Origin of the sequence: Pseudomonas sp. Hp2 (assembly GCF_006386585.1) — a bacterium.
Classification (GTDB): Bacteria; Pseudomonadota; Gammaproteobacteria; order Xanthomonadales; family Xanthomonadaceae; genus Pseudomonas_S; species Pseudomonas_S boreopolis.
Map to the genome: position 1 here is coordinate 56,834 of NZ_VAHJ01000007.1, position 112,248 is coordinate 169,081.

Consider the following 112,248-nt stretch of genomic DNA (forward strand, 5'->3'; position numbering starts at 1 on the left):
GAAGCGCTTCTTTGGGTTACCTTTCTTTACGCGGCACATCCTTGTGCCGCGCCCTTCGGGCCGGCTTCGCCGTGCGGCGCCGCTCCTGCGGCGTGCGTGCACAAGCAAAGAAAGATAACTCGCCGCAAGGCGAAAGCTTTTGCCTTTATTGCTATTGCCAAAGCCCCCAAAAGCCAAAGCAAAGTCCCTGGATGATCAGCCGTTCGGCTGCTGGAAAGCGCCTCCCGCCTTCGCGGGAATGACGGTAGAGGGATAACGGGGGACCGGATAGATAGCGAGAAAGACGCTTGATGACCAGCCATTTTGCTGCTGAAAAGCGCCTCCCGCCTTCGCGGGACGACGATAGGGGAATGGCTGAGCGCGCTAGAGGTTGAGCAGATAGCATGAAACGCCGGGAGTCACACCAAACAAACCCTCACCAATCCCCCCGCCCCTCCAACTGCCCCGCAAGAAAATCCAGGAACACCCGCACCGCACGCGGCTGCTGCCGGCGCGAACCGTACACCGCGAACACGCCCATCTCCTCCAAGGCATACCCTTCAAGCACCTGCCGCAGCGCGCCACTGGCCAGCGCAGGCGCTACCAGGTAACGCGGCAGCATCGCGATGCCGGTGCCGGCCAGCGCCGCGACCATCAGCGCGCCGGCCTCGTTGGTACGGAAACTGCCCGACACCGGCACGCTGATCTCGCGGCCGCCTTCGCGGAACTCCCAGCCGTGGCGTCCCACGTACAGATGGGTGATGCAGTTGTGGTCCGCCAGCGCCTGCGGCGTCTCCGGCACGCCGTGGCGTTCCAGGTATCCCGGCGAAGCGCAGATCACCGAGCGGCACGTCGCCAGGCGGCGGGCGATCAGGCCTTCGCCCAGGCGGCGCGTGATCCGCACCGCGACATCGACGCGCTCGTCCACCAGGTCCACCGTCCGCTCGGCCAACAGCAGCTCGACCTGCACCTGCCGATGGCCGCGCATGAAGTCGGCGACCGCCGCGCACAGGTAGGCGTGACCGAACGACGTGCTGGCGGCCACGCGGATGCGCCCGCGCGGCTCGGGCACGTCGTCCGACAACTCCTCGCGCAACGCCTCGCCCAGGGCCAGCATCGTGCGGAACCGCTCCAGCGCGGTCTCGCCGGCACCGGTCAGGCCGATGCGACGCGTGGTCCGGTGCAGCAGCCGCGCGCCGGCCCAGCGCTCCAGATCGGCCAGATAGCGGGTGACCATCGCCCGCGACATGTCCAGCGCATCGGCCGCCGCGGTCAGGCTGCCGCGTTCGGCCACGGCCACGAAGACGGAAATGGCGGTGAGACGGTCCATTTGGTCGATCCATGCAACAACCAATCGACTTATACGGCATTTTTCGGACGATTCCAGGCCACTACTCTGCCGCCGTACCCAACCCAAGGAATCCGACCATGAAAATCGCCCTCATCGGTGCCAGCGGCAACATCGGCCGCGAGATCGCCCGCCAGGCCGTGCAGCGCGGCCACCAGGTCACCGCCGTGGTGCGCCCTGGCGGCACGTTGCCCGGAGACCTCGCCGGCCTGCCGACCGCCATCGCGGCGGTGGACGATGCGGCCGCCCTGGCCCAGGCCATCGCCGGCCACGACGTGCTCGCCAGCGCCTATGGCCCGCGTCCCGGTGCGGCCGTCGAAAGCATCGGCGCAGTCGCCGGCGCATTGGCGGAAGCGGCCCGCAAGGCCGACGTCCGCCGCCTGGTGGTGGTCGGCGGCGCCGGCAGCCTGGAGGTGGCGCCGGGCCTGCAACTCGTCGACACCGCGGATTTCCCGGCTCCTTACAAGCCCTACGCGCTGGCCCATCGCGAAGCTCTGGGCGTGCTGCGGCGGCAGGGCGACCTGGACTGGACCTTCCTGTCGCCGGCCGCCGAGATCGGCCCCGGGCCGCAGAAGGGCCATTACCGCACCCAGGCCAAGTCGCTGCTGGTCGACGCCGCGGGCCACAGCACGATCAGCTACGCCGACTACGCGAGCGCCTTCCTGGACGAGATCGAGAAGCCGCAGTACGTCCGCCAGATCGCCACCGCGGCCTACTGAGGATCCGGACGTGCGCCTGCTTGCCCGCACCCTGCTGTCCATCCTGCTCGTCGCCTCCGGTAGCGCGTCCGCGCAATCGGCCCCATCGCCGGAGACCGAGACGACCGGGGAGCGATTCCCGGCCGCCGGACACGTCTACCGGGTCGATTTCGGCGGAGGCAACGCCTTCGACATCGCGTTCGATGCCTCAAGGCCCGAAATGACCTTCACTCGCTTGCGGGCGCCCGATGCCGGTGCACGCGAGACGATTCGCTTTACCCACCGCAAACTCCGCGACGGCCTGTACCTGGTCTATTGGCAAGAGGCGGACCGGACCACGGTGGTGCACGTCGAGGATTTCGCGAACGGCCTGATCTATACCAACATCACCCGCCCCGATGGCACTTTCTTCAACGGCCGGTCCCATCTGACTCTGGTCAAATAAGGAGCCTTACATGTCCCGCATGTCCCTGCTTTGCATCTCCTGCATGACCGTGCTCGGCCTGGCCGCTTGCACCGGGCCCGAAGCACAACCCAGCGCGTCGTCGTCGCCCGCGCCGGCATCGGCGCCAGCCACCGGCTCCCCGGCAGAACCGGCCAGCGCGCCGCTGTCGGTACAGGTCTACAACCCGGGCAAGGAAGGCATCTTCCAGGTGTCCTCGTCGCTGGTCGCGGGCAAGCAGGACGCGATCCTGGTCGACGCGCAGTTCTCCACCCATGACGCCGCCAGGCTGGTCGAGCTGGTGAAAGCGTCCGGCAAACGCCTGACCACGATCTACATCAGCGCCGGCGACCCGGACTACTACTTCGGCCTGGAGCCGCTGGCGCAGGCGTTCCCGGACGCGAGGATCGTCGCGCCGGCCGCGATCGTCGAGCATATCCGGCAGACCAAGGACGCCAAGCTGGCGTTCTGGGGCCCGAAGCTCGGCGACGGCGCGCCCAAGCGGGCGATCGTTCCCGATGTCCTGCAAGGCGACCACCTGACGCTGGAAGGGCAGGCGCTGCAGATCGTCGGCCTCGACGGCCCCACGCCGGATCGCAGCTTCGTCTGGATCCCGTCGATCCGTACCGTGCTCGGCGGCATCCCGGTGATGGCCGGCGAACACGTGTGGATGGCCGACACCCAAACGCCGGAGTCGCACGCACACTGGCTGCAAACGCTGCAGGAGATCGAAGCGCTGCAGCCGCAGCGGGTGATCCCGGGCCATTTCGCGCCGGGCGCTGCGCAGGACCTGGACGCCGTGCGCTTCACCGCCGGCTACATCCGCGCCTTCGACGAGGAGACCGCGAAGGCGAAGAACGCCGACGCGCTGGTGGCGGCGATGAAGCGGCGCTATCCCTCGCTGCTCGGCGAGGACTCGCTGGTCCTCAGCGCCAAGGTCGCCAAGGGCGAGATGAAGTGGCCGTGATCCCCACGGGAGCCGCATGACGATGAACGCCACCCTGCATTACTACTTCGACCCGCTGTGCGGCTGGTGCCACGCCGCCGCACCGTTGATCGACGCCGCGGCGGCCCTGCCCGGCCTGGCACTGGCGATGCACGGCGGCGGCCTGATGAGCGGCGCCAGCGCGCGCCGCATCGACGCCGGCTGGCGCGAGTACGTGATGCCGCACGACGCGCGCATCGCGCAGATGACCGGCCAGCCGTTCGGCGAGGCGTACTACGACGGCCTGCTGCGCGACATCGGCGCCCCGCTGGATTCCACCCCGCCGATCGCGGCGATCCTGGCCGCGCAGGCGCTGGGAGCGGATGGGTTGGACGTGCTGCTGCGCCTGCAACGCGCACACTTCGTCGAAGGCCGGCGGATCGCCGAAGTGCCGGTGCTGGTCGAACTGGCCGCGGACCTCGGCCTGCCGGAGGACGCCTTCGCCGAGGCGCTGCAGAAGGAGATGGCCGGTCCCGTGCAGACGCATATCGCCCAGAGCCGCCAGGCCATGGCCATCGACCGCGTGCAGGGTTTCCCGAGCCTGGTGCTGGCCCACGCCGACGGCCACCGCCAGCGCCTGGAACCGGGGGCCTTCCTCGGACGGCCGGAAGCCTTCGCCGCGCATCTGCGGGATGCGTTGGCGTAGGCGGGTACCCATATCGCGGCAAAGCCCAAGCCGCTGCGTCTGCATCGCCCGGCCCTCGCGCATAGCACGCCAGCGTTCAGCCGGGTGCGAGTCCATGGTTCGCACGCAACCCATCCCCACATCCGCCTTCGCGGGGTGACGTTAGGAAGACTGGGAGGTGGCTGTAGTGATTGCGGCTACTACTGCGACTGCGGTTACGGCTGTTGCTGTTGCTGTTGCTGTTGCTGTTGCTGTTGCTCGTGATGTTGCACGAGATGGATAACATCTCCTCGCGCGGCGGCGCGCCAACCTCCATGGCCTACGAATATCACTGCGGCGCGGCCCCTCCGAAGCGGCGGAGACGGCGGGTAAAACCCCGCAGGGGCGACGTGCATGGGCTCGCCGGAAAAAGGCGAAGCACTGCTTCGCCTCGGCGGGCGGGCATTCGCCGCGCGGCGAATGCCCCGGGCTCGACTGCGTAGCGGGCGAGTCGCGTCAAAAAATCCCGCCGGCTCCGCGAACCCGCAGCAAAGCTGCGGACGCGAAGGCGGGGTGTGCTTGATCAGCCGTTCGGCTGCTGTGAAGCGCTTCTTTTGGTTACTTTTCTTTACGCGGCACATCCTTGTGCCGCGCCCTTCGGGCCGGCTTCGCCGTGCGGCGCCGCTCCTGCGGCGCGCGTGTACAAGCAAAGAAAAGTGACTCGCCAAAGGCGAAAGCTTTGGTTTTTATTGCCAAAGGCCCCAAAAGCAAAAGCAAAGTCCCTGGATCCCCGCTTTCGCGGGGATGACGGTAGAAAAGCCCCTGGATTCCCGCCTTCGCAGTAATGACGATAGAGGGATGGTGTTAAGTAGTGAGATCGCGTGATCCAGACAGACAGAACGTCAACGACTGGGTCACTGCCTTCGCGGGGACGACGGTAGAAATATCAACTCAAGCGGCGAAACAGCGGCAATCGAACCCGTCAAACAAACGGCCCTCCGTCCTCCAGCCATACCTCCTAGTCAAACAACCGCTCCTGCACCACCTCCCCGCCCCCATCCCCGAAGAACCCACCCAACCCGACCCCCACCAACCGATACCGCGTCTGCTCCGGCAAATCCACCCGCCCGAGCAGCGCCTGCGCGATCCGCACGAATTCCTCCATCGACTGCGGCGGCCGCTCCGGCGTATGGCTCCGCGTGAGGATGCGGAACGCCGACGTCTTCAACTTCAGCACCACCGTCCGTCCCGGCCTGCCGGCACGGCGCGCCGCGTTCCAGGTCCGCTCGCCGAGCCGCGCGACATGCGGCGCCAGCGCGTCCAGCGGCAAGTCTTCCGCGAAGGTGTCCTCGGACGAGACCTGCTGCACCTCCTGGTGCGGCTGCACCGGCCGCTCGTCGATGCCCCGCGCGCGGTTGTACAGCCCCTGCCCGAAGCTGCCGAAATGCGCCTGCAACTCCTCCAGCGGCCGTTCGCGCAGCTCGCCGACCGTGGTGATCCCCAGCTTGGCCAGCTTGCCTTCCATGACCTTGCCGACGCCGTGGATGCGGCCGACCGGCAACGGCGTCAGGAACGATTCCACCCGCGAAGGCGGGATCACGAACTGTCCGTTGGGCTTGCGCCAGTCGGAGGCGATCTTGGCCAGGAACTTGTTGGGCGCGATCCCCGCCGAGGCGGTCAGCGAGGTCTCCTCGAAGATCTGGGCCCGGATTACCCGTGCGATCTCGGTCGCCACCGCCATGCCGCTCTTGGCCTCGGTCACGTCGAGGTAGGCCTCGTCCAGCGACAACGGTTCGACCAGGTCGGTATGCCGGTGGAAGATCTCGCGCACCTGCCGCGACACCGCCTTGTAGCGGGGAAAATCCGGCGGCACGAAGATCGCGTCCGGGCACAGCCGCTCGGCGCGCACCGCCGGCATCGCCGAGCGCACGCCGTACTTGCGCGCCTCGTAGGAGGCCGCGCACACCACCGAGCGCGCGCCGCGCCAGGCCACCACCACCGGCTTGCCGCGCAGCGACGGATCGTCACGCTGTTCCACGGACGCGTAGAACGCGTCCATGTCGACGTGGATGATCTTGCGCATCGGGAAACGAACCTGCGGCGGCGTATGTCCGCCGCGCATCTTACGCCAGCGCGCTGGCGGGACATGAAACCGCCTGCCGCCCCGCGGCAAACGGCCGCCGCACGCCCGCGTACGCTACGCCGCGGTACGGATAAAACGTTTGATTGAACGATGGCGCCTCATGCACGCTGCGCGACTTCGACTCCCGTCATCCGCAGGATTGATCATGAATCGCCCCCATGCGTACTCGCGCGAAGCGCTGCTGGCCAGCGCGCGCGGCGAGCTGTTCGGCCCGGGGTTCGGCCGCCTGCCGAACGATCCGATGCTGATGTTCGACCGCATCACCGACATCCGCAAGGACGGCGGCACTCGCGGCAAGGGCCACGTGCACGCGGAACTGGATATCCGACCGGACCTTTGGTTCTTCGGCTGCCACTTCATCGGCGACCCGGTGATGCCCGGCTGCCTGGGTCTGGATGCGATGTGGCAGCTCACCGGCTTCTTCCTGACCTGGCTCGGCGTGCCCGGCAAGGGCCGCGCGCTCGGCTGCGGCGAGGTCAAGTTCACCGGGCAGGTGCTGCCTGACGCGAAACTGGTGCGCTACGAGGTGGACATCGCCCGGGTGATCAACCGCAAGCTGGCGATGGCGCAGGCCGATGCGCGCATGCTCGTCGACGGCCGCGAGATCTACGTCGCCAAGGACCTGCGCGTGGGCATGTTCGGCTCGACGGAGGCGTTCTGATGCGCCGTGTCGTCGTCACCGGGATGGGCATCGCCAGCTGCCTGGGCCACGATCCGGACAGCGTGTCGCAGGCGCTGCGCGAGGGCCGTTCCGGCATCCGGTTCCTGCCCGACCACGCCGAGATGGGCCTGCGCAGCCAGGTCGGCGGCCGCGTCGAACTCGACCTGGACGCGTTGATCGACCGCAAGCTCAAGCGCTTCATGGGCGACGCCGCGGCCTACGCCTACCTGGCGCTGCGCGACGCGATCGCCGATGCAGGGCTGGCGGAGGCGACGATCGGCGATCCGCGCACCGGCCTGATCGCCGGCTCCTGCGGCGGCTCCGGCCAATGGCAGGTGGAAGCGGCCGACCTGCTGCGCGCACGCGGCGTGCGCAAGGTCGGCCCCTACATGGTGCCGCGCACGATGTGCTCGACGGTGTCGGCGGCGTTGTCCACGGCGTTCGGCATCCATGGCGTGAGCTATTCGATCGCGGCGGCCTGCGCGACCTCCGCGCATTGCATCGGCGCGGCGGCCGACCTGATCCGCCACGGCGCGCAGGACGTGATGTTCGCCGGCGGCGGCGAGGAACTGCACTGGACCACCACGGCGATGTTCGATGCCATGGGTGCGGTGAGCACAGGCTCCAACGATCGCCCTGGCGCGGCCTCGCGCCCCTACGACACCGAGCGCGACGGCTTCGTGATCGGTTCGGGCGGCGGCATGCTGGTACTGGAGGAATACGAACACGCCAGGGCACGCGGCGCACGCATCCATGCCGAGCTGGTCGGCTACGGCGTGACCTCCGACGGCGCCGACATGGTCGCGCCTTCGGGCGAAGGCGCGGTGCGCTGCATGCGCCAGGCGATGCGGGGCGTGCAGCGCCCGATCGACTACCTCAACACCCACGGCACCTCCACGCCGCTGGGCGACATCACCGAGCTGCAGGCGGTGCGCGAAGCGTTCGGCGACTCGGTGCCGCCGCTGTCCTCGACCAAGGCCCTGTCCGGCCACTCGCTGGGCGTGGCGAGCGTGCACGAGGCGATCTTCTGCCTGCTGATGCTGCGCGACGGCTTCATCGCCGGCTCGGCCAACATCGACCGGCTCGACCCGCGTGCGGAAGGCTTCCCGATCGTGCGCGAAAGCCGCGAGGCGAAGCTGGACACGGTGATGTCCAACAGCTTCGGCTTCGGCGGCACCAACGCGACCCTGGTCTTCGGGCGGGTGTGAGGCCGGGCGATCGCGGGGCAGGCCCGCGGCCGCCCTATGCCATGCCGTTGTGCCGCAGCAGCGCGTCGATCTTCGGCGCGCGGCCGCGGAAGGCTTGGAAGTTCTCGGCGGCGCTGCGGCTGCCGCCGCGCGCCAGCACCTCGTGGCGGAAGCGCGCGCCGGTTTCGGCGAGCTTGCCCGGCGCCTCCTCGAAGGCGGCATAGGCGTCGGCGCTGAGCACCTCGGCCCATTTGTAGCTGTAATAACCGGCCGCATAACCGCCGGCGAAGATGTGGCTGAACTGGTGCGGGAAGCGCGCCCAGGCCGGCGGCAGGTTCACTGCCACTTCGGCGCGCACGCGCTCGAGCAACCGCATCACGTCGTCCTGCGCCGGATCGAAACCGTGGTGCAGCTGCATGTCGAACAGCCCGAACTCGAGCTGGCGCACGGTGAACATGCCGCTCTGGAAGTTGCGCGCGGCCAGCATGCGCCCGAACAGGTTGCGCGGCAGCGGCGCGCCGGTCTCGACGTGCGCGGTCATCGCCTGCACGCGCTCCCACTCCCAGCAGAAGTTCTCCATGAACTGGCTGGGCAGCTCCACCGCGTCCCACTCCACGCCGTTGATGCCGGCCACGCCCAGTTCGCCGACGCGGGTCAGCAACTGGTGCAGGCCGTGGCCCATCTCGTGGAACAGGGTGATCACTTCCTGGTGGCGGAAGGTGGCCGGCCGGCCGTCGCTGCCGCGACCGAAGTTGCACACCAGGTAGACCAGCGGCGTCTGCACGCCACCGGCCTTGTCGCGGCGGTTGCGGCAATCGTCCATCCAGGCACCGCCGCGCTTGCCTTCGCGCGCGTACAGGTCGAGGTAGAACTGCCCGACCAGCCGGCCGTCGCCATCCACCAGCCGGTAGAAGCGCACGTCCGGGTGCCAGACCGGCGCCTGGTCCTGCTCCGCGCGCAGGCCGTACAGCGCGTGGATCACGTCGAACAGGCCGGCCAGCACCTTCGGCTCGGTGAAGTACTGCTTCACCTCCTGCTCGGAGAAGCTGTAGCGCGCCTGCTTGAGCTTCTCGCTGGCATAGGCGATGTCCCAGGCCTCCAGCGTGTCCAGGCCGAGTTCGTCGCGCGCGAACGCCTCCAGCTCGGCGCGATCGCGCTGCGCGTACGGCTTGGCGCGGGCGGCCAGGTCGCGCAGGAAGCCGAGCACCTGCGCCGGGCTTTCCGCCATCTTGGTCGCGACCGAATACTCGGCGTAGCTCGCGAAGCCCAGCAGCGCGGCCAGTTCGGCGCGCAGCGCGAGGATGCGGGCGATGTTGCCGCTGTTGTCGAGCGCGGGGTCGTCGCCCTGGTCCGAGGCGCGCACCGCACTCGCGCGATAGACGCGTTCGCGCAAGGCGCGGTCGTCGGCATAGCTGAGCACCGGCAGGTAGCTCGGCGCCTGCAGGGTGAACTTCCAGCCCGGCATGCCGTCCTTCTCGGCGGCGGCGCGCGCCGCGGCGACCACCTCGGCCGGCAGCCCCGCCAGCTCCGCCTCGCCATCGGCGCCCGCGGCATCCGCGTGCGGGGGCGTGCGCCGCTCTTGCGAGGGACTCACCACATACGACCAGGCGTCGGTGGCGTCGAGCACGTTCTGCGAGAACTTCGCCGACAGCGCCGACAGTTCCTCCTGGATCCGCGCGAAGCGCGCCTTGTCGGCCTCGCCCAGTTCGGCGCCGCCGAGGCGGAAATCGCGCAGCGCGTTCTCCACCACCTTGCGGCGCGCATCGTCGTAGCGTTCCCATTCGGGCGACTCGCCCAGCCGCTTGTATTGCGCGTACAGCGCCAGGTTCTGGCCCAGCGCGCTGCCGAAGCGGCTGATCTTGGGCAGGTTGGCGTTGTAGGCCTCGCGCAGCTCGGGCGTGTTCGCCACCGCCTGCAGGTGCGCGACCTGGCCCCAGGCGCGGTACAGCCGCTCGGTGGCGTCGTCCAGCGGCACCACGAAGCCGTCCCAGGTCACCGGCGCGACGGTCTCGGCGCGCTCGACCGCCGCCTCGGCCTCGGCCAGCAGGTGATCGATCGCCGGGCCGATGTGTTCGGGGCGGATCTCGTCGAAGCGCGGCAGGCCGGAGAAATCGAGCAGGGGGTTGGTCATGGCGGTCTCGGGGGAATCGGTCGATACGGAGTTATGAAATCGTCATTCCCGCAAAAGCGGGAATCCAAGGACGTTAGCTTTTATGCGGTGAGAGAAAAATCCTTGGATTCCCGCTTTCGCGGGAATGACGAAAAAACGCAAAACGTGTAGGAGCTGCCTGGAAATCGTGACCACCTTATTCCAGCGCGGCACAAGCCAGCGCCGGCAGTTCGCCGCCGGCCACCGCGGCGGCGATGGCCGCATCGCTGCGTTCCACGTCGATGCCGCGCGGCCCGTACCACGCCGGGTCGTAGTAGCTGTGCGCGTAGCGCTCGCCGCTGTCGCACAGGATGGTGACGATCGAGCCGCGCCGGCCCTCGTCGCGCATGCGCGCTGCCGCGTGCAGCACGCCGACGAAGTTGGTGCCGGTCGAGCCGCCCACGCGCCGGCCGAGCGTGGCGCTGACATGGCGCATCGCCGCCAGCGACAGGGCGTCCGGCACCTTGACCATCGCGTCCACGCAGCTGGGGATGAAGCTGCGCTCCACGCGCGGCCGGCCGATGCCCTCGATCCGCGAACCGCCGGTGATCGCCAGGCCCGCGTCGTCCTCGCCGGCCAGCGCGCGGCGATAACCGTCGAAGAACACCGACACTTCCGGGTCGGCGCACAGGATGCGGGTGTCGTGGCGGCGATAGCGCACGTAGCGCCCGAGCGTGGCGGCGGTGCCGCCGGTGCCGGGGCTGCAGACGATCCACGCCGGGACCGGGTGCGGCTCCTCGGCCATCTGCTTGAAGATGGATTCGGCGATGTTGTTGTTGGCGCGCCAGTCCGTGGCCCGCTCGGCGTAGGTGAACTGGTCCATGAAATGGCCGCCGGTCTCGCGCGCGAGCTGCTCGGAATCCGCGTTCAGGTCGCAGGCGCGCTCGACCAGGTGGCAGCGCCCGCCCTGGAACTCGATCGCCGCGATCTTCTCCGGCGAGGTGCTGGCCGGCATCACCGCGATGAACGGCAGGCCGAGCAGGCGCGCGAAGTACGCCTCCGATACCGCGGTCGAGCCGCTGGACGCCTCGATCACCGGCCGCCCCTCGCGCAGCCAGCCGTTGGCCAGCGCGTACAGGAACAGCGAGCGGGCCAGCCGGTGCTTGAGGCTGCCGGTCGGATGGCTGGACTCGTCCTTGAAATACAGGTCGATGCCAGGATAGCCCGGCAGCTCCATCGGGATCAGGTGGGTATCGGCGGACCGGTTGAAGTCGGCCTCGATCTTCTGGATGGCGTTGGCCACCCACTGGCGTTGCGACATGGGGAGCGGAAGCAGCGGGAACCCGGCGATTCTACGCCCGGCCGCCGGCTCCGGCCGCTCGCCGGCACGGTGCTATCCTTGGCGCGTTCAGTCCTCCGGACCCCGCGTGGCCCCGATCCTGCTCCGCCTGCTGCTGTGCCTGTGCCTGGTCGCCAACACGACCGCTGGCGCCTGGGCGGCGACCGGCATGGCGATGCCGCCCCCGGCCGAGGCCCCCGGCGCGCCCTGCCACGATGCGGCGATGCCCGGCATGGCCGCGATGGCCGACGACCACGCCCCGGCCGCCCCGCACCAGGCCGCCGGCCAGAAGCACGACAGCTGCTGCAAGAGCGGCAGTTGCGACTGCCTGCAGCATTGCAGCGCCACGCTGGCGCTGCCTGCATCGATCCGCCTGCCGGCCGCCAGCGCCTCGCAGCCGAGCTGGGTGCTGCACGATCGCCACGGCGATCCGGCCCCGTACCGCCCGATCCGGCCTCCCATCGCCTGACATGCGCGCCTTCTCCCCGCCGGGGAGAAGCGCCTGCCCCGCGAAGGCGGGCTGTCCCGGCGGGGTCGATGAGGGTACGGGCGACGCCCCGGACCCCCACCCCCATCCTCTCCCGCGGGGAGAGGGGCTTTGAAGACCAACGTCGACCTGCGCCGCCATCGGCGCGCGGGTCATGGAGCACACCATGTCATTCGATTCCTTCGAGCGCCCCGCCCTGGGCCGGCGCCGTTTCGTGCAAGGGCTGGCGCTGGGCGGCGTCGCCCTGGGCACCGGGCTGTGGCGCCCGCCCGCCTTCGCTGCCGGCCATGCCGCCACCGTACCCGTGCTGCGCGCGACCGACCTGGCCCTCAGCATCGGCCAGTCCGCGGTGAACTTCACCGGCCGCGCGCGCCCGGCCATCACCGTCAACGGCTCGCTGCCCGCGCCCACGCTGCGCTGGCGCGAAGGCGAGACCGTCGACATCCGCGTCGCCAACACCCTGCGCGATGCGCACAGTTCCATCCATTGGCACGGCATCCTGCTGCCCGCCAACATGGACGGCGTGCCGGGACTGAGCTTCGACGGCATCGCGCCGGGCGAGGCCTACCGATACCGCTTCCAGCTGCGCCAATCGGGCACCTACTGGTATCACAGCCATTCGATGTTCCAGGAGCAGGCCGGGCTGTACGGCGCGCTGATCATCGACCCGATCGAACCGCCGCCGTACCGGTTCGACCGCGAACACGTGCTGCTGCTGTCGGACTGGACCGACCTCGACCCCGCCGCGCTGTTCCGCCGGCTGAAGAAGATGCCGACCTACGACAACACCTACCAGCGCACCGTGGGCGACTTCCTGCGCGACGCGCGCGAGGACGGCCTGCGCGCCACGCTGGCCGACCGCGGCATGTGGGGGCGGATGCGCATGACCCCGACCGACCTTTCCGACGTCAACGCGAACACCTACACCTACCTGCTCAACGGCACCGCGCCGGCCGGCAACTGGACCGGCCTGTTCCGCCCCGGCGAGAAGGTGCTGCTGCGCCTGATCAACGGCTCGGCGATGACCTACTTCGACGTGCGCATCCCCGGCCTGAAGATGACCGTGGTCGCCGCCGACGGCCAGTACGTGCACCCGGTGACGGTGGACGAACTGCGCATCGCCACCGCCGAGACCTACGACGTCATCGTCGAGCCCGCCGGCCAGGACGCCTTCACGATCTACGCGCAGGACATGGGCCGCACCGGCCATGCGCGCGGCACCCTGGCGGTGCGCCATGGACTGCAAGCGCCGGTGCCGGCGAACGACCCGCGTCCGCTGCTGACGATGCAGGACATGGGCCACGACATGGCCCACGCCGGCCATGGCATGGCCGCGATGAAGGGCATGGAGGGCGGCTGCGGTGCGAACATGGGCATGGACCATGCCGCGCATGCCATGCCGGCGGCGAAGGCGCCGCGCCATCCTGCCAGCGAGGACGGCAACCCGCTGGTCGACATGCGCAGCAGCGCGACCTCGCCGCGCCTGGACGATCCCGGCATCGGCCTGCGCGATACCGGCCGCCGCGCGCTCGCCTATGCCGACCTGCACAGCCTGTTCGACGACCCGGACGGCCGCGATCCCGGCCGCGAGATCGAATTGCACCTGACCGGGCACATGGAGAAGTTCGCCTGGTCGTTCGACGGCATCCCGTTCGCCGGCGCCGAGCCGTTGCGGCTGAACTACGGCGAGCGCATGCGCATCGTGCTGGTCAACGACACGATGATGTCGCACCCGATCCACCTGCACGGGCTGTGGAGCGACCTGGAGGATGCCGATGGCGCCTTCCAGGCCCGCAAGCACACCGTCGACATCCCGCCCGGCACCCGCCGCAGCTACCGCGTGCGCGCCGACGCGCTCGGGCGCTGGGCCTACCACTGCCACCTGCTCTACCACATGGAGTCGGGCATGATGCGCGAGGTGCGCGTGGAGGAACGCGCATGAAGACCCGCGCACTCGCCACCGCCCTGCTCGCCTCCCTGGCGATCCCCGCATTCGCCCAGCAGCACGACCAGCACCGGCACGACCACGCGGCGATGCGACCGCAGGCCAACGCCGGCGACGCCGGACACCCCATGCCCGCACCGGACGCGGAACACGATCCATCGCAGCATGGTGCGATAGATCATGGCGCGATGAACCACGACGGCATGGACCACGCGGCCATGGATCCCTTGGATCACGCCGCCATGGGCCACACTTCCGCCACGCCGCGCGAGCCGATCCCGGCCGTGACCGCCGCCGACCGCGCCGCCGCCTTCCCTGCGCTGCACGCGCATGCCGGCCACGCCCCCGGCCTCAACAGCTACGTGCTGGTCGACCGCCTGGAGGGGTGGAATCGCGATGCCGGCAGCGGCCAGGCCTGGGAAGCCAGCGCCTGGATCGGCGGCGACATCGACCGGCTCTGGCTGCGCAGCGAGGGCGAACGCGACAGCGGGCGCACCCACGACTCGGAGCTGGAAGCGCTCTACGGCCATGCGATCTCGCCGTGGTGGGACCTGCTCGCCGGCGTCCGCCAGCAATTCCGCCCCGAGGGCAGCACCTGGGCGGCCCTCGGCGTGCAGGGCATGGCGCCCTACAAGTTCGAGGTCGCGGCCACCCTCTACTTCGGCAACGGCGGCGACGGCCTGCTGAAACTGGAAGGCGAATACGACGTACTGCTCACCAACCGCCTGATCCTGCAGCCGCGGCTGGAAACCACCTTCGCCCTGGCCGGCGATGCCGGACGCAACGGCGGCGACGTCCTCGAAGCCGGCGTGCGCCTGCGCTACGAAATCGCCCGCCGCTTTGCCCCCTACATCGGCTGGGAACACGAACGCCGCTTCGGCGGCGGCGCCGATGCCGCCCGCGAACACGGCGAGTCCCTGCGCGACAGCCGTTTCGTCGCCGGCGTACGGATCTGGTTCTAGGCGATGTGGCGAAGCCAAGGCCATTGCAGTTGGTCGTGACTTTGCTTTGGATTGGGTAACACCTCCTCGGCGGCGGCGCGCCAACCTCCATGGCCTGCGAGTGTCACTGCGGCGCACACTCCGCAGAGCGCCGGCCATTCCCTTCTCCCGTACACGGGAGAAGGTGCCCCGCAGGGGCGGATGAGGGTGCGGGCGAGGCCTCGGCAGCTGAACCTTGCGAAGGCTTCAGCCCCGCACCCTCACCCCAACCCCTCTCCCGCACGCGGGAGAGGGGCTCGTTCTCGAGCTTTGCCGAGTCCCCAGTCGCTAAACCGAGTCCCGGCCTCAGCAGAGCGCCGGCCGTTCCCTTCTCCCGTACACGGGAGAAGGTGCCCCACAGGGACGGATGAGGGTACGGCGAAGCGTCGTGCAGCTGAACTTTGCGCAGGCTTCGTCCCGCACCCTCACCCCAACCCCTCTCCCGCATGCGGGAGAGGGGCTCGATCTCGATCCTTGCCGAGTCCTCAGTCCCTAAACCGAGTCCCGGCCTCTGCAGAGCGCCGGCCGTTCCCTTCTCCCGTACACGGGAGAAGGTGCCCCGCAGGGGCGGATGAGGGTGCGGGCGAAGCCTTGCAGTTGAACCTTGCGCAGGCTTCGCCTCGCACCCTCACCCCAACCCCTCTCCCTCACGCGGGAGAGGGGCTCGATCTCGATCCTTGCCGGTTCCCCAGTCCCTAAACCGAGTCCCGGCCTCTGCAGAGCGCCGGCCGTTCCCTTCTCCCGTACACGGAAGAAGGTGCCCCGCAGGGACGGATGAGGGTGCGGGCGAAGCCTCGGGCAGCTGAACCTTGCGCAGGCTTCGCCCCGCACCCTCACCCCAACCCCTCTCCCGCATGCGGGAGAGGGGCTCGTTCTCGAGCTTTGCCGAGTCCCCAGTCGCTAAACCGAGTCCCGGCCTCAGCAGAGCGCCGGCCGTTCCCTTCTCCCGTACAGGGGAGAAGGTGCCCCGCAGGGCGGATGAGGGTGCGGGCGAAGCCTCGTGCAGTTGAACCTTGCGAAGGCTTCAGCCCCGCACCCTCACCCCAACCCCTCTCCCGCACGCGGGAGAGGGCTCGATCTCGATCCTTGCCGAGTCCTCAGTCCCTAAACCGAGTCCCGGCCTCCGCAGAGCGCCGGCCGTTCCCTTCTCCCGTACAGGGGAGAAGGTGCCCCGCAGGGCGGATGAGGGTGCGGGCGAAGCCTCGTGCAGTTGAACCTTGCGCAGGCTTCGCCTCGCACCCTCACCCCGACCCCTCTCCCGCACGCGGGAGAGAGGCTCGATCTCGAACTTTGCCGAGTCCCAGTTTCCCGGCCTCCACACGCTCAACTCACAGGAGAAGACCCCAGGACCAGCGGCCCCGGCACCTTGCGCAGCTGCCGCAGCACCAATACCAACTGCCGATAACTACGCGCGAGCATGCCGTAGAACGACGACGTCTCCCGCCCACTGTGCTCGGCCACCTCGTGGTAGGCCCCTCGCCCCAGCTCGATGAAATAATCCACGCTGACCCGCCGCCGCTGCGCCAGCGCCGGGAACATTCCCGCGATTAGCAGGCACTCGTCGCCCACTCGCTGCAAGCACTCGTTGCGCCACTGCCCCGCCTGCGCATGCGCATGCAACCAGGCCAGCGCCTGCGTGTGCGACAGCAGTTCCCCCTCGCGCTGGTAGCGCAACAGCACGAACACCAGGTGCGCCTCGCGCCACTCGTCGAGCCGCTGGCCGGCGCGCTCGCCGGCCTCCTGCACCAGGGCCTGCCACAGCTCGGCCGGTGCGCCGTTCCTGAAAGCCTCGCTCATGCGATCACCTCCATCGACGAAAGACCACGCCTTCTGTTCTACATCAAACCGCGACCGCCGGCTCCCGTAAAATCGGCAAGACCGCACGGGCCCCGTGCCCTCCCTGCCATGCCTTCCGGCAACCTCCCACCAAGGACCGCGCAATGACCTTGCAATCCCTCCAGCAACAACCCGGCGTCGCCGTCCGGCCGCCTGCCGAGACCGCCGGCTTCGTCTTCAACCACACCATGCTGCGCGTGAAGGACAGCGTGAAATCGCTGGACTTCTATACCCGCGTGCTCGGTTTCCGCCTGATCGACCGGCGCGACTTCCCCGAGGCGGCGTTCAGCCTGTATTTCCTCGCCCTGCTGCCCGAGACCGTGCAGGTCCCCGAGGACGACGCGCAGCGCCGCGTGTGGATGGCTGGCATCCCCGGCGTGCTCGAGCTGACCCACAACCACGGCACCGAGCAGCAGGACGGGCCGGTCTACCACGACGGCAATTCCGATCCGCGCGGCTTCGGCCACATCTGCGTATCGGTGCCGGACCTGCAGGCCGCCTGCGCGCGCTTCGACGCGCTGGAAGTGCCCTACCAGAAGCGCCTGAGCGACGGCCGCATGAAGAACATCGCCTTCATCAAGGATCCGGACGGCTACTGGGTAGAGATCATCTCGAACACCTCGCGCGACTGAACCCGGGCGGGCCGGTCACGCGGACCCGCGGCCCGAGGTGGTATAGGTGCTCTCCTCACGACAACGAGGAGAGCGCATGGAAACCATGGAACTGCATCGCGGGCGGCTGATCGACCACCTGCAACTGGTGGTGAGGGACCTGCCCGCCAGCCGCCGCTTCTACCAGGCGGTGTTCGACGTGATCGGCATCCCGATCGCCGGCGAGGGCGACAACTACTTCTGGGCCGACGAGCTGTTCGTCTCCAGCGCCGACAGCAAGGACGCCCAGGGCGAGCTCACCGGGCGCCATCACCTGGCCTTCCAGGCCCGCGACCGCGCCACCGTCGACGCCTTCCACAAGGCCGCGCTCGCCGCCGGCGGCCGCGACAACGGCGCGCCCGGCGAGCGCGACTACCATCCCGGCTATTACGCCGCGTTCGCGCTCGACCCGGACGGCAACAACATCGAGGTCGTGTACCACGGCCCGGCCAGTTACAGCGCCGATTCGGTGAAGGTCACGTTCTGAACCGGCGCCGCCCTGGCGCGACGAAGCCGGGCAATGCCCGGCTTCCTTCCGCGGTCCCGCGCCGGCGGTCAGTGCGCGGCCATGTAGATGTCCTGCAGGACCGCCTTCTCCAGTTCGAGCTCGCCCAACAGGTTCTTCACGATATCGCCCAGGCTGAGGATGCCGACCAGCTTGGAACCTTCGGTGACCATCAGGTGGCGGCGCCGCGAATACGTCATCAGCGACATCGCCTGCTTGAGGGTCGCCTCCGGCGCGATGCCTTCCAGGCCGGTCGATGGCAGCGTGGAGATCACGCGCCGGCCCGCCTGCGGACCGTCCTCGGCGAGGACCCGCACGATGTCCTTCTCCGAGATGATGCCGACCGGGGCACCGTCCTTCGTCACCACCAGGGCGGCGATCCGGTTCGCGCTCATCTTGTGCGCGGCCGCACCGATCGTGTCTTCCGCGTCGATGGTGATGACGGCTTCTTTCTTCGATTGCAGGAGTTCGCGGACGTTCATTCTTGTTTCCTGATTGCAGATCACTGAAGTCAAAGAAGTGTGCTCTGCCGATACTCGCCCTGTGGGGGAAAAGATCCTTCAGCGCACGCCTGGCGTACGGGCTTGCCGCTGGCGACCATCGGCAGGCCGGGTACCGCATCGAACGGGCCGCTTGCCGGGCCGCATCCCGTTCCCGTCCGGCTCGATTCTACGACTGCCCCGGATGGCCACTACCGGCATCCGTGGGACGGTTCGTCGTGGAACCGGCAGGGATCCAGAGAATCGCACCCGCATGGAAACTACCGCTGAATGCCCATGGCGAACGACCCGGGCGCGGGCATGGGCATCGAGCGATAACGTTTTGATAACGACCGATAACGGAATGCCGATCACCGCATGCTGGACTACAGCCTCAGGTGACGGGCTTCGGGCATGCATATGGGCCGGACTGGGCACACCTGGAGTCAAGTTCCTCCTGTTGCGGAGCGTTGACGGGGATGGCGCGGAAGTCCGGCAACGGATTACAGCATCGTGCGGTTGAAATAGGTGGCCTTCTCGAACTCGGCGATGTTCGCCGCGATGCGAGGCACCTGCGGGAACAGTTCGGAAAGTTCGCCGACAATGACCCGAGACAGGTTCGCGCGTTGCTCGAGACTGCGCCCTTGCATGATCCAGGAGAAGACATGGACGAAGTCCTCGCGCACGCCGCCGGCCGCGTGGATCGCGTAGGGATTGACTCTGATCTTGATGTCGGATTCCTCAAACAACCCGGTCGCATTGATGGCGTTGTGCAAGCGCATGATGATCTCTTCTTCGTCTTGGTGGCGAAGAAGCCCCATGGCACAGTCGACGACGAAATGAGGCATGGCGTCTCCAGCGGGCAATGAGCAATCTCGTGGGCACGCGCCTCAGTCCAGCCTGCGCCACACCGAGAGCGGAATGCTGCCGTCCTCGCGCGGCGGCACTTGATAGTTCAATTCCGAACCGCGGAGCCTGTAGCGGCGCTTCTGCACCGTGCCTTCCCAGTTGGGGAAGGACGAGCCTTCGATCGAGAAAACGAGCAGCCCCTGCCTGTCGTCGACTTCCACCGTGCCGTAGTGGGTGCTGCTGCCCATCACGGCGGACCTGAGTTCGTCGGCGCTGCCATCGGCCTTGCTGTCGCTGGCGAAACGCCGGCGTTCTGACTTGAAGATCTGCAGCGAATACCGCCCCTTGGCGTCGACGACGAGCCTGCCCTTCGGGCTCTCACCGTAATCCCGGACTGTCGTGCCATCCGGCAGGATCTTGTCTGCGGCAACCAGGGTCCATGTTCCTTGCAGAGGGGATGGGGGGACCGCTTCGACGGTATCGCGTGTCGCCAGCCCGGCAAGCATCGCGATCAGCATGCCGCTCAGGTGTTTCATTGTCGCGCTCCCGGATGGAATGACCGGATGCCAGAGTAAGCCCGTTGCATGATTAACTAAACGCATCTATAGATATATCTATCATTTCAAAAACGAATTAATGCATATGAAGGCGATGGACATCGATGCGGTAAAGGCCTTCGTACTCGCGGCCGACCTGCAAAGCTTCACCCGGGCGGCCGACGTGCTGGGCATGACCCAATCCGCGATCAGCCTCAGGCTGCGCCGGCTGGAAGAACAGCTGGGGCGGCGCCTGCTGGAACGCACGCCACGGCACGTTCGCCTGTCCACCGAGGGGCTGGCCTTCCTGGGGATGGCGCGCGAACTGATTTCGACCCATGACCGCGCAGCGGCGGCCTTCGAGGTGGAGCAGCGCCGGCTGGCGATAGGCATCAACCAGCAACTGGTCGGCGGCGAATTCCCGTCGCTGCTGAGGCGCATGCGCGACCACGATCCGAATCTGCTGGTCGAGATGCGCGTGGCGGGCACGTCCGACCTGATGCAGGCGTATGAACAGGGCGAGTTGGACGCGGTGCTGGTGCTGCGACCGGACGACCGCCGCAAGCGGGGGAAGGCGGTGTTCGTCGAGTCCTTTTCGTGGTTCGCCGCAGTGGGCTGGGAACCACGCGCCGGGCAGCCATTACCGCTGGCGACTCAGGGCGAGGCGTGTCGGGTACGCGCCGCCGCAGTCGGCGCGCTCGACAAGGCGGGCATCGCATGGCGCGAGGTCTTCATCGGCAAGGGCGCCGCAATCCTGGGCGCGGCCGCCGCGGGTGGGCTGGCCGTGGCGGTAATGGCGAAACGCGCCGCGCCGTCCGGCACCCTCGACATCACAGGAAGCCTCTCGCTGCCACGCATCCCCGCGCAGGACGTGATGCTCTACAGCACGCTCAGCGACCGCCGTTCGCGGGAAGCGTTACGGGCGCTGACGCTGGCGTTCCAATGATGGACTTCGTGGCCTCAGGCAGGAGCAACCGAATCAGTGCCGATGGCCGGCCGCCTATTCCCCAGCGCCGCCCGCCATGGGTCGTAAGCAGCCGATTGATGGCCAGGCAAGCTGCACGCTGACAAGGCCTACGACATCGACCGTTGCCGCCATCACCTCAAGGAGCGGGGCATCACGCCACGCATCGCTCGCAAGGGGACCGAGCGCAACGACCGCCTGGGCGCTGTCGCTGGGTCGTGGAACGCGCTCACGCTTGGTTCGCAGGCATGGGCAAGCTGCGCATCCGATTCAAAACTCGAATCGACATCCATCTGGCGTGGCTGTCGCTTGCCCGCTCGATCATCTGCCTACGACTTCTTCCTGAGTTTTGTTAGCCGCTCTTACTCCACCGTCACGCTCTTGGCCAGGTTGCGCGGCTTGTCCACGTCGGTGCCGCGCGCCAGCGCGGTGTGGTAGGCCAGCAACTGCACCGGGATGGTGTGCACGATCGGGCTGAGCAGGCCGGTGTGGCGCGGCGTGCGGATCACGTGCACGCCTTCGGACTCGCTGAAGTTGCTGTCCTGGTCGGCGAACACGAACAGCTCGCCCCCGCGCGCGCGCACTTCCTGCATGTTGCTCTTCACCTTTTCCAGCAGGCTGTCGTTCGGCGCGATCACCACCACCGGCATCGCCGCGTCCACCAGCGCCAGCGGGCCGTGCTTCAGCTCGCCGGCCGGGTAGGCCTCGGCGTGGATGTAGGAGATTTCCTTGAGCTTGAGCGCACCTTCCAGCGCGATCGGATAGTGCAGGCCGCGCCCGAGGAACAGCGCGTTGGCCTTGGAGGCGAAGCGCTCGGCCCAGACCTGGATCTGCGGTTCCAGGTTCAGCGCGTGCTGCACGCTGCCGGGCAGGAAGCGCAGTTGCTCCAGGTAGCCGGCCTCGTTGGCCTCGCTGACCCGCCCGCGCAGCTTGCCCAGCACCACCGCCAGCTGGAACAGCACCGCCAGCTGGGTCGTGAACGCCTTGGTCGAGGCTACGCCGATCTCGGCACCGGCGCGGGTGTAGCAGACCAGTTCGCTGGCGCGCGGGATCGCGCTCTCGGGCACGTTGCAGATCGACAGCGTGTGCAGGTGGCCCAGCGACTTGGCGTACTTGAGCGCCTCCATCGTGTCCAGGGTTTCGCCCGATTGCGAGATGGTGACGACCAGGTGCTTCGGGTTCGCATACGCCAGCCGGTAGCGGTATTCGCTGGCGATCTCCACGCTGCACGGCAGGTTGGCGATCGATTCGATCCAGTAGCGCGCGGTCAGGCCGGCATAGTAGCTGGTGCCGCAGGCCAGGATCTGGATGCCCTCGATGCCGGCCAGCACCTCGGCCGCGCGCTTGCCGAACAGTTCCGCCGGGAATCCGCCGGCGTCGATCGCCGCTTCCAGCGTGTCGCCCAACGCGCGCGGCTGCTCGTGGATCTCCTTCTGCATGAAGTGGCGGTACGGGCCGAGTTCCAGCGAGGCCAGCGACACATCCGACAGGTGCAGTTCGCGCTCGACCGGCGCATCGCCGGCGTCGAACACGCGCACGCCGGCGCGGCGGATCTCGGCGGTATCGCCTTCCTCCAGGAAGATCACCTTGCGGGTGGCCTGCACCACCGCGGAAACGTCGGAGGCGATGAAGTTCTCGCCCTCGCCCACGCCGACCAGCAGCGGGCAGCCCATGCGCGCGCAGACGATGCGGTCCGGCTCGTCCTGGCTCATCACCGCCAGCGCGTAGGCGCCCCGCAGCTGCTTGACCGTGCGCTGCAGCGCGGCCAGCAGGTCGACGCCGTCCTGGGCGAGATGGTGGTGGATCAGGTGGGCGATCACCTCGGTATCGGTCTGCGACTCGAAGGCGTAGCCGAGCGCGAGCAGCTTCTCGCGCTGCTCCTCGTGGTTCTCGATGATGCCGTTGTGGACCAGCACCACGCCGTGGCTGAGGTGCGGGTGGGCGTTGGCCTCGGTCACGCCGCCGTGGGTGGCCCAGCGGGTATGGCCGATGCCGGCCGGGGCGGCGAAGCCCTCCGCCTGGGCGGCGCCTGCCATCTCGGCCACGCGCCCGGTGCGGCGCACGCGGCGGATGCGCCCGCCGTCGATCACGGCGAGGCCGGAGGAATCGTAGCCACGGTATTCCAGGCGCTTGAGGCCCTCGATCAGGACCGGAACCACATCGCGATCCGCGATCGCGCCGACGATACCGCACATAGAGCAAGTCACCCGGAGGAAAGGCACGCATTCTAGTCGTGTCCGATCCTGTCCTGCCCGTGACGCTACCCGGACAGGTGTCCGCCGCCGGTGTCCGCGGACACCCGGACACTCCGCCCGCCGCGCACAAATCCTTTCCTTTCAATCACTTGCGATTGGCACGCCGTGTGCTTAACGAAACACGACTCCCACCGGACGACGCTTCCCGATGATCCGCGACACCTCCGCCCAGGACCAGATCCTCTCCTCCCGCTCCTCGAAGGTGGCCTGGCGCCGCTGGCTCTGGCCCGCGGTGGCCGGCCTGGTCGTGCTGGCCGGCATCGGTTGGGCGGTGGCCGGCTGGAGCGCGGGCACGCGCTCGTTCGACGCCGGGCGCGTGCGCATCGCCGAAGTGAAGCGCGGCGACTTGGTCCGCGACATCGCCGCCGACGGCCGCGTGATCGCGGCCAACAGCCCGATCCTGTACGCGATCTCGGCCGGCACGGTGGACCTGAAGGTGGTCGCCGGCGACGTGGTCAAGCAGGGCCAGGAGCTGGCGGTGATCGACAGCCCCGAGCTGCGCAGCAAGCTGGCGCAGGAGCAGGCCACGCTGGCCGGCCTGGAGGCCGAGGCCAGCCGCGCCGCGCTGGACGCCACGCTCGCCAAGGCCGAGGGCCGCAAGATCATCGACCAGGCCGAGATCGACCGCCAGGCCGCCGCGCGCGACCTGGAGCGCTACCAGCGCGGCTACGACGCCGGCGCGGTGCCGCAGGTCGACCTGGCCAAGGCCCAGGACACGCTCAAGAAGACCGACATCGAGCTGCACAACGCGCAGCGCGAGGCCCGGATCAAGAGCGACAGCGGCGACCTGGACGCGCGCAACAAGCGCCTGCTCGCCGATCGCCAGCGCGCGGTGGTGAACGAGGTCCAGCGCCAGGTCGACGCGCTGACCCTGCGCGCGCCGTTCGACGGGCAGGTCGGCCAGGTCCAGGCGGTGCAGCACACCCAGGTCGCGGCCAACGCGCCGGTGCTGGGCGTGGTCGACCTGAGCAAGTTCGAGGTCGAGATCAAGGTGCCGGAAAGCTTCGCGCGCGACCTGGCGATCGGCATGCCGGCGCAGTTGACCAGCGGCAGCGGGCAGCCGTTCCCCGGCGCGATCTCGGCGGTGTCGCCGGAAGTGGTCAACGGCGAGGTCACCGCGCGCATCCGCTTCTCCGACAAGCAGCCGCCGGGCCTGCGCCAGAGCCAGCGCATGAGCGCGCGCGTGCTGATGGATACGCGCCGCAACGTGCTCAAGGTCGAGCGCGGGCCGTTCGTCGAGCAGTCCGGCGGACGTTATGCGTACGTCATGGACGGCCGCAGCGCGGTGCGCCGCCCGGTCCAGCTCGGCGCCGCCAGCCTCGGCGAGGTCGAGGTGATTTCCGGCCTGCAACCCGGCGACCGCGTCGTGGTCTCCGGCAGCGACCTGTTCGGCGATGCCGAGCGGGTGACGATCCATTGAAAGCCGGGACCCGGTCCCGGAAACGCCGAGTCCGCTCCTGCTTTTGCTTTGTCCCGAGTCCGGCTCCCGAAACACCACACATCATCCGCAGAGGAACCAACCCATGCTGCAAATGACCTCCGTCTCCAAGATCTTCCGCACCGAACAGGTCGAAACCCACGCGCTGCGCTCGCTCGACCTGCACGTGCGCGAAGGCGAGTTCGTCGCCGTCACGGGGCCGTCCGGCTCGGGCAAGACCACGTTCCTCAACATCGCCGGCCTGCTGGAGACCTTCACCAGCGGCCAGTACCTGCTCGACGGCGAGGACGTGAGCCATCTCGGCGACGACGCGCGCTCGCGGCTGCGCAACCGCAAGATCGGCTTCATCTTCCAGAGCTTCAACCTGATCCCCGACCTCAACCTGTTCGACAACGTCGACGTGCCGCTGCGCTACCGCGGCATGTCCGCGTCCGAACGCAAGCAGCGCATCGAGGAGTCGCTGGGCAAGGTCGGGCTCGGCTCGCGCATGAAGCACTACCCGGCCGAGCTGTCCGGCGGCCAGCAGCAGCGCGCGGCGATCGCGCGCGCCCTGGCCGGCAGCCCTCGCCTGCTGCTCGCCGACGAACCGACCGGCAACCTGGACTCGCAGATGGCGCGCGGCGTGATGGAACTGCTGGAGGAGATCAACTCGCAGGGCACCACCATCGTGATGGTCACCCACGATCCGGAGCTGGCCGCGCGCGCGCAGCGCAATGTCCACATCGTCGACGGCCAGGCCACCGACCTGGAACGCGAGGCCGTGCTGCTGCGCCCGCGCCCGGTGCCGTCCGTTTCCGCCACGGGTGCCTGAGGAGGCCGCCATGCTCGGCTACTACGCCAATCTCGCCTTGCGCAGCTTCCGGCGCAACAAGGTCCTGACCGCGCTGATGGTGCTGGCGATCGCGCTCGGCATCGGCGCGTCGATGACCACGCTGACGGTGTTCCACGTGCTCTCGGGCGACCCGATCCCGTCCAAGAGCGATCGCCTGTTCAACGTGCAGCTCGACCCGCAGCCGATCGCCAACTACCACGAGGGCGAGGAGCCGGAAAGCCAGCTTACCCGCTACGACGCCGAGGCGTTGCTGCGCGAGAAGCGCGCCTTCCGCCAGACCATCACCACCGGCGGCTTCGGCGCGATCGAACCGGAGGGCAGCACGCTCAAGCCGTTCCAGCTGATGCTGCGCTTCGCCACCGCCGATTTCTTCCCGATGTTCGAGGTGCCGATGCTGCATGGCCGCGGCTGGAGCAGCGCGGACGACGAGGCGCGCGCGCGCGTGGTGGTCATCTCGCGCAAGCTCAGCGAGAAGCTGTTCGGCACGCCCGACGGCACCGGGCGGACCGTGCGCATCGAGAAGAACGCCTACCGCGTGGTCGGGGTCATGGACGAGTGGCGGCCGAGCCCGCGCTTCTACGACCTGTTCAACGGCCAGTACGGCGAGACCGAGCAGGTGATCGTGCCGTTCTCCACCGCGATGGACGTCAAGCTGTCCCGCCGCGGCAACATGAACTGCTTCTCCGCCGACGGCACGCCCAGCACCGACGGCACCGCGCTGGAAGCCAGCTGCACCTGGCTGCAGTACTGGGTCGAGCTGAAGGACGCTTCGCAGGCGGCCGACTACAAGGCCTACCTCGACAACTACTCGGCCCAGCAGCGCCAGGCGGGCCGCTACCAGCGGCCGCCCAACACCCGCCTGCGCGACGTGATGACGCTGCTGGAGTACCGCAAGGTCGTGCCGGGCGACGTGCGCCTGCAGATGTGGCTGGCGATGAGCTTCCTGGCGGTGTGCCTGATCAACAGCGTCGGCCTGCTGCTGGCCAAGTTCCTGCGCCGCAGCAGCGAGATCGGCGTGCGCCGCGCGCTCGGCGCCAGCCGCCGCGACATCTTCGTGCAATGCCTGGTCGAGGCCGTCGGCGTCGGCACCGTGGGAGGCCTGCTCGGCCTGGGCCTGGCCCTGGCCGGCCTGGCCGCGGTACGGCGGCAGCCGGTGGACTACGCCTCGCTGGCGCACCTGGACCTGCCGATGCTGCTGACCGCCATCGCGTTGACCCTGTTCGCCAGCATGCTCGCCGGCCTGCTGCCCGCCTGGCGCGCGATGCAGGTCGCGCCCGCCCTGCAACTCAAGAGCCAGTAGCGCAGAGCCCGCTCTGCCCAGGAGATTCCCATGGACATCCGTCCCGTTCTTTCCGCGCTGTCGCGCCACAAGACCGCCGCCGCGCTGATCGTCGTCGAGATCGCGTTGACCTGCGCCATCATCTGCAACGCGATGTTCCTGATCAGCCAGCGCATCGACAAGCTCAGCGAACCCAGTGGCCTCGTCGAGGACCAGGTGCTGGAGATCAGCCTCGCCGGCATCGGCGAGCAGGCCGACAAGGATGCGCGCACGGCCGAGGACCTGGCCGCGCTGCGCGCCATCCCCGGCGTGACCGACGCCGTCGTCGGCAACCAGGTGCCGTTCTTCGACAATTCCAACAACACCGGGCTCGGGCTGGTTCCCAACCAGGCCAACAACACCGTCAACGCGGCCCAGTACCAGGGCGACACGCTGGTGAAGACGCTCGGCCTGCGCCTGGTCGCCGGCCGCGACTTCCTGCCCGACGAGATCCTGCTCGGCAGCGCGGTCAACAAGATGCTGGCCGAACATCCGGAGAAGGTGTCCTCGGCGGTGATCGTCACCCAGTCGCTGGCCCGCAAGCTGTTCCCCGACGGCCCGGCGGTCGGCAAGACGATCTATACCGGCAACATCCCGCTGACCATCGTCGGCGTGGTGGAGACGCTGGCGCGCCCGAACATCTGGGGCGCCGACGCTGGCAAGGGCGACTCGATGATCCTGCCGGTCCGCCTGCCCTATACCGACGGCTTCTACTTCCTGCGCGTGGCCGATCCGGGCCGCCGCCAGGAACTGCTGAAGACCGCGGTGGATACGCTGACGCGGCTGGACCCCAACCGCCTGGTGCTGCGCCAGCGCACCTACGAGGAGATCCGCGGCGAGTATTTCCGCAACGACCGCGCCATGGTCGGGCTGATGATCGTGGTATGCGTGTCGCTGATGGTGGTGACCGCGCTCGGCATCGTCGGGCTGGCCAGCTTCTGGGTGCAGCAGCGCACCAAGCAGATCGGCATCCGCCGCGCGCTCGGCGCCACCCGCGGCCAGGTGCTGCGCTACTTCCAGACCGAGAACTTCCTGTTGGCGAGCATCGGCATCGTGCTCGGCATGCTGCTGGCCTATTCGCTCAACCAGATGCTGATGGGCCGCTACGAGCTGCCGCGCCTGCCGTTGGTGTACCTGCCCATCGGTGCGGCGCTGCTGTGGCTGCTCGGCCAGCTCTCGGTGCTCGGCCCGGCACGCCGCGCCGCGGCGGTGCCGCCGGCCGTCGCCACGCGCGGCGCCTAGGCCGGAGACCCGCATGTTCGCCTACTACTTGAAACTGGCGCTGCGCAGCTTCCAGCGCAACCGGATCCTCACCACGCTGATGGTGCTGGCGATCGCGCTCGGCATCGGCACCTCGATGACCACGTTGACGGTGTTCCACGTGCTGTCGGGCGATCCGATCCCGGGCAAGAGCGAACGTCTGTTCTATCCGCAGATGGATCCGCGACCGCTGGCTGGCTATCGCCCCGGCGACGAGCCGGCGCTGCAGCTCACCCGCCTGGACGCGGAGACGCTGCTGCGAGAGAAGCGCGGCAAGCGCCAGGCGATGATGTCCGGCGGCGGCCTGGCGATCGAGCCAGAGGTGGCGAACATGCCGCCCTTCACGGCGCGTTCCCGCTATACCTCGGCCGATTTCTTTCCGATGTTCGAGGTGCCGTTCGCACGCGGCCGGCCCTGGACCGTGGCCGACGACGAGGCGCGCGCACGCGTGGCGGTGATCAGCCAGCCGCTGGCGGACAAGCTGTACGGAGCGGCCGATCCGGTCGGCCGCATGCTCAAGGTCAACGGCACCGGATTGCGCATCGTCGGGGTACTGGACGATTGGAATCCCAATCCCCGCTTCTACGACATGACCAATCGGCAGTACGGCGACGTCGAAGAGGTATTCGTGCCCTTCTCCACTTCGCGCGACCTGCGCTTGGGCACCAGCGGCAACATCGATTGCTGGGGCGATTCGGATCCGGACGATCCGGAGGGCAACTACGGTCTGCATGCAGGCTGCAGCTGGATCCAGTACTGGGTCGAGCTGGACTCGTCCGCACAGGCGGCGGATTACCGCAATTACCTCGCCAACTACGTCGCCCAGCAGCATGCCAGCGGGCGCTTCCAGCGCCCCGCCAACATCGCGTTGTACGACGTGATGGGCTGGATGGACCACAACCAGGTGGTGCCTTCGGACGTGCGCCTGCAACTATGGCTGGCGTTGGGCTTCCTCGGCATCTGCCTGCTCAACACGGTGGGACTGATGCTGGCCAAGTTCCTGCGCCGCAGCGGCGAGATCGGCGTGCGCCGGGCCCTGGGCGCGGCACGCCGGGACATCCTGTTCCAGTGCCTGGTCGAAGCTTCGGTGATCGGCCTGGCCGGCGGCATCCTCGGCCTGGCCCTGGCGTGGATAGGCCTGTGGCTGGTGCGCAGGCAACCCACCGACTACGGCGCGCTGGTGCACATGGACCTGTCGATGCTGGGAACCACCTTCGTCCTGGCGATCGCCAGCAGCCTGGCGGCCGGGTTGCTGCCGGCGCTGCGGGCGATGCAGATCGCACCGGCGCTGCAACTCAAGTCGCAATGAGCCCGAGTGGCCTTCGCCGCGCAAGCGGCGGCGAAGGTCCCGTTCCGTCCACCGCCACCATCCAAGGGACGCACAGGTATACCGCCATGGACATCCGCCCCATCGTCTCATCCCTGAGCCGGCACAAGCTCGCCGCGCTGCTGATCGTGCTCGAGATCGCGGCCAGCTGCGCGATCGTCTGCAACGCGCTGTTCCTGATCGGCGACCGCATCGGCCACATGCAGCGCCCTTCCGGCATCGACGAGGCGCATCTGGTGGCCTTGAAGGCCAACGCAGTCAACCGCAACGGCGACGCCATGCCCATCACCCGCACCGACCTGGAAGCGTTGCGGTCGCTGCCGGGCGTGCGCACGGCGACGATCGTCAACCAGATCCCGTTCGGCGGTTCGATGTGGAACAGTGGCGTGAAGCTGGACCCGAACCAGCAGAACAGCACGCTGACTTCCACCAACTACATGGTCGGCCCGGACGGGCTGCGCACGCTCGGCCTGCAGTTGGTCGCCGGACGCGATTTCCTGGCAAGCGAGTACACCGATCTGGACGAAACCAACGACAGTTCGCTCGCATTCCCCTCGGTCATCCTCAGCCAGGCCTTGGCCCAGCGCCTGTTCCCGGACGGCCAGGCCGTGGGCAAGCCGATCTACGTCTTCGGCGACACGCCGCACCGCGTCGTCGGCGTGGTCGCGCGCCTGGCGCAGCCCCGCGACAACCGCGAGACCGGCAGCTACGAAGAGTCGATGATCTTCCCCGGCATGCCCGACTACGACAGCGGCGTCTACCTGCTCAACGTCGCCGACCCCAGCCAGCGCGAGGCCGTGCTGGCGGCCGCCAAGAAGACGCTGGCGGCGCAGGGCCCGCTGCGCATCGTGTCGCAGCGGACGACCACCACCCTGCAGGAACTGCGCGAGCGCTACTACCGCAACGACCGCGCCATGGCCTGGCTGCTGATCGGCGTATCGAGCCTGCTGCTGTTGATCACCGCGCTGGGCATCGTCGGGCTGGCCAGCTTCTGGGTACAGCAGCGCACCCGGCAGATCGGCATCCGCCGCGCGCTCGGCGCCACCCGGCACCAGATCCTGCGCTACTTCCAGACGGAGAACTTCCTGCTCGCCACCGCCGGCATCGTGCTCGGCATGCTGCTCGCCTATTCGCTCAACCTGCTGCTGATGGACCGCTACGAGCTGCCGCGCCTGCCGTGGGCGTACCTGCCGATCGGCGCGTTGCTGCTGTGGCTGCTCGGCCAGCTCGCCGTGCTGTGGCCCGCGCGCCGTGCCGCGGCGATCCCGCCGGCGGTGGCCACGCGCAGCGCCTGATCGGAGAGATCGCGTGTCCTGGAGCTACGCTTTTCGCCTGGGCCTGCAAGGTTTCCGGCGCCACCCACGGACCATGGCGCTGGCCGTGGCGACGATGGCGCTCGGTCTGGCGGCCGCGATGACGATGCTCACGCTGCTGTCGATGCTTTCTTCAGATCCCCTGCCGGGACTGAGCCAACGCCTGTACCTGGCTTGGGCGGATTCGCGCCAGGCGCAGCGCAGCGAACGGCTCGATGGCGCCGGCAGGCGACCGCCGGCGTTCTGGAAGCTCGGCGACGCCCAGGCGATGTTGCGCCTGCGCCCGGAGATACCGCAGACCGCACTGGTCAGCACGCCGGTGATGCTCGCCCCGCCCGATGGCGCGCATGGCAGCGAATTCAGCGCCGTGCTTGCCATCGGGCCGATGACCTCGATGTTCGGCGTCCCGATGCTGCATGGCCGCAGTTGGACGCAGGAGGAGGAACGCAACCGCACGCCGGTGATCGTCCTCAGCCGCGAAGCCAGCCTGAAAGTGCTGGGCACCGAGCAGGGCGTCGGACGCGACGTCCGCATCCAGGACACGTTGTTCAGGGTGATCGGCATCAGCGACCGCTGGTCGCCACGTCCGCATGCGCATTACTTCGAAGCCGGCAACGACCGGCAGATCTGGGGCGACGAGCGCGGCGAAGGAGCGTTCGTCCCGGTACCGGCCGCGCTCGATGCGGGCGTCGCGCCGATGGGCAGCCGGATCTGCGACGACACCGGCCCGGACGGGCTACGCTTCGACGCGCTGGACGTCCAGTCCTGTCGTTGGCTGGTGCTTTGGGCGCAATTGGACGACGCCGGACGGGCGCAGGCCTACCGCGACGCGTTGCTGGACTTCGCGCGCGATCGCCATGCCAGCGGGGCATTCGAGCGTGCGCCTCGCGCGGAGCTGTACGGCATGGCCGAGTGGTTGTCGCTCAATCGCGTGGTGCCTGCCAACGTGCGCCTCAATCTCTGGCTGGCGTTCGGCCTGCTGGCGCTGTGCATGATCAATGTCGCCGGCCTGCTGGCGGCCCGCTTCCTGCACCGTTCGGCGGAACTCGGCGTACGCCGCGTGCTGGGCGCGCCGCGCGGCGCTATCGTGGCGCAGTGCCTGGTCGAAGCCGGCATGGCCGGTGTGCTCGGAGGCCTGCTCGCGTTGCCGTTCACGCAGTTCGCTCTATGGGTAGTGCGGTTGCAGGACCGCGGCTACACCGACATGGCCCGCCTGCAGCCATCGCTGTACCTCGCCCTCTTTGCCTTGTCGCTCGCCACCGGCTTGCTGGTCGGGCTCATTCCGGCTTGGCGCGCGGCGCGCCTGGAGCCGGCGCTGCAAGTGAAGAGTCTCTAGGCACGCAGCCGATCCAGGACACCCCGGAACCACGATGCCCGCCATTCTCCCGATCGTCGCCGCCCTTCGCCGCCAACGCCTGATGCCGTTCCTGATCGCGCTGCAGGTTGTCTGCGCCACCGCGATCCTGGTCAATGCGCTGTTCCTGTTGTACCAGCAACTGGCACCGATGCTGGTGCCCGATGGCATCGCGCCGCGCCAGGTACTCGTGGTCGACCAGTTGATCGCCCGCCAAGGCCAGTGGACCGCGTCCCAGGTGCAGGCCGGGGCGCAGCGCCTGCGGGCGCTGCCGGGCGTGCGCGAGGTGGCGCCCAGCGTGGGCGTGCCGATGCGCCAGACCATCAGCTTCACGCTGGACGTGGGCGCGGAAGGAGGCCCCACCACCAACGCCAGCGTCTACGCAGGACAGAACCTGGTACGTGCGCTGGGACTCGAAATGACGCGCGGCCGCGACTTCGAACCGACCGACTACTTCGACATGGATCTCTCCAGCGAGCGTCCCAAGCTGACCCCGGTCATCCTGACCGAGGCCCTGGCCGACCACCTGTTCCCGGACGGCAATGCGCTCGGCGCGCGCCTGGGCGACCGCGACGATCCGCATCGGCAGATCGTCGTCGGCATCGTCCGCCACCTGCTGCGCTACCAGATGGGCGAACTGGACGACGGCCGCGCCGAACACGCGCTGCTGATGCCCGCGCGCATCACCGGCACACCCGTGCTGTCGTATGCGGTGCGGACCGACCCCTCCCGGCGCACGGCACTGGAATCGGCCATCCCCGGCGTCCTGCTGAGGGAATTCGGCGGCGCCCTGGTTCCCGGCATCCCGCCCGCGGTCGCCAGCTACGAGCATCTCCGCCAGGAGGCCTTCAGGCCGCGCCGCGCGGCGGTGTGGCTGCTCGGCACCGTCAGCGTCGTAGTGTTGCTGGTCACCGCGATCGGTATCGCCAGCCTGACCGCCTACTGGGTCGAGCAGCGTACGCGCCAGATCGGTATCCGCCGCGCCCTGGGAGCCACGCGCGGACAGATACTGCGGCACTTCCTGCTGGAGAACCTGCTGGTCGCCGGGACCGGTGTGCTGCTCGGGCTGCCGTTGGCCGTACTCGCCAACAATGCCCTGATGAGCTACTACGAACTGCCCCGGCTGCCCTGGACATGGTTGCCGGTCGGCGCCGGCGTGCTGCTCGCGCTCGGCCAATGCGCCGTCCTCTGGCCGGCCAGGCGTGCCGCGGCACTGCCGCCCGCCGTCGCCACCCGTGGCGCCTAGGCGAGCCTGGCGCCGGGGTCGCACCGAAGTGCGTTGCCAGCCGTTACGATGACGTCCCGCCCGTTCCGATCCGCCATGTCCCAGGTCCTGATCATCGACGACAACACCGCCGTGGCCACGGCGCTGGAAGTGCTGTTCTCGCTGCACGACATCGAAAGCCAGTACGCCGACAGCCCGCAGGCCGGGTTGGCGCTGCTGGACGCGCAGCCGTTCGACCTGGTGATCCAGGACATGAACTTCACCGCCGACACCACCTCCGGCGAGGAGGGCCAGGCGCTGTTCGCGCAGATCCGCCGGCGCCACCCGGACCTGCCGGTGATCCTGCTCACCGCATGGACCCACCTGGACAGTGCGGTCGAGCTGGTCAAGGCCGGGGCCGCCGACTACATCGCCAAGCCGTGGGACGACACCAAGCTGCTGGCGACGGTGAACAACCTGCTGGAGCTGTCCGAGGCGCGGCGCGAGCTCGATCGCCGCCGCAACCGCGAGGAGCGCAGTCGGCAGCAACTGGCCGAGCGCTACGACCTGCGCGGCGCGGTGTTCGCCGACCCGGCCAGCGAGCGCGCGATCGCCCTGGCCTGCCAGGTCGCGCGTTCCGAACTGCCGGTGCTGATCACCGGCCCCAACGGCGCCGGCAAGGAGAAGATCGCCGAGATCATCCAGGCCAATTCGTCGGTCAAGCGCGGTCCGTTCGTCGCGCTGAACTGCGGCGCCATCCCCGCCGAGCTGATCGAAGCCGAGCTGTTCGGCGCCGAGGCGGGCGCCTATACCGGCGCCAACAAGGCGCGCGAGGGCAAGTTCGAGGCCGCCGACGGCGGCACCTTGTTCCTCGACGAGATCGGCAACCTGTCGCTGGCCGGGCAGATGAAGCTGCTGCGCGTGCTGGAGACCGGCCGGTTCGAGCGGCTCGGCTCCAACCGCGAGCGCCAGGTCAAGGTGCGCGTGATCAGCGCCACCAACGCCGACCTCACCGCGATGATCCGCGAAGGCACGTTCCGCGAGGACCTCTATTACCGCCTCAACACCGTGGAGATCGCCGTGCCGGCGCTGGCCGAGCGGCCTGGCGACATCCTGCCGCTCGCCGAGCATTTCCTCGGCGGCGACAGGCCGCTTTCGCTGCAGGCGCGCGCCGCCTTGCAGCGCCACGGCTGGCCCGGCAACGTGCGCGAGCTGCGCAACGTGATGCAGCGCGCCAGCCTGCTCGCCACCGGCGAGCGCATCGAGGCCGACGATCTCAACCTGCCCCGTCCGGCCCCGGTACGCCCGGCCGTCAATGCCGAGGAACCCGACCGCGAGCGCATCGAGGCGGCCCTGGCGCGTGCGCGCGGCGTCATCGCCCAGGCCGCCGCCGAGCTCGGCCTGAGCCGCCAGGCGCTGTACCGGCGCATGGACCGGTACGGCATCAAGTCGCCGTGATGGGAATGCGCGTCCGCTCCTTCACCCTGCACCTGTTCCTCAGGCTGCTGCCGGTGCTCGGCCTGGCGGCGGCGATGCCGTGGCTGCTGGCCTATTGGCTGGATCGCGGTTGGGAAGTCGCCTCGATCTCGGCGGTGGTCCTGCTCGGCCTGATGTGGTGGGTGCTGCGGCGCGCCACCGCGCCGATGCGCTCGCTGTTCCGCGCGCTCGCCGGCACCACCAGCAGCTATCGCGACGGCGAATACAACTTCGGCGTGCACTGGCATGGCGACGACGAACTCGGCCAGTTGGTGCAGGCGCATGCCGACCTGGGCGAGGTGTTGCGCCAGCAGCGCCAGAACCTGGTGCAGCGCGAGCTGATGCTGGATGCGATGGTACAGAACACGCCGGTCGCGATGCTGCTGGTCGCCGCGGGCGGCGACGGCATCCGCCGCGTCACCTTCTCCAATCTCGCCGCGCGCAAGCTCCTGCAGGGCGGCCGCCGGCTGGAGGGCGAGCGCATCGACCAGTTGCTCGAGCAGATGCCCGAGGAACTGCGCCAGGCGCTCGCGCGGGGCGGCGACAGCCTGTTCGCGGTGCGCGAGCCGGACGGCGACGAGGACGACGAGCAGGTGTTCCACCTCGCCCGCCGCAGCTTCCACCTCAACGGGCGCGAGCACGAGCTGTTGTTGATCCGCACCCTCACCGCCGAGCTGCGGCGGCAGGAAGTGCAGACCTGGAAGAAGGTGATCCGCGTGATCAGCCACGAGCTCAACAACTCGCTGGCCCCGATCGCCTCGCTGGCGCATTCCGGCAACGAACTGGTCAAGCGGCAGAAGACCGAACGCCTGGGCGAGGTGTTCGGCACCATCGAGGAGCGCGCCCGCCACCTGGAGGGCTTCATCCGCGGCTACGCGCGCTTCGCCAAGCTGCCGCAACCGCAGCTGCAGGAGATCGACTGGGCCGGCTTCCTGGCGCGGCTGCACCAGCACATCCCGTTCCACCTGCGCGAGGACGCCGGCGACATCCGCAGCCGCATCGACGTGGTGCAGATGGAGCAGGCCCTGTTGAACCTGCTCAAGAACGCCCACGAGGCCTGCGCCGAGGCCACGCCGCCGAACGAGGACGTGGAACTGCGCCTGACCCGCCTGCCGCAATGGCTGCGGATCGAGGTGCTCGACCGCGGCAACGGCATGAACGAGGCGGTGCTGCAGAACGCGCTGATGCCGTTCTACTCGACCAAGCGCAACGGCACCGGCCTCGGCCTGGCCCTCACGCGCGAGATCGTCGAAGCCCATGGTGGGCGCATCGCCCTGCAGAACCGCCAGGACGGCGGCCTGTGCGTGACGCTGCTGCTGCCGGCCTAGCGGGCCCGGCGCGTCAGAGCGGGCGCCACATCGCCACGCGCAGGTGCATCGGGAAGCCGAGCGCGGCCTCCTCCGCCATCACCTGGCGCAGGCCCGGCCCCCACTGCCCGGAAGGCAGCGGCCGGAAACCCTCGCTGGCGTAGAACGGGGCATTCCACGGCACGTCGGCAAGCGTGGTCAGCAGCGCCTCGCGGTACCCTTGCGCCCTCGCCCGTGCCAAGGCATGCCGCAGCAGCCTTCGCCCGTGTCCCTGGCGGCCATGGCCGGGATCGACATCCATCTGCAGCACGTGGAAGGCGCCGTCGAGCTCGCCGCCCAGCAGGTAGCCGACCACTTCGCCCCGGGCTTCCACCCGCCACAACTGGCCGCGCGCGAGGCCGGCCCGGAGGCTGGCCAGGTCCAGGCAATGCCCGGCGAACACCGCATGGGCCTCGTGGCCCCGGAGCAGCTCGCCGGCGCGCCGCTCGATCGCGAGCAGCGCGTCCAGTTCGTCGGCCCGCGCGAGCCGCGGCTCAGGACTTCTTGCTGGGACGCTGCCAGCCATCGACGGTCTGCTGGCGCGCGCGCGCCACGGTCAGCTTGCCTGCCGGGGCACTGCGCGTGAGCACCGTGCCCGCGCCCAGCGTCGCGCCCTCGCCCACCTCGACCGGCGCCACCAGCGACGAATTGGAGCCGATGAACGCGTTGTCGCCGATCGTGGTCCGCGACTTGTTCACGCCATCGTAATTGCAGGTGATCGTGCCGGCCCCGATGTTGACCTTGCTGCCGACCACCGCATCGCCGAGATAGGTTAGGTGGTTGGCCTTGCTGCCCACGCCCAGCACGACCTTCTTGGTCTCCACGAAATTGCCGACGTGCACGCCGTCGGCCAGCACCGTGCCCGGGCGCAGCCGCGCGAACGGGCCGATCAGCGCGGCGCCCTCGGTCGTCACGCCCTCCAGGTCGCAGTGCGCGCGCACCTCGGTGCCCGGACCGAGTTTGACGTCCTTCAAGCGCGTGAACGGCCCGACGCTGACGCCGTCGGCCAGTTCCACCTCGCCTTCGAAGATCACGTCGACGTCGATGCGCACGTCGCGTCCCACCGTCACGCGGCCGCGCTGGTCCACCCGCGCCGGGTCGGCCATGTGCGCGCCGGCCTGGCACAGCGCGCGCGCGGCGCGCAGCTGCCAGGCGCGCTCCAGCTGGGCGAGCTGCCAGGGATCGTTGGCGCCTTCCACTTCCTGCGGGTCGTCCACGTGCACCAGCTCGGCCGGGGTGAACTCGGCCGCAGCGCTGGCGAAGATGTCGGTCAGGTAGTACTCGCCCTGCGCGTTGTCGTTGGACAGGGCCGAGAGCCAGCGCGCCAGTGCCGTGGAATCGACCGCGACGATGCCGGTGTTGACGGTGCGGATGCGGCGCTGCTCCTCGTCCGCGTCCTTCTGCTCGACGATCGCCGCGACCTTGCCCTCCAGGTCGCGCACGATGCGCCCGTAGCCGGTCGGGTCGGCCAGGTCCGCCACCAGCACCGCGATCCGTCCCGGCGCCTGCAGCAGGCGCCGCAACGTCTCGGCCCGGATCAACGGCACGTCGCCGTAGAGCACCAGCACCGTCGCCGTGTCGGGCACGCCCGGCATCGCCTGTTGCACGGCATGGCCGGTGCCGAGCTGCCGCGATTGCTCGGCCCAGACCAGGTCCGGCTGGTCGGCGAAGGCCGCGCGCACCTGCTCGCCGCCATGGCCGTAGACCACGTGGATGCCCGCCGGCTGCAGCTCGCGCGCGGTGTCGATCACGTGCGCCAGCATCGGCTTGCCGGCCAGCGGCTGCAGCACCTTCGGCAGCGCGGACTTCATGCGCTTGCCTTCGCCGGCGGCCAGGATGATCACGTGCAGGGGCAGGCTCATGTGCGGCGTTTCTCCATGGATTGCTGCGGATTCTACGGTTTCGCGGTTAGCATGGCGTCCCTCGCCTGGAACGCATCGCATGAAACTGCTCCGCCAGGGTGGCCAATTCATCCTCGTCGGCCTGCTGCAATTGCTGCTCGACTGGGCCGTGTTCGTCGCCGCCACGGCGCTGGGCATGCCGGTGGCCGGCGGCAACCTGCTCGGCCGCGTCAGCGGGGCCATGCTCGGGTTCTGGCTCAACGGGCGCTACACCTTCGCAGAAGCGGACGGCGCCCGGCTCGGCTGGCAGCGCCTGCAGCGCTTCGCCCTGATGTGGATCGCGCTCACCGCGGTCAGCACCTGGCTGCTCTCGGTGACCACCCATTCGCTTGGCCTGCAATGGGCCTGGCTGGCCAAGCCGTTGGTCGAAGGCGCGCTGGCCGTGGTCTCGTTCTTCCTCAACCGGCATCTGGTCTATCGCTGAAGGCCGCGCCCGCCAGCGCCGCGGTCATTGGCAGAAATCGCCAAGGCTGCGGCCCAGCGCGACACGATGCACGTCGTCGAGCCGCCTCTGCCGAGCGTACGCCGCCGCCTCCCGGGCGACGGCCGAGGCGCAGTCGGGCCTGGCCCGCAGCGACGCGCTCCGTGCCAGCGCATCGAGCAGTTCGCCTTGCAGCCGGTCCAGGCGGGCGCGCAGCGCCGCCAGGTCCGGCCGGGGCCGATCGGGGGCATGGCCCATCCGATGCCAGCGTTCCAGCAACTGGTACTGCACCAGCTTGTTGGCCTCGATCTGCGCGGCGAAGAAGCGTGCGGCCGGTTCGGGCTCCAGCCCGTGCGCCGGCGCCTGCTCGCGTACGCTTTGCAGCACCGCCGCCTCGCGCGCGGCGTCCAGCACCGGCTTGCCGCTGTCCCATTTGCTCAACGCGACCTGGTCGCCGATCGCATTGCGCTCGGCCAACCGCTCCAGCAACGGCAAAAGCGCCGTGGGCGCATCGCGCGCCTGCCCGCAACCGGACAGCCCCAGGCCAAGCGCCAGCAAGGCCAGCGCGGCGATCTTGCGCGATGGCGGGAAATGCACGTTCATGGCGTCGATCTCCGGGAACGGGGGATGCCGCGGGTGCGGCGACGCGCCATCTTGCCCCGCCTGCTCGCCGCTCCGCCTGCACCGTGCGTTGCCGCGTTGTGCGAACGCTCAGCGAACGCCGGCGCCCTGAACGACGATGCCGGCGCAAGGCCGGCATCGCGACAACCGTTTCGCCCGCGAACGGGCGCCTGGCGGGTGCTCAGTGCTTGAGCGTGCGGCGCAGGCGCTCCAGCGCCTGCAGCTGGACCACGGCCTCGGCCAGCTTGGCCTGGGCTTCGGCCACGTCCATCGCCTCGCCGCGATTGGCCAGGATGCGCTCGGCTTCTTCCTTGGCCTTGCGCACCGCGGCCTCGTCGATGTCCTCGGCGCGGATGGCGGTGTCGGCCAGCACGGTCACCACCTGCGGCTGCACCTCGAGGATGCCGCCGGAGATCGCGAAATCCAGCTGCTCGCCGCTGGCGGTGGTGACGACCACCTTGCCCGGCTTCAGTCGCGTGATCAGCGGCGCGTGCTTGGGCGCGATGCCCAGCTCGCCCAGCTCGCCGGTGGCCACGACCAGGGTCGCCTCGCCGTGGAAGATCTCCTGCTCGGCGCTGACGATGTCGCAACGGATGGTGCTCATGTGTCCCTCACTGCGTTCGGAACGTGATTCGTGATTCGGGATTCGTGATTGGCGAAAGCCAAAGACCTCGCCACCCCAAGAACACCGCTCCTACGAACCACGAATCACAAATCCCGAATCCCGGCTGTTAGGCCTTCTCGGCCATCTTCTTGGCCTTCTCGACGGCCTCGTCGATCGTGCCGACCATGTAGAACGCCTGCTCCGGCAGGTGGTCGTACTCGCCGTCCACGATGCCCTTGAAGCCGCGGATGGTTTCCTTCAGCGGCACGTACTTGCCCGGCGAGCCGGTGAAGACTTCGGCCACGTGGAACGGCTGGCTGAAGAAGCGCTCGATCTTGCGCGCGCGCGACACGGCCAGCTTGTCCTCCTCGGACAGCTCGTCCATGCCCAGGATCGCGATGATGTCCTTCAGCTCCTTGTACTTCTGCAGGGTCTGCTGGACGCGCTGGGCGGTGTTGTAGTGCTCATCGCCGATCACCAGCGGGTCCATCTGGCGGCTGGTGGAGTCCAGCGGGTCCACCGCCGGGTAGATGCCCAGCGAGGCGATCGAGCGCGACAGGGTCACGGTCGAGTCCAGGTGCGCGAAGGTGGTCGCCGGCGACGGGTCGGTCAGGTCGTCCGCGGGCACGTACACGGCCTGTATCGAGGTGATCGAACCGGTCTTGGTCGAGGTGATGCGCTCCTGCAGCACGCCCATTTCCTCGGCCAGGGTCGGCTGGTAGCCCACCGCCGACGGCATGCGGCCCAGCAGCGCCGAAACCTCGGTACCGGCCAGCGTGTAGCGGTAGATGTTGTCGACGAAGAACAGCACGTCGCGGCCCTTGCCGCTGGCGTCCTTCTCGTCGCGGAAGTACTCGGCCATGGTCAGGCCGGTCAGCGCGACGCGCAGGCGGTTGCCCGGCGGCTCGTTCATCTGGCCGTAGACCATCGCCACCTTGGAGTCCTTCGGGACCTCCAGGTTGACGACGCCGGACTCGGCCATCTCGTGGTAGAAGTCGTTGCCCTCGCGGGTACGCTCGCCCACGCCGGCGAACACCGACAGGCCCGAGTGCGCCTTGGCGATGTTGTTGATCAGCTCCATCATGTTGACGGTCTTGCCGACGCCGGCGCCGCCGAACAGGCCGACCTTGCCGCCCTTGGCGAACGGGCACATCAGGTCGATCACCTTGATGCCGGTCTCCAGCAGCTCGGTGGCCGAGGCCTGCTCGTCGAAGCTCGGGGCGTCGCGGTGGATTTCCCACGTGGTGCTGGCATCGATCGGGCCGGCTTCGTCGATCGGGTTGCCGAGCACGTCCATGATGCGGCCCAGGGTGCCGGCGCCGACCGGCACGGCGATGGCCTTGCCGGTATTGGTGGCGACCAGGCCGCGCTTCAGGCCGTCGGTCGAGCCCAGGGCGATCGCGCGCACCACGCCGTCGCCGAGCTGCTGCTGGACTTCCAGGGTGATGGCGGTGTTCTCGACCTTCAGCGCGTCGTACACCTTCGGCACTTCACCGCGGGGGAATTCGACGTCGACGACCGCGCCGATGATCTGAACGATCTTGCCCTGACTCATTGATGGATCCTCTAGATGAATACTTGACTGCGCGCCTTAGACAGCGGCGGCGCCGCCGACGATTTCGGAAATTTCTTGCGTGATCGCGGCCTGGCGGGCCTTGTTGTAGACCAGCTGCAGGGTGCCGATCAGCTTGCTGGCGTTGTCGCTGGCCGCCTTCATCGCGACCATGCGCGCGGCATGCTCGGAAGCCACGTTCTCCAGCACCGCCTGGTACACCAGCGACTCGATGTAGCGCGTCATCACGTGCTCCAGCACGGTCGCGGCATCGGGCTCGTACAGGTAGTCCCAGTCGTGGTGGGCCACCTTCGCCTCCGACGCAGGCAGCGGCAGCAGCTGGTCGAAGCTGGCCTTCTGCGTCATCGTGTTCACGAAGTGGTTGTAGACCAGGTAGACGCGGTCGACGCGGCCCTCGGTGAACGCGTCCAGCATCACCTTGATCACGCCGATCAGCTGCTCCACGTGCGGCGTGTCGCCCAGGTGGGTGACGCTGCCGACCATGTTGACCTTGATGCGGCGGAAGAAGGTCGAGGCCTTCTGGCCGATGGTCACCACGTCGACCTCGGCGCCCTTGTCCTGCCACTGGCGCACTTCGCCGAGCATCTTGCGGAACAGGTTGTTGTTCAGCCCGCCGGCCAGGCCGCGGTCGGAGGAGACCACGATGTAGCCGACGCGCTTGACCCGCTCGCGCGCCACCAGGAACGGATGCTGGTAGTCGGTGCTGGCCTGGGCCAGGTGGCCGATCACCTGCTTCATCGCCTGCGCGTACGGGCGCGAGGTCTTCATCCGGTCCTGGGCCTTGCGGATCTTGGAGGCCGAGACCATTTCGAGCGCGCGCGTCACCTTGCGGGTGTTCTGCACGCTCTTGATCTTGGTTTTGATTTCGCGTCCGCCTGCCATACTCGCTTCGCTCGCCGTGATTAGTGATTCGTGATACGTGATTCGTGGTGGAATCCGCCAGGCAAGCGCCTTTGCGAATCACCAATCACGAATCACGAATCACGCTGGGTTACCAGCTGCCGGTGGTCTTGAACTCTTCGATGCCCTTCTTGAAGGCGGCCTCGATCTCGTTGTCCCACGCGCCGGTGGCGTTGATCTTCTCGATCAGCGCGCCCTGGGTATTGGCGAAGTGGGCGTGCAGGCCTTCCTCGAACGCCAGCACCTTGCCCACCGGCACGTCGTCCAGGTAGCCCTCGTTGACGGCGTAGATCGACAGCGCCTGGTTGGCGATCGACATCGGCGCGTACTGCTTCTGCTTCATCAGCTCGGTGACGCGCTGGCCGCGCTCGAGCTGCTTGCGGGTGGCTTCGTCCAGGTCCGAGGCGAACTGCGCGAAGGCCGCCAGCTCGCGGTACTGGGCCAGCGAGATGCGGATGCCGCCCGACAGCTTCTTGATGATCTTGGTCTGGGCCGAACCGCCGACGCGCGACACCGAGATGCCGGCGTTCACGGCCGGGCGGATGCCGGCGTTGAACAGGTCGGTTTCCAGGAAGATCTGACCGTCGGTGATCGAGATCACGTTGGTCGGCACGAACGCGGACACGTCGCCGGCCTGGGTCTCGATGATCGGCAGCGCGGTCAGCGAACCGGTCTTGCCCTTCACCTCGCCGTTGGTGAACTTCTCCACGTACTCGGCCGACACGCGCGCGGCGCGCTCCAGCAGGCGCGAGTGCAGGTAGAACACGTCGCCCGGGTAGGCTTCGCGGCCCGGCGGGCGCTTCAGCAGCAGCGAGATCTGGCGGTAGGCCACGGCCTGCTTGGACAGGTCGTCGTAGACGATCAGCGCGTCTTCGCCACGGTCCATGAAGTACTCGCCCATGGTGCAGCCGGCGTAGGCGCTGATGTACTGCATCGCGGCAGACTCGGACGCGGTCGCGGCGACCACGATGGTGTGGGCCAGCGCGCCGTTCTCCTCGAGCTTGCGCACGATGTTCGCCACGGTCGAGGCCTTCTGGCCGATCGCGACGTACACGCACTTGATGCCGGTGCCCTTCTGGTTGATCACCGCGTCGATCGCCATCGCGGTCTTGCCGGTCTGGCGGTCGCCGATGATCAGCTCGCGCTGGCCGCGGCCGATCGGGATCATCGCGTCGACCGACTTGTAGCCGGTCTGCACCGGCTGGTCGACCGACTTGCGCCAGATCACGCCCGGCGCGACGCGCTCGACCGGCGCGGTCAGCTTGGCGCCCAGCGGGCCCTTGCCGTCGATCGGCTCGCCCAGCGCGTTGACCACGCGCCCCAGCAGCTCCGGGCCGACCGGGACTTCCAGGATGCGGCCGGTGGTCTTGGCCACGTCGCCCTCGCGCAGGTGCTCGTAGTCGCCCAGCACCACGGCGCCGACCGAGTCGCGCTCCAGGTTCAGCGCCAGCGCGAACGTGTTGTCCGGCAGTTCGATCATTTCGCCCTGCATCACGTCGGCCAGGCCGAAGATGCGCACGATGCCGTCGGACACGCTGGTCACGATGCCTTCGTTGCGGGATTCAGCGGACAGCTTGACCTGCTCGATGCGGGTCTTGATCAGTTCGCTGATTTCGGAGGGGTTGAGCGTGGTTGCCATCGTTCAGTCCTAGGTGCCGGCCGCCAGGGCCGTGCGTTCAAGTGAATTCAGTTCGCGAGCGAGTTCTGCAGGCGCGCCAGCTTGCCCTTGAGCGAGCCGTCGATCACCACGTCGCCCACGTCGATCACCGCGCCGCCGATCAGCGAGGCATCGACCGCGGTGGTGACCTCCACCTCGCGGCCGAAGCGCTTCTTCAGCGCCGCGACGATCTTGTCCAGTTCGGCCTGCGACAGTTCGCCGGCCGAAGTCACGGTGGCCTTGACCACGCGCTCGGCCTCGGCGCGCAGCTGGTCGTACAGCCCGGCGACCTCCGGCAGCAGCGCCAGGCGCCCGGCTTGCGCCAGCACGCCGAGGAAGCGGACGAACGACTCGCCGGCCGCTTCCGGGGCCAGCAACGCGATCGCCTGCGACCGGTCGAGCTCCGGGTTCGCCAGCAGCCCGGCCACGCGCGGGTCGGCGGCGACCTGCGCGGAGAAGCGCAGCGCCTGCGACCATGCGGCCAAGCCGCCCTCGTCGCGCGCGACCGCGAAGGCGGCGCGCGCGTAGGGACGGGCAAGGGTCAAAGCCTGGCTCATCGATCAGATCTCCGAGGCCAGTTCGTCGAGCAGCGCCTTGTGCGCGTTCGCATCGATCTCGCGCTTGAGCAGCTTCTCGGCGCCGCTCACCGCCAGCGCGGAGACCTGCTTGCGCAGTTCCTCGCGGGCGCGGGTGGCGGCCGCCTCGATCTCGGCCTGGGCCAGTTCCTTCTGCCGGTTCGCCTCGGCGATGGCTTCGGACTTGGCGGCCTCGACGATCTGGTTGGCGCGCGCGTGGGCCTGGTCGATGATCTCGTTGGCCTTGGTGCGCGCGTCCTTGAGGGCCTCGTTGACCTTTTCCTGCGCCTGCGCCAGGTCCTTCTGGCTGCGATCGGCCGCGGCCAGGCCTTCGGCGATCTTCTGCTGGCGCTCCTCGATGGCCTTCAGCAGCGGCGGCCAGATCTTGGTCGCCACGATCCAGATCAGGCCAGCAAAGGCCAGCGCCTGGGCAATGATGGTAAAGGTGATGTCCATGGGTCGCTCAATCGATAGTTACGGGTGGCCGCGCCGCCGTGGCGGCGCAGGCCGGGCCTTCATCCGCGACCGGAGCGCGCCAGGCGCTCCGGCCACATCCCGCTATCGCTGGATCAGCCGCCGATCTGCGGCAGGCGCGAGACGAACTCGCCGACCAGCGGGTTGGCGAAGGCGAACAGCAGGCCGACGGCGACGCTGATGATGAACGCGGCGTCGATCAGGCCGGCGGTGATGAACATGCGGACCTGCAGCACCGGGATCAGCTCCGGCTGGCGGGCAGCCGACTCGAGGAACTTACCAGCCATGATGGCCAGACCGAGACCAGCACCCAGCGCGGCCAGGCCGATCATGATGCCGACGGCGAGGACGGTGGAGCTCTGGACTTGGGCGAGGTTGGTCAGGACGGCGAGGTACATGGTTTTCTCCAGGAACGAAGTTGCTTAAGGGTGATGAAGCGGATGAAGGGTGCAGCGAAACTCAGTGGCTGTCTTCCGACAGGCTCAGGTACACGATCGACAGCATCATGAAGATGAAGGCCTGCAGCGGAATGACCAGCAGGTGGAACAGCATCCAGCCGAAGCCGAAAGCGCCACCGGCGATCGCGCCGAACACGCCGGCGCCGCCGAGCACCCAGATCAGCAGGAACACGATCTCGCCGCCGAACATGTTGCCGAACAGTCGCATCGCCAGCGAAATCGGCTTGCTCAGCCACTCGACGATGTTGAGGATGAGGTTGAACGGCATCATCCACTTGCCGAACGGCGCGGTCAGGAACTCGTGGACGAAGCCGCCGATGCCCTTGGAGCGCAGCGAGAAGAACACCATCAGGAAGAACACGCTGATCGACATGCCGAGGGTGGCATTGACGTCGGCGGTCGGCACCGGCTTCCAGGCGTGGATGCCGACCCAGCCCAGCGGGGCGACGATGAAGTCGGCCGGGATCATCTTGATGAGGTTCATCAGGAGGATCCAGAAGAACAGGGTGATCGCGATCGGCGTCACCAGCTTGCTGCTGCCGTGGTAGGTGTCCTTGGCCTGGCGGTCGACGAACTCCAGGCAGATCTCAACGAACGCCTGCCACTTGCCCGGCACGCCGGCGGTGGCCTTGCGGGTCGCCAGCCAGAACGCGAACACCATCAGCAGGCCCATCAGCACGGCCATCACCAGCGTATCGACGTGCAGCACCCAGAACTTGCTGCCTTCCTTGAGCGGAACGGTCAGGTTGTGCAGGTGGTGCTGGATGTAGGAGGTGGGGGTCAGTGCCTCGCCTGCCATGTTGTCCGGAGCCCTTTAACTTGAATTTGGTTCAACGTCTGGCCAGGGCCAGAACCTGAAAGATCATCGCGACGGCGATACCCGCCAGCAGGGCCGTTGCAGGCAGCCGCCACCAGGCAAAGCCCAGCGCAAGCGCCACGATCACCAGCACCCACTTGAGCACCATCGCCAGGACCAGCCGGGTCATCGCCGCGCCTGCGGCCTGGACCCCGCCTCCCAGCGCGGTACGCGCCGCGACCCAGCCACCGGCGACGGTGGCGATGCCGGTCAGCGCGACACCGAACGCGTACCTGCCTCCCACCAGAAGGAACAACAAACTGGCTATAGCTACCGCGACCAACGGATATACCGCTGCGCGCAGCATAAGCCGCCGACCCGTTTCCACGGGGTTCAGCACGTGAGTTCCTTTGACCTGAAGATGGAGGTAAGACGCGGATGCGCCTCGTCGAGCCGCGAAATTATAGCAATGCCGCAATTTGCGAGACAACCGGGACAAGTCATGGATTTGCTGCGGCGCAAAATCGCCAAACCCGCTCGTTGTAAGCGTTTTTTCGCGCGGAACTTTTGCCGAAGCGGCCTGTCTGAGCTTGCGGGCCTGCTTCCATTCCTCGTCGACAGCTCCTTGGCAGGCCGTGAAGCCCCGGGCAACCGGGGCTTCCTTTTGCGGGATCCGCAAGGCTCCGCGCGCGGATCCGCCTCCATTCGGTCCGTCGTGACGACGCGTCCACCGCCGTGACCCTGCCATGAACGCGAGGGCAGCGGGAGACCATACCTTCACGGATGTTGGACGAACGCGCTTTGCATAGTCGGAGCTCCGGGCGCGATCGCCCACGCCATCGAACACGGAGCCCCCGATGAAACACCTGCTCGCCCTCGTCCTGCCATGCGCGCTCGCCGCTGCGACGATCCCGCTCGCCCACGCCGCCGACGGCGACGACCGTTTCCAACTGCGCCTGGGCGCGATGAACATCGACAACGACAACACGCTGCGCGGCGACACCGAGATCGACGGGCGATCGCTGTCCGGCTCGGAGGATTTCTCGTTCGGCGGCAAGGAATGGGAGCCGCGCGTGGATGGCCTGTTCCGCATCAGCCAGCGCCAGCGCCTGATCTTCGACTACTTCAAGTACGACAAGGACCGCCGCGAGACGCTCGGCGAGACGGTCAGCTACGGCGGCGTGACGGTGCCGTCGGGCAGCTTCGTCAAGGGCGAGCTGAAGTACCAGGTGGCCAGCCTGGTCTACGACTACTCGGTGGTGGACACGCCCCGCGCCAGCCTCGGCCTGCAGATCGGCGCGGAGTGGGCCAAGGTGTCCGCGAAGGGCTATGCCGACCTCGGCGACCTCTATACCGGCACCTTCGCCGACGAGAAGGAGGACGGCACCGCGCCGGTGGTCGGCCTGCGCTTCACCGCGCATCCGGGCGAACGCTGGCTGTTCAACATCCAGGGCCAGTACCTCAACACCGACTGGGGCGACTTCGGCGACTACGACGGCGACCTGAGCCGCGCCAACGCGATCGTCGAGTACCGCTTCACGCCGAACTTCGGCGTGTTCGTCGGCTACGACTGGTTCAAGCTCGACGTCGACCGCAAGGAGGACGCCGTGACGACCATCGGCCTGAAACAGGAGTTCAAGGGGCCGGTGGCGGGCATCACGCTGGCCTTCTGAACCGGCGGCGGGGTGCGAAGCGGGGCGCCCGGCAGCGGGCGCCCCGCTGACTACGGATTCGCGGCGGGCGGAGGCATCAGGTGCGTGGCGACGCAGATGTAGTCGGCCAGCGGCATCTCGCCGATCCCGGCGCGCCGTTCGTCGATCTGTTCCGGCGCCTCCATCGGCTTGGGAACCCACTTTCCGTCCACTGCCAGGAGCTGGCTGCCGTAGCGTTGCGGCTTGCCCTGCGCGGCCAGCACGCGATCGGTCAGCATCGCGAACTGGCGGGGCGTCACCTGTCCGCTGTCGAGCAAAGGCGCCAGCCGCGCCAGCACGTCGGCCTGGAATCCGGGATCGCGGTCCGCGTGCTGCACCAGCAGCCACGCGGCAGCCAGGCCGTCCTCCCCCACCTTGGCGACGTCCGGCAGCCCGCCGTGGTCGGCGACGATGCGCTTGATCCTGGAAAGGTTCGCCGCATCGACCTCGGCCATCCGCTGCACCGCCGCTTGCGACCAATCGCCGTTGCGGGCCTCCTGGTCGATCCGTTCCATGTCCAGCAATTGCCGGCGGAGTTCCGGCTCGCTCGGCGGCGCGGTTTCCGTGCCGGGGCCTTTGCGCTGCAAGGGATGGCCATGCACGCGGACGAACTCCGCGGCCCCGGGGCATTGGGCGAGCGCCGCCGCGAGGGCCGGGTCGCCCGCCGGTTGCGCCATGGCCGTGCCCGCCCAGGCCAGGAACGCCATCGCGATCTTCCGTCGCATCCGCACCGCTCCATGCGTGGTCGAAAGCCGATTATGCCCGCGCCGCCCGGGACCGGCACCCCAGGAACGACGACGCCCCGGCAGGCGGGGCGTCGTCGCGTCCGGCGGAAGCGTTCCGCCTACTTCTTCTTCGGGATGTACAGGTCGGTGATGGTGCCGTCGTAGACCTCGGCGCTCATGCCGACCGATTCGCTCAGGGTCGGATGGGCGTGGATGGTGTGGCCGATGTCCTCGGCCTCGGCGCCCATCTCGATCGCCAGGCCGATCTCGGCCAGCAGGTCGCCGGCGTGCACGCCGACGATGGCACCGCCGATCACGCGGTGGGTCTCCTCGTCGAAGATCAGCTTGGTGAAGCCCTCGGTGCGGCCGATGCCGATCGCGCGGCCGCTGGCGGCCCACGGGAACTTGGCCACGCCGACCTTCAGGCCCTTGGCCTTGGCCTCGGTCTCGGTGACGCCGACCCAGGCGATTTCCGGGTTGGTGTAGGCCACCGACGGGATCACCCGCGCCACCCATTCCTTCTTCTCGCCGAAGGCGACCTCGGCGGCGAGCTTGCCTTCGTGCGTGGCCTTGTGCGCCAGCATCGGATTGCCGACGATGTCGCCGATCGCGAAGATGTGCGGCACGTTGGTGCGCATCTGCCGGTCGACCGGAATGAAGCCGCGCTCGGTGACCTGCACGCCGGCCTTCTCGGCATCGATCTTCTTGCCGTTCGGCGCGCGCCCGACCGCGACCAGCACGCGGTCGAAGGTGCCCTGCTCCAGCGCCGGCTTCTCGCCCTCGGTGGCCGATTCGAAGCTGACCGTGATGCCCTTCTTGTCGGCGCTGACGCTGGCGGCCTTGGTCTTCAGGTGCACCTCGATGCCCTGCTTCTTCAGGCGGTCGGCCAACGGCTTGACCAGGTCCTTGTCGGCGCCCGGCATCAGCTGGTCCATGAACTCGACCACGGTGACCTGGCTGCCCAGCGCGCTGTACACGGTGGCCATCTCCAGGCCGATGATGCCGCCGCCGACGACCAGCAGCTTCTTGGGCACCTCGGCCAGCTCCAGCGCGTCGGTGGAATCCATCACGCGCGGGTCGCCCCACGGGAAGTTCGGCAGCTTCACCGCCTGCGAGCCGGCGGCGATGATGCATTGCTCGAAGCGCAGCAACTGGGTCTTGCCGTCGGCGCCGGCGATCTCCAGCTCGTTGGCCGAGACGAACTTCGCCACGCCGGTGACGGTGCGCACCTTGCGCTGCTTGGCCATGCCGGCCAGGCCCTTGGTCAGGGTGCCGACGACCTTTTCCTTGTACTCGCGCAGCTTGTCGAGCGCGATCTTCGGCTTGCCGAACTCGACGCCGAAATCGCCGGCATGCGCGACCTCGTCGATCACCGCGGCGGCATGCAGCAGCGCCTTGGACGGGATGCAGCCGACGTTGAGGCAGACGCCGCCGAGCGAGGCGTAGCGCTCGACCAGCACGGTATCCATGCCCAGGTCGGCCGAACGGAACGCGGCGGTGTAGCCGCCGGGGCCGGCACCGAGCACGACCATGCGGCATTCGATGTCGGCCTTGCGGCCGCTGGACGGCAGCGCCTGCGCGACCACCGCCGGGTCCGGCGCGCGGTGCGACGGGGTCACCGGCGGCTTGCTGGCCGGGACCTCGGCCTTGGCCGGCGCCGGCTTGGCGGCGGCCTCGCCCTCGCTGTCCAGCACCACGACCACGTCGCCCTGCGACAGGGTGTCGCCGACCTTGACCTTCAGGGCCTTGACCACGCCGGCCGCCGAGGACGGCACCTCCAGGGTGGCCTTGTCCGACTCCAGCGTCACCAGGCCCTGGTCCTTGGCGACGGTGTCGCCGACGGCCACCAGCACTTCGATCACCGGCACGTCGCTGTAGTCGCCGATATCCGGAACCTTGACCTCGATCTCCGCCATGGGATTCTCCTCATTGCCCCGCCGCCGGGTCGCGGCGACGGGTATTGCAGCATGTGTAGGGGCGGCGCCAGGCGGCGCCGGAGCGGGCGCGGCGCCTCGTTACAGCAGCACGCGCCGCATGTCGGCCAGCACCTGGCTCAGGTAGGTGGTGAAGCGCGCGGCCAGCGCACCGTCGATGACGCGATGGTCGTAGCTCAGCGACAGCGGCAGCATCAGGCGCGGGGCGAACTGCTTGCCGTCCCAGACCGGCTGGATCGAGGACTTGGACACGCCCAGGATCGCCACTTCCGGCGCATTGACGATCGGCGTGAACGCGGTGCCGCCGATGCCGCCGAGCGAGCTGATCGAGAAGCAGCCGCCGCTCATGTCGGCCGGGCCGAGCTTGCCGTCGCGCGCCTTCTTGGCCAGCTCGGCGGTCTCCTGCGCGATCTGGTTGACGCCCTTCTTGTCCACGTCGCGGATCACCGGCACGACCAGGCCGTTCGGTGTGTCGGCGGCGAAGCCGATGTGGAAGTACTTCTTGAGCGTGAGGTTCTCGCCGCCCGCGTCGAGCGAGGCGTTGAACTCGGGGAACTGCCTGAGCGCGGCCGCGCTGGCCTTGATCAGGAACGCCAGCATGGTCAGCTTGACGCCCGACTTGGCCTTCTCGGCTTCCTTGTTGAGCTGCACGCGCAGTTCTTCCAGCTCGGTGATGTCGGCCTGGTCGAACTGGGTGACGTGCGGGATCATCGCCCAGTTGCGGGCGAGGTTGGCGCCGGAGATCTTCTTGATGCGCGACAGCGGCTGGGTCTCGACCTCGCCGAACTTGGCGAAGTCCACCTTCGGCCACGGCAGCAGGTTGAGGCCGCCGCCCGCCGCGGCGGCTCCGCCGGCCGCGGCCGGCACGCCGCCGCTCAGCGCGGCCTTGACGAACTTCTGCACGTCCTCGCGGGTGATGCGGCCGCCCTTCTCGGTGCCCTTGACCTGGTTCAGGTCGACGCCCAGTTCGCGCGCGAACACGCGCACCGCCGGGCTGGCGTACGGGACCTTCGACGGCAGCACGCTGTCGGCGTCGAACGTGACCGGCGGGGTGCTCGGCGCGCCGGCGGACGGCGCCGCCGCCACCGGGGCGGCCTGCTCCTGCCGGATCTCGCGCTCGGCGAGCCGGTCGGGCTGGGCCGGGTACGCCACCGGCGCGACCTGGGCGCCGGTCTCGGCGGACGCCACGCCGCGCGTCGGCACCGCGGCGGCGCCCTCGGCCTCGATCAGCGCGACGATGCTGCCCTGCGACAACGCATCGCCGACCTTGACCTTGATTTCCTTGACCACGCCGGCCACCGACGAGGGCACTTCCATCGTCGCCTTGTCCGACTCGAGCGTCACCAGGCCCTGGTCCTTGGCGACCGTGTCGCCGACCGACACCAGCACCTCGATCACCGGCACGTCGGTGTAGTCGCCGATGTCCGGCACGCGCGCCTCGACCACGCCGCCGGAGGCGGGCTTGGCGGCCTCGGCCTTCGCCGGCGCAGCCGGATCCGGCTCGGACTTCGCCGCGGGCGCCGGGGCGGCGGCCTTCGCGGCCGGCTGGGCGCCTTCCTCGGCGGCTTCGATCAGCGCCACGACATTGCCCTGCGACAGCGTGTCGCCGACCTTGACCTTGATCTCCTTGACCACGCCGGCCACCGACGAGGGCACTTCCATCGTCGCCTTGTCGGACTCGAGCGTGACCAGGCTCTGGTCCTTCTTGACCGTGTCGCCGACCGACACCAGCACTTCGATCACCGGAACATCGCTGTAGTCACCGATATCGGGGACAAGTGCTTCCTTGATTTCGGCCATTACGGTACTCCGGCAACTGATGGGAAACCCCTATTGTGGCCGGCCGCGGGCGCAGCGCCAACCATTGCCGGGAAAGCTGCGCAAATGGCATGGCCCTCATTCCGTTTTGGCATCGCCGGCATCGCGCGACTTCAGTTCCACGCGCAACAGATCCAGCGGTGCGCCCGAAGGGAGACGATACGCCAGCGCATTGTCGAGGGCGTCCAGCGCCTGCATCCGCTGGCACAGGCGCAAGGCCAGCGGTTCGAGCCTGCGCGCCTGCGGTTCGACGATCTTCTCGATGCGTGCGTCCAGCCCGTCCAGCGAGCGCAACCGCGGTTCGCCGCCGGCCAGCGCGACCTGCACCGCGCCTGCGACGGCATCGCCGATCACCTGCGGCAGCAGCTCCTCGACCAGCGAGCCGATCTCGCCGTCGATGTCCACCTCGGTGAACTTGCCGCCGCTGAAGTCCTGGCGCAGGCGCGCGTCGAGCTTGTCGCGCACCTGCCCGAGCTGGTCGCGGGTCCTGGCGGGATCGCGGCTGAACCCGGCCGCGACCTCGCCGAGCGCGGTCAACGCGATGTCGGCCGCCTGCCGGCCGACTTCCTGCGCCAGCGGCACGGTCTGGCGCGTCTCGCGCTCGAATGCGGCGACCCGCTCGCCGTCCTCCTTCGACAGCGCCACCCACGCGTCGTCGACGAACATCCGGCCCTGGCGCATCACGATGCGCCGGGGCGCGCCGTCCTGCTTGATCAGGATCAGGCTGCGATCGTTGAGGGTGAGGTCGTAGTCGCTTTCGACGTCGCAGCGGACATTGCCGAGGCGGGTGTCGGCGTACAGCGCCGGGCTGGCGAGCAGCAGGGTGGACACGGCAAGGAATCGCAACATGGCACGGCTCCGCGTGGTCATTACCCGGCATGTTGCCGGGACCGCCCGCCCGCCGCCCGTGCCGAAGGCGGGCATGACTTCCGGCAGCGCCGCGCTCAGCCGCGCAGGTACGGCAGCAGCGCGCTCCAGGCCCGTTCCAGGCGCGCCAGCGTGAACGCCGCATTGGCCGGACTGGTGGACGGCAGCGCCAGCACCGCCGGCGCGCGCGGCGACGCCGCCAGCTGCGGTGCGATATGGCGGCGCCACGCCTGCGCCGCGGTCGCGCCATTGCAGGCCACCACCGATATCTCGGGCAACGCGGCCAGCAGCTCCGGCAGCGGGTTCGGCACGATGCTCGCGCGGTCGATCGACGCATCGAGGCTGCCGTTGCGGACGCATTGCCCGATCACGTCCCACACGCCGACGCCGGAACGTTTCAGCGCGGCGATCCTGGCCGGGTAATCCAGCGCCGGATCGAACCGGAGCAGTCGCGCCATCAACGGCCAGAACCGGTTGCGCGGGTGCGCGTAATAGCGCGATTGCGCCAGCGATTGCGCGCCGGGCATGGAACCGAGCACGAGCACGCGGCAATGCGCGTCGAGCTGCGCTGGCAAGCCTTGGAGGAGCGTGTTCTTCGTCACGATGGCTGCATCTGGATGAACATCGGCAATGGCATGGAACCAGCGACGCCGCGGGTTTTCCCGCGAATTGCTGAATGAAAACGACGATGTGCCGCTCGGGGTCGGCATCGATTCATATCGGCCGGACTACGGTGTGCCGCGCCCACCTCCACGGGCCTACGAGAAGAAAGAGGAGTCACCTCATGCGTTCGATTTCCATCCTGAGCCTGGCCACCGTCACTGCCCTCGCCTTTGCGCCTGCCGCGTTCGCGCAGGATACGGCCACCGCGCAACAGGACATCTACGGCAACCCGGTCAGCAACGAAACCGCTTCGGGCAAGCACTGGGCCGTCGTCGGCAGCGCCACGATCCTGCAGCCGAAGAGCGATCCGGCCACGGGCGTGAAGAAGCTCGACGGCGATGTCGCGCCCACGATCAGCGCCAGCTACTTCATCAACGACAACTGGGCGGTCGAATTGTGGGGCGCGGCCGACAAGTTCAACCACCGCGTCAAGAGCGACGCCGGCAAGATCGGCACGGTCGAGCAGCAGCCGGTCGCGCTGAGCGCGCAGTACCACTTCGGCCAGGCCGACAACACCTTCCGCCCGTTCGTCGGCGTGGGCTACTACGAGTCGAAGTTCAGCAACGAGAAGATCGACGCGCTGGCGGGCGCCGACGGCCGGGTCGGCGTGGACAAGGCCAAGGGCGCGATCGGCACGGTCGGCGTCGACATGAACATCAACTCGACCTGGTTCGCCCGTGCCGATGCGCGCTACATGCACGCGCGCCCGGACGTCACCGTCGGCGGCGAGGGCACCGGCCAGGACCTGAAGCTGGATCCGTGGACCGTGGGCGTCGGCATCGGCGCGCGGTTCTGACCGCATCGTCCATCGCGATCTCGGAAGAAACGGGCCGCAAGGCCCGTTTCTTCTTGGCGGCCCCGGAACGCCCGTTCCACGCCGGGCGCCGCGGTGCGCGCCGGCGCCGGCTGCCCGCATACGGGCACGCCTTCCGCGGAGAAGACCAGGCCCGGGATCAGAACGCCGGCAATACCGCGCCGTGGTACTTCTGCTCGATGAAGGCCTTCACTTCCGGGCTGGTCAACGCCTTGGCGAGCTTCTGCACGCGCGGGTCGTCCTTGTTGTCGGCGCGGGCGACCAGGTAGTTCACGTACGGCGAGTCCTTGCTCTCGATCGCCAGCGCGTCCTGGGTGGGATTGAGGCCGGCATCGAGCGCGTAGTTGGTGTTGATCAGCGCCAGGTCGACCTGGTCGAGCACGCGCGGCAGCATCGCCGAGTCCAGCTCGCGGAACTTCAGGCCCTTGGGGTTCTCGACGATGTCGCGCTGGGTCGACAGCGCATTGGCGGGATCCTTCAGTTTGATCAGCCCCGCCTTGTCGAGCAGGATCAGCGCACGGCTGTTGTTGCTGGGGTCGTTGGGGATCACCACGTCCGCGCCCTGCGGCAGTTCGGCCAGCGACTTGTAGCGGCGCGAGTAGGCGCCGAACGGCTCGATGTGCACGCCGACCACGGTCACCAGGTCGCTCTTGCGGTCGCGGTTGTAGGCGTCCAGGTACGGCTCGGTCTGGAAGTAGTTGACGTCGATCTGCTTCTGCACCACCTGGTCGTTGGGCTGCACGTAGTCGTTGAACACGTGCACGTCGAGCTTGACGCCCTCCTTTTCCAGCAGCGGCTTGACCACGTCGAGGATCTCGGCGTGCGGCACCGCGGTGGCGGCGACGCTGAGCGTGTCGCCCTTGGAGGACGACGCGCCGCCGCAGGCGGACAGCGCCAGCGCGGAGGCGACCAGCAACAACGGACGGAGCAGGAAGGTCTTCATCGGCGATTCCAAGGGGGGGAGAGTGGGAAACCGTAGCAAAACAGACTGCCTGTGGAAGGGTTTCAACCGCTCCCACGGACGGATCGACCCGCAGGCGAACCGGCTCAACGCCGGCTGTAGTGCGCCACCAGCCGGTCGCCGAGCATCTGCAGCACCTGCACCAGCACCAGCAGCAGCACGACCGTGACCAGCGCGACATCCGAGCGCGAGCGCAGGTAGCCCTCGCGGTAGGCGACGTCGCCGAGTCCGCCCGAGCCGATCGCGCCGCCCATCGCGGTGAAGCCGATCAGCGCGATCGTGGTCACGGTGGCGCCGGCGATCAGGCCCGGCAGCGCTTCCGGCAGCAGCACCTTGAACACCAGCTGGCGGGTGGTCGCGCCCATCGCCTGGCTGGCTTCGACCACGCCGCGGTCGACCTCGCGCAGCGCGGTCTCGACCAGCCGCGCGTAGAACGGCGCGGCGCCGACCACCAGCGGCAGGATCGCGCCGCGCACGCCCAGCGAGGTGCCCATCAGCGCCAGCGTCAGCGGGATCATCGCGATCATCAGGATGATGAAGGGCACCGAGCGCAGCAGGTTGACCACCAGCGCCAGCACGCCGTGCAGCACCGGGCGGCGGCGCAGCTGCGGCGAACCGCTGAGGAACAGCAGCACGCCCAGCGGCAGCCCGATCAGCAGGGTCAGGGGCAGCGAACCGGCCAGCATCGACAGGGTGTCGAGCGTGGCGCGGCCGATCTCGCCCCACTTGGCGGCATCGAGGTTGCGGAAGAAGCCGTCCGCGGCGGCGATCAGCGGGGCGTTCATGCGCGCAATTCCTCCACGTGCACGCCGGCGGCGGCGAACCCCGCCTGCGCCGCGGCGATGTCGCCGCCGACCAGCGCGACGGTCAGCTGGCCGTACGGCGTGTCCTTGATGCGGTCGATGCGGCCGGACAGGATGTTGTAGTCCACGCCGGTATCGCGCGCGATCCGGCCCAGCAGCGGCTGATAGGTGTCGCCGCCGAGGAAGGTCAGGCGCACGATGCGCCCGGCCACCGCGTCGAAATCGCGGTGCAGTTCGCCCTCGTCGACGTGCTCGGCCTCGGAAACGAAGCGGCGCGTGGTCGGGTGCTGCGGATGCAGGAACACCTGCGTCACCGGCCCGCTCTCGACCAGGTGGCCGGCATCGAGCACGGCGACGCGGTCGCAGACGCGGCGGATCACGTCCATCTCGTGGGTGATCAGCACGATCGTCAGGCCCAGTTCGCGGTTGATCTTCGCCAGCAGCGCCAGCACCGCGGCGGTGGTCTGCGGGTCGAGCGCGCTGGTGGCCTCGTCGCACAGCAGGATCCGCGGACGCGTGGCCAGCGCGCGGGCGATCCCGACGCGCTGCTTCTGCCCGCCCGACAGTTGCGCCGGGTACTTGCCGGCATGCGCCTGCAGGCCCACGGTGCCCAGCAGCTCGGCCACGCGCGCGTCGATCTCGGCGCGCGGCGTGCCGGCCAGCTCGAGCGGGAAGGCGACGTTGCCGGCCACGGTGCGCGAGGACAGCAGGTTGAAGTGCTGGAAGATCATGCCGATCCGCCGGCGCAGCGCGCGCAGGCCGTCGCGGTCCAGTGCCGTGGCGTCCTGGCCGTCGATCAGCAGGCGCCCGCCGCTGGGCTCCTCCAGCCGGTTGATCAGCCGGATCAGCGTGGACTTGCCGGCGCCCGAATGGCCGATGATGCCGAACACCTCGCCGGCCCGGATCTCCAGGTCCAGCGGATGCAGGGCGACGACCTCGCGGCCGGCGACGGAATAGGACTTGTGCAGGCGCTGGAACTGGATCACCGCGCTGGGAACCGGGTCGGGGAACGGGGGGGCGTGAAGCCTACCAGCGCAGGGCCGGCGCCGGGGGCTTCGAAAGGTGGAATCTTATTCCCATTGGTTCTCAGGCGCCCCGCCAGGCCAGGGTCGCGGCCCCGCCGCGGGACCGTGCCCGGCGGCGGCTTCGTTACGGCGCCCTGGTCCGGCTGCTAGGGTGTCGGCCGGCAGACCAGGGGGCAGGACCGTGAGCGCGCCAGGACCGGACGGCAAGGACTACGAGATCAGCCCGCATTGGCTGTGGGCCACGCCGTTGGCGCTGGGGCTGGCGGTGCTGGTGGTGACCGCGCTGATCGTGAAGGGCCGTTATGCCTCGCTGGACGATGCCCTGCGCACCACCGGCAAGGTCGTCGCCCTGCGCGAGCGCTGGCTGAACACCCGCGAGGACGGCCTCGTCAAGTACTACTGCCCGCAGGTGGCGTTCGAAACCGCGCGCGGCCAGCCGGTCCAGTTCGTCGGCGAGGCCTGCTCGACGCAGCGATCGCCCGCGGTCGGTGCCGAGGTCAAGGTCTACTACCGCCCGGACGCGCCGGAGCAGGCGATCGTCGGCGGGTTCGTCGGTACCTGGGGCACGCCACTGATCTGGGGCGGGCTGGGCCTGCTGTGCACGGCGCTCGGCCTGTGGCTGGCCGCGCAGGCGATGTCCGCGAAACGCCGGCCGTCGCGCCGCGGCCGCCGTCAACGGAAGCCGGACGGCCGCTGAGCTCCGTCGGACCGGCGGCCTACGGATGGTCCAGGGGCGGCAGCGGCTTCACCTTCCGCACCCGCTCGCGCCGCAGCAGGTACAGCCCGCTGGCGACGATGATCGCCGCGCCGATCCAGGTCGCCCGGTCCGGCAGCACGCGCCACAGCAGCCAGTCCCAGCCGATCACCCAGACCAGGCCGGTGTACTCCAGCGGCGCCACCATCGAGGCTTCGCCCGACTGGAACGCCCGGGTCAGCGCGACCTGGCCCAGCGCGCCGGCCAGGCCCATGCCGGCGATCAGCGCGGCATGCGCCGGCTGCAGCGGCACCCAGCCCGGGATCGCCAGGACCGCCGCGCCGACCGTCATGATCAGCAGGAACCACACCACCATCGACTGCGAGGTGTCGGTGCGGGTGAGCAGGCTGACCGTGACCGAGGCCACCGCGTACGACACCGCCGCCAGCAGCACCATCAGCCCGGGCAACGAGATGATGCCGTCGACGCCCGGCCGCAGCACCACGATCACGCCGACCAGGCCGATGGCGATCGCGGTCCAGCGCCGCGGCCCCACCCGCTCGCCCAGCAACGGCACCGAAAGCGCCGCCACCAGCAACGGCGAGACGAAGTAGATCGTGTAGGCGGTGGACAGCGGCATGCGCTTCAGCCCGTACACGAAGCAGCCGATCATCGCCATGCCGAGCGCGCCGCGCAGCAGGTGCAGGCCCCAGCGCACCGGCACCATCGAGCGCACGCCGGCGCTGGCCAGCACCCAGGCCAGCACGAACGGCAGCGAGGCACCGCCCCGCAGCATGGTCACCTGCAACGGCGGGTAATGCGCGGACAGCAGCTTCATCGCGGCGTCCATCAGCGAGAAACTGGCGACCGCGGCCAGCATCCACGCGACCGCGCGGACAGGGGAACGAGTGTTGGGCATGCCTCATTATCGCCGGCGACGGCCGCGAAGGCACCGCATCGCCGGCCGGACGCGTGCGCAGGGCGCCGGCGCGGTGCCCCAGGTCGCCACGGCGGCCGCCCGGTTCTAAACTGGACGTCGTTTTTCCCGGGAATACGCCATGCCTTCCTTCGATATCGTCTCCGAGGTCGACAAGCACGAGCTGACCAACGCCGTGGACCAGGCCAACCGCGAGCTGTCCACCCGCTTCGACTTCAAGGGCGTGGACGCGAAGTTCGTGCTCGAGGACGACAAGCTGATCACCCAGTCGGCGCCGAGCGACTTCCAGCTCAAGCAGATGACCGACATCCTGCGCCAGCGCCTGGGTGCGCGCGGCATCGACTTCCGCTGCCTGGAATTCGGCGACGTGGAGACCAACCTCGCCGGCGCGCGCCAGAAGATCACCGTCAAGCAGGGCATCGAGCAGAAGGTCGCCAAGCAGATCGCCGCCAGGATCAAGGAGGCCAAGCTCAAGGTCGACAGCCAGATCAACGGCGACAAGCTGCGCGTCACCGGCAAGAAGCGCGACGACCTGCAGGAGACGATCGCCCTGCTGCGCAAGGCCGAGTTCGAGGTGCCGCTGCAGTTCGACAACTTCCGCGACTGAGGCGGGCGATGCAGCACGACGACGCTCCCGCCGCCAGGCCCGACTACCTCGGCGATACCCGCCGCTGGATCGAGCGCGCGGTGATCGGCCTGAACCTGTGCCCGTTCGCCAAGGCGGTCTACGTCAAGGACCAGGTGCGGCTGGTGCTCAGCGACGCCACCACGCCCGAGGCGCTGCTGGAGCAGCTGGCCGAGGAACTGGTGCTGCTGCGCGATACCCCGGCCGAGCGGATCGACACCACGCTGATCGTGCATCCGGACGTGCTGGGCGATTTCCTCGACTACAACGACTTCCTCGACAATGCCGACGCGGCGGTCGAGGCGCTGGACCTGCAGGGCGTGCTTCAGGTGGCCAGCTTCCACCCCGACTACCAGTTCGCCGGCGCCGCGCCGGACGATATCGGCAACTACACCAACCGCTCGCCGTGGCCGACCCTGCACCTGCTGCGCGAGGACAGCGTCGAGCGCGCCGTCGCCGCGTTCCCCGACCCGGACGTGATCGTGGAGCGCAACCTCGAAACGCTGGACAAGCTCGGCCATGAGGGCTGGGAGAAGCTGTTCCGCTGAATTCCGCCCCTCCAGGTCGTACGTAGAAGGGGCTTTCGCGGGAGCGGCCTCAGCCGCTCCTGCAGGGTTGTTCCGCCAGCCATTCCGTGCCTGCCTCTCTTGCCGTTCGGAGGAATCCCATGTCACTGACGCCCCCCATATCCGCCTGGCCCGCCGCCCCGCTGCAGGACCGGGTGATCCTGGTCACCGGCGGCGCCCAGGGCATCGGCCGCGGCATCGCCCAGGCCGTGCTCGGCGCCGGCGGCCGCGTGCTGATCGGCGACCTCGACGCGGAAGCCGGCAGGGCCTGCCTGCGCGAGTGGAACCTGCCCGGGCGGTGCGCGTTCGCCAGGCTGGACGTGGCCAGCGAACGCAGCGCCGCGCGCTTCGCCGCGGCCGCGCTGGCCCGGTTCGGGCGCATCGACGGGCTGGTCAACAACGCCGGCATCGCCGACCCGCACGTGCCGTCGCTGGACGCGCTGGACTGGAGCGAATGGCAGCGCCGGCTGTCGTCGCTGCACGGCGCGTTCCTGTGCAGCAAGCACGCCCTGCCCGCGCTGCGCGAAGCCGAGGGCGGCGGCGCGATCGTCAATATCCTCTCGACCCGCGCCTACCAGTCCGAGCCGCACAGCGAGCCCTATGCCGCGGCCAAGGGCGGCCTGCTCGCCTTCACCCACGCGCTCGCCCTGAGCGAAGGACCTGCGGTGCGGGTCAACGCGATCGCGCCGGGCTGGATCGCCACCGACGACTGGCAGGCCCCCGCGCGGCGGCGCACACCGAAGCTGTCGCGCCGCGACCATGCCCAGCACCCGGCCGGGCGGGTCGGCGTGCCGCCGGACATCGCCCAGCTGGCGGTATACCTGCTCTCGCCCGGGCTGTCCGGGTTCGTCACCGGCCAGGACTTCGTCGTCGACGGCGGGATGACCCGCAAGATGCAGTACGCCTGAGCCTGCCGGTTGCCGTTCCGCGCCATCGGATGGCGCGCGCGGCCATTCGTTCAAATTCCGTCAACATTTCGCAAAGGTTTCGACATACAGTGCCGCGGCGCGGAAAGACACCGCGCGGTCGCCGGCCTTGCGCAGGGCCGGAAGGAACCCAGCCAGCGCACCAAAGGACCCGATCCATGCCGTTGCACCCCTCCGTTCTCTCGGCGCCGCACGGCGCTGCCGCCCCCGTTCGCCCGGCCCTGCGCCGCAACGCGCTCGCCTGCGCCTGCGCCGGCCTGCTGCTGGCCTCGACCGCCGCCTCGGCGCAGGACGCCGCACCGCGCGGTGCCGACACGGCCACCTCGCTCGACCAGATCACCGTCACCGCCGAGCGCCGCGAGCAGAACCTGCAGGAGGTCCCGGTCTCGGTCGGCGTGATGCAGGGCGAGGCGATGCGCAACATCACCGCCGGCGGCGACGACACCCTGCTGGCGCTGTCCGGCCGCGTGCCCAGCTTCTATGCCGAGACGACCACCGGCCGCATCTTCCCGCGCTTCTACATCCGCGGCCTGGGCAACATCGACTTCTACCTCGGCGCCTCGCAGCCGGTCTCGATCATCCAGGACGACGTGGTGCTCGAGCACGTCGTGCTGAAGTCCAACCCGGTCTACGACCTGGACCAGGTCGAAGTGCTGCGCGGCCCGCAGGGCACGCTCTTCGGCCGCAACACCACCGCCGGCATCGTCAAGTTCGACTCGATCAAGCCCAGCGACGAGTACGCCGGCCGGGTCAGCGCCAGCTACGGCAGCTACAACACCGTCTCGCTCGACGGCGGTTTCGGCGGCCCGATCAACGACGTGCTCTCGTTCCGCGTCTCGGCGCTGTACCAGCACCGCGACGACTGGGTCGACAACACCTACCGCGGCCCCAGCGCCGACGGTACGGTCACGCCCAAGAAGGACGCGATGGGCGGCTACGACGACCGCAACGCGCGCCTGCAGTTGCTGCTCAAGCCCAGCGACGAGTTCTCGATCCTGGCCTCGGCGCACACCCGCGACTACGACGGCACCTCCACCCTGTTCCTGCGCGGCGCGCTCACGAAGGGCTCCAACAAGGTCGACGTGCCGCGCGACAAGGTCGCCTACGACGAAGCCCACGACAACCCGCAGGCCTACAAGACCCACGGCGGCTCGATCAAGGCGGTCTACGACTTCGGCAACGTCTCGCTGACCTCGATCAGCGCCTACGAGACCACCTCCGGCTACAGCCGCGGCGATACCGACGGCGGCGCCGCGGCCGACTACCCGGTCAACGGCGTGCCGAACGGCTACGGCCAGTCGATGGGCCAGGTCCGCGACCTCGACCAGTACACCCAGGAACTGCGCCTGGCCAGCAACGAGACCGATCCGCTGTCCTGGCAGGTCGGCGCGTTCTGGTTCGACGGCCGCGACACCACCGATTTCTACCAGCGCGCCTATTTCCTGGAAGGCGCCGCGCGCAACCCGAACAACTGGGTGCGCCTGCGCAACAGCAACACTTCCTGGGCCGGGTTCGGCCAGGTCAGCTGGAAGGCCACCGACCAGCTGACCCTGACCGCCGGCGTCCGCCAGACCCGCGACTCCAAGGAAACGCGTCTGCTGAAGACCGCCGACCGCGCCGACGGCACCGTCACCTATACCGGCCGCCGCGACGTGAAGATGGCCGACACCCAGCCGAGCTGGGACCTGAGCGCGATGTACCAGTTCACCCCCGAGTTCGGCGCCTACGCGCGCGTCGCCCGCGGCTTCCGCGGCCCGACCATCCAGGGCCGCTCGGCGGTGTTCAACGCCGACTTCACCACCGCCGACTCGGAAACCATCCTGTCGTGGGAAGCGGGCATCAAGAGCAGCCTGTTCGACAACCGCCTGCGCCTGAACGCCACCGCGTTCACCTACACGGTCGACGACATCCAGCTCAACGGCAACGACTCCAACGGCAACGGCGTGCTGTTCAATGCCGACAAGGCCAAGGCCTACGGCCTGGAGGCCGACCTCGACTGGCGCCCGGTGCCGAACCTGGCGATCAGCGCCGGCCTGAGCCTGCTGCACAGCGAGATCAAGGACAAGCGCGTGTACGCCCAGGTCTGCGGCCTCAACGGCGTGGTGGTGTGCACGGTCGACGACCCGACGATCAAGGTCGGCGCCAACACCTTCGCCCAGATCGACGGCAACCCGCTGCCGAACGCGCCCAAGTACAACCTCAACCTGAGCGCCCGCTACGACATCCCGGTCGACGACGGCGGTTCGTACTTCGTCGCCACCGACTGGAACAAGCAGGGCTACACCAGCTTCGTCCTGTACGACAGCACCGAGTTCAACGCCAAGGGCAGCTTCGAGGGCGGCCTGCGCGTGGGCTACACCGGCGGCTACGGCGCCTGGGAAGTGGCCGCGTTCGCGCGCAACATCACCAACGAGAAGAACCTCAAGGGCGTGATCGAGAACTACATGGCCGCGGTGTACAACGAACCGCGCATCGTCGGCGTGTCGTTCAACCTCAACTGGCCGTGATCCGCGGGCGGTGATCCACGAAGGGCCGGCTGCCTGCAGCCGGCCCTTCGTATTTTTGGACGTGCGGGACTCGGGACTCCAAAACAGGAGCTTCGGCCTCGATTGCCCGTCAAGTTTTTTTAGGCTTTTTGCGCCGATTCTTGCTCTTTTGTGGGAGGGGCTTCAGCCCCGACAGAAGGCCGGCAAAGCCTGTCGGGACTGAAGTCCCTCCCATACCTGCACTCGATCCGAAGCAGGCTTGTTGCTTTTCCGGGTCCCGATCCCGGGTCCCGGCTTCTCAGGTAAAGCCCGTCGAGGCTGAAGCCTCTCCTACAAACAGCGCTCGATCCGAAGCAGGCTTGTCGCCTTGCCGAGTCCCCAGTCCCGAAACCCGAGTCCCGGCCTCATCCAGACCGGCATTCCTCCAGCAACCGCTGCGCCTCGTCCAGCGATGCCACGATGCGATGCCCCAAGGCCAGCACCGCCTCGTCGGGCGCCACCAGGTCGGGAATCTGGATCGGCGTCATGCCCGCCGCCAGCGCGGCCTGCACGCCGGTCGGGGAATCCTCCAGCACCAGGCAGTGCTCGGGCGCGATGCCCAGCTTGCGCGCGGCCAGCAGGTAGATGTCCGGCGCCGGCTTGGCGTGCTCCACGTCGCTGCTGGTCGCGACCGCGTCGAAGCGCCACAGCAGGTCGGCCGCCTCGAGCTTGCGCAGCGCCAGCGGCCGCTGGGTCGAGGTGCCCACTGCGCGCGGGATGCCGTTCGCCGCCAGCCATTCCAGCAGCGCGATGATGCCCGGCCGGTGCGGAATGCCCTGCTCGACGACATCGCCGTACAGCTCGCGGGCGCGGCCGAGCAGCGCATCGGCGCGCACCTCCCCGATCCGTTCGGCCAGCATCGCCCGGCACGCCGCATCGCCCTTGCCGACCATGCCGAGCCAGTAGTCTGGCGCGATGTCCTCGCCCAGCAGCGTGCTCGCCTGCGCCAGGCATTCGATGATCGCCCGCTCGCTATCGAGCATCAGCCCGTCCATGTCGAAGATCACCGCCCTCGGCAACGACGGCAGCGGCAAAACCGCGTTCATGTGGATTCTCCTGCGAACAACGCGTCGAGATCGGCCTGCGCCAGCGCGCGCCATTGTCCCTCGGGCAGGCCGCCCAACCCCAGCCCGCCGATGCGGCTGCGGTGCAGCGCGACGACGCGGTTGCCGGTGGCGGCGAACATCCGCCGCACCTGGTGGTAGCGCCCCTCGTGCAGGGTCAGGCGGGCGCGGCGGGCATCGAGCACTTCCAGCTCCGCCGGCAGCAGCGGCTTGGTTTCCGACTCGAGCATCAACGTGCCGCTGGCGAACAGCCCCGCCTCGTCGCCGTGCAGGTCCTGCGCCAGCTCGGCCTCGTACACCTTGCCGAGCCTCGACTTGGGCGAGACGATCCGGTGCAGCAGCGCGCCGTCGTCGGTCATCAGCAGCAGGCCGCTGGTGTCGCGATCGAGCCGCCCGACCGGCGAGATCAGCGGCGAGCGCAGCCGGAAGCGCGGCGGCAGCAGGTCGTAGACCAGCCGGCCGCTGTCCTTGGTCGAGCAGGTGTAGCCGACCGGCTTGTGCAGCATCAGCGCAAAGCCCGGCGGCGGGTCCAGCGCCTCGCCGTCGAAGCGGATCGCCTCGTGCGGCACCTGGTCGTCGGCGTACAGCACCTCGCCCTGCGCGTCGGTGAACAGGCCCTCGCGGAACATCTGTTGCACCTGCTTGCGGCTGCCGTAGCCGAGGTTGGCGATGTGCTTGACCAGCTTCATGCGCGCGCCCCGCGCACCGCGGCGATCGCCTTGAAACCGTCGCGTTCGGCGAGCACCTGCACCGCGTCGAACTGCGCGCCCAGCACCTGCTCGTAGGGCAGGTGCCGGTTGGCGACGAGCAGCAACCGGCCACCGGGCCGAAGCGCGCGGGCCGCCACCTCGATGAAGCGCCGGCCGATGTCCGGCCTCTCCTCGCGCGACGGCGCGTGGAACGGCGGATTGCTGACGATGAAATCGAAGCTCCCGCTCAACCCGGCGGTGACGTCGTGCCAGTGGTAGCCGAGCCGCACCTCGTCCTCGAACGAACGCAGGTTGGTCCGCGCCAAGGCCAGCGCGCGCGCCTCGGCCTCGTAGAGATCCAGCGCCCGCACCTGCGGGCAGCGCCGCAGCAGCTCGCTGGACAGGTACCCGTAGCCGGCGCCGAGGTCGGCGCCGTGTCCGGCCAGATCGGGCGGGAACTGCTCGGCCAGCAGCGCCGAGGCCGCATCGATGCGATCCCAGGCGAACACGCCCGGGCGGCTGCTGAACCGCCCATCGAGGATCGGGCGCGGCGCGTCCAGCGCCAGCCAGCGCGCCAGCAGGTCGCCGTCATGTCGCCCCTGCAGCGGTGCGGCCCAGTAGACGCGGCAATGGTTCTTGGTCAGCTTGCCGCCGAGGCCCGCCAACTGCTGCAGGTCGCTCTCGCCGGACTTGGCGCCCTCGTCGTTGGCCTGGCAGGCCAGCACGACGCCACCCGGCGCCGCCAACGACACGGCCCGCGCGAACAGCGCCCGCGCCTCGTCGCGCTGCCGCGGCGGCAGCACCAGCACCAGTGGATAACGCGCCCCGGCCGACTCGACCGCGGCCTCGTCGAGCACCGTCCAACCGCCCCGCTCCAGCGCATCGGCGAACGGCCGGAAACTCTGCTCGCACAACAGCCCCTCGGCGGCGGCATGCCGGCGCAGCGGCCAGCCCTCGCGCGCGCGCAGGAACAGCACGCGCCCGGCCGGCCAGCGCAATGCGCCTTGCGCGAACGGCAGGAACAGGGTTTCGAGCGGAGCGTCTTGCGTGGCGGGCATTGCGGGCGACGACAACGGGGAGCCGTACATTCTATCGATTGCGGACGAAGGCCGCTGTCGGCCCACCATCTGCCCCGAGCCAGCGCCCTCCTTGGTTTTGTCTTTGCTGTCGCTGTTGCTCCTGATCTTGCCCTGGATAACACCTCCTCGCGCAGCGGCGCGCCGACCTCTCCTGCGGCGTGCGTGCACGAGCAAGGAAAAAGTGACTCGCCCGAAAGGGCGAAGGCTTTTGCTCTAGGCAGACACAATCGACTCAAACCGCACCGGGAAAAACCCGTCGGGACTGAAGTCCCTCCCACATGTTCATCCGCGGGTTCCATCCACGAATCCCTAGTCCGCAGCGCAGCCGCAATCCTTGCCCTGGAGAAACGACACCGGCATCGAATTCCTCCACTAATGAAAGAACCCATCATCAAGATCACCGCGCACGCATCGCGGAAACGCGAAAAAAACAGCCCGCCTGCTGCCGCGCAGCACGAAACCGCCTTGCGACGCTTCAAATCCCTATGCTCCAATCGGATCGCAGCACGAAGCTGCAATCCATAAGCCGCAACACGACTACATGGAGGGGGACAGAATGATTCTCGAGCAACCGTGGTTGAAGAGTTATCCCGCCGGCGTGCCGCACAAGATCGACCCCGACGAATACCCGTCCATCGTATCTGTCCTGCAATCCTCCCTCGAAAAATACCGCGACCGTCCCGCGTTCTCCCACATGGGACGTTCCATCACCTACGCCGAGGTCGACGCCTACAGCAGGCAGTTCGCGGCCTACCTCGCCGGCGAACTGAAACTCAAGAAGGGCGATCGCCTCGCGATCATGATGCCCAACTGCCTGCAGTACCCGATCGCGCTGTTCGGCGCCCTGCGTGCCGGCCTGACCGTGGTCAACACCAACCCGATGTACACCGCCCGCGAACTGAAGCACCAGCTCGTCGACTCCGGCGCCAGCGCCATCCTGGCCCTGGACAACTTCGGCAAGACCGTGCAGGACGTGATCGCCGAGACCCAGGTGAAGCAGGCGATCACCACCGGCCTGGGCGACATGCTGCCGTTCCCCAAGGGCAGCATCGTCAACTTCGTGCTCAAGCACGTGAAGAAGATGGTGCCGGACTACCGCCTGCCGGGCGCGATCCGCTTCCGCGAGGCGCTGGCGCTGGGCGACAGGCATCCGCTGCCGAACGTGGACATCGCTTCGGGCGACATCGCCTTCCTGCAGTACACCGGCGGCACCACCGGCGTGTCCAAGGGCGCGATGCTCACCCACCGCAACCTCGTGGCCAACATGCAGCAGGCCTCCGCCTGGATCGGGACCAATGCCCGCATGGGCGAGGAAGTCATCGTCACCGCGCTGCCGCTGTACCACATCTTCGCGCTGACGGCGAACTGCCTGGTCTTCATGAAGTTCGGCGGGCGCAACCACCTGATCACCAATCCGCGCGACATGCCCGGGTTCGTGAAGGAACTCGGCAAGGTGCCCTTCACCGCGATCACCGGCGTGAACACGCTGTTCAACGGCTTGCTCAACACGCCCGGCTTCGACCAGCTCGACTTCTCCAACTTCAAGCTCTCGCTCGGCGGCGGCACCGCCGTGCAGCGCGCGGTGGCCGAGCGCTGGAAGAAGGTCACCGGCTGCACCCTCGTCGAGGCCTACGGCCTGACCGAGACCTCGCCGGCGGCCTGCATCAACCCGATGGACATCGCCGAGTACAACGGCTCGATCGGTTTGCCGGTGCCGTCCACCGAGGCCTGCGTGATGGACGACAACGGCAACGTGCTGGGCACGGACGAGATCGGCGAGCTGTGCATCCGCGGCCCCCAGGTGATGAAGGGCTACTGGCAGCAGCCGGCCGAGACCGCCAGGATCATCGACGAGCAGGGCTGGCTGCATACCGGCGACATGGCGCGCATGGACGGCGACGGCTTCTTCTACATCGTCGACCGCAAGAAGGACATGATCCTGGTCTCGGGCTTCAACGTGTATCCGAACGAGGTCGAGGACGTCATCGCCCTGATGCCCGGCGTGCTGGAAGTGGCGGCGTTCGGCGTGCCCGACGAGAAGTCCGGCGAGGCGGTCAAGGTCGTGATCGTCAGGAAGGATCCCCACCTCACCGAGGAGCAGGTCAAGGCGCATGCACGCGCCAACCTGACCGGATACAAGCAGCCCAGGTACGTGGAGTTCCGCACCGAGCTGCCCAAGAGCAACGTGGGCAAGATCCTGCGCCGCGAATTGCGCGCCGAAGCCGCGGCGCAGTGAACCCGCGCGAATTCAGGCGACGATGGTTCGATGCTGAAATATCTTCGTCGCCGCGCAAGCGGCGATGAAGAGCTTGAAGCAACGCACCCGCCAAAAGCGCTGTCCATCACGAAAACGAAGCACGTACGCCAGCCAGGCGCGCCATTTGCGCCGCGCACTTCCGCGTGAAGACTCCAAAGCGCGCCACCGCATCGCATGCCCGCTTGATCGCGCGGCTGCCCCAAGTATGCTAGGCCCCGCGGCAGACGCGGCGCATCGCGCCTCGTGCAAGGAATTCCACGACAGGCTGCAAGCCTGCATCGCAGAACAGGAGCCAGGATGCTTCCGCAAGCCAATCTCGCTTCCACCGGCACGTTGACGCGGATCGACGACGACCCGGTGTTCGCCTCGCGGATGCAGAAGCTGATCCAGCTCTCCCGCGAGCGCCACGTCAATTCGTTCTCGCAGATCGACTGGCCCGAATCCATCCCGGACGACGAGTGGTGGCTGTCCCCGGAATTGCTGAGCGTGCATGGCACGGAGTACATGGACAGCCTGCCCGAAGCGCAGCTCAAGCGTCTTTCGAAGTGGGAGTGCGTCAACGCCTTCAGCCTCAACGTGGAAGGCGAGCGCGAGCTGATCAACCGGCTCTCCGCGCAGCTCTACGCGCCCGACCTGCCCAACATCGAGGCCTACATCCACCACTTCATCGACGAGGAAAACAAGCACCTGTGGTTCTTCGGCGAGTTCTGCCGCCGTTACGGCGGCAAGATCTACTCCAGCAAGAAGGTCGGCCTGGCCGACGAGCGCTTCGGCATGCAGATGGAGTTCTTCCTGCTGTTCGCGCGCATCTTCCTGTTCGAGGAGATCGGCGGCTACTACAACGTCGTCGCCGGCGGCGACGAGCGCGTTTCGCCCTTCGTCCGCCTGATCCACCAGGTCCACCACGCCGACGAGGCGCGCCACATCACGTTCGGCCGCGCGATCCTGGCCCAGGCGAAGGACATCGCCTTCTCCGCGAGCACGCCCGGGGAACGCGAGGCCGCCGTCGCCCACCTGCAACGGTTCGTGCAGGTCTCGATCGAGGCGCTGTACCAGCCGGCGATGTACCGCGACAGCGGCATCGAAGGCGGCGTGGCGCTGCGTCGCAAGCTGCTCGCGCACCCGGCGCGACGCGAGCACCACGCATCGGCCCTGCTGAGGCGCCCGTTGAAGTTCATGGGCGAGATCGGCGTCAGACTGGAAGGGAGTCCCGCTTGAACATCCAGGCATCGGGGATCGAGACCCTGCGCGAGTGGCTGCTCGAGAAGCATCCGGACATCGCCCGCATCGACGACGACACCGATCTGTTCGAGCACAAGCTGCTCGACTCGATCAACTTCGTGGAATACATCCTGATCATCGAGGAGCTGATCGACCGCGAGATCCCGGTCACCCCCGACCTGATCCCGAGGACGTCCACGCTCGCCCGCGTGCGCGACAACTTCCTCGCCGGCGCTTGACGGGCGCAACGCGCGCCGAGGAGGCGCGCTGGGGAGGAGAGCGTGGACGCCGGTCCCATGAAGGGGCCGCGCGAGGAGGTTTTCCGCAGTACCCATCGCGCCGACCTACAAGGAGTTCCCATGCAGCGCCCCGAAGTGAGAGACCCCAGCCCCTTCGTTCCCGCCCATGCGGTGCCTGCGATCCTGGTGACGGGCGCGACCGGCTTCCTCGGCGGCCACTTCCTGCTGCGCAGGATCGAGTGGCCGGGCATCGTCCATGCCCTGGTCCGCGGCGAGTCCGAAGCCCAGGCGCGCGCGCGGCTCTACGACCATCTCGCCGAGTGCGCCGCCTCGTACCCCAGGCCCCTGCCCCGGGAGCTGCTCGATACCCGGCTGCGGGTGGTGACCGGCGACATCACCCTGCCCGACTGCGGGCTGGACGCGGACGCGCTGGCGCGGCTGCAGGCGGCCGGCGTGCGCGAATTCTGGCATTGCGCGGCCAGCCTGAAGTTCGAGGACCGGCACCGCCGCGAGATCTTCGACCAGAACATCGGCGGCACCGCCAACATGCTCGAGCTTTTCCGCAATGTCCATCCGCGCGACGGCGGACCGGCGGAGTTCGTGCACATCTCCACCGCCTACAGCGTCGGGGCGACCCAGGGGGTGATCGAGGAAGCGCGCCATGCCCCGGATCGCGAATACAACAACGCCTACGAGGAAAGCAAGAACCTGGCCGAGAACCGCGTGGTCGACTTCTGCGAGGCCCACCGGCTGAGCTACCGGATCCTGCGCCCGTCGGTGGTGATGGGGCCGCGCGCGAGCCATCACAGCGGCACCACCCGGTTCGGCGTGTACGGGTTCACCAAGGAGGTCTACCGGCTCCGCGAAACGCTCGCGAAACTGAAGCAGCCGCTGGAACTGCTCGGCAGCGCCCGCGCCACCGTGAACCTGACGCCGGTCGACGAATGCGTGTACGACATGCTCCGGCTGTCCGCGGAAGGGTTCGGCGACCAGCGCTTCTTCCACCTGTGCAACCCGGAAGGCGTCAGCATGGCCGGGCTGATCGCCATGGTCGATCGCAAGACCGGCGCCGACCGCCTGGCCTTCGTTTCCGAGCGCAGCCAGCAGGGCAGTCCGCTGCAGGACCTGTTCGACGAGCGCACGCGGTTCTATGCCGGCTACTACAAGGGCGAGAAGCGGTTCGCGCGCAAGGCGCCGCCCCAGCCGCAGCTCGACTGGAACGACGTCGACCGCTACCTGGCATCGTTCCTGCAGGAACTTCAGCAGGAGGAAGTCGGCAGCGTGGGCTTCCGCCCGCAGACCGTGTCGGCCCGCGACGGCGCCACGCTGAAGGTGTTCTCCTACGGCAGCCCCAGGCTGCCGCCGCTGCTCATCGCCAATGCCTATGGCATGCCGGCCGAGTTCATGCTGCCGCTCGCGCAGCGCCTGCACCGGCACTTCCACGTGGTGACCTGGGAGTGCCGCTGGGTTCCCGATGCCGGGCAGCCGTTCGACCCGGGCGATTGCAGCTCGCTCGCGCATGCCCGGGACATGATCGACATCCAGGACGCCCTGGCGCTGAAGTCGGCCAGCGTGGTCGGCTGGAGCAGCGGCGCGCAAGTCGCGCTGCGCGCGATGGCCGCCTTCCCCGACCGCATCCGTGCCGGGCTGCTGCTCAATCCCGGCGTGTCGATCCCGCCCTCGGAGACGGTCCGCGTGACCCGCTTCGAGACCGGGATGCGCTCGCTGTTCGACAAGATCGCAGGCAACTACCGCATGGCGGAGAAGTATTGCGAGCTCATCTACGGCGCGGCCTCCTCCGATGCCGGCGACAGCCGGATGCTGAGCGGCATCCTGACCAGCACCGATCCCTACCTGCTGTACATGACCAGCCTGCCGTTCCGCACGCCCGAGTCGCTGTACCGCTACGCCAACATGATGCGCACCCTGTTCGCCGAACGGCCGGATGCCTGGACCCGCGACGTGACCCAACCGGTCCTGGTCTACGTCGGCGACCGCGACGCGGTCACCCATCCCGACGTGGGCCGGGCGCTGTGCGACGGCCTGCGCCAGGGCCGCCTGCACCAGGACGCGGAGGGCGACCACTTCAGCCATTACTACGACCAGCGCGTGGCGGAACTCGTGCGCCAGCATCTCGCGCCCGACCGGCAATACGCCGCCTGATCAGGTAAGCCTCCATGCGCACGCTCCACGCCGCCGACTACTTCCTGCGCTCCGCTGCCCGCCATCCCGACCGGCCGGCGCTGTGGGTCGACGGGACAACCCATACCTACCGCGCGTTGCAGGCGCACGCGCAGAAGCTCGCCGCGCGCCTGCGCGCCATCGAGGGCCCCGTCTGCGCGACCCTGGGCGAGCGCAGCCTCACCGCCTACTGCGCGCCGCTCGCCTGCATGCTCGCCGGCAAGATCCACGTCCCGCTCGGCGCCAGCTTCCCCGAGGCGCGCATGGCCAACATCCTGGAGCGGACCCGGCCGGCGGTGCTGGTCTGCGACGAACCCGGCCGCAAGCACCTGCCCGGCCTGCTCGCCAGACTCGCCTTCCCGGTCGTGGTGATGTCGCCGGAGTCGGACCTCGACGAGGTTTCCCCGCCGCCGCCGCTTCCCTTCGCGGCAAGCGCCCCCGCCGCGTCGGAACTCCCGGTCGCGGACGCCGACATCGCCTACGTGCTGTTCACTTCCGGCAGCACCGGCCAGCCGAAGGGCGTGGCGGTCGGCCACGCGGCGCTGTGCGCCTATGTCGAGGCCGTGCTCGCGCGCTACCCGCAGCTCGACGAACGGCAGCGCTGCACCCAGTTCTTCGAGCCCACCTTCGATCTCTCGCTGCACGACATGTTCGTCACCTGGGCGGCGGGCGCGTGCCTGTACAGCATTCCCCGGTCCGTGCTGATGATGCCGACCGGCTTCGTCAACGAGCATCGCCTGACCGTTTGGTTCTCGGTACCGTCCCTGGCCGCCACGCTGCAACGCTACCGGCTGCTGGACGCCGGCGCGCTGCCCACGCTGAAGCTCGCCCTGTTCTGCGGCGAAGCGCTTCCCGGGCCGTTGGCCAGGACCTGGCTGGCGGCCGCCCCCCATGCCCGCTGCGAGAACCTGTACGGCCCCACCGAAGCCACCATCGCCTGCACTGCGCACCGCGTGGGCGTGCAGGACGGCGAACGCACCGTGGTGCCCATCGGCACGCCCCTGGCCGGCATGGAGATCGTGACGACGCGCGGCGACGGCAGCCGCTGCGAACCGGGGGAGACCGGCGAACTCTGGCTCGGCGGCGCACAGCTGGCCCGTGGCTACTGGGGCGATCCGGAGCAGACCGCGGCCCGCTTCGTGGAGGCGCGCTTTGCCGGGCTGCAGGAGACGCGCTGGTACCGCACCGGCGACCTTGCCAGGATCGAGGCCGACGGCACCGCGCTCTTCTGCGGCCGGGCGGACCGCCAGATCAAGCTGCGCGGCTACCGCATCGAGCTGCAGGAAGTCGAGGCGCACTTGCGCGAGGCCTGTTCCACCCCGGAACATCCGGCGCAGGTGGCCGTGGTTCCGGTCTTCGCCCATCCGGGGGAGGCCGCCAGCGGCATCGCGGCGTTCGTGGTCCGCGCGCAACTCGACGTGCGCGAGGCCTTCTCCGCGATGAAGCTGCGCCTGCCCGCCTACATGGTGCCTTCGGAGATCCACGCGCTGGACGCGCTCCCGCTCAACAGCAACGGCAAGACCGACTACGCCGCCCTGGCCGCACGCCTCCAGGCGAAACCGCCGGCGGCGCGCACGCATCGGAGCACGGACAAGGCGAGGGTGGAATGAACGGACAGGCGGCGACACGGTGCATCTTCTGCGGCATCGCCAGCGGCAGGCTGCCGGCGAGCGTGGTCCACGAGGACCCGGACTGGCTGGTGGTCATGGACATCCATCCGATCCGCGAAGGCCACGCGCTGGTCATCCCGAAGCGGCACGTCGGCAGGATCGCGGAACTGGACCCGGCCGCACGCCAGACGCTGTTCGCGCTCGCCGAGCGCGTGCTCGGCGCGCAGGAAGCCAGCGGTTACGCCGCCGGCGGCGGCAACCTGCTGCTCAACGACGGCATCGCCGCGAACCAGCACATCCCGCACCTCCACCTGCACTGCATCCCGCGCCGCCATGGCGACACCGCCGGCTTCGGCCTACGGCTGCTCGCGCGGACCTTCGGCCTGTTCGGGGCGAAGACCGCCCGGGGCAAGCTCGACGCGATCGCCAGCGCCCTCGCCGTGCACGTCCGCGCCGACCGCGCGCCGTGACGACCGGGGGCCCGGTCACGTTTGCGGATTTATGTACGCGTCCTTGACCTGCGGCGAATGCGGCCCTGCCTAGGCTGGGCACTCGTCCGTTGCGGAGAACATCATGCGAGCCCTGTTCGTCGGCGGTGTCGTGGACAACAGCGAAATGGACATGGACGATGCGCCGCCGCCCCTGCACTACCCCGCCAACACCGGCAGCGGCCGCCCGCGCTATCGGCTGCACCAGATCGGCACGCGCGAGGACGGCAGCATCGCCTACGCCGTCTACGGCGCACCGGAAATGCCCGACGAGGACATCGCGCGGATCGCCGAGGAGCGCGGCTACGCGCGCCGCTTCGAGGCCACGCCCGAATCGCCGGATGCGTTGAGGCAGTCGTAGCCCACCGCGCGCCGACGAACGACCGAGGCTACCGGTACGACTGTCGTCGGCCGCGTGGCGGACGGACGCAACGCCTTTGCACGCGATCGGGACCGAAGTCCTCGCGCGGGACATCGGGGCCGCCCGGATCCCTCATCGGGTTCCCGCCGCAGCCCGGCCGATGCGGCTGGATCACGGCGTTCCGGCCCGCTTGGGCGTCACCCGCCAGATCACGTTGCCCACGTCGTCGGCCACCAGCAGCGCGCCGCGCTTGTCCAGCGTCACCCCGACCGGCCGGCCCTGCGCGCCGCCCTCGTCGTCGAGGAAACCATCCAGCACCGTGATCGGCATGCCCTGCGGCTTGCCGTCCACGAACGGCACGAAGATCACCTTGTAGCCGCTCGGCGGATTGCGGTTCCACGAACCGTGCTGGCCGATGAAGGCGCCGTTGCGGAAACGCGCCGGCAGTAGCGCGCTCCCGGAGAAGCTCAGGCCGAGCGAGGCGGTGTGCGCGCCCAGGGCATAGTCGGGCTTGATCGCCTGGGCCACCTTTTCCGGGTCCTGCGGCTGCACCCGCTCGTCCACGTGTTGCCCGTAGTAGCTGTAGGGCCAGCCGTAGAACCCGCCCTCGCGCACCGAGGTGAGATAGTCCGGCACCAGGTCGCTGCCGATCTCGTCGCGCTCGTTGACCACCGTCCAGAGCCGTTGCGTGGACGGTTCCCACGCCATGCCGACCGGATTGCGCAGGCCGCTGGCATAGACGCGGATGCCGCCGTCGTCGGTGTCCACCTGCAGGATCGCGGCGCGGTTCAGTTCCGCGTCCATGCCGTTCTCGCCGATGTTGCTGTTGGAACCCACGCCCACGTACAGCTGCTTGCCGTCCGCGCTGGCCACCAGCGACTTGGTCCAGTGGTGGTTGATCCCGCCGGGCAGGTTGGCGACGAACTCCGGTTGCGCGGAAATGTGCGTGTCGCCGTCCTTGTAGGGAAAGCGCACCAGCGCATCGGCGTTGGCGACGTAGAACCGGTCGCCGGCCAGGGCCATGCCGAACGGCGAATACAGCCCGGTCAGGAACTGCGTGCGGGTCTCGGCGACGCCGTCGCCGTCGGCATCGCGCAGCAGCGTGATGCGCTCGGCGCTGGGCGTGCGCGCACCGGCCTTCTTCATCACCGCGCCGGCGATGCGATCCTTCAGCGACGGCTCCTTGTCCGGGCGCGCGGGCGCATTGGTCTCGGCGACCAGCACGTCGCCATTGGGCAGGACGTACAGCCAGCGGGGATGGTCCAGGTCGCGCGCGAAGGCGTTGACCTGCAGGTCCTCGGCCGGCACCGGCGCGGCACCGTCGGCCCAGCCTTTCACCGGCGCCACCTTGACGGTCGGAATCAACCGCTTGACCGGTTCCGGCAGCACCGGGTCGGGCCCGATGCCTTGTTCCACCGGGTACTTGGCGGTATCGCCGCACCCGGCGAGCCCGCCGGCAGCGAGCAAAGCGAGCAGGTGGCGCGTAGCGCCGAACGCAACGGACTTCATCGGTTTTTGCCCCTACAGCGTCGTGTGGATTGCGGAATGGTGCGGAGCGGCCATGGGCGTGCCCAGGCGCGGAGCCCGTGCCGCGGGCGACCACCGTATCTCATCCCGAAGACCATCACACGCTCCAGGCCGACATCCGCCTGCCCGCCGCATGATGCCGGCAGCGCCGCGCCCAAGCGTAAACGCCCCGTCAAAGCGTGCGCGCGCTCACGGCATCACCTGCGGATCGTGCCCCAGCGGGAACGGCGCGACATCGACGATGCGGTCGAGCCAGATCCATCGCGGCCGCTGGCTGGCGTCCAGCGCGTCCAGGCGCAGTTCCCCGTTCATGCCTTCCCGCTCATTCTCGTCGAGGTAGCTCTGCACGGTGGGGCGCACCGCCACCGTACCGGCGATGCGCGTGCCGTCGTCGAGCGTGACCACCACCCGGGCCTCGTCGTCGAGCTGCTTCATCCACTGCTCCATCATCGCGATCTGGCGCTGGTCGGTGTAGACGTGGGGGGCATATCGGCTCATGGCGAGACTCCTGGACGGGCCTGCGGACCCGGTGCGGTCCGCTTGCTGCCTTCGACCATCGCACCGTAGAGGCGCGCCCGTGAACCCGGCAGCAAGCCGCGGGTCCGGGCCGCGGCGGCATTCACGCATGCAAGAGATGCCGCCGCCCCGGGGGCGATCCGGCGTGGACCGGCGCCGTCTCAGGCCCGCTACGCGCTAGCGCTGGCGCGCATCGCGCACCGCGGCCACCAGTTGCGCCACGCTGTACGGCTTGGCCAGGTGCCCCTGGAACCCCGAAGCCAGCGCGCGGTCGCGGTCGTCGCTGCGCGCCAGCGCCGTCACCGCCACCGCCGGCAGCGCGGTCGCGTCCAGCCCCATGTTCTCGCGGATGGTGCGGATCAACCCGTAGCCGTCCATGCCCGGCATGCCGATGTCGGTCAGCATCACGTCGAAGCGCGCGTGCGCCCCGTCGTCCAGCAGTTCCAGCGCCTCGGTCGCGTTGCCCGCCACCGCGACCTCGGCGCCCTGCTCCTCCAGCAGGCGGCGCAGGTACTCGCGCATGTCCGGCTGGTCCTCCACCGCCAGCAGGCGCAGCCCATTCAAAGCCTTGGCCTCGACGACCTGCTCGGAGGCGACGTTGCGGCGCGGTTCGCGGCGCGGGCGCTTGCGCCAGTCGGGCGTGTACTCGGGCAGGCGCACCGTGAACGTGGCGCCCTTGCCCGGCCCGTCGCTGGCCGCGCTCACCTGCCCGCCGTGCATTTCCACCAGTTGCTGCACGATCGCCAATCCCAGGCCGAGGCCGCCGTGCCGGCGCGTGGTGGTGCCGTCGGCCTGGCGGAAGCGGCCGAACAGGTGCGGCAGGAATTCCGGCGCGATGCCGTCGCCGCTGTCGCGCACGCTGACCACGAAGTGGCCGCTCTCGCGCGCGACCGTGACCTCGATGCTGCCGTGCGCGGGGGTGAACTTGATCGCGTTGGAAAGCAGGTTCCAGAACACCTGCTGCAGGCGCGTGGCATCGCCCAGCACCAGGCAGGGCCCGTCCGGCACGCGCAGGCCGATGGCGTGGTCCTTGCCTTCGGCGACCGGCTCCTGCGAGCCGATCGCCTCGCGCAACTGCTCGGCCAGGTCCAGCGTCTCCACCTCCAGCTGCACCTTGCCGAGCAGCATGCTGCTCAGGTCGAGCATGTCCGAGATCAGCCGCTTCTGCGCCTTGGCGCTGCTGGCGATCACCGACAGGCCCTTGTGGCTGGGATCGGATTCGTCCAGGCGCTGCAGCAGCAGTTCGCTCCAGCCGAGGATCGTGGTCAGCGGCGTGCGCAACTCGTGCGAGAGCGTGGCGAGGAACTCGTCCTTCAGCCGCGCCATGCTCTCGGCCTCGTTGCGGGCGATGCGCTCCGATTCCAGCAATTGCTCGCGCGCCAGCTCGATCTCGCGGCGCTCGGTCACGTCCGGGCTGCTGCCGGCCAGGCCGATGAAACGGCCGTCGGCGGAATAGCGCGGCATCGCGCTCATCTCGATCCAGCGCCAGCGCCCGTCGTGGCGGCGCGCGCGCACCAGCGCACGCATGCCGTGCTGCTGCTCCAGCGCCGCGGCGAGCTCGAACTGGAATACCGGCAGGTCCTCCGGATGCAGCAGCTCGCTCCAGGCCGGCACGGTGCCGCTGGCCATGTCCATCCCGAAGAAATCGCCGTAGGCGCTGTTGACGAAGCGCATCACGCCATGCGCATCGAGCACCCATACCGGCATCGGCAGCCCGTCGGCGAGCGCGCTGAAGCGCGCCTCGCTCTCGGCCAGCTCGCGCTCGATGCGCTTGCGCTCGGTGATGTCGAGGAACAGCACGCCGACCCGCCGCTGCTCCTGCAGCCCGACCCGGAACGCATCCACGGAGAACCAGCGCTTCAGCGAGCGCGCCTCCAGCTCGAAGCGCAGCCGCTGGCCGGTGTTCACCACTTCGCCGTAGCGCCGTATCCACTCGTCCTCGATGTCCGGCAGCAGCGAGCGGATCGAGCGGCCGACCGGGCAGTCCAGGCCGGTCAGGCGCTCGAATGCCTCGTTGATGTCGAGGAAGACGTAATCGACCGGGCGCTCGCCATCGAACACCACTTCGATCACGCAGAAGCCCGCGTCCATGCTCGCGAACATGTCGCGATAGACGCCCTCCTCCAGTATCCGGGGGACATGCGTGGACGGCACTTCAGGAGACGGAAGAGGCGTGCTCAAGCGGGATTCCGGGCCTGGATGGGGCGAGGTCGTTGCGCGACGGAACGCGCATGAAGCCACAACCGATGTCGTCATAGGGTGGAAAGAGCGCCCTGGCGCGTCAAGCCGGACCGACCGCGCAAGCGGGGAATGGCCAGGAAAACGCCATCGCAGGCTTGCAGTACAAGGCACGCAGCGGATCGCGCCCCGTTTGCCTGCCGTTCACTCCTTCAGGTAGCCGGGCTCGGGCCGGTCCAGTTCGCGCTCGATCGCCACCCGGGCCAGCCGGGTGTAGTTGGTCCGGGGTCCCTGCCCCCGCCCGACCAGCATCCCCTGGTAGTCCAGCCCCCGCCAGACGCGCGCGGTCCACTCCACGCAGTCCTCGGCCAGCACCAGCATCAGGGAGTAGCGATAGTCGATCCCGCCCGCGGCGCGATAGGCGTAGACCGGCGGGAACTGCACCGCCACGTCGTCCTCCCCGGCGAGCGCCTCCAGCTCGCGGCGCAGGGCCGCGCGCAGGTCCACGCCCTCGCCGCGGGCGGGATGGCGCTCGCGCAGGTCTCGGTCGCTCTGCAATGCCACGAACGCCGCCGCCCCCGTTTCCGGGTTGTGGCCATGCTGTTTGGCCCAGTCGATGAATTGGAGCTTGAAGTCGGAAGGAGGCAGGAACGCGGGCGGGGCCTTCATGGCGGGACGTCTCTGGCGGTTTCGCCGCGATGGTGCTGTGCTGGCCGTGAAGCGCACGCCGATGCCCGGTGAACCCGCCGTCATCGCTCTCGAAGCGGGATTAATGCCGGGCAACAGCGCCCGGAGGGCGGTCGGCCGGTCGTTGCGGCGGTGCGTTTACCGGAGCAGACTGGATCCATCGTCCCGGCCTGGAGGACACCATGAACAAGACCTTCGTTTCCGCCGCGGTGCTGCTCGCCGCGCTCGCCACCGCCGGCGCGGCCGATGCGCGCGTGCGCTCGGTCACCGACCCGCAGGCGCCGCGGGCGCTTGCCAGCAACGCCGATAGCCCGGTCAAGGTCAACTGGACCGACCCGGCCCAGTTCACCGACATCCGCTACAGCCGCAACCGCTGGGAAGCCGAGCGCGGCGACTGGGTGAACGACCTCGCCAGCTACTTCCAGAAGGCGGCCGCCAAGCGCCTGCCGGAGGGCCAGCAGATGCAGGTCACCATCACCGACATCAAGCGCGCCGGCGACTACGAGCCGTGGCACGGACCGCGCCTGGACGACGTGCGCATCATCAAGGACATCTATCCGCCGCGCCTGTCGTTCACCTGGACCCGCACCGACGCTTCCGGCCGGGTCATCGACCAGGGCGAGCAAAAGCTGGTGGATACCGCCTTCCTGATGAGCAGCACCTCGTTCAACGACAGCGATCCGCTGCGCTACGAGAAGCGGATGATCGACGACTGGCTGCGCCGCGAACTGCGCGACGACCGCTACACCGCCGAGCGCTGAGCCGCGCCGGCGCCCGCGTGGCCGGCGTCGCGTCCGCGGCGCCGGCGGATCGTCATTCGACGTAGTGCCGCGGCGCGCGCTTGAGGCCGCACAGCAACCGGTAGGCGCTGGAATTGCAGCGCGCGGCCAGCGCGCCGATCCGCGGAGCATCGCCCCACAGCTGCACCGGCGTCCCCACGCCGGCCTGCGGGTGGTCGGTGAGGTCCACGGTCAGCATGTCCATCGACACCCGCCCGATCAGCTCGCCCGGCCGGCCATCGATCAGCACCGGCGTGCCGTTCGGCGCGAACTGCGGATAACCGTCGGCATAGCCCATCGCCACCACGCCGACGCGGGTCGGACGCTGCGCGACGAAGCGCGCGCCATAGCCGACCGGCTCGCCGACCGCCAGTTCGCGCGTGGCGATGATGCGCGACGACAGCGTCATCACCGGGCGCAGCTGGGCGGTCAGTTCGGTTTCCTGGCCGAAAGGATTGGCGCCGTACAGCATCAGTCCCGGGCGCGACCAGTCGTTGCGCAACGCCGGCCAGCCGAGCAGGCCGGGCGAATTGCGCAGGCTGGTCTCCGCCTGCATGCCGCGGCAGGCCAGCGCGAACGCCACCGCCTGCTCGTCGGTGCGGCTGCAGTCCAGCTCGTCGGCGCGCGCCAGGTGGGTCATCAGCACGATCGAGCCGACCTGCGGCAGGCCGCGCAGGCGCAGCCAGGCCTCGCGGAAATCCTCCGGGTCCAGGCCGAGCCGGTGCATGCCGCTGTCCATCTTCAGCCAGATGCCGAGCGGGCGCGGGCTGTTGAACGCGGCCAGCGCGCGCACCTGCCAGGGCGAGGCGATCGCGGTCCACAGGTCGTGCTCGGCGATCAACGGCAGTTCGTCGACCTCGAAGAAGCCCTCCAGCAGCAGGATCGGCGCGCGGATGCCGGCCCGGCGCAGCTCCAGCGCCTCCTCGATGCAGGCCACCGCGAAGCCGTCGGCCTCGCCTTCCAGCGCCTGCGCGCAGCGCACCGCGCCGTGCCCGTAGGCGTCGGCCTTGACGACGGCCAGAGCCTTGCCGCCGCCGAGGCGGCGCGCGAGGCGGTAGTTGTGGCGCAGTGCGCCGAGATCGATCAGAGCGTGGGCTGGGCGCACGAAGCGGCCTCGTGGTGCGGGCGGGCCAGGCGGGCCGGCAGGTAGCGGAAGATGTCCAGGCCTTCGCTGCTGATCTGCGGACGCCGCGAGCTCATCAGGTCGGTCAGGTAGCGGCCGGAGCCGCAGGCCATCGTCCAGCCCAGCGTGCCGTGGCCGGTGTTGAGGAACAGGTTGGAATACGGCGTGGCGCCGACCACCGGCGTGCCGTCCGGCGTGGCCGGGCGCAGGCCGGTCCAGAACTCGGCGCGCGCCAGGTCGCCGCCGCCGGGGTACAGGTCGTTGACCACCATCTCCAGCGTGGCGCGGCGCTTCGGGTTCAGCGACAGGTCGAAGCCGGCCACCTCGGCCATGCCGCCGACGCGGATGCGGTCGTCGAAGCGGGTCACCGCGATCTTGTAGCTCTCGTCGAGGATGGTCGAGGTCGGCGCGCGGGCGGCATCGACGATCGGGATCGTCAGCGAGAACCCCTTCAGCGGATACACCGGCAGCGCCAGGCCGAGCGGCCGCACCAGGTCGGAGGAGTAGCTGCCGGCCGCGACCACGTAGCGGTCGGCGGTCTCCAGGCGGCCGTCGATCCGCACGCCGGTGATGCGGCCGCCGTCGTGCTCGATGCGCTCGACCGTCTGCCCGTAGCGGAACTCGACCCCGGCCTGCGCCGCCAACTGCGCCAGCCGCTGCGTGAACAGCCGGCAGTCGCCGGTCTGGTCGTGCGGCAGGTGCAGCGCGCCGGCCATCTTGGCGCCGCCATCGGCCAGGCCGGGCTCGTGGCGGGCGATTTCGGACGGCGCCAGCACCTGGTACGGCACGCCGTACTGGGCCAGGACCTCGATGTCCTTCGCCGCCGCATCGAGCTGCTGCTGGGTGCGGAACAGCTGGGTGGTGCCGCGATGGCGGCCCTCGAAGGCGATGCCGGTGGCGGCGACCAGCTCGTCCAGGCAGTCGCGGCTGTAGTCGGACATGCGCACCATGCGCGCCTTGTTGATCGCGTAGCGCTTGGAGGTGCAGTTGCGCAGCATGTGCGCCAGCCACACGTACTGGCGCAACTCGCCGGTCGGCCGGATCGACAGCGGCGCGTGCTCCTCGAACAGCCACTTGACCGCCTTCAGCGGCACGCCCGGGGCCGCCCAGGGCGAGGTGTAGCCGAACGAGAGCTGCCCGGCATTGGCGTAGCTCGTCTCCAGCGCCGGGCCGGGCTGGCGGTCCACTACGGTGACCTCGAACCCGGCCTGGCGCAGGTACCAGGCACTCGTCGTGCCGATCACGCCACTTCCCAGCACCAGTATGCGCATTGCGGACCTCTGACCAGATCATTTCCCACGGCAAGCCCCATGGGTCGGCAATTCGGGGCAGTATATTCCCGCCAAGCCAGTGCTATTTTCCGCCTTTCGCATGAAGCACAGGAAAATTCACCGGAAACAGACCGGAGACCGTGAACATGGCCGCACGCAGCCGCGAGCTGGACAGGACCGACCGCAAGATCCTGCGCATCCTGCAGCAGGAAGGGCGCATTTCCTTCACCGAACTGGGCGAGCGCGTGGGCCTGTCCACCACGCCCTGCACCGAGCGCGTGCGCCGCCTGGAACGCGAGGGCGTGATCACCGGCTACCACGCGCGCCTGGACCCGAACGCCCTGAAGGCCAGCCTGCTGGTGTTCGTGGAGATCAGCCTGGCCTACAAGTCCGGCGACATCTTCGAGGAGTTCCGCCGCGCCGCGCTGAAACTGCCCAACGTCCTGGAATGCCACCTGGTCTCCGGCGACTTCGACTACCTGATCAAGGCACGGATCAACGAAATGGCTTCCTACCGCAAGCTCCTGGGCAGCACCCTGCTGACGTTGCCGCACGTGCGCGAGTCGAAGAGCTACATCGTGATGGAAGAAGTCAAGGAAACGCTGAGCCTACCCATCGCCGATTGAGCAATAACCGCTGTTGCTGCCGTTGCCGTTGCCGCTGCTCGTGATTCTGCTCTGGATCGGGCAACACTTCCTCGCGCCGCGGCGCGCCAACCCCCATGGCCTGCGAACGTCGCTGCGGCGCGGCCCTCCGTAGCGGCGGAGACGGCGCGCGTGCACGAGCAAAGAAAGGTAACCCGCCGCAGGGCGAGAGCTCTTGCTTCAGGCGAGAACGAGGGAAGGCCAAGGCGACGCCGGTCCCACACCTGCAGGACGACAGCGAACCCAACCCACGATCCCAACCCCAAAACGCAAGCGGCGCGCCGAAGCGCGCCGCCACCCTCTACTTCACCAGCTCACATCCCATCACCGCTGCTGCTTCTGGTTCTGGTCGCGTTGCTGCTTCTGCTGTTGCTGCCCGCCCCGCTGGTTCTGCTCGTCGTCCCACTGCTGCTGGTTCTGCTGACGGCCATGCTGATCGCGTTTGTCCTGCTGACCGCCCTGCTGGCCGCGATTCTGCTGGTTCTGGTTAGCCATGACTGCATTTCTCTGTGTGGAAGGAGCACAGGCGACGGGAAAACCCAGCCGACCCGCGCCCGTACAGGCTGTCCCCGCTCCGGTTAACCACGCGAAAAACTTTGGTCAGCGCCGGCTTCACCGCGCTGAGCGCACGCCAACGGATTGAACGATTCAGAAGCCTGTATGCCCGCGTCGCCGGTCAACGCACGATCCGCTGGCCGTCGCCGCTCGGCACCGTGTCGTAGTAGCGACCGGTGCGCGTGTCGAGCACGCGGTTGGCGCCGGCGGGACGCATGCCCGGGATCAACCGGCCGTTGCGGTCGTACACCTTCGCCGGTGGCGCCGGTGCCGGCACCGTGCCCGCCGCCTTGCCGGCGTCCTGCGTACGCGAAGCGCCATGCACCGGCACCGGCGGCTGCGGACGCTGGTCGGGCGAACTCGGGATCGGCGGGACCAGGGGCCGCGGCGGCGGCGCCGGCACGGGTTGGCGCTGGGGCGGCGCAGGGCTGCGGACCGGCTCCACGCGCGTGGTGGAACGGCTCTGCGTGGCCGGCGTCGTGCTCTGCAAGCCTTGCGCATGCGCCGCGCCGGCGGCGAACAGGCCGGCCAGCATCAGGCAGAAAAGCGGTTTCATGGCATTTCCCGGGGACGGGATCGACTACATGGGGGCGGCTCGGGCATCCGGCAACGTGTAGTCGAAGTCGTAGTAGTGCACGCCGTCCTCGATGCGGATCCCGAGCGTGCCGGCGATGCCCTTCAGCTCGCCCGTACCGGAGTCGGGCACCACGCTGACCAGCAGGCTCTGGGTGCCCTGCTCCATCCAGCCGCGATGTACCAGCAGGAAGCTGCCGCTGCGGCCATGCACGCTGCCGGTGAACGCTTCCGCCGCCACGTACGCCGCCGAGCCCTCCACCGCCGTGCGCGCGGCCAGCATCTCGCCCTTGCCCTCGCCTTGCAGGTCCCCGCTGAACACCTTGTCCAGCGACATCCGCGCCAGCGTGTTGCCTTCGACCTGGCGGCTGGCCTGCGGCTGCAGCTTGACCTCGAAGCGGCCGGTGGCGTGCTGTTTCATGGCGCGGCTCCTGGGATTCCGGTTCGGATGCGATGCTTGGATGATAGCCGCCCGCCCCCATCCATGATCGACACCGCCGGTGCATGCCGGCGCGACCCAGAGGACACCATGACCCGGTTCGACCTGACCCCTCCCGACGACGCACAACGCCAGCGCCTGGTCGCCGGCCTGAACGACGAGGAAAAGCGCGTGCTGCTGCACCACGGCACCGAGGCGCCGTTCTGCGGCGTGTTCCTCGACAACAAGCTGGACGGCGTCTACACCTGCCGGCTGTGCGGCCTGCCGCTGTTCCGCTCCAGTGCCAAGTTCGACTCCGGCACCGGCTGGCCCAGCTTCTTCGCCCCGTACGACCCCGCGCACATCCGCGAGGTCCGCGACACCAGCCACGGCATGATCCGCACCGAGATCACCTGTGCGCGCTGCGGCAGCCATCTCGGCCACGTGTTCCCGGACGGCCCGCCGCCGACGTTCGAACGCCACTGCCTGAACTCGGTGTCGCTCGGCTTCACCGAACAGGGCCGTCCCCTGCCGGATCCCCTGCAGCGCGGCGGTGCCGAAGCGCAGCCGGCGTGAAGAAGCGGCCGGGCGCATTCACGCCCGGCTACCGTGCCGCCGCTACGGTGGGGCGCGATCCCCACAGGAGAATGCCCATGAACAAGCATCTGCTACTGATCGCGGCCTTGTGCGTCCTGCCGTTGAGCGGCTGCGGCCGCCCCGATTCGGGCGGCGCCGACACCAGCAACGCCGCACCGGCGACGGCGCCGGGCGCTGCGGGCGATCCGGCCGCCCCGCAGACCCCGGACAGCACCGCCGGCGCCACCAGCCCTGCCAACGACGAGGCGCTGAGCCCGGACACCGCCAAGAACGACGCCGGCGGTACCGCCACGGGTGCCGCCGGCACCGCCGCGGCGGCCACGCGCTGGAACTGCGGCGACAAGACCGCGACCACCACCTTCGACAACGGCACCCAGACCGTGCGCGTCGAGATCGACGGCAAGACCCTGGAGCTGCCGTCGGCGCAGTCCGGCTCCGGCGCGCGCTACGCCGACACGCAGGGCAACGAGTTCTGGGAACACCAGGGCGAAGCGACGCTGTCCACCGGCGGCAACAAGCTGAAGTGCACGCCCGCCGGCGGGAACAACGCCGGGTAACCGGGACGGCGGCGATCGCGCCGCCGGGCTTCAGAAAGCAGGCGCAGCGCCGAAAACGGGATGATCCCCCCGTTTTCCGCTGCCGCCATGCTCATCCTCGCCGGACTCGTCGTCGTCATCCTCAGCGTGCTGGGGGGCTACGTGGGTGCGCACGGCAAGCTCGCCGCGCTGTGGCAGCCCTACGAACTGGTCATCATCGGCGGCGCCGCGTTCGGCGCGTTCCTGGTCGGCACCCCGGCGAGGACGGTCAAGGCCACGCTCGCCGCCGTCCCCGCGGTGTTCAAGGGCCCCAAGTACAAGAGCCAGGACTACCTGGACGTGCTGAGCCTGGTCTACGAACTGCTCAACAAGGCCCGCCGCGAGGGCTTCATGGCGCTGGAGGACCACGTCGAGCGGCCCCAGGAGAGCGCGCTGTTCCAGACCTATCCCAAGGTGCTGGCCGACCCGCACCTGGTCGACTTCATCACCGACTGCCTGCGCCTGATGATCGGCAGCAACATCGAGCCGCACGAGCTGGAACCGCTGCTGGAACTGGAACTGGAGAAGCACCACCACGAGGCCCTGGCGCCCGCGCACGCGCTGGCCAAGGTGTCCGACGGCCTGCCCGGCTTCGGCATCGTCGCCGCGGTGCTCGGCATCGTGATCACGATGGGATCGATCGGCGGGGAGATCACCGAGGTCGGCGCGCACGTGGCCGGGGCGCTGGTGGGCACGTTCCTGGGCATCCTGCTCGCCTACGGCTTCATCGGCCCGCTGTCGGCGGCGGTGGAAGCGCGCGCCGAACAGGACGCGCGCATCTACGAATCGGTCAAGACCGCCCTGCTGGCCTGCCTGCGCGGCTACAACCCCAAGATCGCGCTGGAGTTCGCCCGCAAGACGTTGCCGTCGGACGTGCGCCCGGGCTTCTCGCAGTTCGAGGCCCACCTGAAGACGATCAAGTAGCGCGATGGCCGAGAAACCGACGATCGTCGTCCGCCGCGTCAGGAAGGGGCGCCGCGGTGGCCATCATGGCGGCGCGTGGAAGGTGGCCTACGCCGACTTCGTCACGGCGATGATGGCGTTCTTCCTGGTGCTGTGGCTGCTGGGCGCCACCACGCCCCGGCAACGCGCGGCGATTTCCGAATACTTCCGGAGTCCCTCGCCGCTGGCGGGCGAAAGCCCGGCCCCGTCGCCCGGCATGAACGGCCCGGGCGGCGCCAGCAGCTCGATGATCAAGCTCGGCGGCACGATGGAGATCCCGCGCGGGCCGGGCCGCGACTTCGCCCTGAACAAGATCGACCCGCAATCGCCGGAACAGCAGCGCCAGCAGGAGAAACGGCGCCTCGAGGCGTTGATGCAGCAGTTGCAGGAAGCGATCGGCCGCAGCCAGGCGCTGGAACCGTTCAAGGACCAGCTGCTGCTGGACCTGACCCCCGAGGGCCTGCGCATCCAGATCGTCGACCAGCAGAACCGCCCGATGTTCGACATCGGCAGCGCGCGGCTGAAGGACTACACCAGCGCGATCCTGCGCGAGCTGGCGCGCTTCATCAACCAGGTGCCCAACCACATCAGCATCACCGGCCACACCGACACCACCGCCTACAGCTCCGGCACCGGCTACGGCAACTGGGAGCTGAGCGCGGACCGCGCCAATGCCGCGCGGCGCACGCTGGTCGCCGGCGGCATGGAGGACGCCAAGGTGGTTCGCGTGGTGGGGCTGTCGTCGTCGGTGCTGTTCGACAAGGCCGATCCGCACAATCCGATCAACCGCCGCATCAGCATCGTGGTGATGACGCACGACGCCGAGCAGGCCGCGCTGGCAGGCAGCGGGCAGCCGCTCGCGCTGGGGCCGGCGCAGCCCGATGCGGACACCCGGGTTCCCGAACTTCGCGGCGATGCGCCCGCGCCGCCGCCGGAACCGTCGCAGGGCTCCTCCACGCCACCCGCCCGGCCTGCCGCTCCCGTCGCCGCGAGCGGCACCGGCGCGGATCGCGCCGACGTTTCGACCGCCGGCCAGGTGGCGGCGGCCGCGTCGCTGGCGCGGGCCGCCGAAGTCGCGGCCCGTGCCCAGCGGGAAGCCGGCACGCCCGCGCAGCACTGAAACCGCGGCAGGCCCGCGCGCGCGGCTACAGGCGCTGCGCGGTGCCGTTGCGGACGGTCTCGGCCGCCAGGCGGTTGGCTTCGTCGAGCAGGCCTTCCACGGCCGCCTTCTGGCGCTCGCCGATCGCCGACTGGCGATCCCCCAGTTCGCGCTGCTGTTCGCCCAGCGTGCGCTGGCGCTCGGCCAGCGCCTCGATCCGGCTCGACAGCGCCTCCTGCCCGGCGGCGTCGCGCCCGCCGCCGGTCGCCAGCTGCGCCTGGCGCGCCGCCAGCGCGGCGATCTGCGCTCCCAGCTCGCCTTGCTTGCCGCCGAGCGCGCCTTGCTGCCGGCCCAGCTCGCCCTGCTGCCGGTCGAGCGCTGTCACCGGCTCGTATGCGCGCTTGAGGCGGGCGATCGTGCCCGGATCGCGCACGACGTAGCGCGCATCGCCCTGGCGGAACCACCAGACCGGCGCGTTCCCCTCGCGCAGCCTGCGCGCCGCCGCCACATCCGGCGACTGGCCGACCGCGTGCGTATGGCCATCCTCGATCAGCACCCAGGCCAGCGCGCGGCCGTCGTCGAGCTCGATCAACGACATGCCGGCATCGGGACGCGGCGGCTTCGGCGGCGCCGGGGGCTCCGGCATGGGTGGCGCCTCGGGCGCGGTGGGCGCGGCGGGCGGCGCGGGAGGCCGCGGCAGCGCCGCCGGTTCGGGAGCCGGTGCGGGCGCGGCGATCGCCGCCGCCGGTGCCGGTGCCGGCGAGGCAGCGGGCCTGGACGAGGCGGCCTGGTTGGCCCGCTGCGCGGGATCGAGTTCCGGTTGCGCGACGACGCGGTAAGGCATCACGCCCAGCGCGCCGACCACCGCCACCAGCAGCGGCCCGGCGACGCGCCAGGCGGGAACATGCGATTGCAACATGACGAGCCTCCTCTTGAGGGCGACGAAATCGGGCGATGCGGCGCCGGCCACGGCGACCGCGCGCGGCGCCACGCCGAACTGCAGCAGCAGGCGGCCGTAGTCCTGCGGCGCCACGCGCGGATCGGCCAGCACCGCGGCGTCGCACGCGGCCTCGCGCGCCAGCGCGTACTCGCGCGCGGCCAGGTGCGCGACCGGATGGAAGAAGAACAGGTGCTGCGCCAGCGCCGGCCACCAGCCCCACAGCAGGTCGCGGCGCTGCAGGTGCGCCAGTTCGTGGCGCAGCGCCATGTCGATGGCATCGTCCGGGAGCAGCGGCAGCATTCGCGCCGGCAGCAGCAGGTGCGGCTCCAGCACGCCGACGAGCTGCGGCGAATCGATCGCTCCGCTCAGGCGCAGCGCCGGCGGCGCGACCCGCAACCGGCGCGCCAGTTCGCGGCAGCGCTGCTGCACCGGCCCGGGCACGAGCGGCGAGGCTTCGGCGATGCGCCGCCGCACCGCGCGCCAGTCGCGCAGGCTGCGCCATGCCATCCACAGCACACCGACGGCCCATATCGACAACAGCACCAGGGGAACCAGGTCGGACCAGGCGGTGCCGGCCGCCGCGACCGGCGCCGTGGCCTGCGGCAGGGAGAGCGCATCCGCCGGCATCGGCGGCAGGGCAGGCATCGCCACGACCGGCTCGGCGGCGGCAGGCGCCGGCAACCAGTGCAGCATCACCGGCGCCGGCCAAACCAACCCGGCCAGCAGTTGCAGGCTCACCAGCCACCACAGCCAGCAACGCCGGGCGGCGCCGAGCCGGGGCAGCCAGCGGCACAGCATCCACACCAGCGCCGCCAGCGGCAGCGATTGCAGCACCGCCAGCGCCAGCCGTCCCAGCACCACCCCGGCCCATCCCGCCATCGCGTCCATGTCAGTCCTCCTTGCGCCGCGACTGCAGCGTGGCGACCAGCGCCTCCAGCTCGGCCAGTTCGTCCTGGCTGATGTCGCGGCGTTCGGACATCCAGGCCACGAACGGCGAGACCGATCCCTGCAGCGTGGTCGCGACGAAGCGCCCCACCGCCGAGCGCACCACGTCGTCCGGGCGCGCGGCGGAGGCGTAGCGGTAGACCCCGCCGACCTGGCGCCGGCGCAGGTAGCCCTTGCCGCGAAGCCGCTCGAGCATGGTCAGCACCGTCGAGCGCGCCAGCCCGCGCGGCTCGCCGAACGCTCCCGCCACCTCGCTGGCGGAAGCGTCGCCGAGCTCGGACACGTACTGCAGCAGCGCCAGTTCCTGGTCGCCGATGGTCTTGCGGGGCATGCGGGCCTCCGGTTTGACTACAGGTGTAGACACTATGCCTGTCTACACCTGTAGTCAAGCGCGCTGCGCGCAGGCCGCCTGCGGCCCCGGTCGCGAACGCCTAGAATGGCCGCCCGCCACGACATCAGGGTTCACGTGTCCCGCAATTCCAAGGCCAAGCGCGACCAGCGCAAGAAGAAGCAGCCCAGGCGCCCGTTCGCCCGGCTCGACCGCGAGCAGCCGGTCGCCAACCATGCCGTGCTGCAGGACGGCGAGGGCCGCGTGGTGGCCGCGATCGGCCAGCAGGCCGGCGGCGAATGGCTGCTCGGCATCGGCGGCCAGACCATGGGCAGCGCGGACAACCCGGTGCCGATGCTGGCCATGCTCAAGCACCTGGCCAACGTGCAGGAAAAGGAAGGCAAGACCGTCAGCCTGCACTACTCCGAGCAGCTGCAGCAGATGATCGACGACCTCGCCGCCGATGAAGGCAAGAGCGCCGAGGAATACCTGGCCGGGTTGGTCGCCGAGTTCGAGGGCATCGAAGGCGACGGGGAAGGCGAGGACGCCGCCACCGGGACCGAGGACGCCCACCCCGAGGGCGAAGACGCCAAGCCGGCGTCCTGACCTGCGCGATGGCCGTCTATATCGACGATGCGGTGCACCCCTGGCGCGGCCAGCGCTGGGCGCACCTGCTCGCCGACACGCTGGACGAACTGCACGCGATGGCGGCGCGGCTGGGCATTCCCCGCCGCGCCTTCCAGAACAAGCTCAGCGGCGCGCACTACGACGTGACCGCGGAAATGCGCGAACAGGCGATCCTGTTCGGCGCCATCCCGATCTCCCGCCACACCGACCGCGCCCGGCTCAAGGCGCTGATCGCCAATGCGCGCGCGCAGGCGCGCGGCGAGCACCCGTAGCCGCGGCCCCGGGAGCCGACGACACCGCGGCCACGCCGGCCAGGGCATCCTCGGCCTCCCGGTCGACAATGCCTGCGGAGGTCGCAATGCCCGCCTCGTTCCCCACCGCCCTGCTGGGCGCCGCCATGGCCGCCGCTCCCGCCGCGGCGACGCCGCCGGCGCCCGAGCACCTGCATTTCGCCGACGACGGTGCGATCCCCAACAGCCGCCTGCCGCTGCTGCTGTACCGCGATGCGTTCGCGGCGCGCGGCGACGCCGGCGCCGCCTGGCTGGAACGGCGCTTCGCCGAGAACGGCTGGACCGGCGCCTGGCGCTGGACGATCTATCCGTTCCACCACTACCACAGCAACACCCACGAAGTGCTCGGCGTCCACGCCGGCTCCGCCACGCTGCAGCTCGGCGGCGAGCAAGGCCGCGCCGTGCGGGTCCAGGCCGGCGACGTGCTGGTCATCCCGGCCGGCGTGGGCCACAAGCGCCTCGACGCCAGCGCCGAATTCCAGGTGGTCGGCGCCTACCCGGGCGGCCGCGAACCCGACCTGATGCGCGGCGAGCCGGAGGAACGCCCGGCCGCGGACGCGCGGATCGGGCAGGTACCGCTTCCCGCGCGCGACCCGCTGCTGGGCGAGGCCGCTGGACTGCGGCAGGCGTGGCGCTAGCGGCGCGCGTTCAGAACGCGTCGTTGCCGGGCCGCACTTCCACGCCCAGCAGCGAGGTCAGCGCCAGCATCGCCTCGTCGTCGCGGCTGAGCGCGATCCACCCCGCGTAGGCGTCCTCGCCGGTGTTCCAGTTCCACAGCGAATAGCCGTGCTCGCGCAGGCGGTCGTAGGCGGTGGCCATCAGCGCGGGCACGTCCACCCCGGCGACGAAGTCCTCGTCGTCCAGGTCGCCGCCCCAGTCGATGCGCAGGTTCCAGCGCGCGGCCAGTTCGTCCATGGCGGACACGAACGATTCCACGTCCTTCCAGTCCACGTAGAAGCCCGACTGCCAGTCGATCGCATCCTTCAGCGCCCACAGCCACGCCTCGTCGCCGCCGTCGGCGACCTCGCCGCCCATGGCCTCGCGCCAGGCGTCGAACTGGCGCAGCGCGCCTTCCTCGTCGCCCGGGTTGATCAGCACGAGCAGGTTCCAGACCCGCGCGGGGTGGTCGTCCTCGTCGAAATCGGACGGCAGCTCGTCGAACTCTTCGTAATCGGCGCTGTTGTCGGGCATGGGCGGCATCGCAAGGGGAAACTCCGCGATTTTCCTCCCCGCGCCCGCATCGGGGAAGCCGCCCCGGGGCGCACGGTTTAAACTTGCGCCCTCCCAACGGCCCTTTCGTGCAGATCCAGAATGAGCGATACCCCTCCCGACCGCCTGGCGGTGAACCCGCAGAGCCCCTTCCACGATGCCGACGTGCTGGCGCGCGGCGTGGGCGTCCGCTTCAACGGCATCGAGCGCGACGACGTGGAGGAATACTCGGTCAGCGAAGGCTGGATCCGCGTCCAGGCCGGCAAGGCGCGCGACCGCCGCGGCAACCCGATGACGCTCAAGCTCAAGGGCACGGTCGAGCCGTACTTCCTGGCCGCCAAGTAAGCGCGAACCCGGGGCGCGAAGGCGCCCCGGGTTCGCGCATCACGGCTTGAGCCGGTACCCGCTGCGGAAGATCGCCCAGACGATGCCCAGGCACAGCAGCAGGAACGCCAGCGTCATCCCCGTGCTGACCGCGATGTGCACGTCGGCCTTGCCGTAGAAGCTCCAGCGGAAGCCGCTGACCAGGTACACCACCGGGTTGAACAGGCTGATCTTCTGCCACAGCGGCGGCAGCATGTTGATCGAGTAGAAGCTGCCGCCCAGGAAGGTCAGCGGCGTGACCACCATCAGCGGGATCACCTGCAGCTTCTCGAAGCCGTCGGCCCAGATGCCGATGATGAAGCCGAACAGGCTGAAGGTCGCCGCGGTCAGGACCAGGAATCCGGCCATCCAGAACGGATGGGCGATCTCGTAGTCGACGAACAGGCGCGCGGTGGCCAGGATCAGCACGCCCAGGATCACCGACTTGGTCGCCGCCGCGCCGACGTAGCCGACCAGGATCTCCCACCAGGCCACCGGCGCGGACAGCACCTCGTAGATCGTGCCGGCCCAGCGCGGCATGTAGATGCCGAAGGAAGCGTTGGAAATGCTTTCGCCGAGCAGCGAGAGCATCACCAGGCCCGGGATGATGAAGGCGCCGTAGCCGATGCCGTCGACATCGCCCATGCGCGAGCCGATCGCCGCGCCGAACACCACGAAGTACAGCGAGGTCGACAGCACCGGCGAGGCGATCGACTGCATCAGCGTGCGGAACGCGCGCGCCATCTCGAAGCGGTAGATCGCCGCGATCGCATGCAGGTTCATGCGCGCACCTCCGGCCGGCGCGCCCCATGCACCAGGCTGACGAAGATCTCCTCCAGCGAGCTCTCGCTGGTATGCAGGTCCTTGAAGTCGATGCCGAGCGCCTCCAGCCGCCGCAGCAGCGGCGCGATGCCGGTGTCCTCGGCCTGCGCGTCGAAGGTGTAGACCAGCGTGGCGCCGCCGGCCGCCAGTTCCAGCGGCAGCCCCTGCAACTCTTCGGGCAACCGCGCCAGCGGCGCCTGCAGCGTCAGCGCCAGCTGCTTCTTGCCGAGCTTGCGCATCAGCGTGTGCTTGTCCTCGACCAGCACCAGTTCGCCGCGGTTGATCACGCCGACGCGGTCGGCCATCTCCTCGGCTTCCTCGATGTAGTGCGTGGTCAGGATGATGGTGGTGCCCTGCTCGCGCAGCCGCCGCACCATCTGCCACATGCCGTGGCGCAGTTCCACGTCCACGCCGGCGGTGGGCTCGTCGAGGAACAGGATCTTGGGCTCGTGCGCCAGCGCCTTGGCGATCAGCACGCGCCGCTTCATGCCGCCGGACAGCGTGGAGATCTTGCTGTCGCGCTTGTCCCACAGCGACAGCTCGCGCAGCACCTGCTCCAGGTAGCCGGGATTGGGCGGCTTGCCGAACAGCCCGCGGCTGAAGCGCATGGTCGCCCACACCGTCTCGAACGCGTCGGTGGACAGCTCCTGCGGCACCAGCCCGATCGCCGCCCGCGCCGCGCGGTAGTCGCGCACGATGTCGTGGCCATCGGCCAGCACCCGCCCCGTGCTCGGGTTGACCAACCCGCAGACGATGCTGATCAACGTGGTCTTGCCCGCCCCGTTGGGGCCGAGCAGCGCGAAGATCTCGCCCTGCCGGATGTCCAGATCGACCTGCCTGAGCGCCTGGAAGCCCCCGGCATAGGTCTTGCTCAATCCCTGGATGGAAACGATCGGATTCACGTAAAACCCTGGAAGAACGACGAAGTCGCCGCATAGGCTAGGCGGAATGGCGAGCGGGACCAAGTCCCGTCTGGTTCTTCATCAGACGACTGGCGACAGCCGGGGAGCGGCTGTTGCCGTTGCTCGTGATTTTGCACGAGATGGGTAACACCTCCCCGCGCGGCGGCGCGCCAACCTCCATGGCCTACGAATATCGTTGCGGCGCGGCCCCTCCGAAGCGGCGGAGACGGCGGGAAAAACCCGAAGGGCGACGTGCATGGGCTCGCCGGAAAAAGGCGAAGCACTGCTTCGCCCCGGCGGGCGGGCATTCGCCGCGCGGCGAATGCCCCGGACTCGGCCGCGTAGCGGACGAGCACGTCGTTTTTCGCCGCGACAGGAGGTCGCGTCGAAAAATCCTGCCGGCTCCGCGAACCCGCAGCGCAGCTGCGGGCGCGCAGGCGGGGTGTGCTTGATCAGCCATGACCAGCCATTCGGCTGTTGTGAAGCGCTTCGGCTGCTGTGAAGCGCTTCTTTTGGTTACTTTTCTTTACGCGGCACATCCTTGTGCCGCGCCCTTCGGGCCGGCTCCGCCGTGCGGCGCCGCTCCTGCGGCGCGCGTGCACAAGCAAAGAAAAGTGACTCGCCAAAGGCGAAAGCTTTTGGCTTTATTGCCAAAGGCCCAAAAGGCCAAAAGCAACGTCCCTGGATGATCAGCCGTTCGGCTGCTGGAAAGCGCCTCCCGCCTTCGCGGGAATGACGATAGAGAGATTACGAGGACCGGATAGATAGATAGCGAAAAAGTCGCTGGGTCTTCGCCCCCGGCCATCGGACATAGCCCGATGGCGTTCAGCGCCACGCGAGCCAATGGCTCGCAACCAGCGTCGCTTCACCCCTGCCTGCGCGGGGACGGCGACAGGGAGAGAGCGCCAGAACGCCGTATCCCCCAAACAACAACGCAGCCGCGCCGCAGCAACACGCCCCCTCCCTAACTACGCTGCCGCGCCTCGATCAGATCCAGGTTCCGCACCAACCGCCGCGACAACTCATCGGAAATCCGCCGCTCCCGCGCCAACTTGAACAACTCGTTGCGCTCCGCCTTCAACCCCGCGCCGCGCAACTCCCGCACCGCCTGCTCGTACGCCCGCGCCTCCACCGGGTCGCGCTCGGCCGCATCCTCGCTCGCGCCGAGCTTGCGCTGGTACAGCGCGCTGACCTGCGTGGCGGCCGCGTTGTAGCGCTCGGCCAGGGCCTCGTCGTCCGCGTACTTCCGGCGCAGCCGCTCCACCGCTTCCAGCGCCGCGCGCGCCGACGCCGTGCGCGCCAGGTCCTCCTCCTGCTCGTGGTTGGGCTCCTCCGGCAGCTCCAGGCCCTTCAGCAGGCGCGGCAGCGCGATGCTGGCCACCACCAGCGAGACCAGGATCACCGCGGTGGCGAGGAAGATCGTCAGCTGCCGCGCCGGGAACGGCGAACCGTCCGGCATCAGCAGCGGCAGGGTCAGCACGCCCGCCAGCGTGATCGCGCCGCGCACGCCGGCCAGCGACGCCGCCACCATCACCCGCCAGGGCGGGCTCGCGCGCTGTTCGCCGCGGCGCTGCGCCTTGAACAGGTTCCAGCGCAACGACAGCCATACCCAGATGAAGCGCAGCGCCGCCAGCGTCGCGCTGATCGCCAGCACGTACACCGCCAGCCACCAGGGGTTGAGGTGACCCGCCTCGCGCACGCTGTGCACGGCGCCGTCCAGGATGCCCGGCAACTGTTCGCCGAGCAGCACGAACATGATGCCGTTGAAGGTGAACTGCACCGTGTCCCACACCGCCCAGCGCTGCACGCGCATGATGCCGGGCGCGTTGCCGCGCAGTTCCACGTAGCTCATCGTGATGCCCGCCGCGACCGCGGCGAGGATGCCCGAGGCGTGCAGCCATTCGGCCAGCAGGTAGGCGGCGAACGGCGTGAGCAGGTTCACCAGGATCGCCGAGCCCGGCTCCTCGCCGAAGTGGCGCCAGATCCAGCTCTGCACCCTGCTCAGGCCGAAGGTGACCGCCACGCCGGCCGCCAGCCCGGCCAGGGCCACCCAGAGGAAGGTCAGCGAGGCATTGGCGAGCGAGAACGTGCCGGTGACCACCGCCGCCACCGCGAACTGGAAGCACACCAGGCCGGAGGCGTCGTTGAGCAGCGACTCGCCTTCCAGGATATGCATCAGCCGCTTCGGGATCGGCGCCCGCGAGGTGATCGAGGACACCGCCACCGGATCGGTCGGCGAGATGATCGCCGCCAGCGCGAACGCCACCGCCAGCGGCATCGCCGGGATCATCCAGTGGATCAGCAGGCCGGCGCCGACCACGGTGAAGATCACCAGGCCGAACGCCAGCTCCAGGATCGCGCCCTTGTCGCGGAACAGGCCCTGCTTGGGGATGCGCCAGCCGTCCAGGAACAGCAGCGGCGGCAGGAACAGCAGGAAGAACAGTTCCGGCTCCAGCTCGTGGCCGCGGTCGAACACGCCGGCGATCACCGCGCCCAGCGCGATCTGCACCAGCGGCAAGGGCAGCGAGAACGGGAGGATGCGGATGAGGTAACCGCTGGCGGCCACCGCCAGCAGCATCGCCAGGACGACGTCGATCGAGTGCATGTTGGAGCGCGTATGCCTTTGACGGGTGACGGCACGCCGCGGCGGGCCATCGCGGGGAGCGACGCCGCACGCGGCGGCGCCACCCGTGAACATAACGGCTCGCGGGGATCGATGGAAACCGCCGCGCGCGGATGCCGCCGGGCGGCGACACCGCGCATTCATGCATGGCTGCGTGGATGCGCGCCGCGCAGGCGGATCGTCAAGCTCCCGCCGCGGTCCGGCGTTGCGGCCGGTCGCCGTCGAAGCGGTAGCTGTCCATCGCCAGGAAGCCCATGTCGATGCCGGCGTCGATCCGCTGCGCGCCGAGCGCGTCGCCGCCGGCCGCGCCCATCGCGAAGTACAGCGGCAGCAGGTGCTCGTCGGTCGGATGCGCGCGCTCGGCATGCGGCGCCTGGCGCCGGTAGTCGAGCAAGGCGGGTACGTCGTCGGCCTGCAGGCGCTGCTCCACCCATTCGATGAAGGGGCGCACGTAGGGGGCTTCCCCGCCGTCGGCACGGTCGCCGCGCCAGTCGCGCAGGTTGTGGGTGATCGAGCCGGAGCCGACCAGCAGCACGCCCTCGTCGCGCAGCGGCGCCAGCGCGCGGCCCAGCGCCAGTTGGTGCGCCGGCCCGAGTTCGGGCTGGATGGAGAGCGGCACCACCGGGATGTCCGCCTGCGGATACAGCAGGCGCAGCGGTACCCAGGCGCCGTGGTCGAGGCCGCGCTGCATGTCCAGCTGCGGATGCAGGCCGGCCCGCTCCAGCAGGCGATGGACCTGCCGGGCCAGCGCCGGCTCGCCCGGCGCCGGGTACTCGATCTCGTACAGCGCGGGCGGGAAGCCGCCGAAGTCGTGGATGGTCGGCAGCCGCGCGGCGCCGCCGACCAGCGGGCGCCGGCCCAGCCAATGCGCCGAGGCGACCACGATCGCGCGCGGGCGCGGCAGCGCCGCCGCCAGCTCGGCCAGCCGCTCACCGACCAGGCCGGGCCGCAGCGCGGTCATCGGCGAGCCGTGCGAGATGTACAGGGAAGGCAGGGCGTGCATCGATGTCTCCATGGACCAGGACCGACGTGCTCAGCGCGACTTGAGCGCGAACGCGCCGTCGCCGACCAGGAACTGCACCACCAGGGCGATCGCCCACACCGCCGGGTACTCCCAGCCGCCGCCGGGATTGGCGAAGCCGAAGCCGTTGGCGCCATGCACGGTCGCGATCGTGCCCAGCAGCAGGGGCACGCCGAGCAGGCCGAACCAGCGCGCGTAGAGGCCCAGGACCATCGTGAGGCCGAGCAGCAGCTCCAGCCCCATCGATACGTAGGCCAGGCCGCCCGGGAGGCCGAGCGACCGGAAGTAGCCGGCGGTACCGGCCGGCGTGAACACCAGCAGCTTGGTCAGGCCGTGGACCAGGAACAGGCCGCCCAGGGTGACGCGCAGCAGGGCGGCACCGTAGGCGGGCAGCGTTGAACGGACCGGGGTATTCATGGCGTCTCCAGGGGAGGCATTCGGAAGTACGTGCAGGCTATTCCCGCCGCTTTTCTGATAAAACACCGGCTACATCCATTGTTTATTCCTAAAAGCGCAACAAATGGACACCCTGGACGCGATGCGCGTGTTCGTGGCGGTCGCCGAACGCAACGGCTTCAGCGCCGCGGCCGAGGCGCTGGACCGGTCCACCGCCAGCGTCACCCGCCAGGTCGCGGCGCTCGAGCAGCGCCTGGGTACCCGCCTGCTCAACCGCACCACGCGCCGGGTCAGCCTGACCAGCGCCGGCACCGCCTACTACCAGCGCGCGGTGCAACTGCTGGCGGAGTTCGCCGACCTGGAAGCGGCGGTCGGCGCGCAGGCGCTGCAACCGTCGGGCCTGCTGCGGATCAACGCGCCAGTGAGCTTCGGCATCGCCCGGCTGGGCCCGTTGCTGGCCGGCTTCCGCGCCCGCCATCCCCAGGTCACGCTCGACCTGGCGCTCTCGGACCGGTTCGTGGACATGGTCGAGGAAGGCTACGACGTAGCGATCCGCATCACCCGCGAGCCCTCGCCCATGCTGATCGCGCGCAGGCTGGCGTCGGTGCGGGTGCTCGTCTGCGCCTCTCCCGGCTATCTGGCGCGGGCGGGCACGCCGCGGCTGCCCGCCGACCTGGCCGGCCACGAATGCCTGGCCTACAGCTACTGGTCCGGCGGCCAGGAATGGCGCCTGCGGCGGGCCGACGGCGGCGAGGAAGAAATACGCATCGGCGGCGGAATGCGCGCCAACAACGGCGACGTGCTGCGCGAGGCGGCGCTGGCCGGGATGGGCATCATCGTGCAGCCGGATTTCCTGGTGGCCGACGACCTCGCCGCCGGCCGGCTGGTGCAGGTGCTGCCGGAGTACGAGGCGCCGACGCTGGGCGTGTTCGCCGTCTACACCAGCCGCAGCCACCTCGCGCCGAAGGTGCGCAGCTTCATCGACTACCTGGTGGAAACGCTGGGCGGGGACCCGTAGCGCGCATCGGCGTCCGTCCCCGCGGGCGCGCCGCGGAGGACTTCAGCCGCGACCGGCCCCGTCGATGCCGTACGCCGCCCGGTCGTTGCCCAGGCACCGGCGCAGGTAGTCGATGAACACCCGCAGCTTCGGCGCCATGTGCTCGCGCGCCGGGTAGTACAGGTGCCAGCCCGCGAACGGCGCCTGCCAGTCGTCGAGCACGCGCAGCAGGCCGCCGGCGGCCACCTCGTCCGCGATCTCCCATTCGAACACCTGGCCGAGCCCGACGCCGCGGCGCAGGGCCGCCATCCCGACCGCCATATCGTTGACGATCAGCCTGCCCTCCACCTCGACCTGGAAATCGCGCCCATCGCGGGTGAACTCCCAGGGCTGGATGCGGCCGTCGCTGCGCCGCCAGCGGATGCAATCGTGGCCGACCAGCTCGGCGGGCGCGGCCGGCACGCCGTGCCGCTCGAAATACCCCGGCGTGGCGACGATCGCCTGCCGCAGCCGCGGCCCGATCGGCACCGCGACCATGTCGCGCGCCAGCGATTCGCCCAGGCGGATGCCGGCATCGAAGCCGCCGGCGACGATGTCGGCCAGCGTGCGGTCGGCATACAGCTCCACGGCCACGTCCGGATAGCGCGCCAGGAATCCGGGCAGATGCGGGCAGATCAGCTGCTCGGCGGCGGCCCCCGCCAGGTTGATCCGCAGCAGGCCGGAGGGCCGGTCGCGCAGGAAGTCCAGGTCGGCGAAGGCGGCATCGATCTGCTGCAACCCCGGCGCCACCCGCTGCAGGAAGCGCTCGCCGTGCTCGGTCAGCCCGACCCGGCGCGTGGTGCGGTTGAGCAGGCGCACGCCGAGCCGCGCTTCCAGCCCGCGCACGATCTGCGACAGCGCCGAGGTGGAGACGTCCAGCTCGGCCGCGGCCCGGGTGAAGCTGCCGTGGCGCGCGACGCGCACGAACGCATCGACCGCCGGGAGTGGATTGGGTCGCGTCATGCCGCCTCCGGAGTCCTGGCCCCTGCCGGCGCAATGCCGGATTATTTAGTTCTACTTCAAGGAAGGTTCGGATTTTGCGGATTTATCGGCATCGCCGCCACTCCTAGAGTGACCGCACTTCCCCGCAACGAGGTTCGCCATGCAACTCGACCATTACCGCCTGCTCGGCCGCTCCGGCCTGCGCGTCAGCCCGATCTCGCTGGGTGCGATGACCTTCGGCCAGGACTGGGGCTGGGGCGCCGACGAGGCCGGGTCCCGCCGCCTGTTCGATCTCTACGTGGATGCCGGCGGCAACTTCGTCGACACCGCCAACATCTACACCAACGGCAGCTCCGAGGCCCTGCTCGGCCGCTTCGCCGCCGGCCGCCGCGACCGGCTGGTGATCGCCAGCAAGTACACGCTCAACCCGTTCCCCGGCGATCCCAACGGCGGCGGCAACCACCGCAAGAACATGATCCAGTCGGTGGAAGCCAGCCTGAAGCGGCTCGGCACCGACTACCTCGACCTGCTCTACCTGCACATCTGGGACGGCACCACCCCGGTCGAGGAGATCATGCGCGGCTTCGACGACCTGGTGCGCGCCGGCAAGATCGTCTACGCCGGCATCTCCGACACGCCGGCCTGGCAGGTCGCGAGGATGCAGACGCTGGCCGAACTGCGCGGCTGGTCGCCGCTGGTGGCGCTGCAGATCGAGTACTCGCTGGCGCAGCGCACCGTCGAGCGCGACCTGCTGCCCATGGCCAACGAACTGGGCCTGTCGGTCCTGGCCTGGTCGCCGCTGGCGATGGGCATCCTGACCGGCAAGTACAGCCGCGCCGACCTGGAGCGCCTGCGCGCGCAGGGCGCAGCCAACTCGCCCGACGCCGGGAACGGCAGCCGCGGCGCGGTGGCGTACTCGCACGACATGCTCGACGAGCGCAGCATCGACATCGGCGAGGTGGTCAAGGCGATCGCCGCCGAATCCGGCCACTCCCCCGCGCAGATCGCCCTGGCCTGGCTGCTGCAGCGCCCGGGCGCACCGATCCCGATCGTCGGCGCGCGCACGCCGGAACAACTGCAGGACAACCTGGGCGCGCTCGCGGTGACGCTGGACGCCGAGCACGTCCGCCGCCTGGACGCCGCCAGCGCCATCCCCCTCGGCTTCCCGCACGACTTCATCCGCAGCCCGATCCCGCATCAGCTGGTATTCGGCGGCACACACGTGCAGCCCCGGGCCTGACCGGGGTCCAGAACGGCCGCACGTTCACTGTGCTGTTGCTGTTGCTGTTGCTCGTGATGTCGCACGAGATGGATAACATCTCCTCGCGCGGCGGCGCGCCAACCTCCATGGCCTACGAATATCACTGCGGCACGGCCCCTCCGAAGCGGCGGAGTCAATGGGAAACACCCGAAGGGCGGCGCACATGGGCTCGCCGGAAAAGGCGAAGCACTGCTTCGCCCCGGCGGGCGGGCATTCGCCGCCCGGCGAATGCCCAGGGCTCGGCCGCATAGCGGACGAGTCGCGTCCGAAAATCCCATTGGCTCCGCGGACCCGCAGCGCAGCTGTGGGCGCGTAGGCGGGGTGTGCTTGATCAGCCATGACCAGCCAGTCGGCTGTTGTGAAGCGCTTCTTTTGGTTACTTTTCTTTACGCGGCACATCCTTGTGCCGCGCCCTTCGGGCCGGCTTCGCCGTGCGGCGCCGCTCCTGCGGCGCGCGTGCACAAGCAAAGAAAGGTAACTCGCCGCAAGGCGAAAGCTTTGGCCTTTATCGCCAAAGGCCCAAAGAGCCCAAAAGCAAAGTCCCTGGATGATCAGCCGTTCGGCTGCTGAAAGGCACCTCCCGCCTTCGCGGGAATGACGGTAGTGGGATAACAGGAGCCGGACAAATTGCGAGGAAGACACTGGATCTTCGATCCCCGGCCATCGGGCATAGCCCGATGGCGCTCAGCACCGCGCCAGAAGCGATGACCAGAAACACGAACCTCCGCAACACTGCATCCCATCCCGGCCCACCTCCCACCATCCCACCGCAACATCCCCCTCGTCATCATGGCCCCCGCCCCATCCCCTCACAGGAGATCCCCATGAAGACCCGCACCCTCGGCCGCAACGGCCCCGTGGTTTCCGCACTCGGCCTCGGCTGCATGGGCATGAGCGCGTTCTACGGCGACCGCAGCGACGAGGCCGGCTCCATCGCGGTCATCCATCGCGCCCTCGAGCGCGGCGTCAGCCTCATCGACACCGCCGACATGTACGGCCCCCACACCAACGAGGTGCTGGTCGGCAAGGCGATCGCCGGCCGCCGCCACCAGGTGTTCCTGGCGACCAAGTTCGGCATCAAGCTCGACCCCAACGATCCGCAGGTGCGCGGCATCGACGGCCGCCCCGAGTACGTGCAGGCCGCGTGCGAGGCCAGCCTCAAGCGGCTCGGCGTGGACCACATCGACCTGTACTACCAGCACCGCGTCGATCCCGGCGTGCCGATCGAGGACACCGTCGGCGCGATGTCGCGCCTGGTCGAACAGGGCAAGGTGCGCTTCCTCGGCCTGTCCGAGGCCGCCCCCGCCACCATCCGCCGCGCGCATGCCGTGCACCCGATCGCCGCGCTGCAGACCGAATACTCGCTGTGGACGCGCGACCCCGAGGAGAACGGCGTGCTCGCCACCGTGCGCGAACTGGGCATCGGCTTCGTGCCCTACTCGCCGCTCGGGCGCGGCTTCCTCAGCGGTGCGTTCAAGAGCCCGGACGACTTCGACGCCGACGACTACCGCCGCCACTCCCCGCGCTTCCAGGGCGAGAACTTCGCGCGCAACATCGAACTGGTCGCGCAGGTGGAGGCGATCGCCGCCGACAAGGGCATCACCGCCAGCCAGCTCGCCCTGGCCTGGGTGCTCGCGCAGGGCGACGACCTGGTGCCCATCCCGGGGACCAAGCGCATCAAGTACCTCGAGGAGAACCTCGGGGCGCTGGACGTCACCCTGCTGCCGGACGAACTGGACCGCATCGGCTCGGTGTTCCCGCCGGGCGCCGCCGCGGGCGCGCGCTATCCCGCGGCGACCATCGGCGCGCTGCACCGCTGACCGGCGCGCGCTGGCAGCGTGCCGGCGGCCGCCTCAGGCGCGGCCGCGCAGGTACGCGATGATCCCGTCCAGCGGCGCCGGGGTCCCGAGCAGGTAGCCCTGCAGCTGGTCGCAGCCGTTCGCGACCAGCCAGGCCTGCTGCTCGGGGCGCTCCACGCCCTCGGCGATGACGCGCAGGCCGAGGCTGTGGCCGAGCGTGATCAGCGTGCGGCAGATCGCGGCGTTGCGCGGGTTGCCGTCCACGTCGGCGACGAAACTGCGATCGATCTTCAGCGAGTCCAGCGGCATGTGCTGCAGGTAGGACATGCTGGAGAAGCCGGTCCCGAAATCGTCCAGGGAAATGCGCACGCCCTGCGCATGCAGGGCGTTCATCGTCTGCAGCGCCTGGTCGGGATCGCGCACCAGGCTGGTCTCGGTCAGCTCCACGTGCAGCGCGCCATGGCCCAGGCCGAACTCGCGGCAGGCGGCGGCCACGTCGCCGGCGACGTCCGAGTTGAGGAACTGCAGCGCCGACACGTTGATCGCGATCGGCAACGCCTCCCATCCCGCGTCGGCCAGCCGGCGCCGGTCGCGCGCGCCCTGGTGGATCGCCCATCGCCCCAGCGGCAGGATCAGGCCGGTGTCCTCGCATAGCTTGACGAACTCGCCGGTGGACACCTGCCGGTGCTCGGGGCTGAGCCAGCGCACCAGCGCCTCCAGCGCCGCCGGCGCACCGCTGCGCGCGTCCAGGATCGGCTGGTAGTGCAGCTCGAACTCGCCCCGGTCGATCGCCTCGTGCAACCGCCCGATCAGGTGCAGGCGTTCGCTCAGGCGCGTGGCGATGGCCTTCTCGAAGTGCATCACCGTGACATCCGCCTCGCGCGCGGCATGCGCCGCCTGCGCGGCCTGCGCGATCACCTCGTCCGCGCGCAGGCCGTCCTCCGGGAAGCGCGCCACGCCGATGCGCACGTCCAGCGAATGCAGCGAATCGCGCCCGCGCACCGGCTCGGACAGCATCGCCTCCAACGCCTGCAGCGCGCGGTCGGGATCGTGTTCCTCGCCGATCGCGAGCACGAAATCCTCCGACGGCTGGAACGCCAGCCAGCCGTACTCCTCGGCCAGCGACTGCAGGCGCACGCACAGGTGGTGCAGCACGTCCTCGCCCACCCGCCGCCCCAGCGTGTCGCCGATCAGCTGCAGGCCGCGCAGCTGCACGTGCGCGACCGCATAGCGCGGCAGCGCGGCCTCCTGCAGCTGCTCGGCCAAGGCGGGCACGTTGAGCAGGCCGGTGGCCGCGTCGTGGCTGGCGCGGTGCGCGAGTTCGCGCTGGTAGGCCATGTACTCGCTGACGTTCTCGGCCAGCACCAGCCGCGCCTGCAGCCCGCCGATCTCCAGCATCGTGGTGTGCACGCGCACGTCCATGCGCGTGCCATCCCGGTGCCGGTGCACGACGGTGAGCAAGGTGCCGCGCCCGGGCGGATCGGGCTGGCGCAACTGCTGGGCCAGCCGCTCGGCCTGTTCGGGCAGGCCGATGTCGAGGATCCGCATCGACAGGAACTCCTCCCGGCTGTAGCCGTACTGCCGGATCGCCGCGGGGTTCACCTCCAGGAAGCGCAGCGTCTCCAGGTCGAACAGCCAGCACGGCAACGGGCTGATCTCGAAGATCCGCTGGAACCGGTACTGCGCGTCCGTGGCCAGCGCCTCGATCTCCATCCGTTCGCTGATGTCGACCACGGTCCCGGTCATCCGGCGCTCGCCGTCGTCCTCCACCATCGCGCCGCGCACCGCGATCCAGTGCTCGGCCTGCGCCAGCAGCAGCCGGCAGGTGACGTCGAATCCCTGGCGGCCTTCGCGGGCCTGCGCCAGGATGCGCTTCACCTTGTGCCGGTCGTCCGGGTGCACGCGCTCGACGAACGCGGCCACCGCCACGTCGCGCCTGCCCAGCCCGAACATCTGCATCGTCTGCGGCGCCAGGTGCAGCCATTCCCCGTCCGGCCCGATCCACCAGGTGCCCACGCCCCCGGCCAGGTGCGCGCGCCGCAGGTCCTCGTTGCCGGTGCGCAGGTCCGACAGCAGTTGCGCCTGCCGTCGCTCGGCGTGCCAGAGGCTGCGCAGCAGGTAGGCCAGGCTCAGGCCATAGACCGCGAGCAATGCGATCGCCAGGGTCATGAACATCCACCTCGGCCGCAGCGCCTCGCCATGGCCGGTCGCGGCGAACGCCAGCAGCAGCGCGGCCAGCACGCCGAAGCCGAGCACGCCGCGCCATTGCCACCGCCGCGACCGGAGCTGGCGCATCACGGCACTCCGCGCGCATCCGCGGGCACGCCAGGGGCGCGGCCACGCCGCCCCGCGGCCGGTGCGCCGGAGTTCAGGCCGGCGACTGTCGCACGCCGTCCATGCGGCCTACACTGCCGGTTTTCCCGTTGCCGAGTTGCACCCATGCTCCAGCTGCATCGTTCCGCCTTGATGGTTGCCATCACCGCCATCCTCGCCCTGCCGCTGACCGCCTGTGGCCGCCACGATGCGTCGCAGGCCTCCCTTGATGCGGCCTCCGCTCCACCCGCCAAACCGGTACTGGGGGACTTCGGCTTCGATGCCGCTGGCATGGATCGCTCGGTCGCGCCGGGCGACGACTTCTTCGGCTATGCCAATGGCCAGTGGGTCAAGACTACCGAGATTCCGGCCGACCGCGCCAGCTACAACAGCTTCACGCGCATCGTGGTGGATACCGAGAAGCACGTGCGCGACATCGTCGAGGGCGCCGCCGCCAACGACCGCGCCACCGGCGACGAGAAGAAGATCGGCGACTACTACGCCGCCTTCATGGACGAGGCCGGCATCGAGGCCAAGGGCGCCTCGCCGGTGCAGCCGCAGCTGGACGCGATCGCGCAGATCGCCGACAAGCAGGCGCTGGCCGCCGCGCTGGGCGCGCAGCTGCGCGCCGACGTGGACCTGCTCAACGCCACCGACTACTACACCGACCGCCTGTTCGGCCTGTGGGTGTCGCAGGACATCCACCACCCAGAGCGCTACGTGCCGTACCTGGTGCAGGGCGGCCTGGGCATGCCCGACCGCAGCTTCTACCTCGAAGGCGGCCGCATGGCGGAGTTGCGCAAGGCCTACCAGGCGCACGTCGCCAAGGTGCTCGCGCTGGCCGGCATCGCCGATGCCGAGGCCAAGGCCGAGCGGATCGTGAAGCTGGAGACGGAGATCGCGCGCGTCCACGCCACCCAGGAGCGGACCAACGACGTGCAGGCCGGCGCGAACGCCTGGAAACGGGCCGATTTCGCGGCCAAGGCGCCGGGCCTGGACTGGAACGCGTTCCTGAAGGCGGCCGGCCTGGATGCGCAGCAGGACTTCATCGTCTGGCAGCCGGAGGCCGTGGCCGGGATCTCCGCGCTGGTCGCCGCGCAGCCGCTCGACCTCTGGAAGGACTACCTGGCCTTCCATGCCGTCGACCGCGCCTCGCCGTACTTGTCCAAGGCGTTCGCCGACGAGCGCTTCGCCTTCTACGGCGCCACGCTCAACGGCACCCCGCGGCAGCGCGAGCGCTGGAAGCGCGGCATCGACGCCACCAACGCCGCGCTCGGCGAGGCCGTCGGCAAGCGCTACGTCGACCGCTACGTCAGCCACGACACCAAGGAGCGCGCCGAGGCGATGGTCGCCAACATCGTCGCCGCGTTCGGCAAGCGCATCGACGCGCTGGACTGGATGAGCCCGCAGACCAAGCAGCACGCCAAGGCCAAGATCGCCGGCCTGACCGTGGCGGTCGGCTGGCCGGAGCGCTGGCGCGACTACTCGGCCCTGGACGTGCGCCGCGACGACGCGCTGGGCAACGCCGAACGCGCCGGGCTGTTCGAGTACGGGCGCAACCTCGCCAAGCTGGGCAAGCCGGTCGAGCACAGCGAGTGGTACATGCTGCCGCAGGAGGTCAACGCGCTGAACGTGCCGCTGGAGAACCGCCTGATCTTCCCGGCCGCGATCCTGCAGCCGCCGTTCTTCGACCCGGCCGCCGACGATGCCGTGAACTACGGCGCGATCGGCGCGGTGATCGGCCACGAGATCAGCCACAGCTTCGACAACACCGGCGCACTGTTCGACGAGCGCGGCGCGCTGCACAACTGGTGGACGCCGGAGGACCTGAAGAAGTTCGAGGCCGCCGGCGCCGCCCTGGCCGCGCAGTTCGACGGCTACAAGCCGTTCGACGACCTGGCGGTGAACGGCAAGCTCACCCTCGGCGAGAACATCGCCGACGTGGCCGGCCTGGCCACCGCCTACGACGCCTACCACCTGTCGCTGCAGGGCAAGCCGGCGCCCACGCTGGACGGCTTCACGCCGGACCAGCGCTTCTTCCTCGGCTTCGCCCAGGCCTGGCGCGGCAAGTACCGCGATGCCGCGCTGCGCAACGCGGTCCTCACCGACGTGCATGCGCCGGGCCGGTTCCGCGCGCAGACCGTGCGCAACCTCGACGCCTGGTATCCGGCGTTCGAGGTCAAGGAAGGCCAGAAGCTGTACCTGGCGCCGGACCAGCGCGTGAAGATCTGGTAGCCCCGCGACGGTAGCGACGCCCGGCGGGAATCCGGCCCCGGCAAGCCTTCCTGGCAAGGCCTGCCGGGGTTGAAACCCCTCCCACAGGACTTCGGGAGTTGTCCTCCGTCGTTTGTGGGAGGAAGGCCAGAAGCTGTACCTGACGCCGGACCAGCGCGTGAAGATCTGGTAGCTCCGCGACGGTAGCGACGTCCGGCGGGAATCCGGCCCCGGCAAGCCTTCCTGGCAAGGCCTGTCGGGGTTGAAACCCCTCCCACAGGACTTCGGGAGTTGTCCTCCGTCGTTTGTGGGAGGAAGGCCAGAAGCTGTACCTGGCGCCGAACCAGCGTGTGAAGATCTGGTAGCCCCGCGGCGGTAGCGACGCCCGGCGGGAATCCGGCCCCGGCAGGCCTTCCTGGCAAGGCCTGCCGGGGTTGAAACCTCTCCCACAGGACTTCGGGAGTTGTCCTCCGTCGTTTGTGGGAGGGGTTTCAACCCCGACAAGGCCCTTCCCGGCCACGCCGGCTACGGCCAGCGCGCGAGCACCTCCGGCGCGACCCCGACTCGACGGCAGGCGCGCACGGCCAGGCCGTCGTTCAATGCCGCGCGGAACAACGGCGCCGAGGCCCGCATCAACCGTGCCGAGGCGCGGTCGCGCGCACGTTGCAGCGGGCTGCGCCCGAGCATGTCCAGCGCCCAGCCGGGCAGCAACGCGGCGCCCGCCCCCAGGAACACGTCGCGCGACAGTCCCGCTACCGGCACCGGCAGCCGGATCGAGGCCAGGATGTCCAGCACCTCGCGCGAGCGCGCATCCACCGCCAGCTGCGGCCGCATCGACTCGAAATAGGCCTCGATGTCGCGCTCGGAAGCGGGCACGTCGCGCGCGCCCAGCGCTTCGGCCACGCGCCGGTACTCGGCGTAGTAGCGGTCGGCGATCGCCGCCGGCACCTCGCGGCAATGGCGTCTGCAGCCTTGCAGGAACCCGTAGGCCTCGGTGGCGTGCACCCAGGTCAGCAGCCGCGGATCGTCGGCGGCGTAGCCGCGGCCGTCCGGCAGCGTGCCGCGCACCCGCGCGTGGATGGCGCGGACCCGGGCGACCAGGCGCTCCGCCTCGGCGCGCGGCGCATAGGTGGTGCCGGCGACGAAGTTGGTGGTGCGCCGCAAGCGCCCCACCAGGTCCTCGCGGAAGTTGGAGTGGTCGTAGACGCCGGCCAGCGCCAGCGGATGCAGGGTCTGCAGCATCAATGCGCACAGCCCGCCGGCGAGCATGCCGGGGAACTCCGAATGCACGCGCCAGGTGACGCTGTCCGGCCCGAACCAGCCCGGGTCGCCGGCCGGACGGTCGTACTCGATGCCGCTCTGCCCGCGCGGGAAGGCGCCGAGCACCCAGCGGCGGATCTGGGCGGTGGCGGGGGCGGCGAGCGTGCGGAACACGGCGGACATGCGCCTATCGTACCGCCGCCCCGGCGGCCGGCCGCGGTGGCCCGCCATCGCGAATTCGCGATGCAGTGCAGCAAGGCGGCGGCGCCCCCGGACCTGGGAAAACCGCGTTTTTCCCGGGGAAAAATGCCGATCGCGCCGGAGCCGGCGTCTTCGTGACGCCCCGCTCACGCGCTCTTGATTGCGAACCGGTGCGGAAGTGCTAGAAAGGACCTGCGACCGTTTGTCGCATGCCACATGCTCGTACCCGCCGGAAGGAGCTCGTCATGATTGCTTTGTTCAGGGGTTTGGGACTGCTTCTGCAGGACAACGCACTGCACCGCCAGCCGTTCGAGGAACAGGTCGCGCACTGGCGCGACAAGACCGACGCCGAGATCGACGCGGAGGTCGAACTGCTCACCGTCGCCAAGCAGCAGTGGGTCGTCGCTTCGATCATCGGCTGGCAGGTGATCTCGCTGGTCCTGCTCGGCGTGATCACCCACCAATTGTGGCAGCACGACTTCCACGTGACCTTCAGCCGGGTGGTGATCGTGTTCGCCTCGTGGCTGGCCATCCTGTTCGTGCTCTGGTACATCGCCGACCTGTTCGACCACAGCGCCGGCTTCGAGCGCTGGCTGCGTGCCTTCAACAGCCGCGCGCGGCTGGCCCCGGACGCCGATTCGGTCGAGTGCGTCAACGAGGCGCTGGAGATGGCGCGCCGCTATCCGGAAGTGCTGCGCTACAAGCAGCAGGTGATGGCCAAGCGCGACCTGCGCCACGAGGACATCGTCAACATGCGCGAGATGGGGCGCATGCGGCAGTACACCGAGATCGTGCGCGAACTCGACCACTACGACGGCGGGCCGCGGCTGGCGGCGACCGCCTGACGCCCCCTTCGGGGCGAAGAGGCGGCGCTTCGCCCCGTACCCCCCGAGCCCACGCCAGCGGCGTGGGCGCTTCAGGCACGCGCACCCGCGGTGCGCAAGCTGTGCCTTGTCGCCCCGGCGGGAGAGGGGCCTCGAAACTACGCCGCCGCGACCGCCTTCTCGATCGCCGGGGTGCGCCAGCCGCTGCGCACGCCCCATGCGTAGAACGCCAGGCCGACCAGCGCGACCACCGCCAGGTCGGTGCCGTAGGCCAGGTAGCCGTGTCCGCCGAAGGTGGTGCTGCCGGCCCACGACAGCAGGGCGATCGCCGGCAGGTACGCGATCATCCAGGCCGCGCCCTTGAGGTTGCGGCGGAAATCCTTGAAGCCCTGTCTGGCCTGGTAATAGAAGTACACCGGCAACGCCACGACCATCAGCAGGATGATCTCGCCGGTGAGCGGCCAGCGCGCCCAGTACAGCAGCTCGGTCGCCATCACGAAGGCGATGCCCGCCAGCACCGGCATCGCGAACACCCGCAGCGGGCGATGCACGTCCGGCGCGGTGCGGCGCAGCGTCATCGCGCTGATCGGCCCGGTCAGGTAGGAGATGATCGTCGCCACCGAGATCACCGCCGCCAGCGTGCCCCAGCCGCGGAAGAAGAACAGGAACAGGTAGGACACCGCCAGGTTGAAGAACATCGCCGGGCGCGGCACGCCCCACTTCGCGTGCACCTTGCCGAGCACCGCCGGCATCGTGCCGTTCTTCTCCATGCCGTAGATCATCCGCGCGGTGGTCGCGGTGTAGGTGATGCCGGTGCCGCTGGGGCTGACGAAGGCATCGATGTACAGCAGCATCGCCAGCCAGTGCAGGTTGACGATGATCGCCAGCTCGGCGAACGGCGAGCGGAAATCGATGCCGTGCCAGCCGGCCTTGGCCAGCAGTTCCGGCGGCACCGCGCCGATGTAGGCCACCTGCAGGATCAGGTAGACCACGGTGGCCAGCGCGATCGAGCCGAGCACCGCGAACGGCAGGCTGCGCCCGGGATTCTTGGCCTCGCCGGCCAGGTTCACCGGGCTCTGGAAACCGTTGAAGCTGAACACGATGCCGGCGGTCGCCACCGCGGTGAGCACCGCGGCGAAGTCGATCACGTGCGCATCGCCGTGCAGGCCGACGCTGAAGTTCTCGCCATGGAAACCGCTGGCGATCAGCGCGATGCCGGTCAGCGCCGGCACGATCAGCTTGAACACCGTGATCGCGGTGTTGGAGCGGGCGAACAGCTTCACGCTCCAGAAGTTCAGGAAGAAGTACACCAGCACCAGCGCCGCGGCGATCAGCAGGCCGGCGGTGGACAGCTCGCCCGCGCCGCCCGGCGCCTGCGCGTACAGGTCCTGCGCCCACTGCCACGGCCACGACGCCATGTACTGCACCGACGCCTCGGCCTCGACCGGGATCACCGAGACGATCGCGATCCAGTTGGCCCAGCCGGCGATGAAACCGACCAGCGAGCCATGCGAATAGTGGCTGTAGCGCACCATGCCGCCGGACTCGGGGAACATCGCGCCGAGCTCGGCATAGGACAGCGCGATGGTGGTGATGATCGCCGCGCCCAGCACCCACGCCCAGATCGCGCCCGGACCGGCCAGCCCCGCCGCGCGCCATGCACCGAACAGCCAGCCGGAACCGATGATCGAGCCCAGGCCGGTGAGCATGAGCGCAAAGGGGCCGACTTCGCGGCGCAGGGGGCTATGGGACATGGGCTACCTGACGTTGAACGCCGCGGGCACGGCAACAAGCCGGCAATGATCGCAGAAGCGGGCGCCGGACGTCATGGCGCATTCAGGCAAAGGCCGGGACTCGGGAAATGCACCTGGCCTGG

106 protein-coding genes and 1 pseudogene are annotated in these 112,248 nt (G+C 69.3%); 53 read left to right on the top strand and 54 right to left on the bottom strand.

The window, feature by feature from the left end; all coding sequences use genetic code 11:
- Positions 1 to 415 precede the first annotated feature (415 nt).
- Complete coding sequence (locus FD678_RS17755; protein ID WP_140727096.1) at positions 416 to 1,309, bottom strand: LysR family transcriptional regulator; 894 nt, start codon at positions 1,307 to 1,309, stop codon at positions 416 to 418.
- Positions 1,310 to 1,407: 98 nt separating this feature from the next.
- Here FD678_RS17755 and FD678_RS17760 point away from each other — a divergent pair, with 98 nt between their 5' ends.
- Genes FD678_RS17760 through FD678_RS17775 form a run of 4 tightly spaced genes read left to right on the top strand, consistent with a single transcriptional unit; the run spans position 1,408 to position 4,098 of the window.
- A complete protein-coding gene (locus FD678_RS17760) occupies positions 1,408 to 2,046 on the top strand; it encodes an NAD(P)-dependent oxidoreductase (protein ID WP_140727099.1) in 639 nt (212 codons plus the stop codon).
- 10 nt (positions 2,047 to 2,056) lie between these two features.
- Positions 2,057 to 2,470, top strand: a complete 414-nt coding sequence (locus tag FD678_RS17765; RefSeq protein WP_140727102.1) for a MoaF-related domain-containing protein — start codon at positions 2,057 to 2,059, stop codon at positions 2,468 to 2,470.
- Between the two features lie 10 nt (positions 2,471 to 2,480).
- A complete protein-coding gene (locus FD678_RS17770; protein WP_256661973.1) occupies positions 2,481 to 3,434 on the top strand; it encodes an MBL fold metallo-hydrolase in 954 nt (317 codons plus the stop codon).
- A gap of 22 nt (positions 3,435 to 3,456) precedes the next feature.
- Complete coding sequence (locus FD678_RS17775) at positions 3,457 to 4,098, top strand: DsbA family protein (protein WP_256661974.1); 642 nt, start codon at positions 3,457 to 3,459, stop codon at positions 4,096 to 4,098.
- Positions 4,099 to 5,074: 976 nt separating this feature from the next.
- On the opposite strand, the gene dinB is transcribed toward FD678_RS17775, so the two are convergent.
- Complete coding sequence (dinB, locus tag FD678_RS17780) at positions 5,075 to 6,139, bottom strand: DNA polymerase IV (protein WP_140727109.1); 1,065 nt, start codon at positions 6,137 to 6,139, stop codon at positions 5,075 to 5,077.
- Between the two features lie 205 nt (positions 6,140 to 6,344).
- Here dinB and fabA point away from each other — a divergent pair, with 205 nt between their 5' ends.
- Both fabA and fabB read left to right on the top strand, forming a co-directional pair.
- Positions 6,345 to 6,860: a 3-hydroxyacyl-[acyl-carrier-protein] dehydratase FabA gene (gene fabA / locus FD678_RS17785; protein WP_140727113.1), complete on the top strand. Its 516-nt coding sequence runs from the start codon at positions 6,345 to 6,347 to the stop codon at positions 6,858 to 6,860.
- The gene (gene fabB, locus FD678_RS17790) at positions 6,860 to 8,068 is read left to right on the top strand and encodes a beta-ketoacyl-ACP synthase I (RefSeq protein ID WP_140727116.1); all 1,209 of its coding nucleotides are present in this window, start codon (positions 6,860 to 6,862) and stop codon (positions 8,066 to 8,068) included. Before fabA ends, fabB begins: the two co-directional genes overlap by 1 nt.
- A 34-nt stretch (positions 8,069 to 8,102) precedes the next feature.
- Here the strand turns inward: fabB and FD678_RS17795 are convergent, their stop codons facing one another.
- Both FD678_RS17795 and FD678_RS17800 read right to left on the bottom strand, forming a co-directional pair.
- Positions 8,103 to 10,178, bottom strand: coding sequence for a M3 family metallopeptidase (locus FD678_RS17795; RefSeq protein ID WP_140727119.1), 2,076 nt, complete (start codon positions 10,176 to 10,178; stop codon positions 8,103 to 8,105).
- 175 nt (positions 10,179 to 10,353) lie between these two features.
- Positions 10,354 to 11,457, bottom strand: coding sequence for a PLP-dependent cysteine synthase family protein (locus tag FD678_RS17800; RefSeq protein ID WP_140727122.1), 1,104 nt, complete (start codon positions 11,455 to 11,457; stop codon positions 10,354 to 10,356).
- Positions 11,458 to 11,563: 106 nt separating this feature from the next.
- On the opposite strand from FD678_RS17800, the gene FD678_RS17805 reads away from it, so the two are divergent.
- From FD678_RS17805 to FD678_RS17815, 3 genes are all read left to right on the top strand, one after another.
- The gene (locus tag FD678_RS17805; protein ID WP_140727125.1) at positions 11,564 to 11,944 is read left to right on the top strand and encodes a CopL family metal-binding regulatory protein; all 381 of its coding nucleotides are present in this window, start codon (positions 11,564 to 11,566) and stop codon (positions 11,942 to 11,944) included.
- Positions 11,945 to 12,128: 184 nt separating this feature from the next.
- Positions 12,129 to 13,904, top strand: coding sequence for a copper resistance system multicopper oxidase (locus FD678_RS17810; protein ID WP_140727130.1), 1,776 nt, complete (start codon positions 12,129 to 12,131; stop codon positions 13,902 to 13,904).
- On the top strand, positions 13,901 to 14,869 hold the full coding sequence (locus FD678_RS17815) for a copper resistance protein B (RefSeq protein ID WP_140727133.1): 969 nt from the start codon (positions 13,901 to 13,903) through the stop codon (positions 14,867 to 14,869). The genes FD678_RS17810 and FD678_RS17815 overlap by 4 nt, the downstream gene beginning before the upstream one ends.
- A 1,341-nt stretch (positions 14,870 to 16,210) precedes the next feature.
- Here FD678_RS17815 and FD678_RS17820 read toward each other — a convergent pair.
- Entirely contained in the window at positions 16,211 to 16,684 is a 474-nt protein-coding gene (locus FD678_RS17820) for a hypothetical protein (RefSeq protein ID WP_140727136.1), read from the bottom strand.
- A 143-nt stretch (positions 16,685 to 16,827) separates the two neighbouring features.
- On the opposite strand from FD678_RS17820, the gene gloA reads away from it, so the two are divergent.
- Entirely contained in the window at positions 16,828 to 17,355 is a 528-nt protein-coding gene (gene gloA / locus FD678_RS17825; RefSeq protein ID WP_140727139.1) for a lactoylglutathione lyase, read from the top strand.
- Positions 17,356 to 17,431: 76 nt separating this feature from the next.
- Complete coding sequence (locus tag FD678_RS17830; protein ID WP_140727142.1) at positions 17,432 to 17,860, top strand: VOC family protein; 429 nt, start codon at positions 17,432 to 17,434, stop codon at positions 17,858 to 17,860.
- A gap of 68 nt (positions 17,861 to 17,928) precedes the next feature.
- Here the strand turns inward: FD678_RS17830 and FD678_RS17835 are convergent, their stop codons facing one another.
- The 3 genes from FD678_RS17835 to FD678_RS17845 all read right to left on the bottom strand — a co-directional run bounded on the left by FD678_RS17835 (position 17,929) and on the right by FD678_RS17845 (position 19,742).
- A complete protein-coding gene (locus FD678_RS17835) occupies positions 17,929 to 18,360 on the bottom strand; it encodes a CBS domain-containing protein (RefSeq protein WP_140727147.1) in 432 nt (143 codons plus the stop codon).
- A gap of 500 nt (positions 18,361 to 18,860) precedes the next feature.
- Complete coding sequence (locus FD678_RS17840) at positions 18,861 to 19,205, bottom strand: 5-carboxymethyl-2-hydroxymuconate Delta-isomerase (RefSeq protein ID WP_140727151.1); 345 nt, start codon at positions 19,203 to 19,205, stop codon at positions 18,861 to 18,863.
- A gap of 42 nt (positions 19,206 to 19,247) precedes the next feature.
- Entirely contained in the window at positions 19,248 to 19,742 is a 495-nt protein-coding gene (locus FD678_RS17845) for a lipocalin-like domain-containing protein (protein WP_140727154.1), read from the bottom strand.
- 106 nt (positions 19,743 to 19,848) lie between these two features.
- On the opposite strand from FD678_RS17845, the gene FD678_RS17850 reads away from it, so the two are divergent.
- Complete coding sequence (locus tag FD678_RS17850) at positions 19,849 to 20,688, top strand: LysR family transcriptional regulator (RefSeq protein WP_140727157.1); 840 nt, start codon at positions 19,849 to 19,851, stop codon at positions 20,686 to 20,688.
- Positions 20,689 to 20,790: 102 nt separating this feature from the next.
- A pseudogene (locus tag FD678_RS20715) lies at positions 20,791 to 21,062 on the top strand (transposase); the annotation flags it as partial.
- 6 nt (positions 21,063 to 21,068) lie between these two features.
- Here FD678_RS20715 and glmS read toward each other — a convergent pair.
- Positions 21,069 to 22,901 carry a glutamine--fructose-6-phosphate transaminase (isomerizing) gene (gene glmS, locus FD678_RS17860; RefSeq protein WP_140727160.1) on the bottom strand — a complete coding sequence of 611 codons (1,833 nt, stop codon included), beginning with the start codon at positions 22,899 to 22,901 and terminating at the stop codon, positions 21,069 to 21,071.
- A gap of 208 nt (positions 22,902 to 23,109) precedes the next feature.
- Here glmS and FD678_RS17865 point away from each other — a divergent pair, with 208 nt between their 5' ends.
- From FD678_RS17865 to FD678_RS17910, 10 genes are all read left to right on the top strand, one after another.
- Positions 23,110 to 24,381, top strand: a complete 1,272-nt coding sequence (locus tag FD678_RS17865; RefSeq protein WP_140727163.1) for an efflux RND transporter periplasmic adaptor subunit — start codon at positions 23,110 to 23,112, stop codon at positions 24,379 to 24,381.
- A 103-nt stretch (positions 24,382 to 24,484) separates the two neighbouring features.
- The gene (locus tag FD678_RS17870) at positions 24,485 to 25,210 is read left to right on the top strand and encodes an ABC transporter ATP-binding protein (protein ID WP_140727166.1); all 726 of its coding nucleotides are present in this window, start codon (positions 24,485 to 24,487) and stop codon (positions 25,208 to 25,210) included.
- Positions 25,211 to 25,220: 10 nt separating this feature from the next.
- A complete protein-coding gene (locus tag FD678_RS17875; protein ID WP_140727171.1) occupies positions 25,221 to 26,531 on the top strand; it encodes an ABC transporter permease in 1,311 nt (436 codons plus the stop codon).
- 30 nt (positions 26,532 to 26,561) lie between these two features.
- Positions 26,562 to 27,791, top strand: a complete 1,230-nt coding sequence (locus FD678_RS17880) for an ABC transporter permease (protein ID WP_140727175.1) — start codon at positions 26,562 to 26,564, stop codon at positions 27,789 to 27,791.
- Positions 27,792 to 27,804: 13 nt separating this feature from the next.
- Entirely contained in the window at positions 27,805 to 29,118 is a 1,314-nt protein-coding gene (locus FD678_RS17885; protein WP_140727178.1) for an ABC transporter permease, read from the top strand.
- Positions 29,119 to 29,204: 86 nt separating this feature from the next.
- The gene (locus FD678_RS17890) at positions 29,205 to 30,431 is read left to right on the top strand and encodes an ABC transporter permease (protein ID WP_140727181.1); all 1,227 of its coding nucleotides are present in this window, start codon (positions 29,205 to 29,207) and stop codon (positions 30,429 to 30,431) included.
- A gap of 13 nt (positions 30,432 to 30,444) precedes the next feature.
- The gene (locus tag FD678_RS17895) at positions 30,445 to 31,785 is read left to right on the top strand and encodes an ABC transporter permease (protein ID WP_218569828.1); all 1,341 of its coding nucleotides are present in this window, start codon (positions 30,445 to 30,447) and stop codon (positions 31,783 to 31,785) included.
- A 34-nt stretch (positions 31,786 to 31,819) separates the two neighbouring features.
- Positions 31,820 to 33,049, top strand: a complete 1,230-nt coding sequence (locus FD678_RS17900) for an ABC transporter permease (protein WP_140727185.1) — start codon at positions 31,820 to 31,822, stop codon at positions 33,047 to 33,049.
- A gap of 75 nt (positions 33,050 to 33,124) precedes the next feature.
- Positions 33,125 to 34,465 carry a sigma-54-dependent transcriptional regulator gene (locus tag FD678_RS17905; protein WP_140727189.1) on the top strand — a complete coding sequence of 447 codons (1,341 nt, stop codon included), beginning with the start codon at positions 33,125 to 33,127 and terminating at the stop codon, positions 34,463 to 34,465.
- A 5-nt stretch (positions 34,466 to 34,470) separates the two neighbouring features.
- A complete protein-coding gene (locus tag FD678_RS17910) occupies positions 34,471 to 35,811 on the top strand; it encodes a sensor histidine kinase (protein ID WP_140727194.1) in 1,341 nt (446 codons plus the stop codon).
- Positions 35,812 to 35,824: 13 nt separating this feature from the next.
- Here the strand turns inward: FD678_RS17910 and FD678_RS17915 are convergent, their stop codons facing one another.
- Both FD678_RS17915 and glmU read right to left on the bottom strand, forming a co-directional pair.
- Positions 35,825 to 36,355, bottom strand: a complete 531-nt coding sequence (locus FD678_RS17915; protein WP_140727197.1) for a GNAT family N-acetyltransferase — start codon at positions 36,353 to 36,355, stop codon at positions 35,825 to 35,827.
- Positions 36,324 to 37,685 carry a bifunctional UDP-N-acetylglucosamine diphosphorylase/glucosamine-1-phosphate N-acetyltransferase GlmU gene (glmU, locus tag FD678_RS17920; protein WP_218569839.1) on the bottom strand — a complete coding sequence of 454 codons (1,362 nt, stop codon included), beginning with the start codon at positions 37,683 to 37,685 and terminating at the stop codon, positions 36,324 to 36,326. Before glmU ends, FD678_RS17915 begins: the two co-directional genes overlap by 32 nt.
- Before the next feature lie 85 nt (positions 37,686 to 37,770).
- On the opposite strand from glmU, the gene FD678_RS17925 reads away from it, so the two are divergent.
- Positions 37,771 to 38,154 (top strand): GtrA family protein, encoded by a 384-nt coding sequence (locus FD678_RS17925; RefSeq protein WP_140727204.1) that lies wholly within the window; start codon positions 37,771 to 37,773, stop codon positions 38,152 to 38,154.
- 24 nt (positions 38,155 to 38,178) lie between these two features.
- On the opposite strand, the gene FD678_RS17930 is transcribed toward FD678_RS17925, so the two are convergent.
- From FD678_RS17930 to FD678_RS20475, 10 genes are all read right to left on the bottom strand, one after another.
- Positions 38,179 to 38,754, bottom strand: a complete 576-nt coding sequence (locus tag FD678_RS17930; protein WP_140727207.1) for a chorismate mutase — start codon at positions 38,752 to 38,754, stop codon at positions 38,179 to 38,181.
- 199 nt (positions 38,755 to 38,953) lie between these two features.
- The gene (locus tag FD678_RS17935) at positions 38,954 to 39,376 is read right to left on the bottom strand and encodes a F0F1 ATP synthase subunit epsilon (protein WP_140727212.1); all 423 of its coding nucleotides are present in this window, start codon (positions 39,374 to 39,376) and stop codon (positions 38,954 to 38,956) included.
- 127 nt (positions 39,377 to 39,503) lie between these two features.
- Positions 39,504 to 40,931 carry a F0F1 ATP synthase subunit beta gene (gene atpD, locus FD678_RS17940; RefSeq protein ID WP_140727215.1) on the bottom strand — a complete coding sequence of 476 codons (1,428 nt, stop codon included), beginning with the start codon at positions 40,929 to 40,931 and terminating at the stop codon, positions 39,504 to 39,506.
- A 36-nt stretch (positions 40,932 to 40,967) separates the two neighbouring features.
- A complete protein-coding gene (gene atpG, locus FD678_RS17945) occupies positions 40,968 to 41,831 on the bottom strand; it encodes a F0F1 ATP synthase subunit gamma (protein WP_140727218.1) in 864 nt (287 codons plus the stop codon).
- 109 nt (positions 41,832 to 41,940) lie between these two features.
- Positions 41,941 to 43,488, bottom strand: coding sequence for a F0F1 ATP synthase subunit alpha (gene atpA / locus FD678_RS17950; RefSeq protein WP_140727221.1), 1,548 nt, complete (start codon positions 43,486 to 43,488; stop codon positions 41,941 to 41,943).
- A 47-nt stretch (positions 43,489 to 43,535) separates the two neighbouring features.
- A complete protein-coding gene (locus FD678_RS17955) occupies positions 43,536 to 44,063 on the bottom strand; it encodes a F0F1 ATP synthase subunit delta (protein WP_140727224.1) in 528 nt (175 codons plus the stop codon).
- A 3-nt stretch (positions 44,064 to 44,066) separates the two neighbouring features.
- A complete protein-coding gene (locus tag FD678_RS17960; protein ID WP_140727227.1) occupies positions 44,067 to 44,537 on the bottom strand; it encodes a F0F1 ATP synthase subunit B in 471 nt (156 codons plus the stop codon).
- Between the two features lie 113 nt (positions 44,538 to 44,650).
- Positions 44,651 to 44,953: a F0F1 ATP synthase subunit C gene (gene atpE / locus FD678_RS17965; RefSeq protein ID WP_140727231.1), complete on the bottom strand. Its 303-nt coding sequence runs from the start codon at positions 44,951 to 44,953 to the stop codon at positions 44,651 to 44,653.
- Positions 44,954 to 45,014: 61 nt separating this feature from the next.
- On the bottom strand, positions 45,015 to 45,812 hold the full coding sequence (atpB, locus tag FD678_RS17970) for a F0F1 ATP synthase subunit A (protein WP_140727234.1): 798 nt from the start codon (positions 45,810 to 45,812) through the stop codon (positions 45,015 to 45,017).
- A gap of 31 nt (positions 45,813 to 45,843) precedes the next feature.
- Complete coding sequence (locus FD678_RS20475; protein ID WP_218569829.1) at positions 45,844 to 46,488, bottom strand: hypothetical protein; 645 nt, start codon at positions 46,486 to 46,488, stop codon at positions 45,844 to 45,846.
- A 178-nt stretch (positions 46,489 to 46,666) separates the two neighbouring features.
- Here FD678_RS20475 and FD678_RS17980 point away from each other — a divergent pair, with 178 nt between their 5' ends.
- Positions 46,667 to 47,482, top strand: a complete 816-nt coding sequence (locus FD678_RS17980; RefSeq protein WP_140727237.1) for a hypothetical protein — start codon at positions 46,667 to 46,669, stop codon at positions 47,480 to 47,482.
- A gap of 50 nt (positions 47,483 to 47,532) precedes the next feature.
- Here FD678_RS17980 and FD678_RS17985 read toward each other — a convergent pair whose 3' ends face one another.
- From FD678_RS17985 to FD678_RS18005, 5 genes are all read right to left on the bottom strand, one after another.
- A complete protein-coding gene (locus FD678_RS17985) occupies positions 47,533 to 48,225 on the bottom strand; it encodes a DUF6624 domain-containing protein (protein WP_140727240.1) in 693 nt (230 codons plus the stop codon).
- Positions 48,226 to 48,344: 119 nt separating this feature from the next.
- Positions 48,345 to 50,141 (bottom strand): dihydrolipoyl dehydrogenase, encoded by a 1,797-nt coding sequence (gene lpdA / locus FD678_RS17990; RefSeq protein WP_140727244.1) that lies wholly within the window; start codon positions 50,139 to 50,141, stop codon positions 48,345 to 48,347.
- A gap of 99 nt (positions 50,142 to 50,240) precedes the next feature.
- Positions 50,241 to 51,959, bottom strand: a complete 1,719-nt coding sequence (gene aceF, locus FD678_RS17995) for a dihydrolipoyllysine-residue acetyltransferase (RefSeq protein ID WP_140727248.1) — start codon at positions 51,957 to 51,959, stop codon at positions 50,241 to 50,243.
- Positions 51,960 to 52,055: 96 nt separating this feature from the next.
- Positions 52,056 to 52,826, bottom strand: a complete 771-nt coding sequence (locus tag FD678_RS18000; protein WP_140727251.1) for a DUF2884 family protein — start codon at positions 52,824 to 52,826, stop codon at positions 52,056 to 52,058.
- A 95-nt stretch (positions 52,827 to 52,921) separates the two neighbouring features.
- Positions 52,922 to 53,446 carry a DNA-deoxyinosine glycosylase gene (locus FD678_RS18005; protein WP_218569830.1) on the bottom strand — a complete coding sequence of 175 codons (525 nt, stop codon included), beginning with the start codon at positions 53,444 to 53,446 and terminating at the stop codon, positions 52,922 to 52,924.
- Between the two features lie 182 nt (positions 53,447 to 53,628).
- Between FD678_RS18005 and FD678_RS18010 the strand changes: the two genes are divergently transcribed.
- Complete coding sequence (locus FD678_RS18010) at positions 53,629 to 54,303, top strand: OmpW/AlkL family protein (RefSeq protein ID WP_140727257.1); 675 nt, start codon at positions 53,629 to 53,631, stop codon at positions 54,301 to 54,303.
- 157 nt (positions 54,304 to 54,460) lie between these two features.
- On the opposite strand, the gene FD678_RS18015 is transcribed toward FD678_RS18010, so the two are convergent.
- The 3 genes from FD678_RS18015 to FD678_RS18025 all read right to left on the bottom strand — a co-directional run bounded on the left by FD678_RS18015 (position 54,461) and on the right by FD678_RS18025 (position 57,071).
- Positions 54,461 to 55,264 (bottom strand): MetQ/NlpA family ABC transporter substrate-binding protein, encoded by an 804-nt coding sequence (locus FD678_RS18015; RefSeq protein WP_140727260.1) that lies wholly within the window; start codon positions 55,262 to 55,264, stop codon positions 54,461 to 54,463.
- Between the two features lie 104 nt (positions 55,265 to 55,368).
- A complete protein-coding gene (locus FD678_RS18020) occupies positions 55,369 to 56,067 on the bottom strand; it encodes a methionine ABC transporter permease (RefSeq protein WP_140727262.1) in 699 nt (232 codons plus the stop codon).
- Positions 56,064 to 57,071, bottom strand: coding sequence for a methionine ABC transporter ATP-binding protein (locus tag FD678_RS18025; RefSeq protein ID WP_140727264.1), 1,008 nt, complete (start codon positions 57,069 to 57,071; stop codon positions 56,064 to 56,066). The genes FD678_RS18020 and FD678_RS18025 overlap by 4 nt, the downstream gene beginning before the upstream one ends.
- 220 nt (positions 57,072 to 57,291) lie before the next feature.
- On the opposite strand from FD678_RS18025, the gene FD678_RS18030 reads away from it, so the two are divergent.
- A complete protein-coding gene (locus tag FD678_RS18030; protein WP_177497886.1) occupies positions 57,292 to 57,807 on the top strand; it encodes a DUF3592 domain-containing protein in 516 nt (171 codons plus the stop codon).
- A 19-nt stretch (positions 57,808 to 57,826) separates the two neighbouring features.
- Here FD678_RS18030 and FD678_RS18035 read toward each other — a convergent pair whose 3' ends face one another.
- Complete coding sequence (locus FD678_RS18035) at positions 57,827 to 58,723, bottom strand: DMT family transporter (protein ID WP_140727268.1); 897 nt, start codon at positions 58,721 to 58,723, stop codon at positions 57,827 to 57,829.
- A 139-nt stretch (positions 58,724 to 58,862) separates the two neighbouring features.
- Between FD678_RS18035 and FD678_RS18040 the strand changes: the two genes are divergently transcribed.
- The 4 genes from FD678_RS18040 to FD678_RS18055 all read left to right on the top strand — a co-directional run bounded on the left by FD678_RS18040 (position 58,863) and on the right by FD678_RS18055 (position 63,365).
- On the top strand, positions 58,863 to 59,348 hold the full coding sequence (locus FD678_RS18040; protein WP_140727270.1) for a YajQ family cyclic di-GMP-binding protein: 486 nt from the start codon (positions 58,863 to 58,865) through the stop codon (positions 59,346 to 59,348).
- A gap of 8 nt (positions 59,349 to 59,356) precedes the next feature.
- The gene (locus tag FD678_RS18045; RefSeq protein ID WP_140727272.1) at positions 59,357 to 59,914 is read left to right on the top strand and encodes a DUF1415 domain-containing protein; all 558 of its coding nucleotides are present in this window, start codon (positions 59,357 to 59,359) and stop codon (positions 59,912 to 59,914) included.
- 119 nt (positions 59,915 to 60,033) lie between these two features.
- Positions 60,034 to 60,840, top strand: coding sequence for an SDR family oxidoreductase (locus FD678_RS18050; protein WP_140727274.1), 807 nt, complete (start codon positions 60,034 to 60,036; stop codon positions 60,838 to 60,840).
- Between the two features lie 176 nt (positions 60,841 to 61,016).
- Positions 61,017 to 63,365 carry a TonB-dependent receptor gene (locus FD678_RS18055; RefSeq protein WP_140727276.1) on the top strand — a complete coding sequence of 783 codons (2,349 nt, stop codon included), beginning with the start codon at positions 61,017 to 61,019 and terminating at the stop codon, positions 63,363 to 63,365.
- A gap of 383 nt (positions 63,366 to 63,748) precedes the next feature.
- On the opposite strand, the gene FD678_RS18060 is transcribed toward FD678_RS18055, so the two are convergent.
- Genes FD678_RS18060 through FD678_RS18070 form a run of 3 tightly spaced genes read right to left on the bottom strand, consistent with a single transcriptional unit; the run spans position 63,749 to position 66,194 of the window.
- On the bottom strand, positions 63,749 to 64,429 hold the full coding sequence (locus FD678_RS18060; protein WP_140727278.1) for an HAD family hydrolase: 681 nt from the start codon (positions 64,427 to 64,429) through the stop codon (positions 63,749 to 63,751).
- Entirely contained in the window at positions 64,426 to 65,136 is a 711-nt protein-coding gene (locus tag FD678_RS18065) for a pseudouridine synthase (protein WP_140727280.1), read from the bottom strand. The genes FD678_RS18060 and FD678_RS18065 overlap by 4 nt, the downstream gene beginning before the upstream one ends.
- Positions 65,133 to 66,194: a class I SAM-dependent methyltransferase gene (locus FD678_RS18070; RefSeq protein WP_140727282.1), complete on the bottom strand. Its 1,062-nt coding sequence runs from the start codon at positions 66,192 to 66,194 to the stop codon at positions 65,133 to 65,135. The genes FD678_RS18065 and FD678_RS18070 overlap by 4 nt, the downstream gene beginning before the upstream one ends.
- Positions 66,195 to 66,774: 580 nt before the next feature.
- On the opposite strand from FD678_RS18070, the gene FD678_RS18075 reads away from it, so the two are divergent.
- From FD678_RS18075 to FD678_RS18105, 7 genes are all read left to right on the top strand, one after another.
- Positions 66,775 to 68,451 (top strand): long-chain fatty acid--CoA ligase, encoded by a 1,677-nt coding sequence (locus FD678_RS18075; RefSeq protein WP_372237538.1) that lies wholly within the window; start codon positions 66,775 to 66,777, stop codon positions 68,449 to 68,451.
- A 318-nt stretch (positions 68,452 to 68,769) separates the two neighbouring features.
- Entirely contained in the window at positions 68,770 to 69,690 is a 921-nt protein-coding gene (locus tag FD678_RS18080; protein ID WP_140727286.1) for a diiron oxygenase, read from the top strand.
- On the top strand, positions 69,687 to 69,932 hold the full coding sequence (locus FD678_RS18085) for a phosphopantetheine-binding protein (RefSeq protein ID WP_140727288.1): 246 nt from the start codon (positions 69,687 to 69,689) through the stop codon (positions 69,930 to 69,932). Before FD678_RS18080 ends, FD678_RS18085 begins: the two co-directional genes overlap by 4 nt.
- 120 nt (positions 69,933 to 70,052) lie before the next feature.
- Positions 70,053 to 72,095: an alpha/beta fold hydrolase gene (locus FD678_RS18090; protein WP_177497888.1), complete on the top strand. Its 2,043-nt coding sequence runs from the start codon at positions 70,053 to 70,055 to the stop codon at positions 72,093 to 72,095.
- 14 nt (positions 72,096 to 72,109) lie between these two features.
- Complete coding sequence (locus FD678_RS18095) at positions 72,110 to 73,723, top strand: amino acid adenylation domain-containing protein (RefSeq protein WP_140727292.1); 1,614 nt, start codon at positions 72,110 to 72,112, stop codon at positions 73,721 to 73,723.
- Positions 73,720 to 74,193, top strand: coding sequence for an HIT family protein (locus FD678_RS18100; protein WP_140727294.1), 474 nt, complete (start codon positions 73,720 to 73,722; stop codon positions 74,191 to 74,193). Before FD678_RS18095 ends, FD678_RS18100 begins: the two co-directional genes overlap by 4 nt.
- A gap of 103 nt (positions 74,194 to 74,296) precedes the next feature.
- A complete protein-coding gene (locus FD678_RS18105) occupies positions 74,297 to 74,572 on the top strand; it encodes a hypothetical protein (protein WP_140727296.1) in 276 nt (91 codons plus the stop codon).
- A 171-nt stretch (positions 74,573 to 74,743) separates the two neighbouring features.
- On the opposite strand, the gene FD678_RS18110 is transcribed toward FD678_RS18105, so the two are convergent.
- From FD678_RS18110 to FD678_RS18125, 4 genes are all read right to left on the bottom strand, one after another.
- The gene (locus FD678_RS18110) at positions 74,744 to 76,081 is read right to left on the bottom strand and encodes a PQQ-dependent sugar dehydrogenase (RefSeq protein ID WP_140727298.1); all 1,338 of its coding nucleotides are present in this window, start codon (positions 76,079 to 76,081) and stop codon (positions 74,744 to 74,746) included.
- Between the two features lie 207 nt (positions 76,082 to 76,288).
- The gene (locus FD678_RS18115) at positions 76,289 to 76,597 is read right to left on the bottom strand and encodes a DUF3247 family protein (RefSeq protein WP_140727300.1); all 309 of its coding nucleotides are present in this window, start codon (positions 76,595 to 76,597) and stop codon (positions 76,289 to 76,291) included.
- A gap of 195 nt (positions 76,598 to 76,792) precedes the next feature.
- Entirely contained in the window at positions 76,793 to 78,796 is a 2,004-nt protein-coding gene (locus FD678_RS18120) for a hybrid sensor histidine kinase/response regulator (protein WP_218569831.1), read from the bottom strand.
- A 201-nt stretch (positions 78,797 to 78,997) separates the two neighbouring features.
- Complete coding sequence (locus tag FD678_RS18125; protein WP_140727304.1) at positions 78,998 to 79,462, bottom strand: hypothetical protein; 465 nt, start codon at positions 79,460 to 79,462, stop codon at positions 78,998 to 79,000.
- Between the two features lie 200 nt (positions 79,463 to 79,662).
- On the opposite strand from FD678_RS18125, the gene FD678_RS18130 reads away from it, so the two are divergent.
- Positions 79,663 to 80,241: a DUF3016 domain-containing protein gene (locus tag FD678_RS18130; RefSeq protein WP_140727306.1), complete on the top strand. Its 579-nt coding sequence runs from the start codon at positions 79,663 to 79,665 to the stop codon at positions 80,239 to 80,241.
- Positions 80,242 to 80,293: 52 nt separating this feature from the next.
- Here the strand turns inward: FD678_RS18130 and alr are convergent, their stop codons facing one another.
- On the bottom strand, positions 80,294 to 81,364 hold the full coding sequence (alr, locus tag FD678_RS18135) for an alanine racemase (protein ID WP_140727308.1): 1,071 nt from the start codon (positions 81,362 to 81,364) through the stop codon (positions 80,294 to 80,296).
- Positions 81,343 to 82,653, bottom strand: coding sequence for a D-amino acid dehydrogenase (locus FD678_RS18140; RefSeq protein ID WP_140727310.1), 1,311 nt, complete (start codon positions 82,651 to 82,653; stop codon positions 81,343 to 81,345). Before FD678_RS18140 ends, alr begins: the two co-directional genes overlap by 22 nt.
- Before the next feature lie 146 nt (positions 82,654 to 82,799).
- On the opposite strand from FD678_RS18140, the gene FD678_RS18145 reads away from it, so the two are divergent.
- Positions 82,800 to 83,279 carry a winged helix-turn-helix transcriptional regulator gene (locus tag FD678_RS18145; RefSeq protein ID WP_140727312.1) on the top strand — a complete coding sequence of 160 codons (480 nt, stop codon included), beginning with the start codon at positions 82,800 to 82,802 and terminating at the stop codon, positions 83,277 to 83,279.
- 342 nt (positions 83,280 to 83,621) lie between these two features.
- Here FD678_RS18145 and FD678_RS18150 read toward each other — a convergent pair whose 3' ends face one another.
- From FD678_RS18150 to FD678_RS18160, 3 genes are all read right to left on the bottom strand, one after another.
- Positions 83,622 to 83,792 (bottom strand): lana protein, encoded by a 171-nt coding sequence (locus tag FD678_RS18150; RefSeq protein WP_140727314.1) that lies wholly within the window; start codon positions 83,790 to 83,792, stop codon positions 83,622 to 83,624.
- 181 nt (positions 83,793 to 83,973) lie between these two features.
- A complete protein-coding gene (locus FD678_RS20795) occupies positions 83,974 to 84,408 on the bottom strand; it encodes a hypothetical protein (protein ID WP_218569832.1) in 435 nt (144 codons plus the stop codon).
- Between the two features lie 24 nt (positions 84,409 to 84,432).
- On the bottom strand, positions 84,433 to 84,846 hold the full coding sequence (locus tag FD678_RS18160) for a DUF3224 domain-containing protein (RefSeq protein WP_140727316.1): 414 nt from the start codon (positions 84,844 to 84,846) through the stop codon (positions 84,433 to 84,435).
- A 108-nt stretch (positions 84,847 to 84,954) separates the two neighbouring features.
- On the opposite strand from FD678_RS18160, the gene msrB reads away from it, so the two are divergent.
- From msrB to motB, 4 genes are all read left to right on the top strand, one after another.
- Positions 84,955 to 85,419: a peptide-methionine (R)-S-oxide reductase MsrB gene (gene msrB / locus FD678_RS18165; protein WP_140727318.1), complete on the top strand. Its 465-nt coding sequence runs from the start codon at positions 84,955 to 84,957 to the stop codon at positions 85,417 to 85,419.
- Between the two features lie 77 nt (positions 85,420 to 85,496).
- On the top strand, positions 85,497 to 85,997 hold the full coding sequence (locus FD678_RS18170) for an MliC family protein (RefSeq protein WP_140727320.1): 501 nt from the start codon (positions 85,497 to 85,499) through the stop codon (positions 85,995 to 85,997).
- 87 nt (positions 85,998 to 86,084) lie between these two features.
- Positions 86,085 to 86,939: a flagellar motor stator protein MotA gene (gene motA / locus FD678_RS18175; protein ID WP_140727322.1), complete on the top strand. Its 855-nt coding sequence runs from the start codon at positions 86,085 to 86,087 to the stop codon at positions 86,937 to 86,939.
- 4 nt (positions 86,940 to 86,943) lie between these two features.
- A complete protein-coding gene (motB, locus tag FD678_RS18180) occupies positions 86,944 to 88,077 on the top strand; it encodes a flagellar motor protein MotB (protein ID WP_140727324.1) in 1,134 nt (377 codons plus the stop codon).
- Between the two features lie 25 nt (positions 88,078 to 88,102).
- Here motB and FD678_RS18185 read toward each other — a convergent pair whose 3' ends face one another.
- Both FD678_RS18185 and FD678_RS18190 read right to left on the bottom strand, forming a co-directional pair.
- Positions 88,103 to 89,884 carry a M56 family metallopeptidase gene (locus tag FD678_RS18185; RefSeq protein ID WP_140727326.1) on the bottom strand — a complete coding sequence of 594 codons (1,782 nt, stop codon included), beginning with the start codon at positions 89,882 to 89,884 and terminating at the stop codon, positions 88,103 to 88,105.
- Between the two features lies 1 nt (position 89,885).
- Entirely contained in the window at positions 89,886 to 90,272 is a 387-nt protein-coding gene (locus FD678_RS18190; protein ID WP_140727328.1) for a BlaI/MecI/CopY family transcriptional regulator, read from the bottom strand.
- Positions 90,273 to 90,377: 105 nt separating this feature from the next.
- On the opposite strand from FD678_RS18190, the gene FD678_RS18195 reads away from it, so the two are divergent.
- The 3 genes from FD678_RS18195 to FD678_RS18205 all read left to right on the top strand — a co-directional run bounded on the left by FD678_RS18195 (position 90,378) and on the right by FD678_RS18205 (position 91,824).
- Positions 90,378 to 90,875, top strand: a complete 498-nt coding sequence (locus FD678_RS18195; protein WP_218569833.1) for a hypothetical protein — start codon at positions 90,378 to 90,380, stop codon at positions 90,873 to 90,875.
- 8 nt (positions 90,876 to 90,883) lie between these two features.
- Positions 90,884 to 91,168 (top strand): DUF4031 domain-containing protein, encoded by a 285-nt coding sequence (locus tag FD678_RS18200; RefSeq protein WP_140727330.1) that lies wholly within the window; start codon positions 90,884 to 90,886, stop codon positions 91,166 to 91,168.
- An 86-nt stretch (positions 91,169 to 91,254) separates the two neighbouring features.
- On the top strand, positions 91,255 to 91,824 hold the full coding sequence (locus FD678_RS18205; RefSeq protein ID WP_256661975.1) for a cupin domain-containing protein: 570 nt from the start codon (positions 91,255 to 91,257) through the stop codon (positions 91,822 to 91,824).
- 10 nt (positions 91,825 to 91,834) lie between these two features.
- Here the strand turns inward: FD678_RS18205 and FD678_RS18210 are convergent, their stop codons facing one another.
- A complete protein-coding gene (locus FD678_RS18210) occupies positions 91,835 to 92,377 on the bottom strand; it encodes a DUF6630 family protein (protein WP_140727335.1) in 543 nt (180 codons plus the stop codon).
- A 120-nt stretch (positions 92,378 to 92,497) separates the two neighbouring features.
- Here FD678_RS18210 and FD678_RS18215 point away from each other — a divergent pair, with 120 nt between their 5' ends.
- On the top strand, positions 92,498 to 92,740 hold the full coding sequence (locus FD678_RS18215) for a DUF3297 family protein (RefSeq protein WP_140727337.1): 243 nt from the start codon (positions 92,498 to 92,500) through the stop codon (positions 92,738 to 92,740).
- Between the two features lie 39 nt (positions 92,741 to 92,779).
- Here FD678_RS18215 and FD678_RS18220 read toward each other — a convergent pair whose 3' ends face one another.
- From FD678_RS18220 to FD678_RS18240, 5 genes are all read right to left on the bottom strand, one after another.
- On the bottom strand, positions 92,780 to 93,541 hold the full coding sequence (locus FD678_RS18220; RefSeq protein ID WP_140727339.1) for an ABC transporter permease: 762 nt from the start codon (positions 93,539 to 93,541) through the stop codon (positions 92,780 to 92,782).
- A complete protein-coding gene (locus FD678_RS18225; RefSeq protein ID WP_140727341.1) occupies positions 93,538 to 94,482 on the bottom strand; it encodes an ABC transporter ATP-binding protein in 945 nt (314 codons plus the stop codon). Before FD678_RS18225 ends, FD678_RS18220 begins: the two co-directional genes overlap by 4 nt.
- 964 nt (positions 94,483 to 95,446) lie before the next feature.
- Complete coding sequence (locus FD678_RS18230; protein WP_140727343.1) at positions 95,447 to 97,087, bottom strand: Na+/H+ antiporter; 1,641 nt, start codon at positions 97,085 to 97,087, stop codon at positions 95,447 to 95,449.
- A gap of 199 nt (positions 97,088 to 97,286) precedes the next feature.
- A complete protein-coding gene (locus FD678_RS18235) occupies positions 97,287 to 98,108 on the bottom strand; it encodes a DODA-type extradiol aromatic ring-opening family dioxygenase (RefSeq protein WP_140727345.1) in 822 nt (273 codons plus the stop codon).
- Positions 98,109 to 98,138: 30 nt separating this feature from the next.
- Positions 98,139 to 98,543: a DoxX family protein gene (locus tag FD678_RS18240; protein WP_140727347.1), complete on the bottom strand. Its 405-nt coding sequence runs from the start codon at positions 98,541 to 98,543 to the stop codon at positions 98,139 to 98,141.
- A 103-nt stretch (positions 98,544 to 98,646) separates the two neighbouring features.
- Here FD678_RS18240 and FD678_RS18245 point away from each other — a divergent pair, with 103 nt between their 5' ends.
- Positions 98,647 to 99,540, top strand: a complete 894-nt coding sequence (locus FD678_RS18245) for a LysR family transcriptional regulator (protein WP_140727349.1) — start codon at positions 98,647 to 98,649, stop codon at positions 99,538 to 99,540.
- A 42-nt stretch (positions 99,541 to 99,582) separates the two neighbouring features.
- On the opposite strand, the gene FD678_RS18250 is transcribed toward FD678_RS18245, so the two are convergent.
- Positions 99,583 to 100,521, bottom strand: a complete 939-nt coding sequence (locus FD678_RS18250; RefSeq protein ID WP_140727351.1) for a LysR family transcriptional regulator — start codon at positions 100,519 to 100,521, stop codon at positions 99,583 to 99,585.
- Positions 100,522 to 100,660: 139 nt separating this feature from the next.
- On the opposite strand from FD678_RS18250, the gene FD678_RS18255 reads away from it, so the two are divergent.
- Entirely contained in the window at positions 100,661 to 101,740 is a 1,080-nt protein-coding gene (locus tag FD678_RS18255; protein ID WP_140727354.1) for an aldo/keto reductase, read from the top strand.
- 845 nt (positions 101,741 to 102,585) lie between these two features.
- Positions 102,586 to 103,581, top strand: a complete 996-nt coding sequence (locus tag FD678_RS18260; RefSeq protein WP_140727356.1) for an aldo/keto reductase — start codon at positions 102,586 to 102,588, stop codon at positions 103,579 to 103,581.
- Between the two features lie 33 nt (positions 103,582 to 103,614).
- Here the strand turns inward: FD678_RS18260 and FD678_RS18265 are convergent, their stop codons facing one another.
- Positions 103,615 to 105,855, bottom strand: coding sequence for a putative bifunctional diguanylate cyclase/phosphodiesterase (locus tag FD678_RS18265; RefSeq protein WP_140727358.1), 2,241 nt, complete (start codon positions 105,853 to 105,855; stop codon positions 103,615 to 103,617).
- A 171-nt stretch (positions 105,856 to 106,026) separates the two neighbouring features.
- Between FD678_RS18265 and FD678_RS18270 the strand changes: the two genes are divergently transcribed.
- Positions 106,027 to 108,108 carry a M13 family metallopeptidase gene (locus FD678_RS18270; protein WP_218569834.1) on the top strand — a complete coding sequence of 694 codons (2,082 nt, stop codon included), beginning with the start codon at positions 106,027 to 106,029 and terminating at the stop codon, positions 108,106 to 108,108.
- 504 nt (positions 108,109 to 108,612) lie between these two features.
- On the opposite strand, the gene FD678_RS18275 is transcribed toward FD678_RS18270, so the two are convergent.
- Entirely contained in the window at positions 108,613 to 109,530 is a 918-nt protein-coding gene (locus tag FD678_RS18275; RefSeq protein WP_140727362.1) for an oxygenase MpaB family protein, read from the bottom strand.
- A gap of 263 nt (positions 109,531 to 109,793) precedes the next feature.
- Between FD678_RS18275 and FD678_RS18280 the strand changes: the two genes are divergently transcribed.
- Complete coding sequence (locus FD678_RS18280; RefSeq protein ID WP_218569835.1) at positions 109,794 to 110,393, top strand: hypothetical protein; 600 nt, start codon at positions 109,794 to 109,796, stop codon at positions 110,391 to 110,393.
- Positions 110,394 to 110,530: 137 nt separating this feature from the next.
- On the opposite strand, the gene FD678_RS18285 is transcribed toward FD678_RS18280, so the two are convergent.
- On the bottom strand, positions 110,531 to 112,126 hold the full coding sequence (locus FD678_RS18285; protein WP_140727366.1) for an APC family permease: 1,596 nt from the start codon (positions 112,124 to 112,126) through the stop codon (positions 110,531 to 110,533).
- Between the last annotated feature and the right edge of the window lie 122 nt (positions 112,127 to 112,248).

Coding starts and splice junctions, on each gene's coding strand:
- FD678_RS17755 (WP_140727096.1), bottom strand. CDS start 1,309: ATGGACCGTCTCACCGCCATTTCCGTCTTCGTGGCCGTGGCCGAACGC.
- FD678_RS17760 (WP_140727099.1), top strand. CDS start 1,408: ATGAAAATCGCCCTCATCGGTGCCAGCGGCAACATCGGCCGCGAGATC.
- FD678_RS17770 (WP_256661973.1), top strand. CDS start 2,481: ATGTCCCGCATGTCCCTGCTTTGCATCTCCTGCATGACCGTGCTCGGC.
- FD678_RS17775 (WP_256661974.1), top strand. CDS start 3,457: ATGAACGCCACCCTGCATTACTACTTCGACCCGCTGTGCGGCTGGTGC.
- dinB (WP_140727109.1), bottom strand. CDS start 6,139: ATGCGCAAGATCATCCACGTCGACATGGACGCGTTCTACGCGTCCGTG.
- fabA (WP_140727113.1), top strand. CDS start 6,345: ATGAATCGCCCCCATGCGTACTCGCGCGAAGCGCTGCTGGCCAGCGCG.
- fabB (WP_140727116.1), top strand. CDS start 6,860: ATGCGCCGTGTCGTCGTCACCGGGATGGGCATCGCCAGCTGCCTGGGC.
- FD678_RS17795 (WP_140727119.1), bottom strand. CDS start 10,178: ATGACCAACCCCCTGCTCGATTTCTCCGGCCTGCCGCGCTTCGACGAG.
- FD678_RS17800 (WP_140727122.1), bottom strand. CDS start 11,457: ATGTCGCAACGCCAGTGGGTGGCCAACGCCATCCAGAAGATCGAGGCC.
- FD678_RS17810 (WP_140727130.1), top strand. CDS start 12,129: ATGTCATTCGATTCCTTCGAGCGCCCCGCCCTGGGCCGGCGCCGTTTC.
- FD678_RS17815 (WP_140727133.1), top strand. CDS start 13,901: ATGAAGACCCGCGCACTCGCCACCGCCCTGCTCGCCTCCCTGGCGATC.
- FD678_RS17820 (WP_140727136.1), bottom strand. CDS start 16,684: ATGAGCGAGGCTTTCAGGAACGGCGCACCGGCCGAGCTGTGGCAGGCC.
- gloA (WP_140727139.1), top strand. CDS start 16,828: ATGACCTTGCAATCCCTCCAGCAACAACCCGGCGTCGCCGTCCGGCCG.
- FD678_RS17830 (WP_140727142.1), top strand. CDS start 17,432: ATGGAAACCATGGAACTGCATCGCGGGCGGCTGATCGACCACCTGCAA.
- FD678_RS17835 (WP_140727147.1), bottom strand. CDS start 18,360: ATGAACGTCCGCGAACTCCTGCAATCGAAGAAAGAAGCCGTCATCACC.
- FD678_RS17840 (WP_140727151.1), bottom strand. CDS start 19,205: ATGCCTCATTTCGTCGTCGACTGTGCCATGGGGCTTCTTCGCCACCAA.
- FD678_RS17845 (WP_140727154.1), bottom strand. CDS start 19,742: ATGAAACACCTGAGCGGCATGCTGATCGCGATGCTTGCCGGGCTGGCG.
- FD678_RS17850 (WP_140727157.1), top strand. CDS start 19,849: ATGAAGGCGATGGACATCGATGCGGTAAAGGCCTTCGTACTCGCGGCC.
- glmS (WP_140727160.1), bottom strand. CDS start 22,901: ATGTGCGGTATCGTCGGCGCGATCGCGGATCGCGATGTGGTTCCGGTC.
- FD678_RS17865 (WP_140727163.1), top strand. CDS start 23,110: ATGATCCGCGACACCTCCGCCCAGGACCAGATCCTCTCCTCCCGCTCC.
- FD678_RS17870 (WP_140727166.1), top strand. CDS start 24,485: ATGCTGCAAATGACCTCCGTCTCCAAGATCTTCCGCACCGAACAGGTC.
- FD678_RS17875 (WP_140727171.1), top strand. CDS start 25,221: ATGCTCGGCTACTACGCCAATCTCGCCTTGCGCAGCTTCCGGCGCAAC.
- FD678_RS17880 (WP_140727175.1), top strand. CDS start 26,562: ATGGACATCCGTCCCGTTCTTTCCGCGCTGTCGCGCCACAAGACCGCC.
- FD678_RS17885 (WP_140727178.1), top strand. CDS start 27,805: ATGTTCGCCTACTACTTGAAACTGGCGCTGCGCAGCTTCCAGCGCAAC.
- FD678_RS17890 (WP_140727181.1), top strand. CDS start 29,205: ATGGACATCCGCCCCATCGTCTCATCCCTGAGCCGGCACAAGCTCGCC.
- FD678_RS17900 (WP_140727185.1), top strand. CDS start 31,820: ATGCCCGCCATTCTCCCGATCGTCGCCGCCCTTCGCCGCCAACGCCTG.
- FD678_RS17905 (WP_140727189.1), top strand. CDS start 33,125: ATGTCCCAGGTCCTGATCATCGACGACAACACCGCCGTGGCCACGGCG.
- FD678_RS17910 (WP_140727194.1), top strand. CDS start 34,471: ATGCGCGTCCGCTCCTTCACCCTGCACCTGTTCCTCAGGCTGCTGCCG.
- FD678_RS17915 (WP_140727197.1), bottom strand. CDS start 36,355: ATGGCTGGCAGCGTCCCAGCAAGAAGTCCTGAGCCGCGGCTCGCGCGG.
- FD678_RS17925 (WP_140727204.1), top strand. CDS start 37,771: ATGAAACTGCTCCGCCAGGGTGGCCAATTCATCCTCGTCGGCCTGCTG.
- FD678_RS17930 (WP_140727207.1), bottom strand. CDS start 38,754: ATGAACGTGCATTTCCCGCCATCGCGCAAGATCGCCGCGCTGGCCTTG.
- FD678_RS17935 (WP_140727212.1), bottom strand. CDS start 39,376: ATGAGCACCATCCGTTGCGACATCGTCAGCGCCGAGCAGGAGATCTTC.
- atpD (WP_140727215.1), bottom strand. CDS start 40,931: ATGAGTCAGGGCAAGATCGTTCAGATCATCGGCGCGGTCGTCGACGTC.
- atpG (WP_140727218.1), bottom strand. CDS start 41,831: ATGGCAGGCGGACGCGAAATCAAAACCAAGATCAAGAGCGTGCAGAAC.
- atpA (WP_140727221.1), bottom strand. CDS start 43,488: ATGGCAACCACGCTCAACCCCTCCGAAATCAGCGAACTGATCAAGACC.
- FD678_RS17955 (WP_140727224.1), bottom strand. CDS start 44,063: ATGAGCCAGGCTTTGACCCTTGCCCGTCCCTACGCGCGCGCCGCCTTC.
- FD678_RS17960 (WP_140727227.1), bottom strand. CDS start 44,537: ATGGACATCACCTTTACCATCATTGCCCAGGCGCTGGCCTTTGCTGGC.
- atpE (WP_140727231.1), bottom strand. CDS start 44,953: ATGTACCTCGCCGTCCTGACCAACCTCGCCCAAGTCCAGAGCTCCACC.
- atpB (WP_140727234.1), bottom strand. CDS start 45,812: ATGGCAGGCGAGGCACTGACCCCCACCTCCTACATCCAGCACCACCTG.
- FD678_RS17980 (WP_140727237.1), top strand. CDS start 46,667: ATGAAACACCTGCTCGCCCTCGTCCTGCCATGCGCGCTCGCCGCTGCG.
- FD678_RS17985 (WP_140727240.1), bottom strand. CDS start 48,225: ATGCGACGGAAGATCGCGATGGCGTTCCTGGCCTGGGCGGGCACGGCC.
- lpdA (WP_140727244.1), bottom strand. CDS start 50,141: ATGGCGGAGATCGAGGTCAAGGTTCCGGATATCGGCGACTACAGCGAC.
- aceF (WP_140727248.1), bottom strand. CDS start 51,959: ATGGCCGAAATCAAGGAAGCACTTGTCCCCGATATCGGTGACTACAGC.
- FD678_RS18000 (WP_140727251.1), bottom strand. CDS start 52,826: ATGTTGCGATTCCTTGCCGTGTCCACCCTGCTGCTCGCCAGCCCGGCG.
- FD678_RS18010 (WP_140727257.1), top strand. CDS start 53,629: ATGCGTTCGATTTCCATCCTGAGCCTGGCCACCGTCACTGCCCTCGCC.
- FD678_RS18015 (WP_140727260.1), bottom strand. CDS start 55,264: ATGAAGACCTTCCTGCTCCGTCCGTTGTTGCTGGTCGCCTCCGCGCTG.
- FD678_RS18020 (WP_140727262.1), bottom strand. CDS start 56,067: ATGAACGCCCCGCTGATCGCCGCCGCGGACGGCTTCTTCCGCAACCTC.
- FD678_RS18035 (WP_140727268.1), bottom strand. CDS start 58,723: ATGCCCAACACTCGTTCCCCTGTCCGCGCGGTCGCGTGGATGCTGGCC.
- FD678_RS18040 (WP_140727270.1), top strand. CDS start 58,863: ATGCCTTCCTTCGATATCGTCTCCGAGGTCGACAAGCACGAGCTGACC.
- FD678_RS18045 (WP_140727272.1), top strand. CDS start 59,357: ATGCAGCACGACGACGCTCCCGCCGCCAGGCCCGACTACCTCGGCGAT.
- FD678_RS18050 (WP_140727274.1), top strand. CDS start 60,034: ATGTCACTGACGCCCCCCATATCCGCCTGGCCCGCCGCCCCGCTGCAG.
- FD678_RS18055 (WP_140727276.1), top strand. CDS start 61,017: ATGCCGTTGCACCCCTCCGTTCTCTCGGCGCCGCACGGCGCTGCCGCC.
- FD678_RS18060 (WP_140727278.1), bottom strand. CDS start 64,429: ATGAACGCGGTTTTGCCGCTGCCGTCGTTGCCGAGGGCGGTGATCTTC.
- FD678_RS18065 (WP_140727280.1), bottom strand. CDS start 65,136: ATGAAGCTGGTCAAGCACATCGCCAACCTCGGCTACGGCAGCCGCAAG.
- FD678_RS18070 (WP_140727282.1), bottom strand. CDS start 66,194: ATGCCCGCCACGCAAGACGCTCCGCTCGAAACCCTGTTCCTGCCGTTC.
- FD678_RS18080 (WP_140727286.1), top strand. CDS start 68,770: ATGCTTCCGCAAGCCAATCTCGCTTCCACCGGCACGTTGACGCGGATC.
- FD678_RS18090 (WP_177497888.1), top strand. CDS start 70,053: ATGCAGCGCCCCGAAGTGAGAGACCCCAGCCCCTTCGTTCCCGCCCAT.
- FD678_RS18095 (WP_140727292.1), top strand. CDS start 72,110: ATGCGCACGCTCCACGCCGCCGACTACTTCCTGCGCTCCGCTGCCCGC.
- FD678_RS18100 (WP_140727294.1), top strand. CDS start 73,720: ATGAACGGACAGGCGGCGACACGGTGCATCTTCTGCGGCATCGCCAGC.
- FD678_RS18105 (WP_140727296.1), top strand. CDS start 74,297: ATGCGAGCCCTGTTCGTCGGCGGTGTCGTGGACAACAGCGAAATGGAC.
- FD678_RS18110 (WP_140727298.1), bottom strand. CDS start 76,081: ATGAAGTCCGTTGCGTTCGGCGCTACGCGCCACCTGCTCGCTTTGCTC.
- FD678_RS18115 (WP_140727300.1), bottom strand. CDS start 76,597: ATGAGCCGATATGCCCCCCACGTCTACACCGACCAGCGCCAGATCGCG.
- FD678_RS18125 (WP_140727304.1), bottom strand. CDS start 79,462: ATGAAGGCCCCGCCCGCGTTCCTGCCTCCTTCCGACTTCAAGCTCCAA.
- FD678_RS18130 (WP_140727306.1), top strand. CDS start 79,663: ATGAACAAGACCTTCGTTTCCGCCGCGGTGCTGCTCGCCGCGCTCGCC.
- FD678_RS18140 (WP_140727310.1), bottom strand. CDS start 82,653: ATGCGCATACTGGTGCTGGGAAGTGGCGTGATCGGCACGACGAGTGCC.
- FD678_RS18145 (WP_140727312.1), top strand. CDS start 82,800: ATGGCCGCACGCAGCCGCGAGCTGGACAGGACCGACCGCAAGATCCTG.
- FD678_RS18150 (WP_140727314.1), bottom strand. CDS start 83,792: ATGGCTAACCAGAACCAGCAGAATCGCGGCCAGCAGGGCGGTCAGCAG.
- FD678_RS20795 (WP_218569832.1), bottom strand. CDS start 84,408: ATGAAACCGCTTTTCTGCCTGATGCTGGCCGGCCTGTTCGCCGCCGGC.
- FD678_RS18160 (WP_140727316.1), bottom strand. CDS start 84,846: ATGAAACAGCACGCCACCGGCCGCTTCGAGGTCAAGCTGCAGCCGCAG.
- msrB (WP_140727318.1), top strand. CDS start 84,955: ATGACCCGGTTCGACCTGACCCCTCCCGACGACGCACAACGCCAGCGC.
- FD678_RS18170 (WP_140727320.1), top strand. CDS start 85,497: ATGAACAAGCATCTGCTACTGATCGCGGCCTTGTGCGTCCTGCCGTTG.
- motA (WP_140727322.1), top strand. CDS start 86,085: ATGCTCATCCTCGCCGGACTCGTCGTCGTCATCCTCAGCGTGCTGGGG.
- motB (WP_140727324.1), top strand. CDS start 86,944: ATGGCCGAGAAACCGACGATCGTCGTCCGCCGCGTCAGGAAGGGGCGC.
- FD678_RS18185 (WP_140727326.1), bottom strand. CDS start 89,884: ATGGACGCGATGGCGGGATGGGCCGGGGTGGTGCTGGGACGGCTGGCG.
- FD678_RS18190 (WP_140727328.1), bottom strand. CDS start 90,272: ATGCCCCGCAAGACCATCGGCGACCAGGAACTGGCGCTGCTGCAGTAC.
- FD678_RS18195 (WP_218569833.1), top strand. CDS start 90,378: ATGGCCGCCCGCCACGACATCAGGGTTCACGTGTCCCGCAATTCCAAG.
- FD678_RS18200 (WP_140727330.1), top strand. CDS start 90,884: ATGGCCGTCTATATCGACGATGCGGTGCACCCCTGGCGCGGCCAGCGC.
- FD678_RS18205 (WP_256661975.1), top strand. CDS start 91,255: ATGCCCGCCTCGTTCCCCACCGCCCTGCTGGGCGCCGCCATGGCCGCC.
- FD678_RS18210 (WP_140727335.1), bottom strand. CDS start 92,377: ATGCCCGACAACAGCGCCGATTACGAAGAGTTCGACGAGCTGCCGTCC.
- FD678_RS18215 (WP_140727337.1), top strand. CDS start 92,498: ATGAGCGATACCCCTCCCGACCGCCTGGCGGTGAACCCGCAGAGCCCC.
- FD678_RS18220 (WP_140727339.1), bottom strand. CDS start 93,541: ATGAACCTGCATGCGATCGCGGCGATCTACCGCTTCGAGATGGCGCGC.
- FD678_RS18230 (WP_140727343.1), bottom strand. CDS start 97,087: ATGCACTCGATCGACGTCGTCCTGGCGATGCTGCTGGCGGTGGCCGCC.
- FD678_RS18235 (WP_140727345.1), bottom strand. CDS start 98,108: ATGCACGCCCTGCCTTCCCTGTACATCTCGCACGGCTCGCCGATGACC.
- FD678_RS18240 (WP_140727347.1), bottom strand. CDS start 98,543: ATGAATACCCCGGTCCGTTCAACGCTGCCCGCCTACGGTGCCGCCCTG.
- FD678_RS18245 (WP_140727349.1), top strand. CDS start 98,647: ATGGACACCCTGGACGCGATGCGCGTGTTCGTGGCGGTCGCCGAACGC.
- FD678_RS18250 (WP_140727351.1), bottom strand. CDS start 100,521: ATGACGCGACCCAATCCACTCCCGGCGGTCGATGCGTTCGTGCGCGTC.
- FD678_RS18255 (WP_140727354.1), top strand. CDS start 100,661: ATGCAACTCGACCATTACCGCCTGCTCGGCCGCTCCGGCCTGCGCGTC.
- FD678_RS18260 (WP_140727356.1), top strand. CDS start 102,586: ATGAAGACCCGCACCCTCGGCCGCAACGGCCCCGTGGTTTCCGCACTC.
- FD678_RS18265 (WP_140727358.1), bottom strand. CDS start 105,855: ATGCGCCAGCTCCGGTCGCGGCGGTGGCAATGGCGCGGCGTGCTCGGC.
- FD678_RS18270 (WP_218569834.1), top strand. CDS start 106,027: ATGGTTGCCATCACCGCCATCCTCGCCCTGCCGCTGACCGCCTGTGGC.
- FD678_RS18275 (WP_140727362.1), bottom strand. CDS start 109,530: ATGTCCGCCGTGTTCCGCACGCTCGCCGCCCCCGCCACCGCCCAGATC.
- FD678_RS18280 (WP_218569835.1), top strand. CDS start 109,794: ATGATTGCTTTGTTCAGGGGTTTGGGACTGCTTCTGCAGGACAACGCA.
- FD678_RS18285 (WP_140727366.1), bottom strand. CDS start 112,126: ATGTCCCATAGCCCCCTGCGCCGCGAAGTCGGCCCCTTTGCGCTCATG.